Genomic DNA, 114497 nt, shown 5'->3' with positions numbered 1-114497 from the left:
ACTTCGGGAGAAGGCACGCTGGTGTGTAGGTGAAGTCCCTGCGGATGGAGCTGAAACCAGTCGAAGATACCAGCTGGCTGCAACTGTTTATTAAAAACACAGCACTGTGCAAACACGAAAGTGGACGTATACGGTGTGACGCCTGCCCGGTGCCGGAAGGTTAATTGATGGGGTTAGCGGCAACGCGAAGCTCTTGATCGAAGCCCCGGTAAACGGCGGCCGTAACTATAACGGTCCTAAGGTAGCGAAATTCCTTGTCGGGTAAGTTCCGACCTGCACGAATGGCGTAATGATGGCCAGGCTGTCTCCACCCGAGACTCAGTGAAATTGAACTCGCTGTGAAGATGCAGTGTACCCGCGGCAAGACGGAAAGACCCCGTGAACCTTTACTATAGCTTGACACTGAACACTGGTCCTTGATGTGTAGGATAGGTGGGAGGCTTTGAAGCGTGGACGCCAGTCTGCGTGGAGCCAACCTTGAAATACCACCCTTTAATGGCTGGTGTTCTAACGTAGACCCGTAATCCGGGTTGCGGACAGTGTCTGGTGGGTAGTTTGACTGGGGCGGTCTCCTCCTAAAGAGTAACGGAGGAGCACGAAGGTTAGCTAATCCTGGTCGGACATCAGGAGGTTAGTGCAATGGCATAAGCTAGCTTGACTGCGAGAGTGACGGCTCGAGCAGGTGCGAAAGCAGGTCATAGTGATCCGGTGGTTCTGAATGGAAGGGCCATCGCTCAACGGATAAAAGGTACTCCGGGGATAACAGGCTGATACCGCCCAAGAGTTCATATCGACGGCGGTGTTTGGCACCTCGATGTCGGCTCATCACATCCTGGGGCTGAAGTAGGTCCCAAGGGTACGGCTGTTCGCCGTTTAAAGTGGTACGCGAGCTGGGTTTAGAACGTCGTGAGACAGTTCGGTCCCTATCTGCCGTGGGCGCTGGAGAATTGAGGGGGGCTGCTCCTAGTACGAGAGGACCGGAGTGGACGCATCACTGGTGTTCGGGTTGTCATGCCAATGGCATTGCCCGGTAGCTAAATGCGGAAAAGATAAGTGCTGAAAGCATCTAAGCACGAAACTTGCCCCGAGATGAGTTCTCCCTGACTCCTTGAGAGTCCTGAAGGAACGTTGAAGACTACGACGTTGATAGGCTGGGTGTGTAAGTGCAGCGATGTATTGAGCTAACCAGTACTAATGAACCGTGAGGCTTAACCTTACAACGCCGAAGATGTTTTGGCGAAGCAGAGACAGACGATTTTCAGCTGATACAGATTAATTAATGCGCAGAGATGCGTGTTGATACAGAATTTGCCTGGCGGCTTTAGCGCGGTGGTCCCACCTGACCCCATGCCGAACTCAGAAGTGAAACGCCGTAGCGCCGATGGTAGTGTGGGGTCTCCCCATGTGAGAGTAGGGAACTGCCAGGCATCAATTAAGTGAAGAGGCCATCCGCAAGGATGGCCTTTTTGCGTTTTTGTTTTTATACAAAAATAGTCCCACACCGGCAAAACAGCCCGGTTACTGCTCTGCCATCCAGTCACGAATCACCCTCCTCAATCCCATCAAACCCCTTCTATGCAAAGAGTCAGCCTCTTATAGCGCCGCTATAAGCGTGAAAAAGTAAGTCGAGTAGTGGAATTCGAGCGGAATGCTGCTGAAAAAAGAGGTGTTAGGACTGTGGAAAAGCAATCGATAGAGTTGAATGAAACGGCCAGAATCTACCGAATCCTCAAAAGCAAAAAACCAGCCCGAAGGCTGGTTTTTCTAAATAGTGGTGCCCGGACTCGGAATCGAACCAAGGACACGGGGATTTTCAATCCCCTGCTCTACCGACTGAGCTATCCGGGCAACGGAGCGCATTAAACCTTAATCCCGGATGGTCGTCAACCCTAATTCAGGAAAAGCTGTTCAACTGCTTAACTTTACGGCAATCTGTCCGTTTGCACCGCGAAATTGCACAAATCTTCCAGACAATGGGGGTGCTAAATAGCAATGCTGACAGATCAGAGGAGGGCGATATGGCGAACGACTGGCTTGAGCTACGTCAGCATGCAGACACAGGTATTGAAACCATTAAGGCACACTTCGAAGGCCATGCTTTCGACCCACACTGGCACGACAGCTATCTGGTGGGCATTACGCTTTCTGGCACTCAGCAGTTCCATTGCCGCCGCGAGCGTCACCAGAGCCAGCCGGGAGATGCCTTTCTGCTTGAACCCGGTGAAATCCATGATGGCGATGCCCCGGTCGAGGGCGGCTTTACCTATCTGACGTTCTATCTGGACGAACAGTGGCTGAACAACACGCTGCACGGGCTATACGAATCCACGCCCGGTAGTTATTCACTCCATTTTGCGCAAACCCTGACGCGTGAGCCGCAGCTGGTTCGCACCATCGGTGAGACGTTTAATGCGCTGCATCAGGATGAGATGAAAATTGTCCAGCAAAGCACGATGGATCACATGCTGGCGCAGATCACTTCCCATTGCCACTGGCGCAAAAGGCTCCCTTCGCAGCTGCAAAGCGCGGCGGTGGCACATCGGGCGCGTGACTATCTGTATGCGCATATGGGCGAAAATCTCGGGCTGTCTGATCTTGCGCGCGAGACGGGAACCGACCGCTTTACGCTGACGCGCTGTTTCAAACGTGAGTTCCATCTGGCACCGCACGCCTGGCTTATCCAGCTTCGGCTCGCCAAAGCCCGTCAGATGCTGGCACGTGGCGATTTACCGGTGGATGTCGCTGCGTCACTGGGTTTTGCCGATCAGAGCCATCTTGGACGCTGGTTCCAGCGGGCCTATCGCATCACCCCTGCCCATTACCGAAAGTTGTGCACAAACCTTCCAGACGTTTCCAGAAAATAGCGGCACAGTCAGAGCTCCAAAAATAAGGAGCTACCTGTGAACGTGATGCCGTTTCTGCTGTTTGCTTTTGTCGCCTCGATAACGCCCGGCCCAACCAATATCCTTGTTCTGACCAACAGCCAGCACTACGGGGTCAAGGCGACGATTCCCGCCCTTGTCAGCGGCTGTGTGGCGGCCAGTGCCATCGTGCTGATCTCTGGTGCGGGTGCCGGGGAAGTGTTGCGCCAGTACCCGCTGATTCGTCAGGTGATGAGCTGGGCTGGCGTGCTGTGGTTAAGCTGGATGAGCTGGCAGTTATTCAGTGCGCCAGCGGCAAACCTGTCACATGGCTCGCATCACCGATTTACGGCGCGTGCGGCGGCGCTTTTACAGGTGATCAATCCAAAGACATGGATGATGGCGTTGGCCGTCGTGAGCCTGTTTGCGCCAGTGGGAGAGCATGCCCTGCGGGATGTGGCGCTGATGGCGCTCTGGTTCTTAATCATTTCGATTGCGTGTCTGATGTGCTGGGCGTGGCTGGGAAAGGCTGTAAATCGGGTGTTTCGCACCACCGTAGCGATGGTGCGCTTTCAACGCGTAATGGCGCTGTGCCTGCTCATCTCTGCGTGGGCAGGCATGCTGGCCTAAGTCAGCGCGCCACCCATACGGCACTGCGCAAAACGCAGGATATCTTCTGCCAAGCGGTGTGCCGTCTCGACGTCGGCCAGGCTGCGGTTGACCAGCATACGGCTCAGGCAACCTTCCAGCACCAGCTCCATCTGCCGCGCGACCATTGCCGGATCGTCGACTTCGAGTCGGGTGAGCAACTCATGGGTAAAGTCGTGCGCCGCGCTTTTTTGCTGATCCGCCAGCTGATGGATCGGGTGCCCTGGATCAGGATAGAAAGTGCAGGCGGCGATAAACAGGCAGCCTGGGTAGCGTTTGTTGCGAACGCAATCCGCGAGGGCCGTATAACGCGCCAGTATTTTCTGCTCGTCCGTCAGCTCTTCGTTAAGCATTAACTGCCTGCGCCAGATATCCACCTGCTGGCTCAGATAGCGCAGGGCGTCGTACAGCAGCGCTTCTTTATCGGGCCAGAAGCGGCGAAGCTCATCCAGAGGATAATCGATGCGTTCGGCAACCATCTCAAGCGTGGTGCTGGCGATCCCTTGAACCTCAAGTAATTGCAGGGCTTGTCCCAGTACGTCTTCACGTTGCACGGTTTTCTCCTCCCAATGCTAACGGTTTCTCCCGTTAACAGTGTCGTTTACGGTTGGCGATCGCGCAAATGCGCGCTGAACGCTGCGGCATCCATAAAACCCGTCACGCGTCCGGCAGGCTGCTCTTCTCCTTGCTCATTAAAGAACAAAATAGTCGGCAGGCCGAGCACGTTGAGCTGTTTTAACAGAGCCTTGTCCTGCGCGTTATTGGCCGTCACATTGGCCTGCAGCAGAACGGTATTTTTCAGCGCGTTTTGCACCTGCGGATCGCTAAAGGTGTATTTTTCAAACTCTTTACAGGCCACGCACCAGTCGGCGTAGAGATCGAGCATCACGGGTTTCCCTTTGGCCTGCGCCAGAGCGGTGTTCAGCTCATCAGCGTTACTGATTTGAGTAAAGCTAAGATGCGCCTGGGTTTGTACGCCTGGAGAACCAAACGCCCAGTCCTGAATGGGACGCACGCTCACCAGCGCGGCGGCCAGCAGGATAATTTGCACGATTCGCATCCACGGCTTCTGCGCCTGCAGGCTGGTAATAAACGCCCAGCCGAAGAACGCCACACCCAGAAGCGCCCACAGGCGCACTCCCCAGACGTCGCCAATCACACGTTCGAGCAGGAATACCGGCAGGGCCAGAATCACAAAGCCGAACGCCGTTTTCACGGTTTCCATCCACGGACCGCTTTTCGGCAGCAGACGGTTGCCAAAGACGGTGACCAGAATCAGCGGCAGCCCCATGCCCAGTGCATAAAGATAGAGCGTCCCGCCACCGAACCACATGTTCCCGCTCTGAGCGATGTAGAGCAGAATTGCGCTGAGCGGCGCGGTGGTGCAGGGGGAGCAGATCAGCCCGGCAATGGCGCCCATTGCAAAGACGCCGCCCGCAGAACCGCCCTGCTGACGGTTGCTCATCAGTGTCAGGCGTGTTTGCAGGGACGACGGCAGCTGCAAGGTGAATAACCCAAACATCGACAGTGCCAGCAGGGTAAAGACCACCGACAGCCCAATGAGCACATAAGGGTGCTGGAGCGCCGCCTGGAACTGAAGCCCTGCTGCGGCCACGATCAGGCCAAGGGCGGTGTATGTCAGCGCCATCCCCTGAACATAGATAAAGGCCAGCAGCAGCGCACGGGCGGTGGATAAACGCTGTTTGCCGCCGAGGACGATGCCGGAAATCAGGGGATACATCGGCAGGACACAGGGCGTGAAGGCGATACCAATACCGATCAACAGCGCCCACAGCGCGGAGAAGGGCAGCTTAGCGCTCGTATCACCCGTTTCAACTATGGGGGCTGAAGGTGCAGGGGACGCCTGCACTTCGCTCAGCGGTACCACTTTGGTCTCTGGCGGATAGCAGAAACCTGCATCGGCGCAGCCCTGGTATGTCACCGTCAGCGTGGCGCCCGAACTGGCCTGATTTACCGTGACCGGCACCGTCAGCCGATGGCGGTAGATTTCGCTTTTGCCATAGAACTCATCTTCGTGCCATTCGCCTGCGGGCAGCTGCGGCTCGCCGACGGTCGCGCGAGCTGGGGTAATGCTCACCTGCTTACGGTAGAGGTAATAGCCCTCTTTGACCTGCCAGGTCAGATTGAGATCGTGCTGGTTCTGCTGGAAGTCGAAGACAAACGCCTGGTCGGCGGGAATGAAATTAGAGCGGCCGGGCGCGTCGAATAACCCGGCAAAAACTGATGTGCTGCACAGCAGCAGGATCAGCGTAAGGAAGCGTTGAGCCATGAGAGATAATCGTTATCGCCGTAAACCACTGGCAGCACCAGCAGTTCTGGGGTCTGGTATGGATGATGAGACTTTAGGCAGTCGAGAAGCGCTTGCTGATGCGAGACGTTGGTTTTCAGCAGCATCTGCACTTCGTACTCCTGTTCCAGCTTGCCTTCCCAGTAGTACATCGAGGTAGCGCCGGGCAGGATCGTCACACAGGCAGCGAGCTGTTCTGCCAGCACTTTGGCGGCAAGCTCCTGGGCAGTGGCTTCATCGGGGGCGGTACACAGTACAACGACAGCGTCAGGTGTATTCACTACTCGACCTCCTCATCGCGAAAAAATCACTATATCACGCTGAGCCTGAGGGCATTAATGAATCGGGCCGCTGAGCGGCCCGACTTTAACTATTTTTACAACACCGAAAGCTTAAAGAATCACGCTACCGATCAGGAAACCGAAGCAGACGGCAAACACCACGCCCATCGTGCCCGGAATAAAGAACGGATGGTTAAAGACGAAGCGTCCGATGCGCGTCGTCCCGGTATCGTCCATCTGCACGGCCGCGACCAGCGTCGGATAGGTTGGCAGAATAAACAGGCCAGAAACGGCAGCGAAAGAGGCCACAGCGGTCAGTGGCGACACGTTCAGTGCCAGCGCCATCGGCATCAGCGCTTTCGCCGTCGCGGCCTGAGAATACAGCAGCGCGGAAGCCACAAAGAAAATCACCGCCAGCAGCCACGGATGGCCCTGAATCACGGTACCTGCGGTCTCTTTAATCCAGTCGATATTGTGGGAAACGAAAGTATCACCCAGCCACGCCACGCCGAGGATACAGATACAGGCGCTCATCCCGGCTTTGAAGGTGCTGGAGCTGAGAATGCTGTCCGTTTCCACGCCGCACAGCACGGTGGTCAGGGTCGCGACGCTCAGCATAATAATCAGGATCGCGTTGGTGGTATTCATCAGCGGTGTTGCCACCAGGCCGAGGCTTGGGCTGTTGACGATGGCATAAATCACCACGCAGACCACGCCCAGCAGGAACAGCAGCACCGACAGTTTCGCGCGTGGTTTGATCTCAACTTTATTTTCACCGCGAAGTTCGATCAGACCTTCTTCCAGACGTTTCAGGTACACCGGATCGTCAGAAAGTTTGGAGTTAAACAGTATAGTGACCAGAAACGACATCAGCAGTACGGCCAGCAGCGTCGATGGGATCACCACGGAGAGCAGATGGATATAGCTAACGCCATGGCCTTCCATTACCGATGACATATACACCACCGCGGCAGAAATCGGCGAGGCGGTAATCGCAATCTGCGCGGAGACCACAGCAGTCGACAGCGGGCGGCACGGCTTAATGCCTTGCTCTTTCGCCACTTCTGCAATAACCGGCAGCGTTGCCAGAGAGATGTTGCCCGTACCGGCAAAAATCGTCAGGAAGTAGGTCACGACCGGCGCGAGAATGGTGATGTATTTCGGGTTTTTGCGCAGCAGTTTTTCCGTTTGATTAACCAGATAATCCAGACCACCCGCAATCTGCATGGCCGAGATGGCTGCAATCACCGCCATGATGATGGAGATAACGTCAAACGGGATTTTCCCCGGTGCGACACCAATGGCTGCCAGAACCAGCACGCCCAATCCCCCGGCATAGCCGATACCAATCCCCCTAGCCTGGCGCCGAGGAAAATCGCCGCTAAAACGATAATCAGCTCAATGACAATCATAATCGCTTCCTTGAATGTTAGTTGTTGGATACGTAAATGTTATTTTTGTGATGTCCTATAAAAGCAAAAAGGCACGTCACAAGTGACGTGCCTTTCGGAAGTTTAACCCGAACTGTTATTGTTCGCTTTCATCGGTATAACGCTTCGCTTTGTAGGCCGGGTGCATCAGGTTCTGCGCCGAGAAGATATCATCCAGCTCAGCCTCTGTCAGCAGTCCACGCTCAAGGACGACTTCGCGCACGCTCTTACCGGTTTCGGCACAAATCTTCCCGACGATGTCACCGTTATGGTGGCCGATGAACGGGTTCAGGTAAGTGACGATACCGATGGAGTTATAGACGAAGCTTTCGCACACGGCTTTGTTCGCCGTGATGCCGTTAATGCATTTTTCCAGCAGGTTGTAGCAGGCGTTGGTCAGAATGTGGATAGACTCAAACATCGCCTGGCCAATCACTGGCTCCATGACGTTCAACTGCAGCTGACCCGCTTCGGAAGCCATGGTCACGGTAATGTCGTTGCCGATGACTTTGAAGCACACCTGGTTAACCACTTCTGGCACCACCGGGTTCACTTTAGCTGGCATGATGGACGAACCGGCCTGCAGTTCTGGCAGGTTGATTTCGTTCAGGCCAGCGCGTGGACCGGAGGAGAGCAGGCGCAGGTCGTTACAGATTTTGGAGAGTTTCACTGCCAGACGTTTCAGCGCACTGTGCACCATCACGTAGGCACCGCAGTCGGAGGTCGCTTCGATCAGGTCTTCCGCCGGAACAACCGCCAGATTGGAGACTTCCGCCAGTTTCTGCACTGCCAGCTGTTGATAGCCGTCCGGGGTATTCAGACGCGTACCGATGGCGGTGGCGCCAAGGTTCACTTCCAGCAGCAGCTCAGAGGTGCGCAGGATGTTGCGGGTCTCTTCGTTCAGCAGCACGTTAAAGGCATGGAACTCCTGGCCGAGGGTCATCGGCACAGCATCCTGCAGCTGGGTACGGCCCATTTTCAGAATGTCCTGGAACTCAACGGCTTTACGCTGGAAGCCATCGCCCAGCTGGTTAATCGCGTCGATCAGTTTCACCACAGAGGCGTACACGGCGATACGGAAACCGGTCGGGTAGGCGTCGTTGGTAGACTGGCACTTGTTAACGTGGTCGTTTGGATTGAGGTACTGGTACTCACCTTTCTGGTGGCCCATCAGTTCAAGACCGATATTAGCCAGCACCTCGTTGGTATTCATGTTGACGGAGGTCCCCGCACCGCCCTGATAGACGTCAACCGGGAACTGATCCATGCATTTGCCGTTGTTCAGCACTTCATCGCAGGCGGCGATGATGGCATTTGCAGCGCTTTTCGGAATGGTTTGCAGCTCTTTGTTTGCCAGTGCTGCGGCTTTTTTCACCATCACCATGCCACGTACAAATTCAGGGATGTCGCTGATTTTGTTGTTGCTGATGTAAAAGTTTTCAATCGCTCTCAGAGTGTGAATACCGTAGTAGGCATCCGCTGGAACTTCCCTGGTACCCAACAAATCTTCTTCGATACGAATGTTGTTTAACATGTGAACCTTCTTTTAAAGCGGCCGATGGATTGTACTAAACACACAGTAGATATGTGGTTTTCAATATTTGCTGACCGACGATTATTCCCTCAATCAGCCAGATACTCGAGATCATATGCTGATGATAGCGAATTGCCGTAATCTGGATCACTTATTATCGCCCTCATCTCATGATAATTATTAATCTGTGAAATGAATCACCGCTTGAATATTTCCAGAAAAAATATCCGTGCAAACCGATTGAAATTTGGCTAACCGTCTCCATTACAGAAAGACGCGACTCGCAAACACATACAGACAGAGGCCAGAGGCGTCTGCCACACAGGAGAAACCAGTGCGCTGGATACCTTTTATTGCCATTTTTCTCTATGTTTACATCGAGATTTCAATTTTTATCCAGGTCGCCCACGTGCTGGGCGTCCTGCTGACACTGATCCTGGTTATCTTCACATCCGTAATTGGGATGTCGCTGGTGCGCAATCAGGGTTTCAAAAATTTCCTGTTAATGCAGCAGAAGATGGCGGCGGGGGAAAGCCCGGCAGCCGAGATGATCAAAAGCGTGTCCCTGATTCTTGCGGGTCTGCTGCTGATTCTGCCGGGGTTCTTCACCGATTTCCTTGGCCTGTTACTGCTGTTGCCACCGGTGCAAAAACTTCTGACCATGAGACTGCTACCGCATCTGCGTTTTAACCGCATGCCTGGCGGCGGTTTCAGCACTGGGCCGGGAAATGGAGAGACCTTTGACGGGGAGTTTCAGCGTAAGGACGATCAGCGCGACCGCCTCGATCATAAAGACGACCGCTGACAGGTGTGCCCGGTGGCGCTTCGCTTACCGGGTTTAATCTCTTGCAGGCCGGATAAGCGCAGCGCTATCCGGCGTTTAAAGCACGCTTCGTTTCGGTAAGAACATCCACAGCCCCGCCAGCATCACCAAAGCGTACACACTCTTCCAGCCAACCATCACCAGCAGCAGCAAACACAACACGCCGCCGACTACCGCCAACACTTTAAATCGTCCCTTCAGTAACCGGCATCCTGCCAGCATGCACAGCAGATAAATGATGATGAAAATGCCGTTCGCATAGACGATCAGCGCATCGAGATTGATATTCAGCCCATAAATACACAGGGTGCTCAGCACGCAACAGCCCAGCACCGCGTTTAACGCGTTCAGGGGTAACTGGCGCTTTGACAGGCGCGACAGATGGCAGTCCGGCTTATACTGCGCCTGGGACCACACCAGGCGGGCGAAGCTCTGAATATAGATATTGAGGCTAGCGAAGCAGGCGAGATAACCAATCACGCAGGCAATCCACAGGGCTTTGACGCCAAAGAGTTGCACCACGATCCCTGGCAGCGAAGCGGCTGCGGCCATGTCGGCGCTATACGCATTGAAATGCAGTACCAGCACCGTACAGGCCCAGTAAACCGTGCCCGCCAGCAGCAGGCCAATCATCAGCGCGCGCGGGAAATCACGCTCCGGCTGTTTAAACTCTGACGCCAGATGCGCGAACGCCTCCAGCCCGACAAAACACCAGAACATCACCGCAAGCGCGGCGAAAAGTTGTGTGTGCTCGACATCTGCGATCGCCGGGAATGGAATCGCGCTCACCTGGATATCGCCCGCCCACCAGATCGCCGCAATCAACGCGACGATCAGCACGGCGACCAACGTTTGCAGATTGGCGCTGGAACTGGCACCGCGAGACCCGACCCACCAGACGATCGACAGTGTCCCCAGCTCCGCCAGCAGCAGCTGTTCGTCATGCCAGCCAAACAGCGCCTGACCAAAACCGGTGGCGATGTGCAGAGCAGCAGGAAGCCCTACAGGGATGACCGACAGGAAAAGCCAGCCGGTGACGCGCTCCAGCCGTGGGCCAAACGCCATGCCGACAAAATGCGCCACGCCACCGGCGCTGGGGAAATGGCGGCCGAGCGTCGCAAAGACAATCGCAATCGGAAAAACCAGCACGATCAGCACCGGCCACGCCCACAGACTGTTATTTCCCGCCACCAGAGCCGCCAGTGCGGGCACGGCAAAAACGCCGGTACCTAACAAGGAGGTGGAGAGCAAACCAACGCCCTGCGCCAGCCCCAGCTCCTGTTTGAGTCCACTCATTCACTTCGTCCTGCCACCATCAAAAGAGAGGCGATGGTAACACTTTCACAAATTTTTTTTCGACTGCCCCTTGAAGGGGCAAAATCCGACCCCCATCTCTCAGGGCACCAGTCGGTAAACCTTTTACGGCCCGGCGTCTTCCATAACTGATAATGACTTTCTCGAAGGAGAGCTATCAATGAGTATTCGTCCGTTACATGATCGTGTGATCGTCAAGCGTAAAGAAGTTGAAACCAAATCTGCAGGCGGCATCGTATTGACCGGTTCTGCAGCAGCCAAATCAACTCGTGGCGAAATCATCGCTGTCGGTAAGGGCCGCATCCTGGAAAACGGTACAGTGCAACCGCTGGACGTTAAAGTTGGCGACATCGTGATTTTCAACGATGGCTACGGCGTGAAATCCGAGAAGATCGACAATGAAGAAGTGTTGATCATGTCCGAAAGCGACATCCTGGCAATTGTTGAAGCGTAATCCGCGAAACGATACTGAACGAATTTGAGGAAATAAGAACATGGCAGCTAAAGACGTAAAATTCGGTAACGACGCTCGTGTGAAAATGCTGCGCGGCGTAAACGTACTGGCAGATGCAGTTAAAGTGACCCTGGGCCCGAAAGGCCGTAACGTAGTGCTGGATAAATCCTTCGGCGCACCAACCATCACTAAAGATGGCGTTTCCGTTGCACGTGAAATCGAACTGGAAGACAAATTCGAAAACATGGGCGCGCAGATGGTGAAAGAAGTTGCCTCTAAAGCGAACGACGCTGCAGGCGACGGTACCACCACCGCGACCGTGCTGGCTCAGGCGATCATCGCTGAAGGCCTGAAAGCTGTTGCTGCGGGCATGAACCCAATGGACCTGAAGCGCGGTATCGACAAAGCGGTTATCGCCGCTGTTGAAGAGCTGAAAGCCCTGTCCGTACCATGCTCCGACTCTAAAGCGATTGCGCAGGTTGGTACTATCTCCGCTAACTCCGACGAAACCGTAGGTAAACTGATCGCTGAAGCGATGGACAAAGTCGGTAAAGAAGGCGTGATCACCGTTGAAGACGGTACCGGTCTGGAAGACGAACTGGACGTAGTAGAAGGTATGCAGTTCGACCGCGGCTACCTGTCCCCATACTTCATCAACAAGCCAGAAACCGGCGCTGTTGAACTCGAAAGCCCATTCATCCTGCTGGCTGACAAAAAAATCTCCAACATCCGTGAAATGCTGCCAGTACTGGAAGCCGTTGCGAAAGCCGGTAAACCATTGGTTATCATCGCTGAAGATGTTGAAGGCGAAGCACTGGCAACGCTTGTGGTTAACACCATGCGTGGCATCGTGAAAGTCGCTGCGGTTAAAGCACCTGGCTTCGGCGATCGTCGTAAAGCAATGCTGCAGGACATCGCAACGCTGACCGGCGGTACCGTGATTTCTGAAGAAATCGGTATGGAACTGGAAAAAGCGACTCTGGAAGACTTGGGTCAGGCGAAACGCGTTGTGATCAACAAAGACACCACCACCATCATCGATGGCGTGGGTGACGAAGGCGCAATCCAGGGCCGTGTTACTCAGATCCGTAAGCAGATCGAAGAAGCGACCTCTGACTACGACCGCGAAAAACTGCAGGAGCGCGTAGCGAAACTGGCAGGCGGCGTTGCAGTAATCAAAGTCGGTGCTGCTACCGAAGTTGAAATGAAAGAGAAGAAAGCGCGCGTTGATGACGCCCTGCACGCAACCCGTGCTGCGGTAGAAGAAGGCGTGGTTGCCGGTGGTGGTGTTGCGCTGGTTCGCGTTGCCGCTAAACTGGCTGGCCTGACTGCTCAGAACGAAGATCAGAACGTGGGTATCAAAGTTGCGCTGCGCGCAATGGAAGCTCCACTGCGTCAGATCGTGTCCAACGCCGGTGAAGAGCCGTCTGTTGTGGCGAACAACGTGAAAGCAGGCGAAGGTAACTACGGTTACAACGCAGCAACTGAAGAATACGGCAACATGATCGACTTCGGTATCCTGGACCCAACTAAAGTTACCCGTTCTGCTCTGCAGTACGCGGCCTCTGTAGCGGGTCTGATGATCACCACCGAATGCATGGTGACCGACCTGCCTAAAGGCGATGCTCCTGACTTAGGCGCAGGCGGCATGGGCGGTATGGGTGGAATGGGCGGCATGATGTAATTGCCCTACGCCCGGCATCGTTCTGTAACCAGAATGCGTTGGGCGTAACCCTCCCAGAATTGAAAAACCCCCAGGCAGAAATGTCTGGGGGTTTTTCTTTTGTTCATCTTTTTAGTATAAGGTTTACACACGGACAACTCTTGTCCAGCTTATTGCAAACGGGGAATAACATGCGCGTTAAAGTCTGTGCAGGGATCGTAGGGGCAGCGTTGCTGCTGGCAGGTTGTAGCTCCAGTAATGAGCTCTCCTCGGCGGGTCAGGGCGTTCGCTTTGTGGAAGATAAGCCGGGCAGCGAGTGCCAGCTGTTAGGTTCGGCAACCGGTGAGCAGAGTAACTGGATGTCGGGTCAGCACGGTGACGAAGGCGGTTCAATGCGTGGTGCCGCGAATGCGCTGCGTAACCAGGCGGCGGCAATGGGTGGCAACGTCATTTACGGTGTGAGCAGCCCATCGCAAGGCATTCTGTCGAGCTTTGTCCCGACGGCAAGTTCCATGAACGGCCAGGTCTATAAGTGCCCGAACTGAGTCACGTGCGGGCTAATGTCCTCACCTGAATCCTCTGTTTATCGCAGAGGCTACAAACAAAAAAACGGCAACACCGGTTGCCGTTTTGTTTTGACCCTACACCATCCGCTTTTTACGACTGACGTAGCTGCAAATCCAGCGGCGTTTTGCTCGGCTCACCACCAATTTCTCGCGCCAGTTTCGGCACCATATAGCCTGATACCAGCGTCAGCAGCTCCCGCATAATCTGCCGGGCTTCCTCATCGCTCACCATGAAATGCGCCGCACCCTGAACGCGGTCCAGCACATGCAGGTAATAGGGCATAACCGACGCATCAAACAGCGCATTGCTCAGATCGGCGAGCGCACGTGCGTTATCATTCACGCCGCGCAACATCACGCTCTGGTTTAGCAAGGTCACGCCAGCCTGGCGCAGACGAACCATCGCCGAACGAAATGCGTCATCGATCTCGTTGGCGTGGTTAATGTGATTCACCAGCAGGATTTGCAGTCGCGACTGTTCGAAGCGCGAAACCAGGGTATCTGTGATGCGCGCGGGGATCACAATCGGCAGACGACTGTGAATGCGTAAACGTTTGATGTGCGGGATCGCTTCGAGTTGCGTGAGCAGCCAGTCCAGCTCATGATCCTTCGCCATCAGCGGATCGCCACCGGAAAAGATGATCTCATCCAGCTCCGGATGGGCGGCAATATAGTCCAGTGCCACCTGCCAGTTGCGTTTATTGCCCTGATTTTCGGCATACGGGAAGTGGCGACGGAAGCAATAGCGACAATTTACCGCACAGCCACCTTTCACCAGCAGCAGCGCGCGGTTGAGGTATTTATGCAGCAGGCCCGGCACCACGCTGTTCTGTTCTTCCAGCGGATCGGTGCTATAGCCCGGTGCTGTCACGAACTCATCCTGCGAGGTAAGTACCTGTTTCAGAAGCGGATCGTCGGGATTGCCTTTCTCCATACGCGCGACAAACGCACGCGGCACGCGCAGGGCAAAGAGGCGTTTTGCTTCACGACCGGCGAGCAAATTTTCATCCGTGTCTATATTCAATAGACGCAGCAGTTCATCAGGACTGGTGATTACATCGGCAAGTTGCGATAACCAATCTTCTCTGGACGGGGTATTTAGGGTTACAATATGCGCCATTTTGTGGCTTAGCTACCAGTTAACAATTTTCAGAGGGCCTTATGGCGACTTACTATAGCAACGATTTTCGTGCTGGTCTTAAAATCATGATGGACGGCGAACCGTATGCGGTTGAAGCCAGCGAATTCGTTAAACCAGGTAAAGGCCAGGCATTTGCGCGCGTTAAGCTGCGTCGCCTGCTGACCGGTACCCGTGTTGAGAAAACCTTCAAATCCACCGACTCCGCTGAAGGCGCTGACGTGGTCGATATGAACCTGACCTTCCTGTACAACGACGGCGAGTTCTATCACTTCATGAACAACGAAACTTTCGAGCAGTTGGCTGCTGATGAGAAAGCCGTTGGTGACAACGCGAAATGGCTGCTGGATCAGGCTGAATGCATCGTGACCCTGTGGAACGGTCAGCCTATCAGCGTGACTCCGCCTAACTTCGTTGAGCTGGAAATCATTGAAACCGATCCAGGCCTGAAAGGTGATACCGCAGGGACTGGCGGCAAGCCAGCAACGCTGTCCACTGGCGCAGTGGTTAAAGTTCCACTGTTCGTTCAGATTGGCGAAGTGATCAAAGTGGATACTCGCTCTGGCGAATACGTATCCCGCGTGAAGTAATTCATGTAAATGATTGAGGCGCAGCGTCTGCTGCGCCTGATTGATTCAGGCAGGGATGATGAAACGTACCGTTAAAATTCTGCTGATGCTGGTGCTCTCCAGCGCGATCCTTTCCGGGTGCAACACCGCACGTGGTGTCGGCGAGGATATTAAAGATCTGGGCCATGTTATTTCCCACGCGGCCAGCTAATCACTTCTAAAACTCCGAAAAAATACGTCCTTTTCCGTCGACCGGCGGGATTTTGTCTATCCTTAAGTGGCTATACACAAATAACATTGGCTATAAAAGGAAGATATATTATGGTTAAGAAAACAATTGCAGCGATCTTTTCTGTACTGGTGCTTTCCTCAGTATTAACCGCATGCAACACCACGCGTGGCGTGGGTGAAGATATCCAAAGCGGCGGTAACGCTATTTCTGGTGCAGCAACGAAAGCACAGAATTAATAGCGGTGTTAACGGACGGTACGGAACTGCCACCGTACCGTCAGCTTGCAACGTCCTGAAGTGTCAAAAACGGTGAAAACCGCGTATCCATATGCAGCTTCATACGGATGTTCCGTTTGTAGGTGTAGACCGTCTTACTGTTAATACTCAGCTTACCGGCAATTTTCTGATTGCTCGCGCCTTCCATCCACAGTGCTAATACTTTCTCTTCCTGTCGTGTCAGGAGCGGCGTCGCAATTTGCGGTATCTCATAGCTGGCACAGGAACTCAGGGCGTCATTAATCACCGTCGCCAGCGTGTAGAGCGGTGTGTTTTTACACAGTGAGGCCCACAGCGGGAACTGTTTTATATATTGCGACATGTCCGTTTTTTCGCTGGATTGCAGCAAAATAAAAGGCCGCGTCTCGCTGGCAATGAGCAGCGAGGAGAGTTGCTGGATATCACCCATATCCTGAGTAAAACTATTTAAGTCAGCAATAATCAGCGTTGGGTTCCATTGCAGGATATGCTCCCTGGCAAGGAACAGGTTGTTAACGCCGGTGACCATAAAAGAGCCTGGGAACAGACCTGAATGATTGAGCCATGCTGCAAACCCTGAGCGGGTGAAGTGACAACGGTCAATCAAGAGAATTTTAAACATGTTTTTTTTCGCATCAGGCAACGGGTTCGGCTTTCTGCCATCAGAAAGCACACCATCATAGGGAAGTCCGATGAGTGATAAATGATGGAACTCCGTTGCATACTGAGGCTATTTCAGGCTTTTACTTACATTCAGCAAACAGATTGAAAAAAAATCACATCTTGCGCAGAATAGGCCTCTCAACTCAGCCTTGCGGGACGACCTGCAAGCGCTTCTCTCACCGGGGACGGCCCCAGACTGTTATTTAAGTTAAGGAGCCTGATATGTCCTGGATAATTCTTTTGATCGCCGGTTTGCTGGAAGTGGTGTGGGCTATTGGCCTGAAATACACCCACGGTTTTACACGCCTCACGCCCAGCATCATTACCGTCACCGCGATGATTGTCAGTATTGCACTGCTCTCCTGGGCGATGCGCACGCTGCCCGTGGGGACAGCCTATGCCGTGTGGACGGGGATTGGCGCAGTCGGTGCGGCAATTACCGGCATTCTGCTGCTGGGGGAATCCGCGAGTCCGGCGCGAATCGCCAGCCTCGCGTTAATCGTCGCGGGGATTATTGGGTTGAAACTCAGCACCCATTAATGCGGCTGTTCAACCCAGATTAATTTCGACACATCAAACCCTTGTCGGGTCGCGACATCGAGCATTTGCTTTTTCATTTCGTCAGAAATAGTCGGTGTGCGTGAGAGTATCCACAGATAGTCGCGATCCGGCCCGCAGACCAGCGCATGGCGATATTCCCGGTCCAGCGCAATCACGTTATAGCCGCCGTAGAACGGGCCAAAGAACGACACTTTCAGCGCGGCTCTGCTCGGGTCGCCGGTAAAGTAGGCTTTGCCGATCGTCTGCTGCCACATTCCACGCTCTGGATTATATCCCTTATTAATGACCTGAATGCCACCGTCATCCATGGTGCTGTAGGTTGCGGTGACGCGCTGTAGCCCGCGCTCAAAGCGGTGATCGAGACGGGCGATTTCATACCAGGTACCGAGATAACGCTGTGCATCAAAGTTATTCACTACGGTGACGCCATTCGGCGGGGTAGGGGAACTACAGGCCACAACTAAAAACGCGGCTGTCACCGCGGCGATAACAGGCAAAATGCGCATAGAAGTTTCCTTGCTGTTTTTTTGTTAAGTGTAGATGACAGCAAGGAAAATGCGGGACAAAAGGTTACTGGAGCGCGTCCAGAATACGGAACGCGGCATCTACACGAGCCGGGTTGGGATAGCTTTTATTCGCCAGCATCACGATGCCGAGATCTTTTTGCGGAATAAAGGCCACGTAGCTACCAAAGCCGCCGGTGGATCCGGTTTTATGTACCCATGATGCTTTCACGGCAGGCGCAGGGGGATTAATTTCCACCGCAGTGGCCGGCGCCAGCGCCACTTTATTATCGCTGCCGGTCACCACCGTTTTCGCCTTCACTGGCCAGTTCAGCATTTCCCAGCCTAAGCCCTGATACATCTCACCGATCTGCCAGTAGCGCGATTGAGCAAGCGTAATGCCCTGCTGCAGTTTTTGATCGCTTACGGTTGTCGGATTCATGTTGGCCTGCACCCAGCTCGCCATATCCTCAATCGTGGTTTTAACGCCGTAGGCTTCTGCATCCAACTGGCCCGGCGAAACATGAACCGCTTTGCCGTCGCGATAGCCCCAGGCGTAATGCTGCTGTTCGCTCTCGGGTACGGTCAGCCAGGTGTGATTAAGTTTCAGCGGCTGGAGTACGCGCGTGGTCATGGCCTGTTCAAAGCTCATACCAGAGGGTTTGACTGCAAGCGAACCAAACAGGCCAATGCTGGCGTTAGCGTAAAGACGCTTTTCGCCGGGCGCCCACTGTGGCTGCCAGTTTTGATAAAACGTCAGCAAGGAAGCCCGATCGGTTACTTCATCAGGCACCTGCAACGGCAAACCACCCGCCGTGTAGGTCGCCAGATGAAGCAGGTTAATGTGCTGCCACTGCTTACCCGTCAACTCAGGCCAGTATTTTGTCACAGGATCGCTCAGGCGAATTTCGTCGCGCGCGATGGCATCGCCGCCCAGCACACCGGTGAAGGTTTTGCTCACGGAACCCAGTTCAAACAAGGTTTGCTGAGTGACGGGGCGGTTAGCTTCTATATCGGCTTTACCCCAGGTGAAGAAGTGAGGTTTGCCCTGGTAAATCACCGCGACCGCCATCCCTGGGATAGCCTGCTCCTGCATGAGCGGGGCAATGGTGCGGTTAACGATGTCGGCCAGCTGTTTGTCTGTCACGGGTGCCGCGAGCGTTGAGAATGACGCGCTGAGCAGTAACGCACAGCAAAGTGATTTTTTCATCTGAGCATCTTCCATAAAAAAAGCCCGCCGGAAGGGCGGGCCGGATGAAGACGCACAATATCAAATTGTGACGATAGCAACCAGGGTGACAACCGTCAGAATGGTTGCCAGACCGTAGAACACCCACTTGCCGTTAGGCACGTGGATTTTCAGGTCATGCATGGCGTGGTGGATGCGATGCAGCCCCAGCCAGAGCGGCAGAACAATCATCAGGAAGATAAACACGCGGCCAATAAAGCTGCTGGCGAACGCAAACACGCGGTCGTAGCCCATTGCATCGCCTGGGAACAGCCCCAGCGGCAGCAAGATTGCTACCAGCAGGATGATGACCGGGGCGACGATGGCGCTCCACATGCCGCCTGCACCGAACAGGCCCCAGAATACCGGCTCGTCAGAGCGTTTTGGATTGGGATTAATCACTCAGGCCTCCTTACCAGAACAGTGCCACAAACAGAACGACCACAGTCACCACTGCAGTCACCGCCCAAAGCCCTTTAATGACAGGCTCCGGTCCCATTTTCTCGCCTTTCACGATGATGTTTGCTGCTTTCGGCGCCAGCTCAAACCAGGTTTTCGTATGCAGCAGCGCGGCGGCGAGCACGATCAGGTTCAGGATCACCACGATCGGGTTTTGCAGGAAGCCCACAAAACTGGCCCAGGTTTCCGGGCCGTGCTTCAGCGCAAAAAGGCCGTACATCAGTTCAAGGCTGAACCAGACCGCGGGAACCGCCGTGCCTTCACGCAGCATATAGAAGCGATAAAACGGCAGTTTCTTCCACCAGGTGGCTGGCATTGGCCGCACGTAGGCTTTGCGTTTAGTCGTCATCATGCACTCCTTAGCGTGGTTTCAGGGTGGCGATAAGAAAGTCTTTCGAGCTTTCCACTTTACCCTGCTGAATAGCGGCGGCCGGGTCGACATGCTTCGGACACACTTCCGAGCAATAGCCCACAAAGGTGCAACTCCACACGCCGTTCTGGCTGTTCAGCTGCGCCATACGTTCTTTCTTCCCGTGGTCGCGGCTGTCTTCGTTATAACGGTGTGCCAGCGTGATGGCGGCCGGGCCGATAAACTCCGGATTAAGGCCAAACTGCGGGCAGGCGGCGTAGCACAGACCGCAGTTGATGCAGCCGGAGAACTGATGGTATTTCGCCATCTGCGCCGGGGTTTGGGTGTTTGGACCCTGATCCGGCGTGCGCGGGTTGCCAATGATGTACGGCTTAATCGCTTCCAGACTTTCGATAAAGTGGGTCATATCGACCACCAGATCGCGTTCAATCGGGAAGTTACCCAGCGCTTCAACCTTCATGCCCTTGGTGTACTCGCGCAGGAAGGTTTTACAGGCCAGTTTTGGCACTTTGTTGACCATCATGCCGCAGGAGCCGCAGATAGCCATGCGGCAGGACCAGCGATAGCTGAGGTCGGGTGCCAGGTTATCTTTGATGTACCCGAGCGCATCCAGCAGGGAGGTCTGCTCATCAAAAGGCACGTCGTAGAACGCGCTGTGCGGTGCGACGTCCACTTCCGGGTTGTAGCGCACCACTTCAATTTTCAACGTCTGCATCTCAGCCATTCGCCTTCTCCTTCTTATCGGCTGCTTCCGCTTCTGCCCCATACACGCGTTTTGCTGGTGGCAGCGTGGTAATTTTCACGTCGCTGTAATCCAGACGAGTGGTACCGTCCGCGTCGCGATAAGCGAGGGTATGCTTGAGGAAATTCACGTCGTCGCGTTCGGTACAGCCTTCGTCCAGACGCTGATGCGCGCCGCGCGACTCTTTACGCGCCAGGGCGGAGTGCGCCATACATTCGGCAACGTTCAGGCCGTGGCCCAGCTCGATGGTGTAGAGCAGGTCGGTGTTAAACACGCTGGAGGTATCGGTAATGCGCACGCGTTTGAAGCGCTCCTGCAGTTCCGCCAGCTTATCGACGGTTTTCTGCATCAGCTCCGGCGTACGGTAGATGCCGCAGCCTTCTTCCATGGAGAGTCCCATTTCGTCGCGGATTTTCGCCCAGTTTTCCGTCCCTTCCTGGTTAACCAGCGCTTTCAGGCGTTTTTCGACATCCACCACCTGCGCGTCCAGCGCGGCGCTGTTGGCTTCACCGGCAGTAGTAGCACGCTCCATCGCACGCTCACCCGCCATACGACCAAACACCACCAGTTCTGCCAGCGAGTTAGAGCCGAGGCGGTTGGCACCGTGCAGGCCGACGGAAGAGCACTCCCCGACGGCAAACAGCCCTTTGATGCGTGTTTCGCACTGCTGATCGGTTTCGATACCGCCCATGGTGTAGTGCGCCGTTGGACGCACTGGAATCGGTTCTTTCACCGGGTCGACGCCAACGTAGGCTTTCGCCAGTTCGCAGATGAACGGCAGACGCTCCAGCAATTTCTTCTCGCCCAGATGGCGCAGGTCGAGATAGACCACATCGCCGCGCGGCGTGGAGATGGTGTTACCTTTGCGCCATTCGTGCCAGAACGCCTGAGAAACTTTGTCGCGCGGACCGAGTTCCATGTATTTGTTTTTCGGCTCACCGAGCGGCGTTTCCGGGCCCATGCCGTAATCCTGCAGATAGCGATAGCCATCTTTGTTGACCAGAATACCGCCTTCACCACGGCAGCCTTCCGTCATCAGAATGCCGGAACCCGGTAAACCGGTTGGGTGGTACTGCACGAACTCCATGTCGCGCAGCGGAATGCCGTGGCTAAGCGCCATGCCCATGCCATCACCGGTGACGATCCCGCCGTTGGTGTTATAACGATAGACGCGGCCTGCACCGCCCGTCGCCATCACTACCGCATTGGCGCGAATCTGAATCAGCGTGCCTTCCATCATGTTCATCGCCACCAGGCCACGGGCATGACCGTCGTCAACCAGAATGTCGAGGACGAAGTGTTCGTCGAAGCGTTGAATTTGAGGGAACTGAAGGGAGGTCTGGAACAGGGTGTGAAGCATGTGGAAGCCGGTTTTATCGGCGGCAAACCAGGTGCGTTCGATTTTCATTCCGCCGAAGCGGCGCACGTTAACGCTACCGTCCGGACGGCGACTCCACGGGCAGCCCCACTGCTCCAGCTGGGTCATTTCCGTCGGGCAGTGATGGACAAAGTAGTCAACGACGTCCTGTTCGCAAAGCCAGTCGCCCCCTGCAACCGTGTCGTGGAAATGGTATTCGAAGCTGTCATGATCCTGCGCTACGGCGGCGGACCCTCCTTCTGCGGCAACCGTGTGGCTTCGCATCGGATAGACTTTTGAAATCAGTGCGATTTTAGCGGTTGGATTCGCTTGGGCTGCAGCAATCGCAGCCCGTAATCCTGCGCCGCCAGCACCTATAACGACAAGATCGGCTTGAAAAGTTTGCACGACATTCCTCCAGATTTTTGTTTTTTCGCAACGTGTGACCTGACAGGTTTCACTTGCCACAAGGGCGGTTGCGAATGCGTTTCCACTGCTCCTTTATGGGTAAAACAGTATAACCGTATGGATGTGGGGGAAATTTGACGCGTTCGATTTTTTTGCTGTTAAGTCCTGGGATTTATCACCGTAATTGATGGATTGCGTCACGGAATTTAGCGGATTGCTGAATCGAGAAAATTTACTGTGCAAAATTTGTCTCTCTCCCCGCTAACGAGTAGACTTCGTGCCCTTGTCTGAATCCGGAGAAAATTCCCATGAGCGAAACGGCCACCTGGCAGCCGAGCGCAACCATCCCTAACCTGTTAAAACGTGCAGCAATTATGGCAGAAATTCGCCGCTTCTTTGCTGACCGTGGTGTACTTGAGGTGGAAACGCCGTGCATGAGTCAGGCAACGGTAACAGATATTCATCTGGTCCCGTTTGAAACCCGTTTTGTCGGTCCTGGTCACTCTCAGGGGATGAATCTGTACCTGATGACCAGCCCGGAATATCACATGAAGCGCCTGCTGGCGGCGGGCTGTGGCCCGGTGTATCAGCTGTGCCGCAGCTTCCGCAATGAAGAGATGGGGCGTCACCACAACCCAGAATTCACCATGCTGGAGTGGTATCGCCCGCATTACGACATGTACCGTCTGATGAACGAAGTGGACGATCTGCTGCAACAGGTGCTGGAGTGCGCCGGTGCTGAGACGCTCTCTTATCAGCAGGCTTTCCAGCGTCATCTGGAAATCGATCCGCTGTCCGCGGACAAAACGCAGCTGCGTGAAGTGGCGGCGAAGCTGGATCTGAGCAACGTCGCGGATACAGAAGAAGATCGCGATACCTTGCTGCAACTGCTGTTCACCTTTGGCGTAGAGCCGCAGATTGGTAAAGACCGCCCGACCTTTGTTTATCACTTCCCGGCAAGTCAGGCGTCGCTGGCGCAAATCAGCACCGAAGATCACCGCGTCGCCGAGCGTTTTGAGGTCTATTACAAAGGCATGGAACTGGCGAATGGTTTCCACGAGCTGACCGATGCCCGCGAACAGCAGCAGCGCTTCGAACAGGATAACCGCAAGCGTACCGCGCGCGGCCTGCCGCAGCAGCCGATTGATACCCATCTGCTGGAAGCATTAAAAGCCGGTCTGCCGGACTGCTCCGGCGTAGCATTGGGCGTGGATCGTCTGGTGATGCTGGCGCTCGGTGCCGAGCAATTAGGCGATGTGATTGCGTTTACGGTTGATCGCGCCTAGATAAGCAGTAAAAACCCTCTCTCGAGAGGGTTTTTTTATGTGTGCCCTTCTCCTGAGGGAGAGGGCGGGTGAGTGCATCAGACCCTACTCACCCTACAAACTTCCCGCCGGGCGCTTGCGCGCCGCAGACGTCAACGTTCTTCCCGTTTTACGCCCATCGAGTGTTTCCAGACGCATCTGGAACGGTGGGAATGGCATATCAATACCGTGCTCGCGGAACCCGGCCAGTATCAGCTGGTGGATTTCATGACGCAGCGGCATACGGTGGCCCATCTCGGCGGCGTAGATACGCAGTTCGAAAATCTGAATCCCCTGCTGCAAATCGACCAGGAACACTTCCGGTGCCGGGTTATCGATCACCAGCGAACAGCGCTCGGCAGCGGTGTACAGAATCTGCGTCACCTCTTCGCTGTTAGCATCTGATGGCGCCGGAACGGTCAGCACCACACGCGTGACGGAGTCGGACAGCGACCAGTTGATAAACTGCTCGGTGATAAACGCCTTATTCGGCACGATGATCTCTTTGCGATCCCAGTCGCTAATGGTAGTCGCACGGGTGTTGATCTTGGTGATGCTCCCGGTCAGATCGCGGATCGTCACGGTATCGCCAATGCGGATGGGTTTTTCGAACAGGATGATCAGGCCGGAGATGAAGTTAGCGAAGATCTCCTGCAAACCAAAGCCCAGACCGACACCCAGTGCCGCGACCAGCCATTGCAGCTTGGACCACTCAATCCCAATCATCGAGAAGCCAACCAGTCCGCCAAACAGCAGAATCAGGTATTTGGTAATCGTAGTGATGGCATATCCGGTGCCGGGGGTGAGATCCAGATGCTGTAACAGTGCCAGCTCCAGCAGAGCAGGAAAGTTACGTACCAGCTGGGTGGTAATGATCAGCACCAGAATCGCAATCAACACCGCTCCCAGCGTAATCGGCTCAAGGCTTTCGACACCCTGCACCGTAGATGTGGCATCCCACAGAGAGATGTTCTCAAGGAAGCCAAACGCCGAGTGAATCTCGGACCACAGTACAATCACCGACAGCAGCGCGATGAGCATCAGGATGGAGCGCACCAGGCGCAGGGACTGAGTACTGATGGCATCCAGATCCAGTTCAACCTCGTCCACTTCCGTTGTGCCTTCAGTGCTGCTGGTGCTGTGCGGATCGTCTTCGCCACGCGCACGCTGGGCGAGGATTTCGGCGCGACGATGTTTGGCACGGTCAAACGCCAGACGGCGACGCTGAATCAGCATCCAGCGGCGGATAATGTGATACACGACCAGCAGCAGGAACCAGATCGCCACCGACGTTTCCAGACGGGCAAGCAGAGCCTGGGCGGTTGCCAGATACCCGACTGCTGCGGCAAGAATCGCCACCAGCGGAGCGCTGAGCAGCAGGTTCCACAGCATGCGGTTCACCATGTTTTCGCCGCTGCCGGTTTTGTCGACATACAGCGGAATTCCGGCTCGTTTCAGGCTCAGGGTTACCATCGCCAGCGCGCCGCAGATCAGCATAAAGCACAGACGTCCGAGGGAGCCGGAAAACTCACGGTCGTTGAGATTATCGAACATAATGAGCGCCATAATCAGCGGCACGATAAGCCCGATACTCATCAGGTAATAGCGCATCGCCCGCGTTACGCGCTGGCGCGGCCAGGCGAAGTGGGCGATAAACAGCCCGTTTGGACGGGCAAAGGTCGCGCAAATCATCACCACCCACAGCAACGGCACCGTGGCCGTCACGCCATCGCCAATCGCTACGGCGAGCGGATACGGCCAGGCTTCTCGCAGGCCATAGCCCAGTGTCATCCACAGCACCGGCAGCGGGGATGCCACCAGAATCGACCAAAACACGGTGCGCAGCGTGAGCCAGAAGTGGTCCTGCGTCACTTTCCCCACCCGGGCGCTGGAACGCTCCAGGAAACGGGTGAAGTGCCTGCGCGAATAAATGCTAAAACCAACCAGAATCAGCGCGCCGAGCAGCGGGAAAATCGTCTCTTTGCTGGTGAGGATCATCACGCCCGCTTTGCCCAGCTGACCAAAAGTATCCAGCGAAATCAGGCGGCGCAGGTCTTGCACGAGGTCAATCGGCCAGGAGATGCTCATCGGCCGCACGTCCGAGGTCCAGAACAGATAGCGGTGCGTGGCTTCGTTTACCTCTTTCAGCGCGTCTTCCAGCTGGCTGTTGGAGACTTTCAGCTTGGTCAGTTCCAGAATCAGCGTGTCGCCGCCCTGCAGCAGAGAGTTCAGCAATTCGCGCTGAGTGCGCAGCTGAGCGTCGAGAATGCGGTTCTCTTCGCTGGTCAACGGCTCGCCATCGGCCTGATGCTGCTGACGGACTTGAGACTGTTTGTTGAGAAGATCTTCATAACGCAAACGCTGGACGCGCAGCTGCGCCATTTCCGTGTCCAACTGCTGCGGCTTAGGCATCTCCGGCAGACGCGCTACCTGAGCGCGTAAGGCTTCGCCCAGCAGGTTCGATGAACCCAGCCACTGGGACTGTTCGCGCAGGGTGTTCAGCGCCTGACGCACCTGTAACGTCTGATTGGTCGCCTGGCGCTGCTGCGAGGCCACCAGATCCATACGCTGGGCCTGCTGGTTCAGGGCTGCGGACAGCTCGCGGTTAATCTTGAACTGCGCCACGATCCCCGCCGGGAGATTTTCGCTGTTTTCTGCCAGCAGTTCGGTGCTCTCCAGCGCGCGTTCTGCCTCGCGCTGACGCTGGCTGTTAAGCTGATTTCGCAGGGCTTGCAGATAGGTATCGAGCTGCTGGCCCTGTTTCTGCGCCAGTTCGGAACGCATTCGCGCCAGTTCCTGACGGTTATTGGCAGACAACTGGGCCAGCTCAAGCTCATCGACCAGGGCTTTCAGTTTGGCTGATTCGGCCTGCAGGCTGAGATTTTGCGGATTATTACCGGGCTGGGTGCCGATACGACGCTCGACTTCGTTCAGCTGGCGGCGAGCATCGGTTTGCTGTTGGGGCAGTTGGCTGAGCGAATCTGCGATTTCACGCGCCCGTTCTTGCTCCTGCTGCGCCTGACGGCTTTTCTCCAGCAGCTGGCTGCTGACCTGCAGGATTTCCTGATTCAGGGCGTCCGTCGTCATGCCCGAGGGAACGTTACGCGGCTCATCGCGTAAATTATTCAGCTGCGAGCGGAGCGTTTGGGAGAGTTTGGGAAAGTTATCGATAACCTGCTGATATTGCTCTGCGCGCTCGAGGGAACCTTTACGTTCCTCAAGCGCGTTCAGCGCGGCCTGGAGCTGCTCAACGGCTTCCGGCTGGGCGGGTTTGGCCGCCTTTGCCTGCTCCAGTTCCTGAGAGATCTGTTTGGCATCAGGGGCTGTCGCTGCGTACGCCCCTGTACTGAGGCACCAGGCCATCAGAAAAATGATAATCGGGCGCACTTCAGTAACCCCTTTGGTTAGCCTTGGTCGTTCTTGTCGTCAACCAGCGGACTGGCGTCGTGTTCGGCTTTAATCTCTTCTTCTGCCAGTGGCGCTGGCTCGACTTCTGGTGTCACGAAGGTTTCCGTCGAGATAGCCAGCGGCTGACCAATTTTAGTCACGGACAGGCTTTGCAGAGAATCCACCAGATTCACTTTACCCGGCGCGAACAGGTTGATCACGGTAGAACCCAGTTTGAAGCGACCCATCTCCTGGCCTTTCAGCAGGGCAATCGAGCCTTCGTTTTCGCCAGCCGGCCATGTCCAGCGTTTGATTACACCTTCGCGTGGCGGCGTGATGGTGCCAGCCCAGACGGTTTCGATGCTGCCAACAATGGTCGCACCCACCAGAATCTGCGCCATTGGACCAAATTCAGTATCAAACAGGCAGATGACGCGCTCGTTACGGGCGAACAGGTTCGGGACGTTTTGCGCCGTCAGATGGTTCACGGAGAACAGATCGCCCGGCACGTAGATCATCTCACGCAGGATACCGTTGCACGGCATGTGTACACGGTGATAGTCGCGCGGCGAGAGGTAGGTGGTGACAAATGAGCCGTTGCGGAACAGGTCTGCCATCAGGTAGTTACCTGCCAGCAGGGCTTCCATGCTGTAGTCGTGGCCTTTGGCCTGCAGGATTTTGTCTTCTTCGATTTTGCCAAGCTGGCTTATTACGCCGTCTGCCGGCATCACCAGCACATTCGGGTCGGTATTCAGCGGACGAACGTCATCACGCAATGGGCGGACAAAGAAATCGTTGAAGGTGCGGTAGCTGGCGGTGTCCGGCTTCTGCGCCTCTTTCATGTCGACCTTGTAGTATTTAACGAACAGATCGATAACCAGCTTTGTCAGCCAGCCCGCTCGTTTGCTCGCGCCCCAGCCCGCCAGGCGGGTGAGCCATAGTTTAGGCAGAATGTATTGAAGCGAAAGTTTGAATGAGTTTAACAAGGTAGCCTCCAGGCCATTGTTTTGTCGTTCCTGATCCGGCTTCACAGCGCCGGAACCTGAAAAAAGGGGACGATTTTAGCGACGCTTAGCTTAGTTGTCAGTTATCAGAATCAGAAAAGTTTTTACGCGTTTTTACCTGGTCCATGCTTTCGAGGATGCGGTGATAGTTGTAGAAACGGGTTTCGGCAATTTTCCCGGTTTCAACCGCTTCACGAATGGCGCAGCCAGGGTCGTTGTCGTGTTTACAGTCGCGGTATTTGCAAGCGCCTAAATAGTCATGGAATTCGACAAATCCATTGAAGATTTGTTCCGGCTCAAGGTGCCACAAACCAAATTCACGCACCCCTGGGGAGTCAATGACATCGCCGCCGTGTGGGAAGTGGTACAGGCGCGAGGCCGTGGTGGTGTGCTGACCCAGCCCGGAGTTGTCGGACACATCGTTGGTGAGGATCTCGTCCTGCAGCCCCAGAAGATTGTTTAACAGGCTGGATTTCCCCACGCCAGACTGACCCGCAAAGATGCTGATGCGGTCGGTGAGCGCCTCTTCAAGCGGTTTCAGGCCATCTTTCTTGTGGCTGGAGACCATCAGCACGCGATAGCCAATATTACGGTAGATGTCCATTTGCTCGTTCACAAATGCCATACCGTCGTCATCCAGCAGATCGATTTTGTTGAGCACGATCAGCGGCTCAACGTCCAGCGTTTCGCAGGCCACGAGATAGCGGTCGATAATATTGAGCGAAAGCTCAGGTAAGATCGCCGATACAATCACGATCTGATTGATGTTAGCAGCGATCGGTTTGACGCCGTCGTAGAAGTCGGGGCGTGTCAGAACGGACGTGCGCTCATGAACCGCTTCGACGATCCCTTTTACGTTGACACCTTCGGACGCCGCTTTGCCTGGACGCCATACCACGCGGTCACCGGTCACCAGTGAACGGATGGTGCGACGAATGTTGCAGCGGTGGACGCTACCGTCGGCGGCTTCCACATCGGCGTGCATGCCGAAACGGCTGATCACCATGCCTTCGGTCGTTTCGCCAAACAGGTTGTCGTCGTAATCGGGTTTCTCCGAAGTGGTCTTAAGACGGCGCTGATGGTTGGCACTCACACGGCGCTGTTGCCCTTTGGAGAGTTTATTTTTACTCAATCGTGCTGACTCCTGGTCGCCCGTATCGGGCAAAACCTCTATGATACACACTAATTAATACTAGTTAACCTGCTACTGCCGGTTATGCGAGAAGGGTGGAAAATAACATGAGCGCGGATGAAAACAACCTGATTTGGATTGATCTTGAAATGACCGGTCTGGATCCCGAGCGCGATCGCATCATTGAGATCGCAACGCTGGTGACCGATGCCAACCTGAACATTCTGGCGGAAGGCCCGACCATTGCGGTACATCAGTCTGACGAACAGCTGGCGCTGATGGACGACTGGAACGTGCGCACCCATACCGGCAGCGGACTGGTAGAGCGCGTGAAAGCCAGCACTCAGGGCGATCGCGACGCGGAGCTGGCGACCATTGAGTTTCTGAAACAGTGGGTGCCGGCCGGAAAATCACCGATCTGCGGTAACAGCATCGGCCAGGATCGCCGCTTCCTGTTTAAGTACATGCCGGAGCTTGAAGCCTATTTCCATTACCGTTATCTGGATGTGAGCACCCTGAAAGAGCTGGCGCGTCGCTGGAAACCGGAAATTCTGGATGGCTTCAAAAAGCAGGGCACCCATCAGGCGATGGACGATATTCGTGAGTCGGTGGCTGAGCTGGCGTATTACCGCGAAAACTTTATTAAGTTGTAAGTTTGCTGCCCGGCGCGCTTGCGCAGCCGGGTTTTTGCCGTTAAATTGTGCAGCTTGCCGATTAATTAGGCACTTGAACAGGATTTCAAAAAAATCGCTTTCAGGGGGGTTGCAGCTAAAAGGATTTCTCGTATAATGCGCCTCCCGTAACGACAGAGAATTACACGTTACGACAGCAACAAATTTTTGCGGGAATAGCTCAGTTGGTAGAGCACGACCTTGCCAAGGTCGGGGTCGCGAGTTCGAGTCTCGTTTCCCGCTCCAAATTTGAATAGTATCGCAAGATGTACGCACCACCCAAGCGGGAATAGCTCAGTTGGTAGAGCACGACCTTGCCAAGGTCGGGGTCGCGAGTTCGAGTCTCGTTTCCCGCTCCAAAATTTGAAAAGTGTCGCAAGACACGCACCACCCAAGCGGGAATAGCTCAGTTGGTAGAGCACGACCTTGCCAAGGTCGGGGTCGCGAGTTCGAGTCTCGTTTCCCGCTCCAAATTCTTCTTCATACCCAGTTTATCCACAGCGAAGTGCTTCGTTGGGGACGCTTTCTTTTGTTTCTGACAAACTCTTGTGAACAGAGTTATCCACAGATCCCACTATTTTGCTAAAAGACCAAAAACCTTCGCAGGGTGAACGGTATATTCATAACCAATTGAATATAAAGCTAAAAATATCATTTCAAAATGTTATTGAGATCTCTTGACCTCTCTGCAAAGCCCGATGGTTGCTGACTTCATGATTTTATTCACAGGCTGTGAATAGTTCAGGCGTCGCGCACAAGCCCCTTTTCGATCACTCTCACCAGACGTTTTTTCTGAGGTAATTGCACCTCGACTACACAGGCGTTTCGCTTCTCAATTTGCTGCGCAATCGCCCATTCTAAGTGTTCGTCGAGAAGTGGGTGCTCACCTCTGCGCTTTTCAAGGGCCTGAATATTGGCCTCGTCCCAGGGAGCATTTCCCAGCGCAACGGCAATATTTCTCAGCCAGCGCAGATGCCCGATACGGCGAATCGCCGAACCTTCGGTGATCCTGAGGAAATACGGTTCGTCCCAGGCAAACAGCTCCGTCAGTTTCGGCGCATGTAACGCTTTGCGCGGACTAAAATCGTCTTCATCCGTGAGCTGCGAGTAGCGATTCCAGGGGCAGATGAGCTGACAGTCGTCACAGCCATAAATTCGATTGCCAATCAGCGGGCGGAACTCTTCGGGGATCGCCCCTTCCAGTTCGATGGTGAGATACGAGATGCAGCGGCGTGCATCCACGGTGTAAGGCTCGACAATCGCTCCCGTCGGGCAGATGGTCATACACGCCACACAGCGACCACACCCTTCTTCGACCGGGCCGTCGACCGGCAGCGGCAAATCTATTAGCAATTCACCGAGAAAGAAGAATGAGCCTGCGTCGCGGCTGAGGATAAGTGAGTGCTTACCTGTCCAGCCAAGCCCGGCTTTTTCAGCGATAGGGCGCTCAAGAATAGGCGCAGAGTCGACAAAAGGTCTAAAATTCAGCGAGCCGCAGTGCTGCTGGATAGTTTCCCCGAGTTTTTTTAAGCGGTTACGCAGAAGCTTATGATAATCACGCCCAAGCGCATATCGGCTGACGTAACCCAGGGAGGGATCTTTCAACGTGCGGGCAAACGCCGCGTTAGCGGGGAGGTAGTTCATGCGAACGCTAATGACGCGCAGGGTACCCGGTAAAAGCTCGTGGGGCCGGGCGCGCATCATCCCGTGACGCGCCATCCACTCCATTTCGCCGTGGTATTGTTTGTCCAGCCAGGCCTGCAGTTTTGGCTCGCTCGCGGAAAGATCAGTATCGGTGATACCGACTTTCTGAAAGCCAAGCTCAGCGCCCCATTGTTTAATGTTTTGCGCTAATTGATTGAGATCGAGGGGCTGTGACATGACGGACCATACGGTGAAGAAAATCCCCGCAAGTATACCACATTCCATTTGGCCTGCGGATGACCTGCGACGCGCTGAAAAAGAGGCGGCAGATAGCCTGGGCATTACCCTGTATGAGCTGATGCTCCGCGCGGGCGAAGCGGCGTTTCGCGTTGCGCGTGAAACCTATCCGCACGCCACTCATTGGTTGATACTCTGCGGACATGGCAATAACGGCGGCGATGGCTACGTGGTGGCCCGACTGGCCGCCGCCGCTGGCCTGAATGTAACCCTGCTGGCACTGGAGAGCGACAAACCGTTGCCAGAAGAAGCGAGCGAAGCCCGGGACGCCTGGCTAAACGCCGGTGGCGTGATCCATGCTGCGGATATCGTCTGGCCAGAGGGTATCGATCTGATTATTGATGGTTTACTCGGCACAGGGCTGAGCCAGGCTCCGCGCGACAACGTTGCGACACTGATTGAACATGCCAACACCCATCCTGCTCCCATAATCGCCCTGGATATTCCTTCGGGCCTGCTGGCGCAAACGGGCGCGACGCCCGGCGCGGTGATTCACGCCATGGCTACCGTGACCTTTATCGCCCTTAAACCTGGATTGTTGACCGGCAAAGCACGCGATGTGGTGGGGACGCTTCACCATCATGCGCTCGGCCTGGATAGCTGGCTTGCGGGCCAGGAGACGTCGCTTTCTCGTTTTGATGCTTCCCAACTTGCGCAGTGGCTGCCGCCGCGCCGTCCGACGTCCCACAAAGGCGATCACGGGAAACTGGTGATCATCGGTGGCGATCACGGCACGGCAGGGGCGATTCGTATGACCGGAGAGGCCGCTCTGCGGGCGGGCGCGGGTCTGGTGCGAGTGCTCACTCGCATCGAAAACATCCCGCCGTTAATTACCGCTCGCCCTGAACTGATGGTCAGCGAACTCACGCCGCACTCTCTTGAAGAGAGCCTGGCCTGGGCAGACGTGGTGGCGATAGGTCCGGGGCTGGGTCAACAGGAGTGGGGCAAAAAAGCGCTACAGAAAGTCGAGAATTGCCGTAAACCGATGCTGTGGGATGCCGACGCGCTGAACCTTCTGGCAATCAATCCTGATAAACGTCACAATCGCATCCTGACGCCACACCCCGGCGAAGCCGCGCGGCTGCTTAACTGCAGCGTCGCAGAAATTGAAAGCGATCGCTTACTTTCTGCGCAGCGTCTGGTAAAACGTTATGGGGGTGTTGCGGTTCTGAAAGGGGCAGGCACGATAGTGGCCTGTGAATCTGGCGCGTTGGGCATTATCGACGCGGGCAATGCGGGAATGGCAAGTGGCGGAATGGGCGATGTGCTCTCCGGCATTATCAGCGCGTTGCTTGGACAGAAACTTACCCCTTATGATGCAGCTATTGCAGGCTGCGTGGCGCACGGTGCCGCCGCTGATAGAGTGGCGGCGCAGTATGGAACGCGCGGCATGCTGGCCACCGATATTTTTGACACGCTGCGGCGTGTTGTTAACCCGGATGTGATTGACGTAGAAAATGACTAATCGTGTGATTGCTTTACCCGACGAGCAGGCAACCTTGGATCTCGGCAAGCGCCTGGCACTGGCCTGTGACGGTGCCACCGTCATCTATCTGTACGGTGATTTGGGCGCGGGTAAAACCACCTTCAGCCGGGGTTTTTTACAGGCGCTAGGCCACAAAGGGAATGTGAAAAGCCCGACCTATACCCTGGTCGAACCCTACACGCTCGACAATCTGATGGTATATCACTTTGATCTTTACCGTCTTGCGGACCCAGAGGAGCTGGAATTTATGGGTATCCGTGACTATTTCGCCAACGATGCCATTTGCCTGGTGGAGTGGCCGCAACAAGGTGCGGGTGTGTTGCCTGACCCGGATGTCGAAATTCACTTAGATTACCAGGCGCAAGGGCGTGAGGCACGCATCAGTGCAGTTTCCTCATCAGGCTGTTCCTTGCTGGCTCGCTTAGCCAGCTGAATGAAGGGATAACGGGATGATTAATCGCGTTAAAGGTTGGTTGTTGGCCGCCACGGTGCTGCTGTGCGCGCAGGCCGGTGCGGCGAGCTTATCGGACATTCAGGTGTCCAACGGTGATGCGCAGGCGCGTATCACCTTCAGTTTTATGGGCGATCCCGATTACGCCTTTACCCAGGTCGATAAACGTAGCGTTGCGCTGGATATCAAACAGACCGGCGTGATCCAGGGGCTACCGCTGCAGTTTAGCGGCAATAATCTGGTGAAAAGTATTCGCTCCGGCAATGCAAAAGATCCTCAGTCCCTGAGACTGGTGGTGGATCTGACGCAAAACGGCAAAACCCGTGCGGTGAAGCAACAAAATGGTGCTAACTACACCGTGGTCTTTACCATTAATGCCGATGTTCCGCCGCCGCCTCCTCCGCCGCCAGCGCCCGTCGTGGCACAACGTGTAGAGCAGCCGGTGGTCGCGCCGCGTCCTTCTGAACCGGCGCGGAATCCATTCAAAGCGCAAAACGATCGTCTTACCAGCGTCACCAGCAGCAATACCGTGACGCGTCCCGCGGCGCGCGCCCGTGCGGTGTCGTCCGATGAGAGAGTGATCATTGCCATTGATGCCGGTCACGGCGGTCAGGACCCAGGCGCGATTGGGCCGGGCGGTACGCAGGAGAAAAACGTCACGATTTCGATTGCGCGTAAGCTGCGGGCGTTGCTGAATGACGATCCGATGTTTAAAGGCGTCATGACCCGCGACGGCGACTACTTTATCTCCGTGATGGGGCGTTCCGACGTGGCGCGTAAGCAAAACGCCAACTTCCTGGTGTCGATTCACGCGGATGCCGCGCCGAATCGCAGCGCGACCGGTGCGTCGGTGTGGGTGCTGTCAAATCGTCGTGCGAACAGCGAAATGGCGAACTGGCTCGAGGAGCATGAGAAACAGTCTGAACTGCTCGGCGGCGCAGGTGACGTGCTGGCGAACAGCCAGTCCGACCCATACCTCAGCCAGGCGGTACTGGATTTACAATTCGGCCATTCTCAGCGCGTCGGGTATGATGTGGCGACGAACGTGATTAGCCAGCTTCAGCGCGTCGGTGCGATCCACAAACGCCGTCCTGAGCATGCGAGTTTAGGGGTGTTACGCTCACCGGATATCCCGTCGATTCTGGTCGAAACCGGCTTTATCACCAATAACGGCGAAGAGCGCCTGCTGGGCAGCGACAGCTATCAGCAGCAAATTGCCGATGCGATTTATAACGGTCTGCGCAACTATTTTGCCGCGCATCCGCTCCAGTCAGCGCCACAAGGGGGCGCGGGTCAAACCGCCAGCGCCGCCCTGCCTGGCGACATGAGCGCGACCAACTAAGGAGAAATCATGCCGATTCAGGTTCTGCCGCCGCAGCTTGCGAACCAAATCGCCGCCGGCGAGGTGGTGGAGCGTCCTGCATCGGTCGTGAAAGAGCTGGTTGAAAACAGTCTCGATGCGGGAGCCACCCGCATCGATATTGATATCGAACGCGGTGGTGCCAAACTTATCCGCATTCGCGACAACGGCTGTGGGATCAAAAAAGACGAGCTGGCGCTGGCGCTGGCGCGTCACGCCACCAGTAAAATTGCCTCTCTCGACGATCTGGAAGCCATTATCAGCCTCGGTTTTCGCGGCGAAGCGCTGGCCAGTATCAGCTCCGTTTCGCGTCTGACGCTCACCTCCCGTACCGCCGAACAGCAGGAAGCCTGGCAGGCGTACGCGGAAGGGCGCGACATGGACGTGACCGTCAAACCCGCCGCGCATCCGGTGGGCACCACGCTGGAAGTGCTGGACCTGTTCTACAACACCCCGGCGCGGCGCAAGTTTATGCGCACCGAAAAAACCGAATTTGGCCACATCGACGAAATTATTCGCCGCATCGCGCTGGCGCGTTTTGACGTGACGATCAACCTGAGCCACAACGGCAAAGTGATGCGCCAATATCGCGCCGTTGCGGAAGGCGGGCAGAAAGAGCGCCGCTTAGGGGCGATTTGCGGGACCGGCTTCCTGGAACAGGCGCTGGCAATTGAATGGCAGCACGGCGATCTCGCGATGCGCGGCTGGGTGGCCGATCCAAAATCCATGAACGCGGCGCTGGCGGAAATCCAGTACTGTTACGTCAACGGTCGCATGATGCGCGATCGTCTGATCAACCATGCGATCCGCCAGGCCTGCGAAGATAAACTCGGCGCGGATCAGCAGCCTGCGTTTGTTCTCTATCTTGAAATCGATCCGCATCAGGTGGATGTCAACGTGCATCCTGCCAAGCATGAAGTGCGTTTCCATCAGTCGCGTCTGGTCCATGATTTTATCTATCAGGGTGTGCTGAGCGTTTTACAGCAGCAGGCGGAACCGGTATTGCCGCTGGAAGAAGAGAGCGTCGCGCCGCGCCCGATCCCGGAAAACCGCGTGGCGGCTGGCCGTAACCAGTTTGCAGAACCCGCCGTTGCCCGTGAACCCGAAACACCGCGCTATTCCCCGACCAGCCCGGCACCGCGCCCGAGCGGGGCGAATTACCCTCATGCGCCGGGTTATCAAAAGCAGCAGGGTGCGCTTTATAACAAATTACTGGATACTCCGGCCGTAGAGCGCAAAGAGCCCGTGGTGCCAGCGGCCCCGCGCTGGAAGGCCACAGCCAAAGTTTTGGTCGAGTGTTAACCATCATTGCGCCGGATATGGCGCTGATGGAGCGTGACGGGAAACTGGCTCTGCTGGCGTTACCGGTTGCGGAACGCTGGCTGAAGCAGGCGCAGCTGACGCCGGGGGCAAATGCGGCCTGTGCCCAGCCGCTGCTGATTCCGGTTCGGCTCAAAATTTCAGCGGACGAAGCCGGCCTTTTAAACCGTGCGAAAGCGCTGTTGGCGGAAATGGGCATCGAATTTGTGTTAGAGGCACATCATGTGACGATTCGCGCGGTGCCTTTACCCTTACGCCAACAAAATTTACAAAACTTGATTCCTGAACTGATAGGCTACCTGGCGCAGCAAACGACCTTTGATGCCACCAATACCGCGCAGTGGATCGCCCGTCATTTAGCGAGCGACCATCATTCGTGGAATATGGCGCAAGCCATTACCGTATTGGCCGAAGTTGAACGTCTTTGCCCTCATTTGGTCAAAACACCGCCGGGTGGTTTATTACAACGTGTTGATTTAGATTCGGCGATGAATGCCCTGAAAAATGAGTGATGTGAGTAAGGCGAGCCTGCCAAAGGCGATTTTTTTAATGGGCCCAACGGCCTCGGGTAAAACCGCGTTAGCCATTGAGCTACGTAAAGTTTTGCCAGTAGAGTTGATTAGCGTCGATTCCGCCCTTATTTATCAAGGGATGGATATCGGCACGGCGAAGCCAGACGCAGAAGAACTGCGCGCGGCACCGCACCGACTGCTGGATATTCTCGACCCGTCGCAGGCGTACTCCGCAGCGGATTTCCGCCGCGATGCGCTGGCGCAAATGGCCGAGATTACCGCAGCGGGCCGGATACCGTTGTTAGTTGGCGGGACCATGCTCTACTTCAAGGCGCTACTGGAAGGGTTATCACCCTTGCCATCCGCAGACCCTGAAGTGAGAGCCAGAATTGAGCAGCAGGCGGCAGAGCAGGGATGGGGCGCGTTGCACAAGCAGCTGGAGGAAATTGACCCGGTTGCCGCAGCACGGATTCATCCAAATGATCCGCAAAGGCTTTCCCGGGCACTGGAAGTTTTTTTCATTTCGGGTAAAACTTTAACGGAACTGACGCAAACGTCAGGAGAGGCTCTGCCGTATCAGGTGCATCAGTTCGCCATCGCCCCGGCGAGCCGTGAACTGCTCCATCAACGAATTGAGCAGCGTTTTCATCAGATGTTAGCTTCAGGTTTTGAAGCAGAAGTGCGGGCGCTATTTGCTCGCGGAGATTTGCATACGGACATGCCTTCCATTCGTTGTGTCGGATACCGCCAGATGTGGTCATACATTGAAGGCGAGATCTCATACGATGAAATGGTTTATCGAGGTGTTTGCGCCACCAGACAGTTAGCGAAACGCCAGATAACCTGGTTGCGCGGTTGGGACGGTATCCACTGGTTAGACAGTGAGAAGCCAGACCAGGCGTACAATGAAGTTTTACAGGTTGTGGGTGCTATCGCAGACTGAATGTGTACAATTAAGTCGTATCGTGCGCAATTTTTCAGAATCGCAAGGTTCTAAGTACATAACAAGCATATAAGGAAAAGATAGAATGGCTAAGGGGCAATCTTTACAAGATCCGTTTCTGAACGCATTGCGTCGTGAACGTGTTCCAGTTTCTATTTATTTGGTGAATGGTATTAAGCTGCAAGGTCAGATTGAGTCTTTCGATCAGTTCGTGATCCTGTTGAAAAACACGGTCAGCCAGATGGTTTATAAGCACGCTATCTCTACTGTTGTTCCGTCTCGTCCAGTATCTCATCACAGCAACAACGCTGGCGGCGGCACCGGTAGTAACTACCATCATGGCAGCAACGCACAGGGCTCTTCTGCTCCTGCGCAGGACAGCGAAGAAACCGAATAAGGTAACGGGCTGTTTTTCCACACGGGGAGCCAGGTTTCTGCGTTCCCCGCTGATTTATTTTGAGGATAATACGCTTGTTTGACCGTTATGATGCCGGCGAGCATGCGGTACTGGTACACATCTATTTTACGCAAGACAAAGATATGGAAGATCTCCAGGAGTTTGAAGCTCTGGTCTCTTCCGCCGGTGTCGAAGCATTACAGGTGATTACCGGTAGCCGTAAAGCGCCGCACCCAAAGTTTTTTGTTGGTGAAGGTAAAGCAGTCGAAATTGCGGAAGCCGTAAAAGCAACCGGCGCGTCCGTCGTGCTGTTTGACCATGCGCTATCTCCGGCTCAAGAGCGTAACCTGGAAGCCCTGTGCGAATGTCGTGTTATCGACCGTACCGGACTGATTTTAGACATTTTTGCTCAACGTGCACGTACCCACGAGGGGAAATTGCAGGTTGAGCTGGCGCAATTGCGTCATCTGGCCACGCGTCTTGTGCGCGGCTGGACCCACCTTGAAAGGCAAAAAGGCGGGATTGGTTTACGCGGTCCGGGTGAAACCCAGCTCGAAACCGACCGTCGACTGCTGCGCGGCCGTATTACCCAGATCCTCTCACGTCTGGCAAGAGTTGAAAAACAGCGTGAGCAAGGACGTCGTTCGCGAACCAAAGCTGACATCCCAACGGTGTCGCTGGTGGGGTATACCAACGCCGGTAAATCCACCCTGTTTAACCAGATCACTGAGGCCAAGGTTTATGCCGCAGACCAGTTGTTTGCGACCCTTGACCCGACGCTGCGTCGCATTGACGTTGCGGATGTGGGTGAAACAGTGCTGGCGGATACCGTAGGGTTTATTCGTCATTTGCCACACGATCTGGTGGCCGCGTTTAAAGCCACACTGCAGGAGACGCGTCAGGCGACGCTGCTGCTGCATATCATCGACGCTGCGGATGTTCGCGTGCAGGAAAACATCGACGCGGTGAATACCGTGCTCGAAGAGATCGACGCGCACGAGATCCCAACGCTTCTGGTGATGAACAAAATCGATATGCTGGACGATTTCGAGCCGCGTATCGACCGAGATGAAGAGAACAAACCGATTCGGGTCTGGCTTTCCGCTCAGACCGGTGTCGGTGTGCCACTACTTTTCCAGGCTTTGACAGAACGTCTTTCTGGTGAGGTGGCTCAGCACACGCTGCGTCTGCCGCCACAGGAAGGCAGGCTGCGCAGCCGGTTTTATCAGCTTCAGGCGATAGAAAAAGAGTGGATGGAGGATGACGGCAGCGTGGGGATGCAGGTGCGTATGCCGATCGTTGACTGGCGTCGCCTCTGTAAACAAGAACCTACGCTGGTGGACTACGTCGTCTGACCAGATAAAGGTGCACGAGCCTGAAAATTCGCCCTTGCATAACAAATATGGAGCATATACATGGCGTGGAATCAGCCCGGTAATAACGGACAAGACCGCGACCCGTGGGGAAGCAGCAATAATCAAGGCGGCAACTCTGGGGGAAATGGCAACAAAGGTGGTCGCGAGCAGGGGCCTCCTGATCTGGACGATATCTTTCGCAAGCTGAGCAAAAAGCTTGGTGGTTTCGGTACAGGTAAAGGTTCTGGCTCGGGTGGAAATTCCACTCAGGGTCCGCGCCCGCACATGGGTGGCCGCGTAGTGAGCATTGTTGCTGCTGCCGTGGTCATCATTTGGGCTGCCAGCGGGTTCTACACCATTAAAGAAGCTGAGCGCGGTGTGGTCACTCGTTTCGGTAAGTTTAGCCATCTGGTTGAGCCGGGTCTGAACTGGAAGCCAACGTTCGTGGATAACGTGACTGCGGTAAACGTGGAATCGGTACGCGAACTGGCGGCGTCTGGCGTGATGCTGACCTCTGACGAGAACGTGGTGCGCGTTGAGATGAACGTGCAGTACCGCGTCACCGATCCGCAGCACTATCTGTTCAGTGTGACCAGCGCCGACGACAGTCTGCGTCAGGCTACCGACAGCGCCCTGCGTGGCGTGATCGGTAAATACACCATGGACCGTATCCTGACCGAAGGCCGTACCGTTATTCGTAGCGATACCCAGCGCGAGCTGGAAGAGACCATCCGTCCGTACAACATGGGTATCACCCTGCTGGACGTCAACTTCCAGGCCGCTCGTCCGCCGGAAGAGGTCAAGGCCGCCTTCGATGATGCAATTGCCGCGCGTGAAAACGAACAGCAATACATCCGTGAAGCTGAAGCTTACACCAACGAAGTTCAGCCTCGTGCTAACGGTCAGGCGCAGCGTATCCTCGAAGAGGCGCGTGCGTATAAGACTCAGACCATCCTGGAAGCCCAGGGTGAAGTGGCTCGCTTCGCGAAGCTCCTGCCGGAATATAAAGCTGCCCCGGAAATTACCCGTGAGCGTCTGTATATCGAGACCATGGAGAAAGTGTTGAGCCACACCCGTAAAGTACTGGTGAACGACAACAAAGGTGGCAACCTGATGGTGCTACCGCTGGACCAGATGCTGAAAGGCGGTAATGCGCCTGCGGCAAAGCAGGATAACAGCGGAGCAAACAATCTGCTGCGTCTGCCTCCGGCATCCAGCAGCAATTCCAGCGCCAATACCACGTCTTCTTCAAGCGATGGTGACATCATGGACCAACGCCGTGCCAACGCACAGCGTAACGACAGCCAGCGTCAGGGGGAATAACGATGCGTAAGTCAGTTATTGCGATTATCATCATCGCGCTGGTCGTACTTTATACCTCCATCTTTGTGGTGAAAGAGGGTGAGCGCGGGATTACCATGCGCTTCGGTAAAGTCCTTCGTGACGATGAAAACAAACCACTGGTCTTTGAACCGGGTCTGCACTTCAAGCTCCCGATGATTGAATCAGTGAAAATGCTCGACGCTCGTATCCAGACGATGGATAACCAGGCCGATCGTTTTGTCACCAAAGAGAAAAAAGACCTGATCGTCGATTCTTACATCAAATGGCGTATCAGCGACTTCAGCCGTTACTACCTGGCAACCGGCGGCGGTGACGTCTCTCAGGCCGAAGTGCTGCTGAAACGTAAGTTCTCTGACCGTCTGCGTTCTGAAATTGGTCGTCTGGATGTGAAAGACATCGTGACCGACTCCCGTGGTCGTCTGACCCTGGAAGTGCGTGATGCGCTGAACTCCGGTACTGCGGGCACGGAAGACGAAGTTGCGACGCCAGCAGCGGACGATGCGATTGCTAAAGCGGCTGAGCGTGTTCAGGCTGAAACCAACGGCAAAGTGCCGGTGATCAACCCGAACAGTATGGCGGCGTTAGGTATCGAAGTGGTCGATGTGCGTATCAAACAGATCAACCTGCCTGCGGAAGTGTCCGAAGCGATTTACAACCGTATGCGCGCTGAGCGTGAAGCGGTTGCCCGTCGCCACCGTTCACAGGGTCAGGAAGAGGCTGAGAAACTGCGCGCGACAGCGGACTATGAAGTGACGAAAACGCTGGCAGAATCCGAACGTCAGGGCCGCATTATGCGCGGTGAAGGCGATGCGGAAGCCGCGAAACTGTTTGCCGATGCATTCAGCCAGGATCCGGATTTCTATGCCTTTATCCGTAGCCTGCGTGCGTATGAAAACAGCTTCCAGAGCAACCAGGATGTGATGGTGCTCAGCCCTGACAGCGATTTCTTCCGTTATATGAAGACGCCAGGCAACGCCACGCGATAAACTCATTCTCGTTTGAGTTATCAAACCACCGCTCTCAACGGAGCGGTGGTTTTCTTTTATCAGGAGCTAAAATGAATTCCACCATCTTGCTGGCGCTTGCTCTGGTTTTGGTGCTCGAAGGCCTTGGCCCGATGCTTTATCCGCGCGCCTGGCGTCGAATGATCGCCACCATGACCCAACTGCCGGATAATATTTTACGTCGTTTTGGCGGGGGTCTTGTGGTTGCAGGAGTGGTGATCTACTACATGTTGAGGAAAACGATTGGCTGATCAAAAAGTGGTCTGATTTGCATTATATTGAGGGCAAAAAGTGCTGTAACTCTGAAAAAGCGGTGGTAGAATCCATTTTTAAGCAATCGGTGATTTTGAAAAATGGGTAACAACGTTGTCGTACTGGGCACCCAATGGGGTGACGAAGGTAAAGGGAAGATTGTCGATCTTCTGACTGAACGTGCTAAATATGTTGTACGCTATCAGGGTGGTCACAACGCAGGCCATACTCTCGTAATCAACGGTGAAAAAACCGTCCTCCATCTTATTCCATCAGGCATTCTTCGTGAAAATGTGACCAGCATCATCGGTAACGGTGTTGTGCTGTCTCCTGCTGCGCTGATGAAAGAGATGAAAGGCCTGGAAGACCGTGGTATCCCGGTTCGTGAGCGTCTGCTGCTCTCCGAAGCCTGCCCGCTGATCCTCGACTATCACGTCGCACTGGACGTGGCGCGCGAAAAAGCACGTGGCGCGAAAGCTATCGGCACCACCGGCCGTGGTATCGGCCCTGCTTACGAAGATAAAGTTGCTCGTCGCGGTCTGCGCGTTGGCGACCTGTTCGACAAAGCCACCTTCGCTGAAAAACTGAAAGAAGTGATGGAATATCACAACTTCCAGCTGGTGAACTTCTACAAAGTAGACGCCGTTGACTACCAGAAAGTACTGGATGATGTCATGGCGGTTGCTGACATCCTGACCGGTATGGTTGTGGATGTGTCTAACCTGCTGGACCAGGCGCGCAAACGTGGCGATTTCGTCATGTTCGAAGGCGCGCAGGGTACGCTGCTGGATATCGACCACGGTACCTATCCGTACGTGACCTCCTCTAACACCACCGCAGGTGGCGTGGCGACCGGCTCCGGTCTGGGTCCACGTTATGTGGATTACGTGCTGGGTATCATCAAAGCTTACTCCACTCGCGTGGGTGCAGGTCCGTTCCCGACTGAGCTGTTTGATGACATCGGCGAGTTCCTGTGCAAGCAAGGTAACGAGTTTGGCGCGACCACCGGTCGTCGTCGTCGTACCGGCTGGCTGGATGCGGTTGCAGTGCGTCGTGCAGTGCAGATCAACTCCCTGTCTGGCTTCTGCCTGACCAAGCTGGATGTGCTGGACGGCCTGAAAGAAGTTAAAATCTGCGTGGGCTACCGTATGCCGGATGGCCGCGAAGTGACCACCACTCCGCTGGCCGCTGACGACTGGGAAGGCATCGAGCCGATTTACGAAACCATGCCAGGCTGGTCCGAAACCACCTTTGGTGTGAAAGAGCGTAGCGGTCTGCCGAAAGCCGCGCTGGACTACATCAAGCGTATTGAAGAACTGACCGAAGTGCCGATCGATATTATCTCTACCGGCCCTGACCGTACCGAAACGATGATTCTGCGCGATCCGTTCGACGCATAAACCTCGTTCTGCCTGGCGGCGCTACGCTTGCCAGGCCTACAAAACGCTTCTTAAGCCGGATAAGCAACGCGTATCCGGCTTTTTAGTTCCTCTTTCCCCCTTTCAGTCAAATAAATTAGCCGCTAAGTATCTGGCTGGTTTATCATCAATAGTGAATATCTCTGCGGTTAGACCGCGTTTTTCCCTTTTCCTGAGGTTGATGTGCAGTTAACGAGTTTCACCGATTACGGCTTACGTGCGCTGATTTACATGGCGTCGTTGCCACAAGGACAGATGACCAGTATCTCTGAGGTGACAGAGGTGTACGGCGTGTCCCGTAATCATATGGTCAAAATAATCAATCAACTTAGCCGTGCGGGATACGTAACTGCCGTCCGCGGGAAAAACGGGGGGATTCGTCTCGGAAAACCTGCGCAGAGTATTCGTGTTGGAGATGTGGTACGTGAACTGGAGCCATTAACTCTGGTGAACTGCAGCAGCGACTTCTGCCACATCACCCCCGCTTGCCGCCTGAAAAAGGCGCTTTCTACGGCTGTGCAAAGTTTTCTCAAGGAACTGGATAACTACACGCTGGCCGATTTGGTTGAAGAGAATCAACCGCTATATAAATTATTGCTGGTGGAATGAAGAAAATTTCCACCGGAGCTGACAACGGAGGAACCGACATGTCACATGATCCTTTCCAGGAACGCGAAGCAGAAAAGTACGCGAATCCTATCCCAAGCCGCGAGTTCATCATCGAACACTTAACAAAACGCGAAAAGCCCGCCAATCGTGAAGAACTTGCCGTTGAATTAAACATAGAAGGCGAAGAGCAAATTGAAGCCCTTCGTCGCCGACTGCGCGCCATGGAGCGTGATGGCCAGCTGGTCTTTACGCGTCGCCAGTGCTACGCGCTGCCGGAACGTCTCGACCTGCTCAAAGGCACCGTCATCGGCCATCGCGATGGTTTCGGCTTCCTGCGCGTCGAAGGCCGCAAAGACGACCTGTATCTGTCCTCTGAACAGATGAAAATGTGCATCCACGGCGATCAGATTCTGGCGCAGCCGTTAGGGGCTGACCGCAAGGGCCGCCGCGAAGCGCGCGTCGTTCGCGTGCTGGTACCCAAAACCAGCCAGATCGTCGGGCGTTACTTCACCGATGCAGGCGTGGGCTTTGTGGTGCCAGACGATAGCCGTCTGAGCTTCGACATCCTGATCCCGCCGGAAGAGGTGATGGGCGCACGCATGGGCTTTGTGGTGGTGGTCGAACTCACCCAGCGTCCAACGCGCCGCACCAAAGCGATTGGTAAGATCGTGGAAGTGCTGGGCGATAACATGGGCACCAGCATGGCCGTAGATATGGCGCTGCGTACGCATGAAATCCCTTACGTCTGGCCGGCTGCGGTTGAAAACCAGGTCAAAGATCTGAAAGAGCAGGTCCCGGAAGAGGCCAAAATCGGCCGCGTGGATCTGCGCGATCTGCCGCTGGTAACCATTGATGGCGAAGACGCCCGCGACTTCGATGACGCCGTCTTCTGCGAGAAAAAACGCGGCGGCGGCTGGCGTTTGTGGGTGGCGATTGCTGACGTCAGCTATTACGTCCGCCCCAACACCCCGCTGGACAGCGAAGCCCGCAGCCGTGGTACATCCGTGTACTTCCCGTCGCAGGTTGTGCCAATGCTGCCGGAAGTGCTCTCCAACGGGCTGTGCTCCCTGAACCCGCAGGTTGATCGTCTGTGTATGGTCTGTGAAATGACCATCTCCACCAAAGGGCGCTTAACCGGCTATAAATTCTATGAAGCGGTGATGAGCTCGCACGCGCGCCTGACATACACCAAAGTCTGGCACATGCTGCAGGGCGACCAGGAGCTGCGCGAGCAATATGCGCCGCTGGTCAAACATATCGAAGAACTGCACAACCTCTACAAAGTGCTGGACCAGGCGCGCGAAGAGCGCGGCGGGATCTCCTTTGAGAGCGAAGAGGCGAAGTTCATCTTCAACGCTGAGCGTCGTATCGAACGTATCGAGCAGACGCAGCGTAACGATGCCCACAAACTCATTGAAGAGTGCATGATCCTGGCAAACATCTCGGCGGCGCGTTTCGTTGAGAAAGCCAAAGAGCCTGCGCTGTTCCGTATTCACGATAAACCGACCACTGAAGCGATTACCGCGTTCCGTTCGGTGCTGGCGGAGCTGGGCCTGGAACTGCCGGGTGGCAGTAAACCAGAGCCGCGCGATTACGCCGAGCTGCTGGAGTCCATCAGCGATCGCCCGGATGCGGAAATGCTGCAAACCATGCTGCTACGCTCCATGAAACAGGCGATTTACGATCCGGAAAACCGTGGTCACTTCGGCCTGGCGCTGCAGTCTTATGCGCACTTTACCTCGCCGATTCGTCGTTACCCGGATCTGTCACTGCACCGCGCCATTAAATATCTGCTGGCGCAAGAGCAGGGGCATAAGGGCAACACCACCGAAACGGGCGGCTACCACTATTCCATGGAAGAGATGCTCCAGCTTGGTCAGCACTGTTCCATGGCCGAACGTCGCGCCGACGAAGCAACACGTGATGTGGCGGACTGGCTGAAGTGTGACTTCATGCTGGATCAGGTGGGCAATGTCTTTAAAGGCGTCATTGCCAGCGTCACCGGCTTTGGCTTCTTTGTGCGTCTCGACGAGCTGTTTATCGACGGCCTGGTCCACGTCTCCTCGCTCGATAACGATTACTACCGCTACGATCAGGTTGGTCAACGCCTGACGGGTGAATCCGGCGGCCAGACTTACCGTCTGGGCGATCGCGTGGAAGTGAAGGTGGAAGCCGTTAACATGGACGAACGTAAGATTGATTTCAGTCTGATCTCAAGCGAACGTGCTCCGCGTAACGTCGGTAAAACCGAGCGCGAAAAAGCGAAAAAAGGGTCAAACGGTAAAACCGGCGGCAGACGTCGTCAGGCGGGCAAAAAGGTGAACTTCGAGCCGGATGCCGCGTTCCGTGGTGATAAAGGCAAAGCAGCGCCAAAACCACCAAAAGCGAAGAAAGAGAAAGGCGCGAAAAAACCGTCCGCCAAGACCCAGAAAATAGCGGCCGCGACCAAAGCGAAGCGTGCTGCGAAGAAAAAAGTGGCGGAGTAACACTCCCTCACCCTTTGTCGGCCGGGCAAGCGTAGAATTGCCCGGCAAAAGCAATTAATGAGAACCATCAATGAGTGAAATGATTTACGGCATCCATGCGGTGCAGGCCCTGCTGGAGCGCGCTCCGGAGCGTTTTCAGGAAGTGTATATTCTGAAAGGCCGCGAGGATAAACGTCTGCTGCCGCTGATCCATGCGCTGGAAGCCCAGGGCGTGGTGATTCAGCTGGCGAGCCGCCAGTTCCTCGACGAAAAAAGCGAGGGTGCCGTTCACCAGGGCATTATCGCGCGTGCGAAACCGGGCCGTCAGTATCAGGAAAACGATCTGCCGGATCTGATCGCCCAGCTCGATAACCCGTTCTTCCTGATCCTCGACGGCGTGACCGATCCGCACAACCTCGGCGCATGCCTGCGTAGTGCAGATGCGGCAGGCGTACATGCGGTGATTGTACCGCGCGACCGTTCTGCGCAACTCAATGCTACGGCGAAGAAAGTCGCCTGTGGCGCGGCGGAAAATGTGCCGTTGATCCGCGTGACCAACCTGGCGCGCACCATGCGTCAGCTGCAGGAAGAGAATATCTGGATTGTCGGCACCGCTGGCGAAGCAGACCATACCCTTTATCAGAGCAAAATGACCGGCCGTATGGCGCTGGTTATGGGTGCTGAAGGGGAAGGGATGCGCCGTCTGACGCGCGAGCATTGCGACGAGCTGATCAGCATTCCGATGGCGGGCAGCGTCTCGTCTCTGAACGTGTCTGTGGCAACGGGTATTTGCCTGTTCGAAGCGGTGCGTCAGCGCGGGTGATTTTTTGTGCCCGGTAGCGCTTCGCTTACCGGGTCTACAAAAACGTCCAGGCCGGGTCAGGCGAAGCTGCCACCCGGCCAAACACTACTCTTCTAAAGACCGCAAATGGTCATCTCTATTCAGCGTCATCAGCGCGACAATGCTCACCACTGCTGTTGCCATCACGTAATACGCTGGAATATCCAGATTCCCCGTCTGCTTGATCAACCCGGTGATAATCAACCCCGCGCAGCCAGAGAAAATGGCGTTAGACAGCGAATAGGCCAGACCCAGCCCGGTATAGCGCACGCGCGTCGGGAACATCTCCGACAGCATCGCAGGCCCTGGCCCCGCGAGCATCCCCACCAGACCGCCCGCAATTAACACCACCATCGCTTTTACCGCCAGGGTGCTGGATTCTGCCTGCAAAATTTTCAGCAGCGGAAGGGCGAGGATCAGCAGCAGCGCGGTCGCCATCACCATCACTGTGCGTCGCCCGATGCGGTCACTGAGTATTCCTGACGGGATAATCGTCAGCGCAAATCCGATATTCGAAATCACCGCAATCAGCAGCGCCTGGTTAAAGCCCGTATGCAATGCGGATTGCAGATAAGTCGGCATGATCACCAGATAGGTATACCCGGCGGCTGACCAGACCATCACACGGCCAATCCCCATCACAATCGCTTTCAGCGTGGCAGCGGTGTGCGCTTCGGCGACCACCGGTTTTTCCTTCTGCTGCACAAAACTCGGCGTCTCTTCCATGCTGACGCGCAGCCACAGGGCGACCATGCCCATCGGCAGCGCGAGGAAGAACGGAATACGCCAGCCCCAGTCATGCAGCGCGTCCGGCGTCATCACGACCGAGAGCAGTGCGACGATGCCAGCGCCTGCCAGCAGCCCAAGTGCCACGGTAAAGGATTGCCACGCGCCGTAAAGCCCCCGTTTGCCGCGCGGGGCAAACTCGGTCATCAGCGACACGGCACCGCCGTACTCGCCGCCCGCAAACAGGCCCTGCAAAATGCGCAGCCCGGTAATGATCAGCGGTGCGGCAATGCCGATGCTGGCGTAAACCGGCACCATGCCGATAGCGGCCGTTGCGAGCGTCATCAGCACCAGTACGATAATCAGCGTCGGCTTACGGCCAATGCGGTCGCCGATGCGGCCAAAAACCACTGCGCCGAGCGGGCGGAAGAAGAACGCGATCGCAAATGAGGCGTAGGTGAGGAGCAGGCTGGTCATCCCCGCTTCACCTTCCAGTTGGAAGAAGTTCTTCGCAATGACGGTCGCCATAAAACCGTACACCGCGAATTCATACCATTCGATGAAGTTGCCAATCGAACCTGCAATTAAAGCGCGCTTGTGCGCATCCGGCGCACGTTGGGAAGATTGCATAATGATTCTCTCTCGGAAGATGAGAATAAATTATTCAACAGAATGGCCGGCGTGAAATAGTTTATTCTTATATTGTGTGACCTGTTTCACGAATGATTTCAATCAGATCGTCGCCTTGTGACCCGACTCCCATGCAGCCGTTGTGCAGTCTGTCCATACTTACCTTCATTGCCATTGAAGGAGGGAGACATATGCACTGGCAGACACACACGGTTTTCAATCAGCCTGTACCCCTGTCGAACAGCAATCTGTTTCTGTCCGATTGCGCGCTGCGTGAGGCGGTGGCACGCGAAGGGGCGGAATGGGACAGCGAATTTCTCGCCAGCATCGGCCAGCAGCTCGGAACGGCGGAGTCGCTGGAGTTGGGTCGCCTCGCAAACGCCAATCCGCCAGAACTGTTACGTTACGATCCGCGCGGAGAGCGGCTGGACGATGTACGCTTCCATCCTGCGTGGCATCTGCTGATGCAGGGGCTATGCGCTAATCGGGTCCACAATCTGGCGTGGGAGGAGGAGGTGCGTAAAGGGGCGTTTGTCGCCCGCGCCGCGCGGTTTGTGCTCCACGCTCAGGTTGAGGCCGGAACGCTTTGCCCCATCACCATGACCTTCGCCGCCACGCCGTTACTCCAGCAATCCCTTCCCAAACCCTTCCACGACTGGCTCTCGCCGCTGTTGAGCGATCGCTACGACCCGCATCTGGCGTCCGGCGCGCAAAAGCGTGGGCTGCTTATCGGTATGGGAATGACCGAAAAGCAGGGCGGGTCCGATGTGCTGAGCAACACCACGCGGGCAGAGAAGTGCAGCGACGGCAGCTATCGGCTGATAGGACATAAATGGTTTTTCTCTGTGCCGCAAAGCGATGCCCATCTGGTGCTGGCTCAGGCTCACGGTGGGCTGTCGTGCTTTTTTGTTCCGCGCATTCTGCCTGACGGGCAGCGCAACGCCGTCCGGCTGGAACGCCTGAAAGACAAGCTCGGTAACCGGTCGAACGCCAGCAGTGAGGTCGAGTTTATGAACGCCTCCGGTTGGCTATTAGGCGAAGAAGGTGAGGGTGTGCGCCAGATCCTGAAGATGGGCGGTCTGACGCGCTTTGACTGTGCGCTGGGCAGCCACGGGCTGATGCGCCGCGCGCTCTCGGTCGCGTTGTATCATGCCCATCAGCGGCAGACGTTTGGCAAAAACCTTATCGACCAGCCACTGATGCGCGATGTGCTGAGCCGGATGGCGCTGCAGCTCGAAGGGCAAACGGCGCTGCTGTTCCGCCTGGCGCGCGCCTGGGATCGTCGGGAAGATCCGCAAGAATCTGCATGGGCGCGGCTCTTTACGCCCGCAGCGAAATTCAGCGTGTGCAAAGGCGGAATTCCCTTTGTCGCCGAGGCGATGGAAGTGCTGGGCGGTGCCGGGTATTGCGAAGAGGGCGAATTGCCGCGCCTGTACCGCGAAATGCCGGTGAACAGCATCTGGGAAGGGTCGGGCAACATCATGTGTCTGGATGTCCTGCGGGTGCTGACGAAACATTCGGGCATTGTTGATGTGCTGCACGAAGACTTCGCGCAGGTGAAAGGTCAGGATCGTCATTTTGATCGTGGCTGGCGGCAGCTGCAGCAAAAACTGCGTAAACCGCAGGAGGCTCAGGGCCGGGAAATTACCCAGCAGCTCTTTTTGCTGGGCGCCGGGGCGCAGATGTTGCGACATGCCTCGCCGCCGGTGGCACAAGCCTGGTGTCGCATGATGCTGGATCCCCGCGGCGGCTCGCTGCTGAGCGAACAGGTGCAAAACGAACTGCTGCTGCGCGCCACGGGGCGAGTCGGTTAACCCTTCAGGCGGAACAGGCTTACCAGCTCGGTCAGGTGTGAGCCTTTCTCGCGCAGCGTGTGTGCGGTTTGCTCGCTGCGCGATACGCGGTCGGCGTTAATATGTGTCGCTTCGCCGATGTGGGTCATCGCCAGATTGACCTGACGGATCCCCGCCGACTGCTCGTGCGAGGCGTGGTTAATCTCCGTCACCAACTGGTTGATGTTATCGATATGCACGATGATCGAGTCCATCGCCTGCCGGGTTTGCTCGGACAGCTGGTGGCCTTCGCTTACCTTTTTCAGCGTGTCGCCGATAAGCTGCTCGATCTCTTTAACGGCGTTTGCACTGCGCGCGGCCAGCGCCCGGACCTCCTGCGCCACCACCGCAAAACCTTTGCCGTGTTCACCGGCGCGCGCGGCTTCTACTGCAGCGTTCAGCGCCAGAATATTGGTCTGGAACGCGATGGACTCAATCACGCGGGTGATATCTTCGATACGTTTCGATGCGTCGCGAATATCATCCATGGTGGCGACAGCGTTACCGACCGTTTCCCCGCCGTGATGAACAGCGCGCGATGTTTCCCGCACCAGCTGCTGCGTTTGTTCCATGTTCGCCGCATTTTGCTGCACGGTGGCGGCCAGTTGATCCATGCTCGCGGAGGTTTCTTCAACGCTGCTGGCCTGCTTGTTGATCTGCCCGGAAATTTCGCCCGCATCGGCTGCCAGTGCGTTGGTGCCAAGGTGAATCTCACCTGCGGCTTCGCGCACTTGGTGCACGATTTGCTGAAGCCCGCCGCCGATGCCGTTAATCGCGCCGATCAGTTGCCCCACTTCATCCTGACGGCTGACGGGCAGTTCGGCGCGCAGATCGCCTGCGGCGTACTGGCGGGCAAGGTGAATCACATCGCGCAGAGGGCGGGTTAACCAGCGGCGAATGATAATGACAAACGCGGCAGCGAAAAGCGCCGAGAGCACGACGCCTGCCAGCAGGAAGCGGTCACGTAAGGCGTTGACGTTCGCCAGCAGTGCGGATTTATCCACTTCACCGACAATCGTCCAGTTCCAGCCCGGCAGCGGCGTATAGGCTATTTTCAGCGTGCGGCCATCGTCGCTGATGCGCTCGACGGTGCCCTCTTTTCCGCTCAGCAGTTGCTGCTGGAGTGCGCTATCCCATTTTGGCAGTTGGCCCTCTTCGCTGGCGTGGAACAGATACTGCCCGCGTGTTTTGCCGTTGCTGCGATCCAGGACGTAAAAGTGACCGCTGTCGCCCAGGCGGCGATTGAGAATTTTATCGCGCATTACGTTCCAGGAATGGCTGATATCTACGCCGACAAACACGATCGCAATCACCTGACCGCTCGCATCTTTAACCGGCTGGTACTGCGTGATGTAGCGCTTGCCAAACAGCAGGGCCAGGCCACGATAGACGTCGCCTTTGGTGACGGCGTTGAAGGCGGCGCTGGAGTTGTCCAGCACGGTACCGCTCGCACGTTCACCGTTCTCTTTGCGCAGGGAGGTTGCTACGCGTACAAAATCGTTGCCGCTGCGGACAAACAAGGTTGAGATCGCGCCGGTACGACTCAGAAAGTCGTCGGAGAAGCTGTTGTTTTCATGCAGTTCGGTATCGCCGCCTTTCAGCAAGGGGGCGTTCTGGCCATTGATGGCGCGTAGCTGACCGGGATCGATGCTGAGCGGCTGGGGCAGAAAGGTGCCGAAAAGTTTAGTGTAACTCTCAACTTCTTCACTCAGGCTGGTATTAAACATCTGCACCATATCCACGATGCCGGTGGACTGGTTATGAAGATCTTCCACCGCCAGTGCTTCCAGCTGTTGGCTGGCTTTATGACTCAGAAGAAAAGTGAACAGCAGAAAGAGCGTTGCGACACTCACGCCGGTAAGTAACGATAGCTTTGCGCCAAGGCCTGAACGGCGGAAAAAGTTGATCATAAATTGCTCATTGTTGAAAAGGTATGGCAGTTCAACGGCAGAGCGGCGCTAACATTTATCAACTTTATGTAACAGAATGTTACATTGATGTCTCTGTTTGGTAGCGTTAAAGATAATGGATTGGTAAAAATACAAAAGCCACTAAAATTAAGTGGCTTTTATCGGGGGCGTGTCAGGCGTAAAGAATGGCTTGTACTCGCCACTGGTCGGCGTATCGGTCTTCCTGCATCTGGACAATGCGATACCACGAAGCACCCTGCTCATCCGCTTTAAATGCAATCACACGTTCCACGTCTTGCGGGCTCCCTGAAATGTTATTCACGGAGATCAGGCCAATTTCATTTAAGCCTGTGACACAATCAGCGCTGGCAAATTCGGCTGACTGCGCGGTTGTGCTCATCAGCCCCGCTGAGAGCAGCAGTGAGGTCAAAGCAAGAGATCGTTTCATTGTCAGCTCCATTTCACATGTCTCCGGTATCCGCCGGGCAATCCTTCGCAAATAAACTCACTTCCATTGTCACAGGCATGGAGTTTATTGTGGACAGGAAAACGTCTATGGACGCAAAGCAGTGTAAATGTCGTTTAAATCCTGACAGTTATTTGCGATACAAAATGGCTTGCGAGTACCACTGTCCGGTAATAATGGTTTCATCCACCATAATAATGACGTAGTAATCTGCTTTTGCGGCGACAGCTTTCGCTTTTATTGCATCCTCCGCATCCGCCGGTGAGCCACGAACCAGCACACTGACGGTACCCATACGTTGTAATCCTTCGGTCTGATTACGACGAATTTCCTGAGGATAACTGGTGGCGGCCGGGGCGGGCTGTGGTGTTCCTTCCAGCACGCTACAGCTTGTTAACAGCAGCACCAGCAATAAAGCAGCGAACCTGCGCATAACCATATCTCGTTTCCTGATAGCCATAGTGTAGATGTCTGCGAATTTCATTTTGGGGGAATGTTCCCAAACTGTTATCTGTGACGTCATTTTCGAATGAAAATATCGTGAAAGCGTAATCCAGTTCTCAAGATTATGAATCACCCATTAGAAAGAGGATCGACGATGATTGAACTTAAGACACAGCGGCTCGGCGACCATGAAATTTTACACGCTTTCCCGGCGGGATTAAGTGAACAACCTTTACCCGTTATTATTTTTTATCATGGGTTTACCTCATCAAAACTGGTTTACAGCTATTTTGCCGTCGCGCTGGCGCAGGCGGGTTTTCGCGTGGTGATGCCGGATGCACCCGGGCATGGGGCGCGTTTCACAGGTGATGAACAGGCGCGGTTAGGGCAGTTCTGGCAAATATTACACGGCAGTTTGACGGAGTTCGCTGGTCTTCGCGATGCGCTTTATGCGGCGGGGCTGGTGGCCGATGAACGTCTTGCCGTCGCGGGAGCGTCGATGGGCGGCATGACCGCGCTGGGCATTATGGCGCGCCACTCGGAGGTAAAATGCGTAGCGAGCCTGATGGGGTCGGGATACTTTACCTCTCTGTCGCAGACCCTCTTTCCGCCACAGGCACAGGACGTTGAAAGCGTTCTGGCAACTCTCGAGGAGTGGGACGTGACACACGCCTTACCGCGTCTGGCAGACCGCCCTCTGCTGCTCTGGCACGGCGAAGCAGACGATATTGTGCCTGCCGCCGAGACATTCCGTTTACAGCAGGCGTTGTTGCGTGAGGGGCTGAATAAAAACCTGACCTGCCTGTGGGAAGCCGGTGTGGGGCATCGCATCACGCCCACGGCGCTGGATGCCACGACCGGTTTTTTCCAAAAACATCTCTAAACGCGAAGGATGGTGACACCCAGATCCTCCAGTTTTTGCAGGATCTGAGGGTTAGCGTTTTTGCCGGTGATCACCATGTCGATCTGTTCTGCCCGGCTGAACAGCATGCCGGCGCGCTCGCCCACTTTGCTGCTGTCGACCAGTACCACCAGTTTTCCGACAACGTTTAGCATATTCTGCTCCGCCATCGCCGTCAGCATATCGGTTTTGTACAGCCCGTCGGCAGTCAGGCCCTTACCGCTGGTAAACATCCAGTGCCCGGCATACAGGCTGTTTTCGCTGTCCTGTGGACTGAGGGTGATGGACTGACTCTTGTTGTACTGGCCGCCCATGATCACTACGCTTTCATGCTCCTGGTCGATCAGGTAATTGGCCAGCGGCAGATAGTTCGTGATGATTTGCACCGGTTTCCCGCACATCTCGCGGCCCAGTAAAAAGGCCGTGGAGCCGCAGTTGATCACCACGCTTTCCCCCGGATTCACCAGCTGCGAAGCCGCCCGCGCAATACGCACTTTTTCATCATGATTCTGCGCCTGATGGATATTCATCGGCGTCCAGCGCGGGCGCTGCTGGCTGATCGCCTCGGCACCGTTGCGCACTTTTTTGAGCTTCCCGCTCTCATCCAGTTTGTTGATATCACGCCGCGCCGTGGCTGGGGAGATCGCCAGGCGATCAATCACTTGTTCGACGGTGACAAAGCCGGTTTGCGCCAGGAGTTCCAGTAAAATTTGATGCCGTTGCGCTTCCGTCATGAGCTATTCCGAAATAAATTGATTTTAAAAGATGATATTTGAAATAGCCTGAAAATACTAAGCAAATGAGAGAATTGCCAGGCGACTCGCCTGGCAACCTGAGTTCCGCCACTACAGGAACGATTTGAACGGCAGATCGGGTTCTATCGTGAAGCAGTCATCGAAACCACGCGGGTAGTGGTATTCGAAGTTATCTTTGTCTAGCGGCCAGGTAAATTTGCCGCCGACCTGCCAGATAAACGGCTTGAAGCCATACTTCAGACGATCTTTTTTCATTTCCCACAGGACGCGGATCTCCTGTGGATCGGCCTGGAAGTTTGACCAGATATCGTGGTGGAATGGGATCACGACTTTGGTGTTGAGCGCTTCCGCCATGCGCAGCATATCGGCGCTGGTCATTTTGTCGGTGATACCGCGCGGGTTTTCCCCGTACGATCCCAGCGCTACGTCGATGTGATGCTCGTTGCCGTGCTTCGCATAGTAGTTGGAGTAGTGCGAATCGCCGCTGTGATAGAGCGATCCACCAGGCGTTTTGAACAGGTAGTTCACCGCGCGCTCGTCCATGCCGTCCGGCAGCACGCCAGCCGCTTTTTGGTCGGCAGGCAGAGTAATCAATGCGGTACGGTCAAAGGCGTCGAGGGCATGGATCTCAATGTCTTTGATTTTCACCACGTCGCCGGGCTTCATCACGATGCAGCGCTCTTTTGGCACGCCCCAGCCCATCCACAGATCCACGCAGGTTTGTGGCCCAATAAAGGGCACATCGTCGGCGCAGTTTTGCATGACCGCTGCTGCTACGTTCACGTCGATATGATCGTTGTGATCGTGGGTTGAGAGCACGGCATCGATCTGACGAATCGCGAACGGATCCAGCACAAACGGCGTGGTGCGCAGGTTCGGCTGCAGTTTTTTGACGCCAGCCATGCGCTGCATCTGATGGCCTGCTTTCATCAGCGGATTGCCATGGCTCTGCTTGCCCGTCCCGCACCAGAAATCGACACAGATGTTTGCGCCGCCCTCCGATTTCAGCCAAATCCCGGTGCAACCCAGCCACCACATTGCAAAGGTGCCCGGTGCGACCTGTTCCTGTTCGATCTCTTCATTCAGCCAGCTACCCCATTCCGGGAAAGTGCTCAGAATCCATGATTCGCGGGTGATGGATTTTACTTTACTCATCGTTTGACTCCCTGTTTCAATCATAATTAATCACAATGTGACGTGTTGTGATTTATGTTGTCACCATTAAATCAGCTTTGCAATGGTGATTTTACTGATTGATGGATCGGACATGGATGCCTGGCGCGAGCGTGCAAACAGGGTTAATTGTTAGCTTGTTGAGTTAATCATATAAATTTAAAGAAAAAACTGGTGATGGTGAATGCTGAATGAAAATCACTATAAAGTGCAGGGAAATAATTTGCGTGACGCGTCACAAATAATCAAATTCAATCTTGTGGTGATTATTTGTGATTACTAGAGTGAGGGCACTTCTTGTACGCAGTTTAACCTTCGTACCCTCACTTTCTGGAGTGTGTTATGGAAATCCTCTACAGCGTCTTTACCGTTTTCTTCAACCAGGTAATGACCAATGCGCCGCTGTTGTTGGGTATTGTGACCTGCCTCGGCTATATCCTGTTACGCAAAAGCGCGAGCGTAATTGTTAAAGGCACCATCAAAACGATTATCGGGTTTATGTTGCTGCAGGCAGGGTCAGGCATATTAACCAGCACGTTCAAGCCTGTTGTCGCCAAAATGTCGGAAGTTTACGGCATTAACGGTGCTATCTCTGACACCTATGCCTCGATGATGGCGACCATTGAACGCATGGGCGAGGCTTACAGTTGGGTGGGGTATGCGGTGCTGCTTGCGTTGGCGTTGAACATTACGTTCGTCCTGCTGCGGCGTATTACCGGCATTCGCACCATCATGCTCACCGGCCACATCATGTTCCAGCAGGCGGGTCTGATTGCCGTCTTCTTCTATATCTTCGGCTACCCGATGTGGACCACCATTATCTGCACCGCAGTGCTGGTGTCGCTCTACTGGGGTATCACCTCCAACATGATGTACAAACCGACGCAGGAAGTGACCGACGGCTGCGGTTTCTCGATTGGTCACCAGCAGCAGTTTGCCTCCTGGATTGCGTATAAAGTTGCGCCGTACCTCGGTAAGAAAGAGGAGAGCGTTGAAGATCTCAAACTGCCCGGCTGGCTGAATATCTTCCACGACAATATTGTCTCCACTGCCATCGTCATGACCCTCTTTTTTGGCGCGATCCTGCTCTCCTTCGGCATTGACGTTGTGCAGGCGATGGCCGGCAAAACCCACTGGACTATCTACATTCTGCAAACAGGCTTCCAGTTCGCGGTGGCGATTTTCATCATCACCCAGGGCGTGCGCATGTTTGTGGCTGAACTTTCCGAAGCCTTCAACGGTATCTCTCAGCGCCTGATCCCCGGTGCCGTTCTGGCGATCGACTGTGCGGCAATCTATAGCTTTGCGCCGAACGCCGTGGTGTGGGGCTTTATGTGGGGCACCATCGGCCAGCTGATTGCCGTGGGCATTCTGGTTGGCTGCGGCTCCTCCATTCTGATCATTCCCGGCTTTATCCCGATGTTCTTCTCTAACGCCACCATCGGCGTGTTTGCTAACCACTTCGGCGGCTGGCGCGCGGCGCTGAAGATTTGTCTGGTGATGGGGATGATCGAAATCTTCGGCTGCGTATGGGCGGTCAAACTGACCGGCATGAGCGCCTGGATGGGCATGGCCGACTGGTCGATTCTGGCGCCGCCGATGATGCAGGGCTTCGCCTCCATCGGGCTCGCGTTTATGGCCATCATTATCCTGATTGCACTGGTTTATATGGTCTTCGCCGGACGCGCACTTCGCGCTGAAGAAGACGCAGAGAAACAACTGGCAGAGCAGTCTGCTTAATAAGGAGTTTTGATTATGACCGTACGTATTCTGGCAGTGTGTGGTAACGGACAGGGCAGCTCCATGATCATGAAAATGAAAGTGGACCAGTTTCTCACCGGGCAGGGCGTTGATCATTCGGTAAATAGCTGTGCCGTGGGCGAATACAAAAGCGAGCTGAACGGGGCGGATGTGATTATTGCCTCCACGCATATTGCAGGGGAGATCACGGTGACGGGCAATAAGTATGTGGTGGGCGTGCGCAACATGCTCTCGGCTGCCGATTTTGGTCCGAAGCTGATGGAGGTCATCAAAGCGCACTTCCCTGGCGATATCAAATAAGGACGCGTCATGAAATTACGAGATTCGCTGGCGGAAAATCATTCCATCCTGCTTCAGGCCGAGGCCAGCACCTGGCAGGACGCCGTCAAACTGGGCGTCGATTTGCTGGTTAACGCCGATGTGGTTGAGCCGCGCTATTACCAGGCCATCCTCGACGGCGTGGCGCAGCACGGCCCGTACTTTGTTATCGCACCGGGTCTTGCCATGCCGCATGGCCGCCCGGAAGAGGGCATTAAAAAAACCGGCTTTGCGCTGGTGACGCTGAAGTCGCCGCTGGTGTTTAACCATGAGGATAACGACCCGGTCGATATCCTGATCACCCTGGCGGCAGTCGATGCGACGACTCACCAGGAGGTGGGCATCATGCAGATCGTTAACCTGTTTGATGATGAAGCCAATTTCGACCGTTTACGCGCCTGCCGTACCGAGCAGGAAGTGCTGGAATTAATCGATCACGCCACTGCGGCGGCAGTTTAAGAGGGAATTGAAAATGTCATTACCGATGTTGCAGGTCGCACTGGATAACCAAACGATGGCCCATGCGTATGAAACCACGCGTCTGATTGCTGAAGAGGTGGACATCATCGAAGTCGGCACCATTCTCTGCGTCGGGGAAGGTGTTCGCGCCGTCCGTGACCTGAAAGCGCTATACCCGCATAAAATCGTGCTGGCCGACGCCAAGATCGCTGACGCCGGGAAAATTCTCTCCCGCATGTGTTTTGAAGCGAACGCAGACTGGGTGACGGTGATCTGCTGTGCCGATATCAACACCACCAAAGGCGCGCTGGAAGTGGCAAACGAATTCAATGGCGATGTGCAGATTGAGCTGACGGGCTACTGGACCTGGGAGCAGGCGCAAGAGTGGCGTGATGCGGGCATTCAGCAGGTGGTGTATCACCGCAGCCGCGACGCGCAGGCCGCAGGTGTCGCCTGGGGCGACGCGGATATCAGCGCAATTAAACGTCTTTCGGAGATGGGCTTCAAAGTGACGGTGACCGGCGGCCTGGCACTGGAGGATTTACCGCTGTTTAAAGGCATTCCGATTCACGTCTTTATCGCCGGGCGCAGCATTCGTGATGCGGTTTCACCGGTAGAGGCTGCGCGTCAGTTTAAACGCTCCATCGCCCAGCTGTGGGGATAAGGAGCGGATATGTTATCGAAACAGGTCCCGCTCGGGATCTACGAAAAAGCACTCCCTGCCGGGGAGTGCTGGCGGGAGCGCCTGCAACTGGCGCGTCAGCTGGGGTTCGATTTTATCGAAATGTCGGTGGATGAGACCGATCTTCGTCTCGCGCGTCTCGACTGGAGCCGTGAACAGCGGCTGGCGCTGGTCAACGCGGTAGCGGAAACGGGCGTGCGGGTGCCGTCAATGTGCTTAAGTGCGCACCGACGTTTTCCGCTCGGCAGCGAAGATGACCAGATTCGCGCCCAGGGGCTGGAGATCATGCGTAAAGCCATCACTTTCGCGCAGGATGTCGGGATTCGCGTCATCCAGCTGGCGGGCTATGACGTCTATTATCAGGAGGCCAATGACGAAACGCGGCGTCGCTTTCGTGAGGGGCTGAAGCAAAGCGTAGAAATGGCCAGCCGTGCCCAAGTGACGCTGGCGATGGAGATCATGGATTACCCGCTGATGAACTCCATCAGCAAAGCGCTGGGCTACGCGCACTATCTCAATAATCCGTGGTTCCAGATCTATCCTGATATCGGCAATCTCTCGGCGTGGGATAACGACGTACAAATGGAGTTGCAGGCAGGTTGCGGGCATATCGTGGCTGTTCACGTCAAAGACACACGCCCCGGCGTATTCAAAAACGTACCGTTCGGCACCGGGGTGGTGGATTTCGAACAGTGCTTCCGGACACTCAAACAGAGCGGTTATTGCGGGCCTTATTTGATTGAGATGTGGAGCGAAACGGCAGACGACCCACTAGCTGAAGTGGCGAAAGCGCGCGACTGGGTTTGCGAGCGTATGGCGCGGGCGGGATTGCGGGAGGCGGCTCATGCAACAGCTTAAACAGCAGGTCTATGACGCGAATATGGATTTGCCGCGCTACGGCCTGGTGACATTCACCTGGGGCAACGTGAGTGCTATCGACCGCGTGCGCGGGCGGGTGGTCATCAAACCAAGCGGGGTGGCGTATGACGTTATGCAGCCAGAGGATATGGTGGTAGTGGATCTTGAGGGTAACGTAATTGAGGGGAAATGGAACCCTTCCTCGGATACGGCAACTCATCTGGCGCTGTACCGCCGCTATCCGACGCTCGGCGGTGTGGTGCATACCCACTCTACCCATGCGACAGCCTGGGCGCAGGCCGGGCTCGCTATCCCGGCACTCGGTACCACGCACGCAGACTATTTCTTCGGTGATATTCCCTGTACCCGGCCATTAACCGAAGCAGAAGTACAGGGTGAATATGAGTTGAATACGGGCAAGGTCATCATCGAGACGATCGGCGAGTGCGAGCCGCTGCATACGCCGGGGATTGTCGTCTGGCAGCACGGCCCGTTTGCGTGGGGCAAAAATGCTCACGAGGCGGTGCACAACGCGGTAGTGCTGGAAGAGGTGGCGAAGATGGCGTGGATTGCGCGCGGAATCAATCCGCAGCTACAGCCCATTGATCGCTATTTGATGAACAAGCACTATCTGCGCAAGCATGGCCCTGATGCTTATTACGGGCAGAAATAAAAAAAGCCCCCGGGCAGGGGGCAAGTCAAACTATGGCTATGTTCTCGTTTTGGCTTTCCTGGTGCTAGCGTCAAAGTCTTATCGATAGATATCTGCGCTTGCATGCATATTGCCGTTGCTACCGGGCTCACGGGTCAAAATGACGTGGTAGTACTTTGCGCCCGATGCATCAGTCTCTTCATTCAGCGCCTGATCTGCTTCACTTTCGGTGGCGAAGTTATGGTTTATGTAAATTACGCCTAAGCTCTGCACATCATCCATATTTCTGGCCTGTCGACCGTCGATCTTGATGGCTGCCATCGCGTTTGCACTGAGCAAAAGCGCAGCCAGAATGGCTATTACGATTTTTTTCATGATATGCGCTCCACGACTGCGTGCTGTGTGACGGTTTTCCTCTCCTTATTCGCCTGGGATAGGGTCTGATTAAAGTGTAATCGCTAATAGTGTGGGGAATGGCGACCATTTCTGATGCTGTTGTTCAAAAAAGTAGCGCTTTCCGATGTGTCTAATTTTAAATCATCCACTTAGGCCAGCTTTACGCTTTGTGCGAATTATTTGTGCAATCAGCTTGAGTTTATGGGGGTTCGCAATTAGAATGACGCGTCAATTTTTCGGCCGCCCTTTAACACGTTCCTTGCCTCCATGGGCCGCGGCTGACCCAGACAGGAGGCTGAATAATCCGTAAGGAGCAATTCGATGCGTCATTACGAAATCGTTTTTATGGTCCATCCTGACCAGAGCGAACAGGTTCCGGGTATGATCGAACGTTACACTGGTGCAATCACTGCAGCAGAAGGTACGATCCACCGTCTGGAAGACTGGGGCCGCCGTCAGCTGGCTTACCCGATCAACAAACTGCACAAAGCTCACTACGTTCTGCTGAACGTTGAAGCTCCGCAGGAAGTGATCGATGAGCTGGAAACTAACTTCCGCTTCAACGACGCCGTTATCCGCAGCATGGTAATGCGTACTAAGAACGCAGTTACCGAAGCATCTCCGATGGTTAAAGCGAAAGACGAGCGCCGTGAGCGTCGCGATGATTTCGCAAACGAAACCGCAGATGATTCTGATGCTGGGGATTCTGAAGAGTAATTTCTGATGACCAACCGTCTGGTGTTGTCCGGTACCGTGTGCAGGACCCCCCTTCGTAAGGTCAGCCCATCAGGAATTCCTCATTGCCAGTTCGTGCTTGAGCATCGTTCTGTGCAGGAGGAAGCCGGGTTTCACCGGCAGGCGTGGTGCCAAATGCCCGTTATTATTAGCGGACACGAAAACCAGGCCATTACTCACAGTATAACGGTCGGCTGTGCAGTCACCGTTCAGGGGTTCATCTCTTGCCACAAGGCAAAGAACGGCCTGAGCAAAATGGTTCTGCATGCCGAGCAGATTGATTTGATAGATTCTGGAGACTAGCCATATGGCACGTTATTTCCGTCGTCGCAAGTTCTGCCGTTTCACCGCGGAAGGCGTTCAAGAGATCGACTATAAAGATATCGCAACGCTGAAAAACTACATCACCGAAAGCGGTAAGATTGTCCCAAGCCGTATCACCGGTACTCGTGCAAAATATCAGCGTCAGCTGGCTCGCGCTATCAAACGCGCTCGCTACCTGTCCCTGCTGCCGTACACTGATCGTCATCAGTAATCGGGCACGGTCCATTAATACGACTTTAAGAGGATAAGGTAATGCAAGTTATTCTGCTTGATAAAGTAGCAAACCTGGGCAGCCTGGGTGATCAGGTTAACGTTAAAGCGGGTTACGCACGTAACTTCCTGGTTCCACAGGGTAAAGCTGTTCCAGCTACTAAGAAAAACGTTGAGTTTTTCGAAGCACGTCGTGCTGAACTGGAAGCCAAACTGGCTGACGTTCTGGCGGCTGCTAACGCTCGTGCTGAAGCAATCAATGCACTGGGCACCGTTACCATCGCGTCTAAATCTGGCGACGAAGGTAAACTGTTCGGTTCTATCGGTACCCGCGACATCGCTGACGCTGTAACTGCAGCTGGCGTTGAAGTGGCTAAGAGCGAAGTTCGCATGCCGAACGGCGTTCTGCGTACCACTGGTGAGCACGAAGTGGACTTCCAGGTTCACAGCGAAGTGTTCGCTAAACTGGTTGTTAACGTTGTAGCTGAGTAATTTTTTACTTAGTTAGCGTCTAAGCGCCGGCCTTGTGCCGGCGTTTTGTTTTTTAGCCCCGCCAGAATCACACCTCTCAACTTGTATGGTAGCTATTCCCGTCGCAATCCCTGATAATAATTGAAACGCTATTTTATCTTTGAGATTTGCTATGGACGCCTCTCAGCCCGTATCCCTGTTTGCCCGTAAGAATATCGCCTACGCCAGCGCCACGCTCTGCTGCCTGCTGTGGGGAAGCTCATATCCGGCGATCAAAAGTGGTTACGAACTTTTTCAGATTGCCACCGACGATATTCCGTCGAAAGTGGTCTTTGCCGGTTACCGTTTTCTCTTTGCAGGCCTGCTACTGCTGTTGTTTGCCCTCGCGCAACGCAAACCTATCGCCCGACTCACGCCACGGCAGTTTGGGCAGCTTACGCTGCTGGGCCTGACACAAACGTCAATCCAGTACGTTTTCTTCTATGTGGGCCTTGCGTACACGACCGGCGTGAAAGGGTCGATCATGAATGCGACCGGAACCTTCTTCAGCGTACTGCTCGCGCACTTTATTTATCAAAACGACAAGCTCAGCTATAACAAAACCATTGGCTGTATTCTGGGCTTTGCGGGCGTGATGCTGGTGAATTTCAACAGCGGATTACTGGATTTTCACTTTGTCTGGAACGGCGATGGTTTTGTGGTGCTGGCGGCGCTCATCCTCTCGGCAGCCACGCTGTACGGGAAACGTATTTCGCAAACCGTCGATCCCACGGTAATGACCGGGTGGCAACTGGCCATTGGCGGGCTGGTGCTGGTGGTAGGGGGCTACTCGACGGGTGGGCGGCTGGAAGTGCACAGCACGGCTGCGGTGGCCGTTCTCGGCTATTTGACGCTGCTCTCGTCCGTGGCCTTTGCCCTGTGGAGTATGCTGCTCAAAGTAAACCGCGTCAGCATGATAGCCCCCTTCAACTTTGTCATTCCCGTTGCCGGTACTGTGCTGTCCGCCATTTTCCTCGGGGAAAACATTCTGGAGATCAAATACGCTATCGCGCTGGTGCTGGTCTGTTCGGGGATCTGGTGGGTGAATAAGGTGAAAAAAACCGCCTGATATGAACGCCCGGCCAGTGTGACCGGGCTTTCGGTTACTTCACGCGGATAAAGCTGCCGTTTGGCTCACGCATAAACAGCACCTGCTGGCCGCTGCCGGTATCAATCGTCAGCCCTGTCACCACGCCGCTGGCGTTCTGGCGAATCTGTACCATCTGGCCATTCTGCAAATTACTCAGGGGTTTTCCTTCGCCTTCTACCTGCGCCATGGCGTACACATCAGTCGGTGGCAGATTATGGTCGCGGAAGAGCTGCGCCATGGTTTTACCCGGCTCGACGCGATAGGAGCGCCACTGCTGTTCAATACCGGTGGGTTGCTGCGCCTGCGACTGAACAGGCGCTGCGGCTTGTTCCTGCGGCTGCTCTTCCTGAATCGGTTCCGGGGAGACCGGCGCCACCTGGCCTGAATCGTTTGACGGCGTGACCAGCTGTGTTTGCATCGGCTGTTGATCGGGCTGTGGCCGCGACTGCGACTGAATATCTAACTGCGCATTACGCGTGACAGGCTGCGTATCGCTGCTGTCATCGCCAGAAGGAAGCAGGAACCCAATCACCACCACCAGGGCGGCAATAATGATGCCTCTGCGATGGAAGGGCGGCAGCGGATCCATGATGCGAAAGTTGTCCGGCGCATGCCAGATTTTCGCCAGGGTAGGTTTCAGTTCAAATCGCCCGGGCATGGCTCTCCTCCTGCTCCGCATCATTATAATCCTGTCCTGAGAAGTATAGTCTGCTAACTGCCTGAATGGCGTAGTAAACCCGACTCGTGTGACTCACGTTTAGGAAAACACCTGGTCACCTCTATTGTTTCTGTTTCGGCGCAGTTTGTCATCTTAACTTAAGACAAAGTTTTACCCATAAGGGCGTGGCTGATATGCTGCCCGCTACTTTAAATGTGATGGAAGGAAAACCCATGACCACCCCGACTTTTGACACTATCGAAGCGCAGGCAAGCTACGGTATCGGTTTGCAGGTAGGACAGCAGCTGAGCGAATCCGGCCTGGAAGGACTGTTACCTGAAGCACTGGTGGCGGGTATCGCTGACGCGCTGGAAGGCAAACACCCGGCTGTACCGGTAGACGTTGTACATCGCGCACTGCGTGAAGTTCACGAACGTGCGGATGCCGTTCGTCGCGAGCGTTTTGAAGAGATGGCCGCCGAAGGCGTGAAATACCTGGAAGAGAACCGTGAGAAAGAGGGCGTGAACAGCACCGAATCCGGCCTGCAGTTCCGCGTCATCACTCAGGGCGAAGGCGCAATCCCGGCACGTACTGACCATGTACGCGTGCACTACACCGGTAAACTGATCGACGGTACGGTGTTCGACAGCTCTGTCGCCCGTGGCGAACCGGCTGAATTCCCGGTCAACGGCGTGATCCCAGGCTGGATCGAAGCGCTGACGCTGATGCCTGTAGGTTCCAAATGGGAACTGACTATCCCGCAGAACCTGGCTTACGGCGAGCGTGGCGCTGGCGCGTCCATCCCGCCATTCAGCACCCTGGTGTTTGAAGTCGAGCTGCTGGAAATTCTGTAATCGGCACACGCATTTCCTCTCCCCTTGCGGGAGGGGAAATAGTGAGAAAACCTATAGTTAAGCCGATATCAATATTTTATCTTGCAAAGCTACGAGTTGCGTGTATTTTTGTGAGCTGTTTCGCGTTGTATGAGTGATATGACACTCACTTTAAACATATTATTAACATAATATCTATTTCATAGTATTCATCCCGCCGATTCTTACCTACTATCGATGAGTCCTTTTTAAGGGACCGTCACATCATGACGTAACTAAAGGCCAGAAGAGCCTTAACAACACAGACAGGCATAACAGGAAAAAAACACATGGTAGATCAGGTAAAAGTCGTTGCCGACGAAGAGGCTTCGTCTGAACAGTCGCTACGGCGCAATCTCACAAACCGTCATATTCAGCTTATCGCCATCGGCGGTGCCATCGGCACAGGGCTGTTCATGGGGTCGGGCAAAACCATCAGTCTTGCCGGGCCGTCGATCATCTTCGTCTATATGATCATCGGTTTTATGCTGTTCTTCGTGATGCGCGCAATGGGTGAATTGCTGCTCTCGAATCTCGAATACAAATCTTTTAGCGACTTCGCTTCTGACCTGCTCGGCCCCTGGGCGGGATACTTTACCGGCTGGACGTACTGGTTCTGCTGGGTGGTCACCGGCATGGCTGACGTTGTCGCCATCACCGCCTACGCGCAATTCTGGTTCCCCGGTCTTTCCGACTGGGTGGCGTCCCTTGCGGTGATCGTCCTGCTGCTGAGCCTCAACCTCGCCACCGTAAAAATGTTTGGTGAGATGGAGTTCTGGTTTGCGATGATCAAAATCGTCGCCATCGTCGGGCTGATTGTCGTGGGGCTGGTGATGGTGCTGACGCACTTCCAGTCACCGACCGGCGTGCAGGCTTCCTTTACACACCTGTGGAATGACGGCGGCTGGTTCCCGAAAGGGCTGAGCGGCTTCTTTGCTGGCTTCCAGATTGCGGTGTTCGCCTTCGTGGGTATTGAGCTGGTGGGCACCACCGCTGCGGAAACCAAAGATCCGGAGAAATCCCTGCCGCGCGCAATCAACTCCATCCCGATTCGTATCATCATGTTTTACGTCTTCGCGCTGATCGTCATTATGTCCGTGACGCCGTGGAGCTCCGTCGTTCCAACCAAAAGCCCGTTTGTAGAACTGTTCGTGCTGGTTGGTCTGCCTGCTGCGGCAAGCCTGATTAACTTCGTGGTGCTGACGTCGGCGGCCTCTTCTGCCAACAGCGGCGTGTTCTCGACCAGCCGTATGCTGTTCGGTCTGGCGCAGGAAGGCGTGGCACCCAGCGCTTTCGCGAAGCTCTCCAAACGTGCCGTACCGGCGAAAGGGCTAACCTTCTCTTGTATCTGCCTGCTGGGCGGTGTGGTGATGCTGTACGTCAACCCGAGCGTGATTGGTGCGTTCACCATGATCACCACGGTCTCCGCGATCCTGTTCATGTTTGTCTGGACCATCATCCTCTGCTCGTACCTGGTGTACCGCAAACAGCGTCCGCAACTGCATGAGAAGTCCATCTACAAAATGCCGCTCGGCAAGCTGATGTGCTGGGTCTGTATGGCGTTCTTCGTGTTTGTGCTGGTTCTGTTGACGCTGGAAGATGACACCCGTCAGGCGCTGATCGTAACGCCGCTGTGGTTCATTGCGCTGGGGTTAGGCTGGCTGTTTATCGGTAAGAAACGTATGGCAGGCATGCGCTAAGTCTGTTGCCGGAGGCGCCTTTCGCCTCTCCGGCACACTAAGGCACAAATAGAGGCCCGGTAAGCGCTCACGCGACCGGGCCTTTTTTTATTCCCCGGCTAAGGCACGTGGGAACAGGACGTTATTTTCCAGACTGATGTGTTCCATCAGATCGTCGATCATCTCGTTAATGCCGTTGTACATCGCTTTCCAGGTCGTGCAGGCATCTGGCGGCGGCGTCACGTTATTGGTGGTGTGTTTGATCACCTCCAGCAGTTCGCCCGCGTCGTCGTGCTCGCTCTCCATGACGCTGATCGGTCCCATCGCCTGCGTACCCATGCCCTGTTTGATCATCGGGAAGAGGATCTGCTCCTCTTTCATCATGTGGCTGGATAACTCTTCGTGCAGCATGGTCAGGTATTTCGCCAGGCCGCGCGGTACGGTGGCTTTATCGGCATGCACGCGCTCAACTTTGGTCGCCTGGAGAATCAGTTCCGGGAGCTGTTCGCGATGACGGTCGTGGTAACGCACGATGATGTGGTCGATGATTTCCGCCAGCGCCACGCTGCGCCAGTCTTTCTCGATGGGCTGTTCGGCCAGCTGCGCCAGTTCAGCTTCAATCGCGTCAACATCCAGCGCCTTACGCAATGCCGCACGCGCCAGCGTTTGCTTCCCGCCGCAGCAGTAGTCCATATCGTATTTACGGAACAGCGCAGATGCGCGCGGGATGGAGAGCGCCAGCTCGCCTAAAGGTTGGTCGCGGAAGGCCATCGTCGTTACCTCATCATTAAGAATATAAGATGCATTTTAAATGCATCTTTATGGTGAAGCTATAACCCTTTGGGGGCAGCGGCGAAAATGAGAGATCCGTCACATTTATTTTGATGTATTAACCTGCTGAATGGATTTGAAAAATTCCGCGAATAGGCTTCTCATGCCGGAGAAGACGTTAAACAACCCCGCGCCCCTGCCGATAGATACAGGTCAGATAAAATCCTGCAGATAACTAAAGGCATCGCATGTTTAAACGTATAAAAGTCATCACCCTCTTAATCTCGGTGTTGCTCGGGCTGGGCGCCGTTCAGCTGATCTCCGCCGGGGTATTCATCAATGCTCTGAATAATGACAAAGACAATTTCACCGTCTCTCAGCTCTCCAGCCAGAACGTCGCGGAATTTACTGACGCCTGGATCAGCCTCAACCAGGCGCGCGTCACCCTCAACCGTGGAATGCTCCGCTTGCAGAGCAGCGTGGCGAGCCAGATTAACGGCGGGCAGCTGAACGAGCTGGTCGCTACCGCGAAAAACCTGCTGACGGAAGCGCAGGGTCATTACGATAAATATTACGCCCTGCCGGAAACGCCGGGGATGGACGAAAACCTCTCCAAACAGCTGGAAGAGCAGTACCGCGTCTACTCCGCCACTCTGACGCAAATGAACACCTTACTGGCACAGGGCAACCTGGAAGATATGTTCAAGCAAAACGCCGAGCAAAAGCAGACCGCGATGCAAAAGGTGTATCGCGAGTGGCGTGAAGCGCAGGCGAAGCTGACCAGTAAAGGCATTCAGGACAATGAAAGCGACTACACCCGCATCCTGTGGATCCTCTCCGCCATTATGGTGGTGGTCGCCGCCGTTATTATTACCAGCTGGATTGCGATGCGCCGCGTACTGTTGCTCCCGCTGCATGATGTCATCAGCCATATCCGCGCGATTGCGGCAGGCGATCTGACGCAGCCGATCGACGCCCAGGGCAAGAACGAAATGGCGGTACTGGCGCGTAACGTACAAGAGATGCAAACCGCACTGGCGAACACCGTCGGCGTGGTGCGCGAAGGGGCTGACACAATCTATACGGGCGCCGGTGAAATTTCCGTCGGCAGCAACGATCTCTCCTCCCGCACCGAGCAGCAGGCCGCGTCGCTGGAAGAGACCGCTGCGAGCATGGAACAGCTGACCGCCACCGTGAAGCAAAACGCCGATAACGCCCGTCAGGCGTCCCGACTGGCGCTGGATGCATCAACCACCGCCAAAAAAGGCGGCAGCGTGGTGGAAGGCGTAGTGCGCACGATGGATGAGATTGCCACCAGTTCCAGCAAAATTGCCCAGATCACTAACGTGATCGACGGCATTGCCTTCCAGACCAACATCCTGGCTCTCAACGCGGCGGTAGAAGCGGCGCGTGCAGGTGAGCAGGGCCGTGGTTTTGCAGTCGTGGCAGGGGAAGTCCGTACTCTGGCCCAGCGTAGCGCTCAGGCCGCGAAAGAGATCAAAGCGCTGATCGATGATTCAGGCGATCGCGTCAACGCCGGTTCTGCACTGGTGAATCAGGCCGGGGAGACCATGTCTGAAATCGTGAATGCCGTCACCCGCGTGACCGATATCATGGGCGAAATCGCCTCGGCGTCCGACGAGCAGAGCCGTGGTATCGATCAGGTCGGGCAGGCGGTCGCCGAGATGGATCGCGTGACTCAGCAGAACGCCTCGCTGGTGGAAGAGTCAGCGGCAGCCGCGGCGGCGCTGGAAGATCAGGCTGCGCGCCTGAACGAAGCGGTCGCGGTGTTTAAAATCACTCGCGGTCAGGCGGTAAAAGCGGCACCGGTGAAAACCTACGTCGCAAAAGCTAAACCCGCAGCAGCGATGGTTGACGGGAACTGGGAAACCTTCTGACAGAGTCCGGAGGGCGCTTGCGTCCATCCGGCTACTACAATCCGCTCCCGGAAAGCCCTGACGCTTTCCGGGCGTGGTGTCAAACCTGCGAAACCGTCACCACCGTCGGTTTTTCCGGCTTCGCTCTGACGGCAATCACCACTCCCACCACCAGCAGCAAAATCCCGCCCCCGTTAACAGCGGCGGCACGCTCTGGCGCATCAGGAAGGTATAAAGCAGCCCGGCCAGGGTTTCGAACACGATCAACGGGCCGAGAATCACCGTCGGCAATTTCTGGCTGGCGATATTCCAGCACAAAGCACCCACCCACGAGCACAGCACCGCAATCGCCACCATCAGGCCGACAAACACCCACGGACGCGGCCCGAACGGCAGGGCAAACTCCGGCTGTTGCAGCCCCAGCCACCAGCAAGATGCGATGTAGCCGAGCAGCGATACCGGCAGCGTCACCAGCGCCTGGGCGGTGGCCCACATCATCGGATGCTTATCCGGGTTTTCCCGCAGCCAGCGGGCGTTACGCAGGGCATACCACGCCCAGCAGACCACGGAGATCGACGCCAGCAAAATCCCCGAGCCGTAACGCCATCCGTCAAACTCATCGACACGCGCATGACGCAGCTCGGCGATGTTCACAAAAGCCAGACCGATGGCGATACACACCAGCGCAGGCAGCATTTTCGACCACGCCAGTTTACCGTCGCGATGGCTATAGAGCAGGTTGGCGAACACCGGAATCACCACCGGCAGGGTGCCGATAATCATGGTCGACACGGGCGCGCCGGTGCGCTGAATGGCGCTGGCCAGACAAACGTAATAGATCAGATTGCCCATCATGGTCAGGCCCAGGGCGGTAACCCAGTCACCGCGACTCAGCTGACGCAGGCGAGCACGGCCCATCCACGCCAGCGGCAGGGCGAAAAGCCCCAGCGCCAGATAGCGCCCCATCGACTGCAACATTGCCGGGTATTCCGGCACAATGAGCGGGCCGACAAAAATTAATCCCCACATCAAACCCGCCAGCAGGGCATACAACACGCCGCTAATCATTTTGCCATCCACGTCAGAGAAACCTGCGCACAGTGTAGAAAGAGGTCCGCCGGGAATATTGTATGAGATTGCGCATTAGCGCCGTACGACCTGCTTCTGGTAGCGAACGGGGGTAATGCCGTAGCGATGGGTAAAGGCGCGGGTGAGATGAGACTGATCGGTCAGCCCGGTCGCGGCGGCCACTTCAGCGGCCGGCATGCCGAGGGTGAGAAACGCTTTGGCGCGCCACAGGCGGATCGCCATCAGCATCTGGTGCGGCGTCACGTGAAAGTGCGCTTTGAACTGGCGCTGGAAATGGTACGGACTCAGCGAGACCACGCGCGCCAGCTCATCCAGGGTCACCGGATGCATATAGTTGTCGTGCAGGTACTCGCGCGCCCGCTCGAAGCGGTGCGCCCCTTCCTGAATGACCGGAGCATGGTGTGCCAGCGGCTGAAATGTCTCGATCAGATCCAGCAGTAAGCCTTTCTGGGCCAGCGGATCGTCCGTGTGCCACAGTCCGTAAATCAGCTGACAGATCTGCTGCGAACGTAGCGGGTCGTGGCGCGTGACGTCGCTAAACCACCAGTGGCGAATGCCGGTCACCTCTTCGAGCAGAGCGGGATCGAGATAGACCATCCGGTAGCGCCAGCCGTCTTCAGTGGCGGCCTCGCCGGTGTGCAACTCGTCGGGATTCATGGTGACAACAGAATGAACGGGCGCGACATGCTGCGCGCCACGATAGCGAAAGCGTTCGGCTCCGGCTTCTATCGCGCCGATCCCGAAGGCTTCGTGGGTGTGAGGTTCAAAGGCGTAACGTGAGATATGCGCATGATACAGTTCGACGCCTGGCACCTGCGCCAGATGGCGAAAGCGCGCGCTGTCTCTCTCATCGATGAACTGTTCGGGTACGCCTTGCACGGTGATCCTCCAGGTGGGTCATCTATTCATTATCAGAGATGACCCACGGGGATGCCACTAAAATTAACCACCGCTTAACAATTACAGAATGCCTTTGATGCTCTCAGCCAGCGGCGTGGTCGGGCGACCGATCAGTTTGCTCAGGGTACGGCTGTCGTCGAACAGACCGCCCTTCGAGGCACCGACATCGGAATCTGCCAGCATATCCGCCAGCCCGGCCGGTAAGCCCACGCTTTTCAGCGCGGCGGCGAAATCGGCTTCGCTCAGGTTCTGATAGGTCACCGGTTTTCCGCTTTGCTTGCTCAGCTCAGCAGCCAGTTCGCTCAACGTCCACGCCGTATCTCCAGCCAGTTCGTACACGTTGCCTGCGTGACCCTCTTCCGCGATCACTTTCGCCGCCGCAGCGGCATAATCTTCGCGTGTGGCTGCGGCGATTTTGCCGTCACCCGCCGCGCCGATAAACACGCCGTGCTCCAGGGCCGGTGGTGCGCTGGCGAGATAGTTTTCGGTGTACCAGCCGTTACGCAGCAGGGCGTAAGGAATGCCGGACTCGGCCAGCGCCTTTTCGGTAGCGATGTGTTCATCGCGCAGGCCGAGTGGCGACTTATCCGCATGGAGCAGACTGGTGTAGGCAATAAATTTCACGCCCGCCGCCTTTGCCGCGTTGATAACATTCTGATGCTGGGTCGCACGCTGGCCGACTTCGCTTGAGGAGATCAGCAGCAGTTTCTCCACGCCGCTCAGGGCGGTGGTGAACGCGGCCTGGTCGGTGTAATCCGCCTGGCGAACGGTAATGCCTTTCTGGCTCAGGGCGTCGGCTTTTGCCGGGTTACGTACAATTGCCACGATCTCGCTGGCAGGAACGGTTTTAAGCAGGTTGTTGATAACGTGTTGGCCAAGCTGGCCGGTTGCGCCGGTAATTGCGATCATGAGTTATTTCCTCGTTGTTTGCATGGTATGAAGGAACATTACCACTCCTACTAACTTTTAGTAAGTACGTACAAAAAGGTAAGTGTTAAATTTGTCATCACGACGTTTCTTTACAGCACAGCGTCTTTTTTGCCGCTAAGATATCCGCCTGAATTTGATTGAGGCGTCTATGATCCCCCGTCAGCGTAAAGCTTTTCTTCTTGTCGCTCTGGCATGTCTGGTGGTGCTTGTCTGCACCACTCAGCGCATGGCGGGGCTGCACGCGCTGGTGATGAACGCCGCTTCCGTGGCTCAGCAAACGGTAGAGCAGACTGGCGACAGCGATGCCCCGGTCACCCCCTGCGAGCTGAGTGCCAAATCCCTGCTGGCAACACCGCCGATCATGTTTGAAGGCGCGCTGTTTGCCATCACGCTGGTCCTGGCGGTGCTGGCCGCCGTACCCCATCGTCCGGTGCGCCGCTGGCCGCCTCGCGTCATCTCTCCGCCCCGATTGCGGGTGCATCTGCGACTCTGCGTATTCCGTGAATGATTGATTACCTGCTAATTCAGGTTAATTAATTATTTATGGAGAAAATAAATGTATGCATTTTTAAGGCAGCTTGTGCTCTGCCTGTTCTGGCTATGGCTGCCCGTCAGTCAGGCCGCCGACAGCGGCTGGCTACGCGCTGCGGATAATGATCTCGCCAGCGTTCGCGTGCGGGCAGACGCCCGGCAAGGGCACGACACGCGCCTGCTGCTGGATGTCCGTCTCGAAAAAGGCTGGAAAACCTACTGGCGATCGCCTGGAGAGGGCGGCATCGCCCCGGCGATAAGCTGGAACACGCCGCTGGAGATGGACTGGCGCTGGCCGGTGCCGCAGCGTTTCGAGGTGGCAGGCATTACCACGCAGGGCTACGACGGTAACGTGTCGTTTCCGATCACCCTGCGCGGCGCAATGCCGGAGAAACTGACGGGCGTGCTCACGCTCTCCACCTGCAGCAACGTCTGCATCCTGACGTACTACCCCTTTGCGCTGGATCTCAGTGCGCCCGCCGATCCGCAATTTAGTTACGATTTCAGCCGCGCGCTGGGTACGCTGCCGCTCAAGGAAGGGCTCACTTCCGATCTAAGCGCCGGTTTCGGTGACGAAAAGCTTCGTATCACTGCTACTCGCGAGGCGGGCTGGCAAAAGCCCGAGCTGTTTATCGACACCCTGGCCGACACGGATTTTGGCAAACCGGTTTACCGGATTGACGGCCAGACCCTGACCGCGACGCTGCCCGTCAGCGACGGCTGGGGAGACAGCGCACCGGATCTGCGTGGCAAAACCCTGTCGCTGGTGCTCGCTGACAGCGGTCAGGCGCAGGAGAGTCAGGTGACGGTGGGCGACGCGCCATCCAGTGACGCTCCGTTTAGCCTGGCCTGGATTCTGCTGATGGCGCTGGCCGGAGGGCTGATCCTCAACGTCATGCCGTGCGTCCTGCCGGTGCTGGCGATGAAACTGGGCAGTGTCGTGCAAGCCTCGTCGACTCATCGCCGCGTGGTGCGTCAGCAGTTTATGGCCTCGGCCGCCGGGATCGTGACCTCGTTCCTCGAGCTGGCGCTGATGATGACGGCGCTGCGTCTCAGCAATCAGGCGCTCGGCTGGGGCATCCAGTTCCAGAACCCGTGGTTTATCGCCGCGATGGTGCTGGTGATGGTGGGCTTCAGCGCCAGCCTGCTGGGGCTGTTTGAAATCAGGCTCTCATCCGGTGTCTCTACGTTTCTCGCCACGCGGGGCGGCAATGGTCTGGTGGGTCATTTCTGCCAGGGGGCCTTTGCGACGCTGCTGGCAACTCCGTGCACGGCGCCGTTTCTCGGCACGGCGGTTTCGGTGGCATTGGTCGCCCCGTTGTCCCTGCTGTGGGGGATATTCCTGGTGATGGGGATCGGCATGAGCCTGCCGTGGCTGTTGATCGCTGCCTGGCCAGGGCTGGCGCTGCGACTGCCGCGACCGGGACGCTGGATGAACGTCGTGCGGATAATCCTCGGCCTGATGATGCTCGCGTCAGGGCTGTGGCTTGCCAGCCTGCTCGCCGTTCACATTGGGCGAGTGCCGACGCAAGCGTTAGGCGCGTTCATCGTCATCACGCTGCTGATCGCCACGCTATGGCGCTGGGGATGGCGGGTGAGTGCCCTGGCCGCGATGGTGTCGCTCGGTATTTCTCTTCCGCTCATCGGCGCCGGTCAACCGGGGCTGGCGAAAGATCGCATCGTCTGGCAGCCGCTCAGCGAACAGGCGATTACCGCCGCGCTGGCCGACAACAAACGGGTCTTCGTCGATGTCACCGCCGACTGGTGCGTGACCTGCAAAGCGAACAAATACAACGTGCTGCTACGCGACGAGGTGCAAAACGCCCTCAGCGAGCCGGATGTGGTTGCACTGCGCGGCGACTGGAGCCGTCCATCCGAGACGATTAGCCAGTTCCTTCGCGCGCGTCAGAGTGCCGCCGTCCCCTTCAACCAAATTTATGGCCCCGGACTGGAGCAAGGCCGCATATTGCCGCCGCTGCTGGATCGTGACGATCTCCTTCAGACCCTGAATAACGCCAAAGGACACTAACAATGCGTATTTTAACTTTGATCATGCTGTTCTGTTTTTCGACCCTGAGTTTTGCCGCTGAACCCGATCTGGAGAATTTGCTCTGGAATGATCCCGACACGCCTGCGATGGGCGCAGAAAAACCACGCCTGACGCTGGTGTCGTTTACCGATTACAACTGCCCCTACTGCAAGCAGTTTGACCCGGAGCTTGAGAAGATTGTGCATAAATTTCCGGACGTCAAACTGGTGGTGAAACTGCTGCCGTTTCGCAGTGAAAGCTCGGCCCACTCAGCGCGAATTGCGCTGACGGCCTGGCGACAGCAGCCTCAGCAGTATTGGGCGCTGCACCAGCGATTGATGTCGAAGAAAGGCTATCACGACGAGGCTTCTATCCTGGCCGCTCAGCAGAAAACGGGTACGGGCGCCATCAAGGCCGATGAGAAGAGCGGCGAAACCCTGCAAATGAATTTGATTCTTGCTCAGGTGCTGGGCGTGCAGGGCACTCCGGCGACCCTGGTCGGCAAAACCCTGGTGCCGGGCGCTATTCCGTACGACGACCTGGAGGCGCTGGTGAAGCAAGAGCTGGCGAAGCACGATGCGCAGTAAAACGCTGCGCTGGCTGCGTGAGGGTATTGTCTGGCTGCTGATTGCCTTCGCGGCAGTGCTGATCACCGATCAGTTCCGCAAACCCTCGCTCCCGGCGACCTTCATCAGCACGCCGCTGCAGACGCTGGACGGCGAATCGGTGGATCTGGCGCAGCGCAGCCACGACAGACCGCTGCTGGTGTATTTCTGGGCGACCTGGTGTGGCGTATGCCGCTACACCACGCCGTCGGTGGCAGAGATGTCAGAGGAGGGGAGAAACGTCATCAGCGTGGCGCTGCGTTCCGGTGACGATGCCACGCTGAGCCATTGGCTGGCGAAAAAACGCTACGGGATGCCGACGGTCAACGACCCTCAGGGCCAGCTCGCACGCCGCTGGCAGGTGCAGGTGACCCCGACGGTGCTTATCGTCTCGCGCGGAGAGGTCAAATCCATTACCACGGGTTACACCAGCGGCTGGGGCATGAAGCTGCGGCTCTGGTGGGCGGGATTTTGATGTGGCATAATATCACTAACTTTTAGTTAGTATGTGTGAAAAGATCAGTATGAAAACAGCAATCCCTACCCTCAGCGAGCAAATGCGCGACGGCAACCTGTTTGCCGAGCAGTGTCCGTCCCGTGAAGTGCTCAAACACGTTACCAGCCGTTGGGGCGTGCTGATTCTGGTGGCGTTGCGCCAGGGCACGCATCGCTTTAGCGACCTGCGTCGTAAAATGGGTGGCGTCAGCGAGAAGATGCTGGCGCAGTCATTACAGGCGCTGGAGCAGGATGGATTTGTGAATCGTGTGTCGTATCCGGTGGTGCCTCCGCACGTGGAGTACAGCCTCACGCCGCTGGGCGATGAGGTGAGCGAGAAGGTCGCTGCGCTGGTGGACTGGATCGAGGTAAATACGCCGCAGGTGTTGGCTCATCGCGAGGATCGTGCGGCGTGATTGCCGCACGGCGTTAACCTTTACCCGGCCTGCCATTGTGCAGGTCGGGTAAATACGTTTACTTGCTCAAATCCACCTGATAAATCGCGAACCCGATATCATCGGTTCCGGTCTTGCTCATCGGATACTGCGCTTTGTCTTTGATAAACGCCGCCGCTTTGTCAGACGGTGACGTCTCAAAACGAATATCCAGCTTAGACGCGCTCTGAATCGGGGCCAGACGCCAGTTATTGTCTGCCGCCGGATGGATCGCGCCATCCTTTTTCGACTGCTCGCCAATCCACGCCGCCAGCACCGAGCGGTTCTCGTCCGGTGATGCAAACGCGATATGGCTATCGCCGGTCCCGGCGAATTTGCCGCCGTACGCGCGATAGTTATTGGTCGCGACCAGGAATACCGCGTTCGGGTCGATCGGTTTACCCTGGAAGGTCAGATGCTTGATACGTTCCGCCTGCGGGTTCACCGTCTGACACTCGCCGTCGTATTTCGCTGGCTGTGACACGTCGATCTGGTATTCCACGCCGTCGATCACGTCGAAGTTATAGGTGCGGAAACCGTCCCAGTTGATCAGCGACTGCGGCTTACTGCTGTGAACGTCGATCTGGTTAAACTGACCGGCGGAACACTCCAGCCACTCTTTCACCTCTTTCCCCGTGGCTTTTACCACCACCAGCGTGTTCGGGTAAAGATAGAGATCCGCCGCGTTACGGAAGGTGAGCTGACCTTTTTCTACTTCAACGTAGCTGGCCGGATCGTTTTTACGTCCACCGACTTTAAACGGAGCCGCGGCGGAAAGCACCGGCAGTTTCGCCAGGTCCGGATCGCCCTGAATAAAGCGCTCAACGTAGGCTTTCTGCGCCATATTCACCACCTGAACAGTGGGATCGTCCTGCACCAGCGCCAGGTAGCTGTACATGTTGTCGGAGGATTTCCCGACCGGCTTGCTGACAAATTCGCGGGTCGCATCGTGATCGTGTTTCAGCACGTTCAGGATATTTTTATCTTCGGCCGCCAGCGATTTTTTCGCCGCCGCGTCGTAGATTGGGCGCGCTTCGGCTTTCGACTGGGTCACCTGCCATTTTCCGCCATCGTTATTCAGCACCAGATCCACCACGCCCAGATGATCGCCCCACATGCCGGGCATCACCGACGGCACGCCGTTGAGGGTTCCTTTCTCGATATCGGCACCTTTAATGCTGGCGAAATCTTTGCCAGGGAAGACCGCGTGCGCGTGACCAAACAGAATGGCGTCAACGCCCGGTACTTCGCTGAGGTAATAGACGGAGTTCTCGGCCATCGCCTGATACGGATCGGCAGACAGCCCGGAGTGCGCCACTACGACCACCAGATCAGCCCCTTTCTCACGCATTTCCGGAACATACTTGCGCGCGGTTTCGGTGATGTCATTAACGGTCACTTTGCCCGAGAGATTGGCTTTATCCCACGTCATGATCTGCGGTGGCACAAACCCGATATAGCCGATTTTCAGCGTCTGCTTTTTACCGTCCTGATCCACGACCTCAGTTTCTTTAATCAGATAAGGCGTAAATAGCGGCTTTTGGGTCTTAACGTCGATGATATTGGCGTTAACGTACGGGAATTTTGCGCCAGCGAGCGCCATGTGCAGATAATCCAGGCCGTAGTTAAACTCGTGGTTCCCGAGGTTACCGACGGCGTAATCCAGGGTATTCAACGCCTTATAAACCGGGTGAATATCGCCTTTTTTCAGCCCCTTCGCCGCCATGTAATCGCCGAGCGGACTACCCTGAATTAAGTCGCCGTTATCGACCAGCACGCTGTTTTTCACCTCGCCGCGCGCGGCGTTAATCAAACTTGCGGTGCGTACCAGTCCGAATTTTTCGGTCGGGGTATCTTTGTAGTAATCGAAATCCATCATGTTGCTATGCAGGTCGGTAGTTTCCAGAATGCGAAGATCTACCGTCGCGGCCTGCACGCTTGCGGCAATCAGCGTTGCCAGGAGCGTTGCGCTAAACTTAATCATCAGAGGAGTCCTTTTTTCGATCCAAGCCACAAAAGAATATGTATGTATATTTTGTTGCTTACAGAAGTGTGAATCCTGCCAGAAAAAAGCGTCGTGAAACCAGAATTGCTTCACAGATAGCGGAATTGTTAACAATACGATATAACTAAAACAATAAGTTATGACCACTGCGATAACGAAGAGGTGGATAATGTTAGATAAAATTTGTCAGCTCGCACGGGATGCGGGTGATGCCATTATGCAGGTCTACGATGGCACAAAGCCGTTGGACGTTGTCAGCAAAGCGGATGACTCTCCGGTGACAGCGGCCGATCTCGCGGCCCACGAGGTGATCCTCAAAGGGCTTCAGGCCCTGACGCCGGATATCCCGGTGCTGTCTGAAGAAGATCCGCAGAGCTGGGATGTACGCCAGCACTGGCAGCGCTACTGGCTGGTGGACCCGCTGGATGGCACCAAAGAGTTTATCAAGCGTAACGGTGAGTTCACCGTCAATATTGCCTTGATTGAAAACGGGAAAGCGGTGCTGGGCGTGGTCTACGCGCCGGTGCTGAAGGTGATGTACAGCGCCGCAGAAGGCAAGGCGTGGAAAGAAGAGAGCGGTACGCGCAAGCCCATCCAGGTGCGCGACGCGCGACCACCGCTGGTGGTCATCAGCCGTTCCCACAGTGACGCTGAGTTGCAGGAGTACCTGCATCAAATCGGCGAGCACCAGACGACGTCGATTGGCTCGTCGCTGAAATTCTGCCTGGTGGCGGAAGGGCAGGCGCAGCTGTATCCGCGCTTTGGGCCAACCAACGTCTGGGATACAGCGGCAGGTCACGCGGTGGCGTCTGCCGCGGGCGCACACGTTCACGACTGGCAGGGCAAGCCACTGGACTACACCCCGCGCGAGTCGTTCTTAAATCCGGGCTTCCGGGTCTCGATTTACTGACCGAGCAATTTGTGCAGCAGGGCGACAACCTGCTGCACCTCTTCCTGCGTCAGCGCGCCGTCTTTCACCCACTGCACGCGGCCATCTTTATCCAGCACCACAATCGCTGAACTCTCCTCTTCCAGACCCCAGGCTTTACGCGTCACGCCATCGCTGTCGACAATAAACTGCGACCACGGATAGAGCTTTTTATTGCTCTCCAGGCTGCTGCGCACAAACATGCCTGAGCCTGGAATCGCGTCATCGGTGTTCACGATGGTGGTGGTCTGGTAGCGGTCATGCGGGAATTTGCCTGTCTTAATCGCTTCCACGAGGGTGGCATTTTTCTCTTTTGCCGAGGTACGACCGGCAATATGTTGCACCACTCGCACTTTGCCCGCGAGCTGCGCGCTATTCCAGGGTTTATAGCTAAACTTATCATTGTCGAGAATCAATTCTCCGCGATCGGCAATACCGACTGGCGGCACACGTTGTCCCTTTTCAATGTTGTGTGCGGAAGCCATCAGCGGCAGTAACAGGCAGGCTGCGGCCAGGATGTTACGAAGGGTCATGGTGTTTCCTTATAGTTGCAGGTGATCCGACCACTTGGTCTTACGGTTTAATCATAAGTGCGATCAATCGGCTTTTCCCGCAATCCGAGTGCCAGTTTGCGGGCGAACGCACATATCCGTAAAAAAACGAAGGCTTATACTGCTTTTAGAAATGCTATGCAAAGAATGTTCTGAATATTTGTAATCAAACGGTAAATAAACTTATGCATACTGGGTATCAACGTTTTTCTGGTCTATAGTCATTGAGCAATAAATTTGCGCTCAGGACAGTCGGCCCGATTGTGGCGCCGCAAGAGCGTATGATTCGCAGGAGATACAAGAATGAAAATTTTCCAACGCTACAACCCGCTTCAGGTGGCGAAGTACGTGAAGATCCTGTTCCGAGGACGGTTGTACATCAAGGATGTTGGCGCTTTCGAATTTGATAAGGGCAAAATTCTTATCCCGAAAGTGAAGGACAAACAGCACTATTCTGTGATGTCCGAAGTCAACCGCCAGGTTATGCGTCTGCAAACTGAGATGGCTTAACCACGTGCTATGCAGTAGTTAAAGCAGTATATAAAAACGGCTCCCATTGGGAGCCGTTGATGTTTGTGGGGGACTTACGCCGAGGCTTTCTCTTCCGCGTCCGGCAGCTTCGGCACAAGCACGGTCGGTTTGTTATCGATGCGTGTCACCAGCAGCTGGTCGATGCGGTAGTTGTCGATATCCACCACTTCAAACTTATAGCCGGAGAACTTCACCGAGTCGGTACGTTTGGGGATTTTACGCAGCATAAACATCATAAAGCCGCCAATCGTCTCGTAGTTGCCCGACTGCGGGAATTCGTCGATATCCAGCACGCGCATCACGTCTTCAATCGGCGTGCCGCCATCCACCAGCCATGAGTTCTCATCGCGCGCGACGATCTGCTCTTCCAGACCCTGGCCGACCAGGTCACCCATCAGGGTGGTCATCACGTCGTTGAGCGTAATGATACCCACGACCAGCGCGTATTCATTCATGATCACCGCGAAGTCTTCGCCCGCAGTTTTGAAACTTTCCAGCGCTTCGGAGAGCGTCAGGGTGTCCGGCACAATCAGGGTATTGCGGATCTGCACGCCGCTGTTCAGCGCCAGGCTTTGGTTAGCCAGCACGCGGTTCAGCAGGTCTTTTGAATCGACGTAGCCGATGATGTGATCGATATCTTCGTTACAGACCAGGAACTTGGAGTGCGGATGCTCGGCCACCTTGTTTTTCAGGCTCTGCTCGTCTTCGTGCAGATCGAACCAAATCACGTTTTCGCGCCCGGTCATGGAGGACGGCACGGTACGGGATTCGAGTTCAAACACGTTCTCGATCAGTTCATGCTCCTGCTTACGCAGAACACCTGCCAGCGCACCGGCCTCAAACACCGCGTAAATATCATCAGACGTGATGTCATCTTTACGCACCATCGGCAGTTTGAAGAGGCGGAAAATGGTGTTTGCCAGGCCGTTAAAGAACCAGACCAGCGGACGGAACACGTACAGGCAGAAGCGCATCGGGTTGATGATGCGCAAAGCCACAGCTTCTGGCGCAATCATACCGATGCGTTTCGGGGTTAAATCCGCGAACAGGATGAACAGGCCGGTCACCAGCGAGAAGGAGAGAATAAAGCTCAGCTGCTCGGACAGTTCAGGCGAGAAGTACTTCGAGAACAGGCTATAGAAAGCCGGAGAAAAGGCTGCGTCACCCACGATACCGCCGAGAATGGCGACGGCGTTCAGACCGATTTGCACCACGGTAAAGAACATACCGGGGTTTTCCTGCATTTTCAGGATGCGTTGTGCATTGAGATTGCCATCGTCGGCAAGCAGTTTAAGTTTGATCTTGCGGGAGGCGGCCAGCGAAATCTCAGATATCGAGAAAAATGCACTGACGGCAATAAGACAAAGTATTACTAAAATACTGTTTAACATAGTTTATCCGGCTTCTCGCCAGATCCTCGGAAGGGAAGTTGATTTCGTTTGTGTGAAGACACATTGAACATCGGCTCGTAGCGTTGAGCCGATTATTTCAGCGGGTAGTATAGCGTAAACGTGTGTAAATCCGCCAGAGGTCACATTTTTGGCAAAAACAGGCCGGGCAGGCGGGTGCTGCCCGGCCCCTTAATCAGGACAAACTGACATTATCCACTGGTCGCCGTGCGGCGTTACCGCCCCAGACCTCGTCGTACTCATAGCCCGTGAGCTGTTTAATGACCACCCGGGTACGCGCATCGCAGTCGCGGTAATCGCCGCCAAGTTTGCGACGGGCGATCTCTTTGAGCAGCAGTTTGTGGGTGTCGCGCGTTAGGGTGAATTTATAGGTAGTGATGAAACTCACCGCCAGCAGCGCGGAGGTGGCAAACAGCATCAGGCCGATAATGGCGTACAGTGCCGATTCAGGCTGCGCACCGTTGCCTTTCACAAACCCGGACTCCTGCAACACCACGCCGATCAGCATGATCGCCAGCGCGACGGTGCTTTTACGCGTCAGCACCATGACGCCGGCAAAAATCCCCTCCCGGCGCTGCTGGGTAACCATCTCGTCGATGTCAGGAATAAAGCTGTAGATGTTCCACGGGATGTAATACAACCCGGCACGCGCCGCGCCAAGCAGAATAAAGACCGCCGAGAACAGCAGAGCAGGGACCTGGGTTTCCGTGTAATAGACGGCGAACAAGAACGCCAGCACGAAGAATATACAGCCGTAGGAGATTCGCAGCGCCGCCGACGGAGAAATATTCAGCCGGTTTAACAGCAGCATAAATCCGTAAGTGCCCGGTACCGAGGCGAACGCGGCGATACTGAGCCAGCCGGAAACCGCCGCTGCGTCCTGGCTCAGGCAATAAACCACGTAATAAGTAAAAACTGAACCGAACACATCCATCGCGGTAAACGAGAAAATATAGATGATGATGTGTAAACGAAAGGCGCGAATTTGGAAGGCGGAGAAGAGATCCAGTACCAGATATTTCAGGTGATTGAGTAAACCGCTACTGCGGTGGGTCTCAATTTTAAAATCGGACTCCTGATGCACATCTTTCGCCTCCCAGGTGGTGCGCCAGGTAATAAATACCGCGAGACAAAAGACGCAGGAGAAGATTAATCCGGTGAGGGTATAAGTAAACGGATTATCTTTCCCGGTGAAATGCATAATCACGCCGGGCACAGACACCGCCAGAAAACCGCCGAGCTGGGAGCAGATCATGCGCACTCCGGACAAGCGGCTGCGCTCTTCGTAGCGGTTGGTCATCTCAGCCGCCAGCGTCTCCCACGGCACGAGCACCATCGCCGACAATAATTCAATCGACAAATAGGTGCCGAGATAATACCAGTAGCCCATATCGGTTACCCACAGCAGGGCATATAAAAACATCAGCGGTGAACTTAATAATAAAAAGAAGCGGCGGCGACCAAATTTTCGCCCGAGCCAGGTATTGCCAAAATTGTCGGTGATATAACCCATAATCGGGCTTAATACGGCGTCAATTACCCGCGCAATAGCAAAGATAGAACCGGCTTCGAGCACGCTCAGTCCGCAATAGGTGGTATAAAAAAATAACAGCCAGGTGCCAATAATGGCGAAAGCGCCTCCGCCAAACAGATCGGTTATGCCGTAGCCAAGCGCCACACCATAACCAACCCTGCGTTCAGTTGGTTTGACCATAATATTGATACTCAGAGTAGGGTTATTATGAACCAGATTTATTCTGGCCGATTTTTATTCACTGCTGATTAATCTCAATCCATTGCCGAATCTGGGATGAACGATAAATGGCCTCCACAAGGTTGATTGATTTTCCGGCTTCGCGAATATCGGTGTAATCCGCTTTTTCCGGGTTTTGGATGGCGGCATAAAAATCGCCAATCGCGTGCTGGTGGCCTAAACCCCAGTAGCTTTTTGCCACACCGTTTGGCGATGCGTCGCTTACCAGTTTCACCCGCTCGCCGTTGCACAACCGCCACAGGGCGTTGTCGCACAGCTGCAAGGTGCCGTTTTCGCAGTGAATCTCGAGCAGCAGCGGCGAGTCGATGGTGTGGCAGTTGGTGGCGTAAAACAGGCCACGCGCGCCGTTGGTGAAGTGCAGCGTCGCCATCGCGCTGTCCTCGGCTTGCGTCACGTCGGCCAGCTCGCCGCTGTCGACGACCCCTTTCAGGCGCGTCACGCCGCCCGCAAACCACTGCATCAGATCGAGGGTGTGAATCGCCTGATTGATCAGCAAGCTCCCGCCCTCGGTGGCAAAACGTCCGCGCCAGGGACTTTCGGTGTAATAAGCGTCCGAACGCGACCAGGTGAGCACGGCTTTGATACTCAGCATCTTGCCCATCTCCCCCTCTGCCAGCTCCCGTCGGATGCGCTGGCTGGTGGGGTTGAGCCGGTTCTGATAGCACACGCCAAGCAGCCCCGCCGCATTCTGCACGGCGTGCGCGATCTCAGTGATTTCGCCGCCGTTCATCCCCACCGGCTTTTCGCAGAACACATGCTTTCCTGCCGCAAGGGCCGCCAGAATCATCCGTTTATGTTCGAAATGCGGCGTGCAGATGTGAATCACGTCGATTTCGTCATCCAGCAGCATCTCCTGATAATCCTGATAAAAGCGGCACTGATACGCCATCGCCAGCTTCAAACCGACTTCGCTGTTGATATCCGCCAGCGCGCGCAGGGTCACGCCAGGCATCTGGCGCAGGGCATTGACGTGGCAGCTGTGGATCGCACCGCCGCCGATAAGGGCTGCATTGAGCGTTTTCATCCGCACCTCTCGTTAATCCGCCGCGTTTGCCAGCATCTGCGCTTTCACGCACAGCTCGGCTGCTTTAAAGGCGTGCGCCTGGGTCATCGCGTTTTCGGTGCGATTCAGGCAGTCCAGGATCAGCTCGCCAAAGAACGGGAAACCGACCTGACCCGCCACCGGATAGCGAAATTCGCCCTCGTTGTTGACGAGAAAGACCACGTCCTGTTCGCCGCGCGTGAGATCGACATATTTGCGGATTTCGATATACCCGTCGGTGCCGAGCAGCGTCAGACGGCCATCGCCCCAGGTTGACAGCCCGTTGGGGGTAAACCAGTCGCAGCGGAAGTAGCCGCTGGCCCCGTTTTCACCCTTGAGCATCGCGTCGCCGAAATCTTCAAAATCTGGGTGGTGCGGATGGTTGAAATTTCGTGCCTGGCTGGCGACCACCGTGGCCTCGTGGTTGCCGGTGTAAAACAGGAATTGCTCGATCTGGTGGCTGCCGATATCGCACAGAATGCCGCCGAAATAGCGCCGCTCGTAGAACCAGTCCGGGCGGCATTGCCCTTCGCGGTGCGGGCCCGTGCCGAGGGTCTGTACCACGCGACCTATCGCCCCCTGTTTCACCAGTTGCCCGGCAAACACTGCGCTTTCGACGTGCAGACGCTCGCTGTAATAGACCGCGTATTTACGCCCGGTTTTCGCCACCATCACTTTGGCATCATCGAGCTGCTCCAGCGTAGTCAGGGGGGCTTTGTCGGTGAAATAGTCTTTGCCGGCGGCCATGGCTTTCAGCCCTAACGCGCAGCGCTCGGACGGAACCGCCGCCCCGGCGACCAGCTGCACGTCGCTGTCGGCAAGAATCACCTCCAGCGAGTCAGCGACCTTCACCTGCGGATACTGCTGCACAAATTTATCCACTTTCGCGGGATCGGGATCGTAGACCCATTTCAGCGTCGCCCCGGCCTCCATCAGCCCGTTGCACATGCCGTAGATATGGCCGTGATCGAGAGCCGCTGCCGCAAAGACAAATTCACCGGGCTGGACCACCGGCTGTGGTTTGCCCACGGGCGCGTAATTCATACCGTCATGTTTATTCATGGTCAGATCCCCTGGTCCAGATTTTTGCCTAATGGAATGGCGCCGGTTTCGCTGAAATTGGCGACGCTGGCGGATTTTTGGTAGAAGCGCGGGGCGAGCACGTTGGTGCCACCGGTGCGATAGAACGGGTCATCGCGGGAGATGGGCAGTCGGACCACACTTCCGGTGATGGACGATTTATAGATGGCGGTGATGAGTTCAAGGGAGCGTTTGCCCTGTACGCCATCGACCAGCGGAGCGGTTTGCTGTTCAACCGCGCGCAGCAGGTCGTGGATCTGCCCGGTATGCAGCGTCCACTCGAGTTTGGGCGTCTCGTGAAATACCGCATTCAGCTGCGTTTCGCGCGTCGTATCGTTCGCGGCCTGCGGGAAACCGTTGTCGGCGCTGACGCTGGCGAACACCTCCCACGGTGCGGAGATCCGCGCTTTCTCACCCTGAATCACAATCTTCTGATCCTCTCCGTGGTGCACCACGGAAGCGGTGAGTTGCGTGAGTGCGCCGCTGGGGTATTTGAAAATCGCGGCGCTCAGATCTTCCACTTCGGCGTTGTCGTGAGCGACGTTGGTCATCATCGCCACCACTTCCGACGGAAAGCCCAGCATCCACTGGATGGCGTCGATGTGGTGAACCGCATGGTTGAGGGTGCAGCCGCCGCCCTCTTTCTCCCAGGTGCCGCGCCACCACAGGTCGTAATAGCAGTGGCCGCGCCACCAGAACGAGTCCACCTGCGCGTGGCAGATTTTGCCCGCCAGGCCGGAATCCAGCGCCGCTTTCAGCCGCCAGAAGGCGTCGGTAAAGCGGTTCTGGGCGATGATCGACAGGGTTTTCCCGCTGGCTTGTTGCGCGGCAATCATCGCGTCACACTCCTCAAGCGACGCGGCCATCGGCTTTTCACACAGTACGTGACACCCGGCATTCAGGGCGTCGATGCTGATTTCGGCGTGGACGTAGGGCGGCGTGCAGACGTCGACGATATCAATATCCGCTTCGGCGGCCAGCATCTGCTGGTGGCTTTCATAGATGCGCGCGTCATTCAGGCCGTAGCGCGCTTTTTTCTCGTGCGCTTTTTCCGGGTAGATGTCCACCAGCGCCACGATGGTGCAGCGCTGGCCGAACTGCAAATAGCTCTGAATATGGTTATGCGAGATGTTCCCTGTTCCCACGATGGCGATTTTTAACATCGTTCTTTTCTCCGGTGTTACCAGGTGCCTGAGGCATCCAGGGTGCGGCTGGTGGTCTCTTTGTCCACAGAGGTGGCGATGCGCTGTTGCAGCAGGCGCAGGTACTGTTTTTCGTTGAGCGGAAGCGTGACCCAGTCGTCCGTCCAGGTTGATAAATGCATGGCGTTGGAGAGCGTCAGGCCGTTGATCCCCTCAAACCCCGGCGCAATCAGCGGCTCGCCGCGCAGCACGGCGGCGCAGAAGTTGGCGGTAATGACGTGGTGTTCGCTGCACTCCGCAGCGACCGGGATGGAAACCTCCCAGCACTCCGGCTCGCCAAAGCCGTTTTGCCAGCGGGCGTTAAAGTCGGTTTCGGATTCCCGCAGCCGCCAGTAGCGCAGTTTTCCCTCTTCGACCACCACTTTGCCGCGATCGCCGGTGATCTCCAGCCGGTTGGTTCCCGGCGTTTCGGCGACAGTGGTGATAAACACCCCGGTCGCGCCATTGGCGTATTCGGCGTAGGTGGTCACCTCGTCTTCTACTTCAATCTGACGATGTTTACCGAACTGGCAAAACGCCCGCAGCCGCACTGGCATCCCGACCAGCCACTGCCAGAGATCGAGCTGATGCGGGTCCTGGTTGAGCAGCACGCCGCCGCCTTCACCCTTCCAGGTGGCGCGCCAGCCGCCGGAGTTGTAGTAGCTCTGCGAGCGGTACCAGTTGGTGATAATCCAGTTAGAGCGGCGGATTTCGCCCAGCTCGCCGCTGTCGATCAGATCTTTCACTTTCTGATACAGCGGGTTAGGGCGCTGGTTGTACATGATGCCGAACACCACGTCGCACTCGCGTGCGCAGGCGTTCATCTCCTGCACTTGTGCGGTGTAGACGCCCGCCGGTTTCTCGCACAGGGTATGAATGCCATGGCGCATCGCCATGATGGAAAGCCGGGGGTGATCGTAGTGGGGCGTGGCGACAATGACTGCGTCGATTCGCCCGCTGGTGAGCAGATCTTCGGCCTCATGAAAGAGCGCGACGGACTCGCCGACGAGCTGCCGAATGGCGTGATGTTTCTCGGGATCGTTATCGCAGACCGCCGTCAGACAGGCATCTTTAACGACACCCGCTAACAGATAGCGCGCATGAACCGTGCCGATATTGCCGATACCAATAATGCCAAACCGTACCTTTTCCATGTCACACCTTAAGTCGTTAAAAAGAGTGATGAGGGGAAAATAGGAAAGGCGAACCGCAGCGACAATGTGTTTTTGTGAGAATACTCGCAAGGCGCATAAGTAAACACCTACGCCCGGTAAATTTGGTTTTAAAATCAACAGGCTGTTTCTGCAAATAATTGCAAAAACTGAATGCGAGCGAGGTCACACTATGCCGGGCAAGCTAAAAATGGACGAAATTGCGGCGTTGACGGGCTACTCTGTCAGCACCGTTTCCAGGGTTTTAAGCGGCAAATCCTATACCAGCGACAAGGCCCGCGAGGCCATCGTGCGCTGCGCGCGGGAACTTGGCGTGCTGGCGTCCATGGCGAGCGGGCGGCTGCTGATTAACGGCATTGCGGTGTTTGCTCCTGAACGCACCTTTCAGGGGCGTGGGGATATTTTTTATCTTGAGGTGACGAAAGGCATTGCCGAAGCCAGTGCACCCCATGATGTCTGGATCAGTTATTGCGGATTAGAAGAACAGCGTGCGGACGTAAAATTATTTCTCGAAAAAGCCGGGCATAAAAATATTAACGCGATCATTATTATCGGTACTGATGATTCCACCATCTTTAAACTCGCCACCACCCTGAATAAACCCTGCGTTTTAATTAACTCCATCGATCGGGAAATGGCGCTCGATTCCGTTTCGCCCGATCATCGCGCCATCGGGTTTACCGCCATGCGCCATCTCTTCGAGCAGGGCCACCGCCGAATTCTGACCATGACCTGCCTGCGTCGTGAGACGCTCTACGCGCGTCTTGACGGCATTAAAGAGGCGTACCGCCATTTTCACGTGCCGTTCGACCCGCAAAATGATTTGCTGGTAACCGAGTGGTTTACGGCGGAGGAGGCCGAGCGCGCCCTCGACGACTGGCTGGCCGGGCACGATAAAACCCAGTGGCCGCAGGTGATTTTCCCCAACAGCACCAGTATGACAGAAGGGGTGCTCAGGGCGTTGCAGCGTCGCGGTCTGCGCGTGCCGGAGGATATCTCTATTATCACCACCGATTTCACCTGGAATCTGCAAAACCGGCTGGATGCGCCGGTGACGGGCGTCACGGTGCCGTGTCGTGAGCTGGGGATTGAGGCGGTGCACCTGCTTCAGACGCGGCTGAACCGGCCGCAGGCGTCGGTGTTTAACCTGCTGTTGCAGGGCAAAGTGATGGATTTTGGGTCGGTCAGTAATGCCACGCGCCACGCGGCTCGCGTGGCGCTGGATCAGTAATCAGGCCAACTGCGGCGGCAGGCAGACACCAATCCCGCCGATCCCGCAGTAGCCGTACGGGTTTTTGTGCAGATACTGCTGGTGGTCATCTTCCGCGTAATAGAACGGCGTGGCGTTGGCGATTTCGGTGGTGACGTGACGCTTATCGCCCGCGGCGCTCATCGCCTCCTGGAAGCGGGTCAGGCTGGCGCGCGCGGCGGCGTCCTGCTCCGGCGTCAGCGGGTAAATGGCGGAGCGGTATTGCGTGCCGTGATCGTTACCCTGCTGCATCCCCTGGGCCGGATCGTGGTTTTCCCAGAAAACCTGCAATAATTGTTCGTAGCTGATGATCGCCGGGTCGTACACCACGCGCACGGCTTCTGCGTGGCCGGTATCACCCGAGCAGACTTCGCGATAGGTCGGATTAGGCGTGTAACCGCCGGTGTAGCCCGCCGCCGTGCTGTAGACGCCCGGCAGTTGCCAGAACAGACGCTCGACGCCCCAGAAGCAGCCCATGGCGAAGAGGGCGATCTCCATCCCGTCCGGGACGTTAGTCATTGAATGATTGTTCACAGCGTGTAAGGTAGCGACCGGCATTGGCGTATTACGTCCCGGCAGTGCATCTGCTTGAGAAACAAGATGCTTTTTGTCGAATAAACTCACGGTAGGGCCTCCGGGGCAGCGATGTTTCAGTTAAGGTTGTCATGGAGCGTTTAATTGAACACAATAAATACGCTGAATGAGTCTAGATTTAAACATAAGAAATATTAGGCCTCTCGGCCATTTTTCAACCCTCTTATTGGGTTTTGGGCTTTATGCCGTGATACGCCGCGGAGCGGTACATCAATTGCTTCCAGGGGTGGAAACAAGGATATTCAGGAGAGAACGTGCCAAAGATCCGCCAGTTTTGTTTGGTCAGTTTATTGCTGACAAGCGGGGTCGCCAGCGCGGCGAATGTCCGTTTGCAGGTTGAGGGGTTATCCGGGACGCTGGAAAAAAACGTGCGTGCACAGCTGTCAACGATTGAGAGTGACGAAGTGACGCCGGACCGGCGCTTTCGCGCGCGCGTAGATGACGCGATCCGCGAAGGGTTAAAAGCGCTGGGCTACTACGAACCCACCATTGATTTCGATTTACGTCCACCACCGGCCAAGGGCCGTCAGGTGTTAATTGCCCGCGTTTCCAAGGGCGAGCCGGTGCTGATCGGCGGCACCAACGTGGTGCTGCGCGGCGGCGCGCGCACTGACCGTGATTATCTGGATCTGCTGGGCACGCGCCCGAAAGTCGGCACCGTGCTGAATCACGGCGACTACGACCACTTCAAAAAAGAGCTTACCAGCGTCGCGCTGCGTAAGGGCTACTTCGACAGCCAGTTCAATAAAAGCCAGCTGGGCGTTGCCCTCGACCGCCGCCAGGCGTTCTGGGATATCGATTACGATAGCGGCGAACGCTACCGTTTTGGCGACGTGACCTTCGAAGGCTCGCAAATCCGCGACGAGTATCTGCAAAACCTGATCCCTTTCAAAGAGGGCGATTACTACCAGTCAAAAGATCTGGCAGAGCTGAACCGCCGCCTGTCGGCGACCGGCTGGTTTAACTCCGTGGTTGTTGCGCCGGAATTCGACAAGGCGCGCAAAACCAAAGTGTTACCGCTGCACGGGGTGGTTTCACCGCGTACCGAAAACACCATCGAAACCGGTGTCGGTTACTCAACGGACGTCGGCCCGCGCGTGAAAGCGACGTGGAAAAAGCCGTGGATGAACTCCTACGGCCACAGCCTGACCACCAGCGCCAGTATCTCCGCGCCGGAACAGCAGCTCGATTTCAGCTATAAAATGCCGCTGCTGAAGAACCCGCTGGAGCAGTACTACCTGGTGCAGGGCGGCTTTAAGCGTACCGATTTAAACGATACGGAGTCTGACTCCACCACCCTCGCATTGTCGCGCTTCTGGGACCTCTCAAGCGGCTGGCAGCGGGCGATTAATTTGCGCTGGAGTCTCGACCACTTTACCCAGGCAAACGTCACCAACACCACCATGCTGCTCTATCCGGGCGTGATGATCAGCCGTACCCGCTCGCGCGGTGGCCTGATGCCGACCTGGGGCGATTCCCAGCGTTACTCGATTGATTACTCCAATACCGCCTGGGGATCGGACGTCGATTTCTCGGTAGTACAGGCGCAAAACGTCTGGATCCGTACGTTCTATGACAAACACCGCTTTGTGACGCGCGGAAACCTCGGCTGGATTGAAACCGGCGATTTCGAACGTGTGCCGCCAGACCTGCGTTTCTTCGCGGGTGGCGACCGCAGTATTCGCGGCTACAAATACAAATCGATCTCCCCGAAAAATGACAAAGGCCAGCTGATGGGGGCCTCCAAACTGGCGACCGGCTCGCTGGAGTACCAGTACAACGTCAGCGGCAAATGGTGGGGGGCGATGTTTGTCGACGGCGGTGAAGCGGTGAGCGATATTCGCAAAAGCGATTTCAAAACCGGTGCGGGCGTAGGCGTGCGCTGGCAATCGCCGGTCGGGCCGATCAAGCTCGATTTCGCCGTTCCGGTCGGCGACAAAGACGAACACGGTTTACAGTTTTACATCGGTCTGGGGCCTGAATTATGAGTTTATGGAAGAAGATCAGCCTCGGCGTTCTGATTTTTATCGTGCTGTTGCTCGGCACGGTGGCGTTCCTGGTGGGCACTACCACTGGCTTGCATCTGCTGTTTAACGCAGCTAACCGCTGGGTGCCAGGGCTCGAGATCGGCCAGGTGACGGGCGGCTGGCGCGATCTGCGTCTGAAGAATATCCGCTACCAGCAGCCAGGCGTGGCGGTAAACGCGGGTGAGTTTCACCTTGCGGTGAAGCTCAGCTGTCTGCGCGACAGCAGCCTGTGCGTCAACGATCTGTCGTTAAAAGACGTTAACGTGGCGATAGATTCTGACAAAATGCCGAAATCTGCCCCTGTCGAGGAGGAGGACAGCGGCCCGCTGAATCTCTCCACTCCGTATCCGATTGCGCTGTACCGCGTGGCGCTCAATAACGTCAATATTAAGATCGACGACACCACCGTTTCGGTGATGGACTTCACCTCCGGCCTGCGCTGGCAGGAGAAAAACCTGACGCTGACGCCGACCTCTCTGCAGGGGCTGCTGATCGCCCTGCCGAAAGTGGCGAAAGTGGCACAGGAAGAGATCGTCGAACCGAAAATTCAGAACCCGCAGCCGGAAGAGAAACCGCTCGGCGAAACCCTGAAAGATCTCTTCTCGAAGCCGGTTCTGCCGGAGATGACCGACGTTCATCTCCCGCTCAATCTGAATATCGAAGAGTTTAAGGGTGAGCAGCTGCGCCTGACGGGCGACACGGATTTGACCGTGTTCAACATGCTGCTGAAAGTGAGCAGCATCGACGGCACCATGAAGCTCGATGCGCTGGATATTGATACCAACCAGGGGAGCGTGAACGCGACCGGGCAAGCGCTGCTGCGCGACAACTGGCCGGTGGATATCACCCTCAACAGCGCCTTGAATATCGACCCGCTCAAAGGCGAGAAGGTGAAGCTGAAAGTGGGCGGTGCGCTGCGCGAGAAGCTGGAGTTTGGCGTGAATCTCTCCGGCCCGGTAGATATGGTGTTGCGCGGGCAGACTCAGCTGGCGGAAGCGGGTTTACCGCTGAATCTTGAGGTGGTGAGCGAACAGCTTTACTGGCCATTTACCGGCGAAAAACAGTTCCAGGCCGATAAGCTGAAGCTCAAGCTGAGCGGTAAAATGACCGATTACACCCTGTCGTTCCGCACGTCGGTGAAAGGCGAAGGGTTACCGCCTGCGGACATTACCCTGGATGCGAAGGGTAACGAGCAGCAGATTAACCTCGACAAACTCTCCGTGGCGGCGCTGGAAGGCAAAACCGAACTGACGGCGCTGCTCGACTGGCAGAAAGCGATCAGCTGGCGCGGCGAGCTGAACCTCAAAGGGATCAACACCGCCAAAGAGGTGCCGGACTGGCCGTCGAAGCTCGACGGGACGATCAAAACGCGCGGCAGTCTGTACGGCGAAAGCTGGCAGATGGAGGTGCCGGAGCTCAAAATCACCGGCAACGTGAAGCAGAATAAAGTGAACGTCGAAGGCTCTCTGCGCGGGAACAGCTATCTGCAGTGGATCATCCCGAAACTGCACGTGGCGCTCGGACGCAACACCGCCGATATCAAAGGCGAGCTGGGCGTGAAAGATCTCAATCTGGATGCCACCATCGACGCGCCAAATCTCGACAATGCCCTGCCGGGCCTCGGCGGCACTGCGAAAGGCTTAGTGAAAGTGCGCGGGACCGTCGACGCGCCGCAGCTGCTGGCGGATATCACCGCCAACAATCTGCGCTGGCAGGAGTTGTCCGTCGCGCGCGTTCTGGTGAAAGGCGACGTCAAATCCACCGATCAGATCGCGGGTAATCTGAACCTGCGCGTCGAGCGGATTTCCCAGCCGGATGTGAATATCAGCCTGGTCACGCTGGACGCAAAAGGCAGCGAGAAGCAGCACGATCTCCAGCTGCGCGTGCAGGGCGAGCCGGTCTCCGGCCAGCTGCATCTGACGGGGAGTTTCGACCGCAAAGAGGAGCGCTGGAAAGGGGTTCTGGATAATACCCGGTTTAGCACGCCGGTAGGGCCACTGACGCTGTCCCGCTCCATCGCGCTGGATTACCGCAACGCCGAGCAGAAAATCAGCATCGGGCCACACTGCTGGACTAACCCGAACGCCGAACTGTGCGTGCCGCAGACCATTGATGCCGGTGCGGAAGGGCGTGCGGTGGTGAATCTGAACCGCTTCGATCTCGCGATGCTCAAGCCGTTTATGCCAGAAACTACCGACGCGAGCGGCGTCTTTAGCGGTAAAGCCGATGTGTCCTGGGACACCACCAAAGAAGGGCTGCCGCAAGGTAACGTGACCCTCTCCGGGCGCAACGTAAAAGTGACCCAGACGGTGAACGACGCGCCGCTGCCGGTGGCGTTCGAGACGCTGAACCTGACGGCGGATCTGCATAACAACCGTGCGGAGCTGGGCTGGCTGATTCGCCTGACCAACAACGGACAGTTTGACGGCCAGGTGCAGATCACCGATCCGCAGGGACGACGTAATCTGGGCGGTAACGTCAATATTCGCAATATGAACCTGGCGATGGTGAACCCGATCTTCTCCCGCGGCGAAAAAGCGGCGGGGATGCTTAGCGCCAATCTGCGTCTGGCGGGCAACGCCGAAAGCCCGCAGCTGTTTGGCCAGATGCAGCTCAACGGTGTGGATATCGACGGTAACTTTATGCCGTTTGATATGCAGCCGAGCCAGATCTCAATGAACTTCAACGGCATGAGCTCGACGCTGGCCGGGGTGGTGCGCACGCAGCAAGGGCAAATCAACCTCAGCGGTGACGCCGACTGGAGCCAGATAGATAACTGGCGCGCGCGCGTGGCGGCGAAAGGCAGCCGGGTGCGTATCACGGTGCCACCAATGGTGCGCCTCGACGTGTCGCCGGATGTGGTGTTCGAGGCGACGCCGAGCCTGTTTACCCTCGATGGCCGCGTCGATGTGCCGTGGGCGCGTATCGTGGTTCACGACGTGCCGGAAAGCGCCGTCGGCGTTTCCAGTGATGAGGTGATGCTGAATAACGATCTGAAGCCGGTCGAAACCAAAAGCGCCGCGATTCCGATTAACAGTAACCTGATCATTCACGTCGGCAACAACGTGCGTCTCGATGCGTTTGGCCTGAAGGCGCGACTGACGGGTGACCTGAAAGTGGCGCAGGATCAGCAAGGGCTGGGCCTGAACGGGCAAATTAACATTCCGGAAGGGCGTTTCCACGCCTACGGCCAGGATCTGATTGTGCGCAAAGGCGAGTTGCTGTTCTCCGGCCCGCCGGACCAGCCGCTGCTCAACATCGAAGCGATTCGTAACCCAGAGTCGACCGAAAACGATGTGATTGCCGGGGTGCGCGTCACCGGAACGGCCGACGAGCCGAAGGCGGAGATCTTCTCCGATCCGGCGATGTCGCAGCAGGAAGCGCTCTCTTATCTGCTGCGGGGGCAGGGTCTGGACAGCCAGCAGAGCGATAGTGCGGCGATGACCTCAATGTTAGTCGGCCTGGGGGTTGCACAAAGTGGTCAGGTTGTGGGTAAAATCGGCGAGACGTTTGGCGTAAGTAATCTGGCGCTGGACACCCAGGGGGTCGGTGACTCTTCGCAGGTGGTGGTCAGCGGCTATGTACTGCCGGGTCTACAGGTGAAATATGGCGTGGGGATCTTTGACTCACTGGCAACTCTCACGCTACGCTATCGGCTGATGCCTAAGCTATATCTGGAAGCGGTGTCTGGCGTAGACCAGGCGCTCGATTTGCTCTATCAGTTTGAGTTTTAGCAATGCGAATATTTGTATACGGCAGTTTACGAACCAGGCAGGGCAACAGTCACTGGATGACGAACGCTCAGTTGCTGGGAAATTACAATATCGAGAACTACCAGTTGTACAGTCTGGGCCACTATCCAGGCGCGGTTCCGGGGAACGGGACGGTACAGGGTGAAGTTTATCGTATTGATAACGCTACACTTGCCGAACTTGATGCCTTGCGCACCAGGGGCGGTGAATATGCACGCCAGTTGATCCAGACTCCGTATGGCAGTGCATGGATGTACGTGTACCAGCGTCCGGTCGATGGATTGAAACTGATTGAAAGCGGTAACTGGTTAGATAGAGACCAGTACTGATAAAAACAACGCCACCTTCGGGTGGCGTTGTTTTTGGTACCCTTAAAACTCGATGCGCGCGCCAAGATTATACCGACGCCCTTCGAGCTGCCCGTATTCTCCCCACGACGTTTCGCGTTTCGGATCCGCATCAAACAGGTTGTAAATCCCCGCCAGCAGCTGCGTATTCTTATTCAGCTTGTAGCGCGCGCCGATATCGACCAGCGTGTAAGCCTCATACTTTGTGCCGCTGTTGCTGTCACGGTTACTGCTGCGGTAGTTCGCGTTGCTCCACAGATCCAGCGACTGCGTTGCCGCCCAGTTCAGTGACAGGTTCGCCATGTGGCGCGGATAGTCGTTGAGCGCGTAGCCTTTATTCACACCAGATTTCTGCTCGCTGTGGTTGTAGGTGTAGTTCGCGTTCGCTTTCAGATCCTGAGTGATCTGCCAGTCGCCATTCAGCTCGATACCGTAAACATCCGCTTTGCTGACGTTAAAGTATTTATCGACGGAATCGGCTTTATAACCGTTCACTTCGCACTGGTTGGTGGCGGTGGTTTCGCAAATCGTCTGCTCGGAGATTTTGTCCTTAAACTGGGTGTAGAAGACGGTGCCGTCCAGCGATACGGCCTCCCCGGTCCAGTACAGGCCCGTTTCAGCGTTGAGGCTTTTCTCTGGTTTCAGATCGTCGTTACCCACGGTCAGGAACGGATACGGCGGCGTTGAACCGTGCGGCGTGACAAACTGATCGGAGGTGGCGCGCAGCTCCGGTTTTTTATAGCCAGCGGATATCCCGCCTTTCAGCGCCCAGGCGTCAGAAATCGCCCAGTTGCCGTACAGTTTTGGCGTGATGTGCGCGCCGAAGTAGCTGTCGTAATCGCCGCGCGCGGAGGTGGTCAAGGTAAAGTCGTTAATCGTCCAGCCATCTTCCGCGAACAGCGCCCAGCCGTTGCGGGTCACTTTGGTGACCGGTTCGACGCCCGGCAGCGTTTTGCCCGACTCATAGAAGTGGTCGTTCAGCTCTTCGCGCGTGAAGTTCGCGCCGACGGTGAGCTTATGGTTATCGAAGGTAAAAGTGGTTTGCGAGTTGGCGACGTAGTTTTCCGTCTGCACGTACTCCGGCGAGGTGTTATCGAGCAGGTACTTCGAGCGCCCTTTCTCGTAGTTGATGTAGTTAGTGGTGGCAATGGTGTCATCCGCATACCAGCCGGTGTGGGTGAGGGTCACGGCGTCGCGATCGAACTTCCACATCCACGGCGTACCGCGTTTTTTGGTGCGATTTTTTTCCTGCTCGCCGACAACCACATTCAGATCAAAGAGGTTATTTTCGCTGGCCTTGAGGCCCAGAGTGGCATCGACAGATTTACGGTTGTGCTTGCCGAAGTAGTTCTGGCGCTCGTCATCGCGGCGATCCAGCCCGTCGGCGGCAATGCTCAGGCCGAGTTTGTCCTGGATGAGCGGTCCCATCGCGAACAGGTTAAGCTGGCTGGTGTTGCCCAGATCTTTATGCTCCTGCAGCCAAGTATTGGCGGCGATAGCGCCGGTCCAGTCGGCCACGCCGTAGGGTTTTTTGGTGATCACGTTCACCACGCCGCCGATGGCGTCAGAGCCGTACAGAGATGACATCGGGCCGCGAATCACTTCGATGCGTTCGATGGCTTCCATTGGCGGTAAAAAGCCTGCTTCGGCACCGATATCCTGGCCGTAGGGGCGCGATTCGCTGGTGTTCTGCTTCACGCTGTTGACCATAAACGCCGTGTAGCTCGAGTCCATACCGCGCATCATGATGCTGCCGTTGGCCATATCGCTGCCGCCGTTAGAGACTGACACGCCGGGGATATTTTTAATCGCGTCGCCGATGGTCTGGTCGGGCTGAATATCCAGCGTTTTGCGATCGATACTTGAAATCGTCGCGGGCGCTTCTTTTTTCTGTTGTGAAAAGCCGGTGGCGGTGACCACCATTTCATCATCCGCCTGCGCGGGTAAAACCAGTGTGCCGGTTAACGCCACCATGCCTGTGAACGTAATAAATTGACGCGTTTTCATAGCCATAAACCCAAAAGGAAAAATAAAAAAAACACCCTGCGGTCTTACGCCGCAAGGTGTGGGGGGATGAAATCAGAGCTTATCGAGCGTGATTTTGATGACGTAATCCGGTTTCTCTTTTGCCACTTTCTCGTCTTGTTTAATGCTGGCGTACAGCACGTTACCGTCGGAGGAGAGGGCGAGGCTGTTCGGCATCGCGGTGGTCGCAATGCTGTTTTTCAGCTGGTACGTCTGGCTGTCGATAATGCTGATGAGTTTGGCGTTGCGGTGCGTGACGTAAACTTCGTGACGCTTTTCGTTATAGAGCACCGCCAGCGAGTTGGTGACGTCGATGTGCTGGAGCACCTTGCCGGTAGTGATATCCACCACCAGCACCTTCGGTAAATCCGGGTCGGTGAGGAAGGCGCGGTTGTTTTTGCTGTCGAGGGCGATATTCAGAAAGAAGTGTTTTTTCTCCGGTTCGACGCTGAACCGGCTGACGATGGTATCGCTTTGGGTATCTACAGCGATCAGTTCGTTGCGGCCATTCACCACGTACAGACGGTTTTTCTCCGCGTCCAGCGCCAGCCCGGTCGGGTACTCGCCCATATTGGTCAGCGTGTTGATGAGCTGACGCTTTTTCGTATCGACCACCCAGACGATGCCTTTCTCCACCACGCCGGTGACGTACAGGCGGTGATGTTGTTTATCGAGCACCATTTCGCGGGTGTGGGCGATATCTTTCGGGTTGCTGGTGTCGGCGAGCTGAATCACGGCCTGCTCTTTGCCGGTGCGAGTATCGATGAGGGTCACGGAGCCTTCGAGGGTATTGCCCACGTAAAGCGTCTGAGTCTCTTCGTCCAGCACGGTTGCAAACGCGCGGCGCGTGGTTTCAATGACGCCCGTGCCGGTCAGATCTTCCAGGTCCAGCTTGTAGATTTTGCCGTTGGTTTTGTCTTTATCAAAAGAGGGGGCGCTGGCGGCAAACAGCACCTTTGCCTCTCCGTCGTAGGCCAGTTCGTAGACACCGTGGCCCACGGGCTGGGTGATAAAGTCTTTCTCTGGCAGGGTGGCCGAGTAACCAGACACGCTGGTCAGCATAAAAGCAGCAGTAACCGCGAGCGCGACGGAGGCTTTGAGGGTCTTCACATTGTGTAGGGTCATTGACGTTTATTCACATTTATTTACGAAGTGAAAATGATAATGATATCTACTCTCATTATCAATTGAGTTGTGTGAACAACGGCTACCTTTTCTGGTAGGACAATAACCGGTTAATTGTTAAGGGGATATGGAATGACAGGCACAAAAAAGCCCCGACTCGCGGGGCTTAGCATTGGGCGTAAGAATTACTTCTTAGCAGCGCGCTCGAAGGATGCAACGATTTCAGCTTTCGCTGCTTCTGCGTTGTCCCAGCCGTCAACTTTAACCCATTTGCCTTTTTCGAGATCTTTGTAGTGCTCGAAGAAGTGAGTGATCTGCGCTTTCAGCAGTTCTGGCAGGTCGTTCACATCTTTAATGTGATCGTACTCTTTGCTCAGCTTGGTGTGCGGAACCGCAACCAGTTTCGCATCTTCACCGGCTTCGTCGGTCATTTTCAGAACGCCAACCGGACGGCAGCGAACCACAGAACCTGGGGCCAGTGGGTATGGCGTTGGGACCAGCACGTCTACCGGGTCACCGTCCAGAGACAGGGTGTGGTTGATGTAACCGTAGTTGCACGGGTAGAACATCGCAGTGGACATGAAACGGTCAACGAACAGCGCACCGGTGTCTTTGTCGATTTCGTATTTGATAGGATCTGCGTTGGCCGGGATTTCGATAACAACGTAGATGTCTTCCGGCAGTTCTTTACCCGCAGGGACGTTGAGTAAGCTCATGTGAGTGTCCTATATGTATGCTAAACAAGTGGCGAGTATTATAGCCAACTCGCGCCGAAAGTCTCCGCCTGTTTTCATTCTCATCCGCATCCTCGTGCCATTTTCAGACCCTTTCCATGACAGGAAAATCCATAAACTCAGCCGCATATTTAATGGGCTAATGAAAGCGATTACAAACTTGTGATTAACGTTTTATTCACTTTTCTGAAGTGTGATGTAACGCAATCCGTTACATCGCCCATTGGCTATAGTTTTTTCGCAGAACATCTTTTGACCAACAATAACCTGGGCTACGAGGGCATCATTATGTGGAAGCGCTTACTTCTTGTCACAGCAGTTTCGGCAGCCATGTCGTCTATGGCGATGGCCGCACCATTAACCGTCGGTTTTTCACAGGTTGGCTCTGAATCAGGCTGGCGAGCGGCGGAAACCAATGTCGCGAAAAGCGAAGCCCAAAAGCGCGGCATCACGCTGAAAATCGCCGATGGCCAGCAAAAACAGGAAAACCAGATTAAAGCTGTGCGCTCGTTTATCGCCCAGGGCGTAGACGCCATCTTCATCGCGCCGGTGGTGGCGACGGGCTGGGAACCGGTGCTGAAAGAAGCCAAAGACGCTGAAATTCCTGTATTCCTGCTCGACCGTTCCATTGATGTCAAAGACAAATCTCTCTATATGACCACCGTCACCGCCAACAACGTGCTCGAAGGGCAGCTGATCGGCGACTGGCTGATTAAGCAGGTGGATGGCAAGCCGTGTAACGTCGTCGAACTGCAAGGCACCGTCGGCGCGAGCGTGGCGATTGACCGTAAGAAAGGCTTTGCGGAAGCCATCGCCAAAGCGCCAAACATCAAAATCATCCGTTCTCAGTCCGGCGACTTTACCCGCAGTAAAGGTAAAGAGGTTATGGAGAGCTTCATCAAAGCGGAAAACAACGGCAAAAACATCTGCATGGTTTACGCCCATAACGACGACATGGTGATCGGCGCAATTCAGGCGATCAAAGAAGCAGGCCTGAAACCGGGCAAAGATATTCTCACCGGCTCTATCGACGGCGTACCGGATATCTACAAAGCGATGATCGACGGCGAAGCGAATGCCAGCGTCGAGCTGACGCCAAACATGGCTGGTCCGGCGTTTGATGCCCTTGAGAAATTCAAGAAAGACGGCACCAAACCTGAACAGCTGACCATCACCAAATCGACCCTCTATCTGCCAGATACGGCGAAAGAAGAGTTAGAGAAGAAGAAAAATATGGGCTACTAAGCCTTTAAGCCAGGAAAAAAGCCGGGTGGCGCTGCGCTTGCCCGGCCTACAGTACACGCTTTTGTAGGCCGGATAAGCGCAGCGTCATTCGGCTTGATGCAGGGGGAACCATGACCGTTGAACAACACCAGGAAATCCTCCGAACCGAAGGATTAAGCAAATTCTTCCCCGGCGTGAAAGCGCTGGATAACGTCGATTTCAGCCTGCGACGCGGTGAGATTATGGCGCTGCTCGGGGAAAACGGCGCCGGGAAATCAACGCTGATCAAGGCCTTAACTGGGGTATATCACGCCGATCGCGGCAGCATCTGGCTGGAAGGCAACGCCATTTCACCGAAAAATACCGCTCACGCCCAGCAGCTGGGCATCGGGACCGTATATCAGGAAGTGAACCTGCTGCCGAACATGTCGGTGGCGGATAATCTGTTTATTGGCCGTGAGCCGCGTCGGTTTGGCCTGCTGCGCCGAAAAGAGATGGAGGCGCGTGCCACCCGACTGATGGAATCCTACGGTTTCTCCCTCGACGTGCGCGAGCCGCTGAACCGCTTTTCCGTAGCGATGCAGCAGATTGTCGCCATTTGCCGGGCCATCGATCTCTCTGCCAAAGTGCTGATCCTCGATGAACCCACCGCCAGCCTCGATACCCAGGAAGTGGAAATGCTCTTCACCCTGATGCGCCAGCTGCGCGATCAGGGCGTCAGCCTGATCTTCGTTACCCACTTCCTCGATCAGGTCTATCAGGTCAGCGATCGTATTACGGTTCTGCGCAACGGCAGTTTTGTCGGCTGCCGCGACACCCGCGAGCTGCCGCAGATCGAACTGGTCAAAATGATGCTGGGTCGCGAGCTGGACACCCATGCGCTGCAACGCGCGGGCCGCACACTGCTGAGCGACAAACCCGTCGCCGCCTTCAAAGATTTCGGCAAAAAAGGGACCATCACGCCGTTCGACCTGGAAGTGCGTCCCGGCGAAATTGTCGGTCTGGCGGGCCTGCTGGGGTCCGGTCGCACCGAAACCGCCGAGGTGATCTTCGGCATCAAGCCCGCCGACAGCGGCAGCGCGACGATCAAAGGCAAACCGCAAACCCTGCGATCGCCGCATCAGGCCTCGTGCCTTGGGATCGGTTTTTGCCCGGAAGACCGGAAAACCGACGGCATCATTGCCGCGGCTTCAGTGCGCGAAAATATCGTTCTGGCGTTACAGGCGCAGCGCGGCTGGCTACGGCCCATTCCGAAGCGCGAGCAGATTGCCATCGCCGAGCGCTTTATCCGCCAGCTGGGTATTCGTACTCCCAGCCCTGAACAGCCGATTGAGTTTCTCTCCGGCGGCAATCAGCAAAAAGTGTTGCTCTCCCGCTGGCTGCTGACCAAACCGCAGTTCCTGATCCTCGATGAGCCGACGCGCGGTATCGACGTTGGCGCGCACGCGGAAATTATTCGCCTGATCGAAACGCTCTGCGCCGACGGTCTGGCGCTGCTGGTTATCTCATCCGAGCTTGAGGAGCTGGTGGGGTATGCCGATCGCGTGATTATCATGCGCGATCGCAAGCAGGTGGCAGAGATCCCGCTGGATGAACTCTCCGTTCCGGCGATCATGAATGCCATCGCGGCATAAGGAGTCAATCGTGATGTCCCGTTCTCTTCCGAAGCCTGGCGAGTCCAGGCGCCGCTTCAGCTGGCCCACCGGCACGCCGCAAATTGTGGCGCTGCTGCTGGTGCTGGTGGTGGACAGCCTCGTTGCGCCGCATTTTTTCCAGATCATTTTGCAGGATGGGCGGCTGTTCGGTAGCCCCATCGATATCCTAAACCGCGCGGCACCGGTGGCGTTGCTGGCGATCGGTATGACGCTGGTGATTGCCACCGGCGGCATCGATCTCTCTGTGGGGGCGACCATGGCCATCGCCGGCGCGACTGCCGCCTCGATGACGGTCGCCGGGCACAGTCTGCCTGTGGTGATTTTAGCGGCGCTGGGCACCGGGGTGCTGGCGGGGCTGTGGAACGGGATCCTCGTTTCGCTTCTCAAAATTCAGCCGTTCGTCGCGACCTTAATTCTGATGGTGGCCGGGCGCGGCGTGGCGCAGCTGATTACCTCCGGGCAGATCGTCACCTTTGACTCACCGTCGCTGGCGTGGATCGGCAGCGGCAAGCTGCTGCTGTTCCCGACGCCGGTGATCATTGCGCTGGTCACGCTAATCGTTTTCTGGCTGTTTACCCGCAAAACGGCGCTGGGGATGTTTATCGAAGCGGTTGGGATCAACATTCGCGCCGCGAAAAATGCGGGCGTCAGCACCCGTATGGTGGTGATGCTGACCTATGTGCTGAGCGGTGTCTGCGCGGCGATTGCCGGGATCATCGTCGCCGCCGATATTCGCGGCGCTGATGCCAACAACGCCGGGCTGTGGCTGGAGCTGGACGCTATTCTGGCGGTGGTGATTGGCGGCGGATCGCTGATGGGTGGGCGCTTTAACCTGCTGCTGTCGGTGATTGGCGCGCTGATTATCCAGGGGATGAACACCGGTATTCTGCTTTCGGGCTTCCAGCCGGAGCTGAATCAGGTGGTGAAAGCGGTGGTTGTGCTCTGCGTGCTGATTGTTCAGTCGTCGCGCTTTATTAGCATCATCAAGGGGATTCGCGGCCATGATAAAACGTAATTTACCGCTCATGATCACGCTGGGGGTCTTCGTGCTGGGCTATCTCTACTGCCTGACGCAATTCCCCGGTTTCGCCTCCACGCGCGTGATTTGCAACATTCTGACGGATAACGCCTTTCTCGGGATCATCGCTGTCGGCATGACCTTCGTGATCCTCTCCGGCGGGATCGATCTCTCCGTCGGCTCGGTGATCGCTTTTACCGGCGTGTTCCTCGCCAAAGCGATCGGTTTCTGGGGGATCTCGCCGCTGCTGGCCTTCCCGCTGGTGCTGGTGATGGGCTGCGCGTTTGGCGCGTTCATGGGACTGCTGATCGATGCCCTGAAGATCCCGGCGTTTATCATTACGCTCGCCGGGATGTTCTTCCTGCGCGGCGTGAGCTATCTGGTGTCGGAAGAGTCGATCCCGATTAACCACCCGATCTACGACACGCTCTCAAGCCTGGCGTGGAAAATCCCCGGTGGCGGGCGGCTGAGCGCGATGGGCCTGCTGATGTTAGGCGTGGTGGTGATCGGCATTTTCCTCGCCCATCGCACCCGTTTTGGTAACCAGGTGTACGCCATCGGCGGCAGCGCGATCTCGGCGAATCTGATGGGGATCTCCACCCGCAGCACGACCATTCGCATCTATATGCTCTCGACCGGGCTGGCGACGCTGGCGGGGATTGTCTTCTCCATCTACACCCAGGCGGGCTACGCGCTGGCGGGCGTGGGCGTAGAGCTGGATGCGATCGCATCGGTGGTGATTGGCGGCACGCTGTTGAGTGGCGGCGTGGGGACTGTGCTTGGGACACTGTTTGGCGTGGCGATCCAGGGGCTTATTCAGACCTACATCAACTTCGACGGCACGCTGAGCTCCTGGTGGACCAAAATCGCGATTGGCATTTTGTTGTTCATCTTTATCGCGCTGCAGCGTGGCCTGACGGTGCTGTGGGAAAACCGCCTCAGCTCGCCTGTGACGCGCGTTAGCACTACACCGCTCAACAGATAACACCCTGAATTTGCTTAAAGTGTAAACTTTTTCCGGTAGCGGTCGATAACCTTTATTTCTGTCCAGAAATATCTCGCTACCGGAAATAACATCATGCTGAAAACGCTATCGATTCGTACCGGCTTGCTTTCGTTACTGGCCGTTATGACCCTTCTGCTGCTGATTGTCAGCGGCATTGGCATTTATGCCCTCACACAGAGTTCCTCTTCTTTACAGCGCATCAATCACCTTCAGGGTGAACAGATGGTGCAGCTCAACGCGGGTTACACGCTGATTTTGCGTGCGCGCAATGAGGCGGGTCAGGCCGTTCGGCTGATGGAGATCGGCATGCTGGATGATGCCGCCAAATCCGTACAGAACATCAATCGCGAAGTTGCCCAGGCGCAAAAAACGCTGAAAGGGGTGATCGACGGCGGCATTGATAATCCGAAAGGGCAGCAACTGCTGGATAAGGTGGCGGCGAGTTTTGCCACCTATAACGCCGAAGGGATCACCCCGATGGTGGCTGCCCTTAACCAGCAAAGCGCCGATGCCTATTACGATCTGCTGGAGAACAAGCTGATTCCGGTCGCGCGCCAGTTTGATAACGATATGCAGGCGTTCCAGTCGTGGAGCGAAAAGCGCGGGAAATCGGAAGTGAAAGCGGTGCAGTCGAGTAAAAACCGGGTGATGCTGCTGATCGTGATCGCCGCGCTGCTGACCGCCGGAATCATCGTGCTGGCGTGGCTGTCCCTGCGCCATATGCTGCTCAAACCGCTTCTGGCTTCGATCGCCCAGCTTGAACATGTGGCGGCGGGCGATCTGACTCACAGCCTGAACGCGCCGACCAGTCAGGAGTTTAACCGCCTGAATGCGGCTATCGAAGAGATGCGCCAGTCGCTGATGGGCTCCGTCATGCGCGTGCGTGATGCCAGCTCGCAGATTGACACGGGCAGCAGGGAACTGACGGCAGGTAACCTGGATCTGGCCCAGCGCACGGAATCCACGGCAACCTCCCTTGAGCAAACGGCGGCCAGCATGGAAGAGATCACCGCCACCGTGAAGCAAAACGCCGATAACGCCGAGCAGGCGCATCAGCTGGCGAAACGCGTCTCGGATACCGCCGATCACGGCAGCGAAATGGTGTGCTACGTGATTGAAAAAATGCGCGATATCTCAGGCAGCTCTGCGCGCATCGCCGACATTCTGAGTGTGATTGACGGCATCGCCTTCCAGACCAATATCCTGGCGCTCAACGCCTCGGTGGAAGCGGCGCGTGCGGGCGAGCAGGGGCGTGGGTTTGCGGTGGTGGCCGGGGAAGTGCGTAATCTCGCCAGCCGCAGCGCCGACGCGGCGAAAGAGATCCGCACCCTCATCAGCGATTCGCAGACTCACGTCAGCGAAGGGAGCGAGCTGGCGCAACAGGCCGGTGAGACGATGGATGAGATTGCAACGGAAGTGCTGCGCATGACCAAACTGATGCGGGAGATCGCCAACGCGTCGCTTGAGCAGAGTCGAGGTATTGAGCAGGTGAATATTGCAGTCAATCAGATGGATGAGACAGCGCAGCAAAATGCCGCGCTGGTACAACAATCTTCCGCCGCGACGCGTTCCCTTGAAGAGCAGTCGCGCGAACTGATTGAAGCTATGTCATCGTTTAAACTGTCGGCGCAAACGGCCTGATACTAATAAACCCTGGCGTATAACGCGTCAGGGTTTACGCTTCCGCAGTATTCACCGCGCCAATATTTTCATGAATATCAGCCATTAAATTTTCCAGCGAATTTGTCAATTCTAACGCTTTTGGCGTTGGCTCAAGATATAAGCCTTTACGAATAAATAATGGCTCGTCAAAAAGTTGATTAAAACGCTTCAACGCCAGGCTGACGGCGGGGCGGGACATCTCAAGGCGCACAGAGGCTTTCGCCATGCTGCCGCATCGGACAATCTCAATAAAAACGGGAATGAGGTTTAAATCAATACCGGTGTTTGCACGAGAATAATTTTGCATCGCGTCGGGCGCTCCTCTGAATAAATAGTTAACTGTTCAGAATAATGCGCGAGAGGACGAGAAGATTAAAGCGCCATTTTTATATTCATTTATACGGTAAAATATATAAATGAAAAAAGGGGGAGCAACGCTCCCCATGTTAAAAACGTTATGCGTCCGGGTATTCGCGGATCAGACGCTCAACGTCTTCGACCATATGATCGTTGCCAACAAAGAACGAGCGGCGCTGATGCAGGCTTTCCGGGATGATATCCAGAATGCGCTCTTTACCGTCGCTCGCCTTGCCGCCGGCCTGTTCGGCCAGGAACGCCATTGGGTTGCATTCGTACAGCAGGCGCAGTTTCCCTTCCGGGTGGCTGGCGGTGCTTGGGTAGAGATAGATGCCGCCTTTCAGCAGGTTGCGGTGGAAATCCGCCACCAGAGAGCCGATGTAGCGCGAGGTGTATGGGCGCTGGGTTAACTTATCTTCTTCCTGGCAGAACTTGATGTATTTCTTCACGCCGTTCGGGAATTTGATGTAGTTACCTTCGTTGATGGAGTAGGTGCTGCCACTCGCAGGGTAACGCATACGCTCCTGGCACAGGCAGAACACGCCCAGTGACGGATCGTAAGTAAACGCGTGAACGCCGCAGCCGGTGGTGTAAACCAGCATGGTGGAAGAGCCGTAAACCACATACCCGGCCGCGACCTGCTTGCTGCCCGGCTGGAGGAAATCTTCTTCAGTGACCGGCGTACCGACCGGGGTCACGCGGCGATAGATAGAGAAAATCGTGCCGACAGAAACGTTAACGTCGATGTTTGAGGAGCCATCCAGCGGGTCCATCAGAACGACATATTTAGCATGCTCGCAGCCTTCGAAAACAACGATTTCATCTTCTTCTTCGGAGGCGATCCCTGCGACGATGTCGCGTGCGCGCAGTGCCGCTTTCAGTTTTTCATTCGCGAACAGATCGAGCTTCTGCTGAACCTCGCCCTGCACGTTTTCGGCACCGCTGGCACCCAGGATATCGACCAGACCGGCCTTGTTGATATCGCGGTGGATGATCTTCGCGCCGAGCTTTATTGCCGACAGCAAAGCAGTGAGCTCACCGGTAGCATGAGAGAACTCGTGCTGCTTTTCGACAATAAATTCACCTAACGTTTTCATAACACTTTCCCTGCATCGTATGTGAGTAAAGCGATCGTATGTTGCGTATAAAGCCTGAAGTCCAACAATCTTAACAAACATTCAAATATTAGCGCAGAGGTGAATCGCGCCAGCAAAATACGGATTTACCTGAAATGCGTTTCTCTGGCGCTGACATGTGAGTAAAATGTGCGCCACACAGAAGAGGGATAGTGACGTATGCGCATTCATATATTGGGGATTTGTGGCACATTCATGGGCGGACTGGCGATGCTGGCGCGCTCTTTAGGCCATGAGGTGACAGGTTCGGACGCCAATGTGTATCCGCCGATGAGCACGTTGCTTGAGAAGCAGGGTATCGACCTGATTTCAGGATATGACGCCAGTCAGCTCGATTCTGAGCCAGACCTGGTGATTATCGGCAACGCCATGACCCGTGGTAATCCGTGTGTGGAAGCGGTGCTGGAACGCAACATTCCATTCATGTCCGGCCCTGAGTGGCTGCATGATTTCGTGCTGCGCGATCGCTGGGTGCTGGCCGTTGCCGGTACGCACGGCAAAACCACTACCGCCGGTATGGCGACCTGGATCTTAGAGGCTTGCGGCTACAAGCCGGGCTTTGTGATCGGCGGCGTACCGGGGAATTTCGACGTCTCCGCGCGTCTGGGCGACAGCCCGTTTTTTGTGATTGAAGCGGACGAATACGACTGCGCGTTCTTTGATAAGCGCTCCAAATTCGTGCATTACTGCCCGCGCACGCTGATCCTCAACAACCTAGAGTTCGATCACGCGGATATCTTTGACGATCTGAAAGCCATTCAGAAACAGTTCCACCACCTGGTGCGTATCGTGCCGGGGCAGGGCCGTATCATTTATCCGGAAAACGACATCAATCTGAAACAGACGATGGCGATGGGCTGCTGGAGCGAGCAGGAGCTGGTGGGCGAGCAGGGCCACTGGCAGGCGAAAAAGCTGACCACCGACGCCTCCGAATGGGAAGTGCTGCTGGACGGTGAGAAAGTGGGTGAAGTGAAGTGGGAGCTGGTCGGCGAACACAACATGCATAACGGTTTGATGGCGATTGCCGCCGCACGTCACGTAGGCGTGCTGCCTGCCGACGCCGCGAATGCGCTCAATTCGTTCATCAACGCCCGTCGTCGTCTCGAACTGCGCGGCGAAGCCAACGGCGTGACCGTGTACGACGATTTCGCCCATCACCCCACGGCGATCCTCGCTACGCTGGCTGCCCTGCGCGGCAAAGTGGGCGGTACGGCGCGTATTCTGGCGGTGCTGGAACCACGCTCAAACACCATGAAAATGGGGATCTGCAAAGACGATCTCGCGCCGTCGTTAGGCCGTGCGGATGAAGTCTTCCTGCTGCAACCGCAGCATATTCCGTGGCAGGTCGCGGAAGTTGCTGAAGCCTGTGTGCAGCCTGCGCACTGGCATGCGGACGTAGACACGCTGGCCGATATGATCGTGAAAACGGCACAGCCGGGCGATCACATTCTGGTGATGAGTAACGGCGGTTTTGGTGGGATACATCAGAAACTGCTGGATGGTCTGGCGAAGAAAGCAGAAGCGGTAGAGCAGTAGAGTCACTGCTGTCCGGCCTACGGGGACGTAGGCCGGATAAGTGCAGCGTTATCCGGCAATAATTTAACCTTCGTTCTCAGCCAGCTCGCGTAGATACTGGAAAATCAGGCGCGCAGATTTCGGCGGCTTATTCCCTTCTTTCTCTTTCTTCGCGTTACGGATAAGCGAACGTAACTGCTGACGGTCGGCGTCCGGCCACAGGTTCAACACTTCTGCGACCGCGTCGTCGCCATTGTCGACCAGACGGTCGCGGATCTGTTCCAGCTTATGGAACAGCGCAACCTGCTGGTTGTGGCGGTTCTTCAGCTTGTCCAGCGCCTGGCGAATCGGTTCTACATCGCGCTGGCGCAGCATTTTACCGATCAGCTGCAGCTGACGGCGACGGCCTTCTTTTTTGATTCGTTGGGCCAGTTCAATGGCTCCGCGCAGATCCGGGTCGAGCGGGAGTTTATCCAGCGCGTTTTTACCCAGCTCTACCATTTCCGCACCAAGTTGCTTTAACTCTTCGGCGTCGCGTTTAATTTCACTTTTACTGACCCAGATGATTTCATCATCTTCGTCTTCGATGTCATCACCGGGAACGTCGTCGAGCCAGTCTTCGGGCTGCTTAGTCATGTCAGGCTCCTTAAAAAAGAGGCTAATGTTACCAGTTAAGACGCGCACTGAAAAACGGTTCTCTGTTAGACTTCAGATAACTCCCTCTTACAGTATGGCATTTGCGATGAAAGTAACCTCACAAGTTGAAGCGCAGCGTAAGATTCTTGAAGAAGCGGTATCCACCGCACTGATGCTGGCATCAGGCCAATCCGATGGCGCCGAAGTGGCGGTCAGCAAGACCACGGGCATTAGCGTCAGCACCCGCTTTGGCGAAGTGGAAAACGTTGAATTTAACAGTGACGGCGCGCTGGGGATTACGGTTTATCACCAGAATCGCAAAGGCAGCGCCTCTTCGACGGATTTAAGCCCGGATGCGATCGCTCGCACCGTGCAGGCGGCGCTGGATATTGCGCGCTATACCTCGCCGGACCCTTACGCAGGCGTGGCAGACAAAGAGCTGCTGGCGTTTGACGCGCCGGATCTCGACCTGTTCCATCCGGCTGAAGTGACGCCGGACGAAGCCATTGAGTTCGCTGCCCGCGCCGAGCAAGCCTCTCTGAAAGCAGATAAACGCATCACGAATACCGAAGGTGGCAGCTTCAACAGCCACTACGGCATCAAAGTATTCGGCAACAGCCACGGCATGCTGCAGGGCTACTGCTCGACGCGCCATTCGCTCTCCAGCTGCGTGATTGCAGAAGAGAACGGTGACATGGAGCGTGATTACGCCTACACCATTGGCCGCGCGATGGGCGATTTGCAGTCGCCGGAGTGGGTCGGCGAAGAGTGCGCAAAACGCACCCTTTCCCGTTTGTCGCCGCGCAAACTCTCCACCATGAAAGCGCCCGTGATTTTTGCCAATGAAGTGGCAACCGGTCTTTTTGGTCATCTGGTTGGTGCGATTGCAGGTGGCGCGGTGTATCGCAAATCCACCTTTCTGCTCGACGCGCTCGGCACGCAAATCCTGCCAGAATGGCTGACCATCGAAGAGCATCCGCACCTGCTGAAAGGGCTGGCGTCCACGCCGTTCGACAGCGAAGGCGTGCGCACGGAGCGTCGCGATATCATCAAAGACGGCGTGCTGACGCAGTGGCTGCTGACCAACTACTCTGCGCGCAAGCTGGGGCTGAAAAGCACCGGTCACGCGGGCGGTATCCACAACTGGCGCATCGAAGGCCAGGGGCTGAGTTTTGAACAGATGCTGAAGCAGATGGGCACCGGTCTGGTGGTCACTGAGCTGATGGGCCAGGGTGTGAGCGGTATTACCGGGGACTACTCGCGCGGTGCGGCGGGGTTCTGGGTTGAAAACGGTGAAATTCAGTATCCGGTGAGCGAAATTACCATCGCCGGCAACTTAAAAGATATGTGGCGCAATATTGTTACGGTCGGTAACGATATTGAAACGCGCAGCAATATACAGTGTGGTTCAGTGCTGTTGCCGGAGATGAAAATCGCCGGTCAGTAATACCCGTCCTGTTTCGGGCAGCAGGTGCGTTGAGTGCGCGCGTGCCTGCACCCCGAATGCGGCAGGTATGACTTTTTTCATAATAAAAAAGGATGTGAGCAATGTATAAGAGCCTGTTAGCCGTCGTCGTCGCTTCAACGCTGGTCATGAGTTCGGCTGCCTTCTCCGCCGATCTTGAAGACAATATGGACACCCTCAGCACCAATCTGAAAGTGGTGCAAAAAACGGATAATGCGACGGAAATGAAAGACGCATTAACCAAAATGCGCGCCGCCGCGCTCGACGCGCAAAAAGCGACGCCGCCGAAGCTGGAAAACGCAGCTCCCGACAGCGCCGAAATGAAAGATTTCCGCCACGGTTTTGACGTGCTGGTCGGCCAGATCGACGGTGCGCTGAAGTTGGCCAACGAAGGTAAAGTCAAAGAGGCACAGGCCGCGGCTGACGGCTTTGTCACCACCCGCAATGAGTACCACAAAAAGTATCGTTAATTGGGTGCCTGAGCTGTACGCCCATCCTCGTGAAGCGGAGGCATAATCCCTGCCTCCGCATTTAGCTCCTTACTTCCAGGAGCGGCAGTCCATCCGCGCAACTAACTCTAGCGAACCCTGACGAAAACGGATTTCGCAAAGCGTTTTGCGGTTTATCAGAGATAAGATGATTATTGTCAAAGCAACAATCATCAGAGCCCTGATAATCGGTTTCTGCTGCTTCATGGATGCCTCCTTGGCAGCGGGTAAGGCATTACTTCACGTGGTTAGACGTGATGTTCCAGCCCCGACCCTGATTTAAATTCAGATAGGGGCTTTCCACTTTCCGTCCCATGCATGAGACGGTCAGTCTCAAGCACCCACGCGCACTTTACCGAATCCCCATAAGAAAACCTTATCCAGTTCACATTTCTACGAGCCTGCTCGTAAACTTTTTCGTTCTCTTTCCTGCCGTTTGACCACCGAATAGCGTGATATTCATCACGCAAATCCAGCTGATAATTCATATTCACCGCAATTATGTGGCACAGATCACTGGTGCCGCTCTCCTTTCCACTTCGAAGTGGAAAACAACTCGCTACAAACAAATAACCGCCAGCGTTAGTTTTATCCCAGAGCCATTAACGGGGTAAGACGAGTGATTAACGGAGCGGTAATGAACGACGTTGGGGAACAGGCAGCGCAGACGGCACAGCTCGCTGACACCATGCTGGAGCAGGTATTCACTCTGCTTAGCCATCACAACATCATTCCCAATGACGTCCAGGTTCAGATGCTGACGTCCCACGTTCGCGCAATGGCGCACCGGTCCGTGACCGGCGAACCGCTGCCGGACGTAGAAGCTGACCTGTTTGACGAAATTTCTGCAGATTCAATGCGGCTTGCCCGCGAAGTGGTCGCGCAGTTTGGCAACCTTCCTGATGAAGAAGCCTGGCTGCTCTCCGTTCACTTCGAAGTCGCGAAAGACAACCTTTAAGGAGCACTACCATGGAACAAATTACTGTTGTGATTGGCGATCGTCTGGGCAAAGGCCAGAAAGTGGCTATCGGCGTTGAAAAAGCAGGCGGACGTGCGGTTGTCGTGCCAGGCGTGGCGGCAGACATGAAACTGGGCGACGTCATGAAAGCGGAAAACGCCACTTTCGGCATCTCTTTCTGCGGCAGCGGCGGCGCGGGTGCAATCACCGCACAGACCAAATATGGCTACAAAGCGAAATACGGCATGCGTTCAGTGGAAGAGGGCGTCACTGCCATTAACGAAGGCTGCAACGTGCTGGGCTTCGGCTTTATGGATAAAGAAGAGCTGGGCGAGCGTCTGGTTCAGGCGTGGCAGAAGAAGCACGGCGTCTGAGCATGAAAGAGCAATTCACCACCACGGTGAGAGTGAAAGGCAAAGGCGAGATGAAATCCCGCGCCTTTGCCGACGCGCTAAACCACGTTCAGGCCGCGGTGATGAAAGCATCGCCGCATATCTTACTGCGTATTGAGCCACAGGATGTGCAGGTTGTTCAGGCGCAAGAAGCGGTGCGTAAGGAAGCTTTTCTGTACTTCTTTTTGCGCCGGG

Annotated in this window: 107 protein-coding genes, 4 tRNA genes, 2 rRNA genes and 3 pseudogenes (2 of these 116 cut by a window edge); 69 read left to right on the top strand and 47 right to left on the bottom strand. The window is 55.8% G+C overall.

Translation table 11 applies throughout. The features are described from left to right. Positions 1 to 1216 (top strand): 23S ribosomal RNA (locus tag DAI21_RS02420); it begins 1690 nt to the left of the window's first position. A gap of 95 nt (positions 1217 to 1311) precedes the next feature. Further along, positions 1312 to 1427 (top strand): 5S ribosomal RNA (gene rrf, locus DAI21_RS02415). A 345-nt stretch (positions 1428 to 1772) separates the two neighbouring features. Here the strand turns inward: rrf and DAI21_RS02410 are convergent. Next, positions 1773 to 1848 (bottom strand) — tRNA-Phe (locus tag DAI21_RS02410). 170 nt (positions 1849 to 2018) lie between these two features. Between DAI21_RS02410 and DAI21_RS02405 the strand changes: the two genes are divergently transcribed. Both DAI21_RS02405 and DAI21_RS02400 read left to right on the top strand, forming a co-directional pair. After that, the gene (locus tag DAI21_RS02405) at positions 2019 to 2864 is read left to right on the top strand and encodes an AraC family transcriptional regulator (protein WP_158238460.1); all 846 of its coding nucleotides are present in this window, start codon (positions 2019 to 2021) and stop codon (positions 2862 to 2864) included. Between the two features lie 36 nt (positions 2865 to 2900). After that, a complete protein-coding gene (locus DAI21_RS02400) occupies positions 2901 to 3491 on the top strand; it encodes a LysE family translocator (RefSeq protein ID WP_107702411.1) in 591 nt (196 codons plus the stop codon). On the opposite strand, the gene DAI21_RS02395 is transcribed toward DAI21_RS02400, so the two are convergent. The 5 genes and pseudogenes from DAI21_RS02395 to aspA form a co-directional block, all read right to left on the bottom strand. Next, a complete protein-coding gene (locus DAI21_RS02395; RefSeq protein ID WP_102104422.1) occupies positions 3488 to 4063 on the bottom strand; it encodes a transcriptional regulator in 576 nt (191 codons plus the stop codon). The two genes, DAI21_RS02400 and DAI21_RS02395, sit on opposite strands and share 4 nt — an antisense overlap. Positions 4064 to 4110: 47 nt before the next feature. Next, positions 4111 to 5799 carry a protein-disulfide reductase DsbD gene (locus tag DAI21_RS02390; RefSeq protein ID WP_107702410.1) on the bottom strand — a complete coding sequence of 563 codons (1689 nt, stop codon included), beginning with the start codon at positions 5797 to 5799 and terminating at the stop codon, positions 4111 to 4113. Continuing rightward, complete coding sequence (cutA, locus tag DAI21_RS02385) at positions 5775 to 6098, bottom strand: divalent cation tolerance protein CutA (RefSeq protein WP_107702409.1); 324 nt, start codon at positions 6096 to 6098, stop codon at positions 5775 to 5777. The genes DAI21_RS02390 and cutA overlap by 25 nt, the downstream gene beginning before the upstream one ends. A gap of 111 nt (positions 6099 to 6209) precedes the next feature. Then, positions 6210 to 7510, bottom strand: a pseudogene (locus tag DAI21_RS02380) (anaerobic C4-dicarboxylate transporter). A 115-nt stretch (positions 7511 to 7625) separates the two neighbouring features. After that, positions 7626 to 9062 (bottom strand): aspartate ammonia-lyase, encoded by a 1437-nt coding sequence (gene aspA, locus DAI21_RS02375; protein WP_100777921.1) that lies wholly within the window; start codon positions 9060 to 9062, stop codon positions 7626 to 7628. 334 nt (positions 9063 to 9396) lie between these two features. Between aspA and DAI21_RS02365 the strand changes: the two genes are divergently transcribed. Continuing rightward, positions 9397 to 9867, top strand: coding sequence for an FxsA family protein (locus DAI21_RS02365; RefSeq protein ID WP_100777919.1), 471 nt, complete (start codon positions 9397 to 9399; stop codon positions 9865 to 9867). A gap of 75 nt (positions 9868 to 9942) precedes the next feature. On the opposite strand, the gene yjeH is transcribed toward DAI21_RS02365, so the two are convergent. Then, complete coding sequence (gene yjeH / locus DAI21_RS02360; RefSeq protein WP_107702407.1) at positions 9943 to 11181, bottom strand: L-methionine/branched-chain amino acid transporter; 1239 nt, start codon at positions 11179 to 11181, stop codon at positions 9943 to 9945. A gap of 178 nt (positions 11182 to 11359) precedes the next feature. On the opposite strand from yjeH, the gene DAI21_RS02355 reads away from it, so the two are divergent. The 3 genes from DAI21_RS02355 to DAI21_RS02345 all read left to right on the top strand — a co-directional run bounded on the left by DAI21_RS02355 (position 11360) and on the right by DAI21_RS02345 (position 13861). Next, complete coding sequence (locus DAI21_RS02355; RefSeq protein ID WP_003855929.1) at positions 11360 to 11653, top strand: co-chaperone GroES; 294 nt, start codon at positions 11360 to 11362, stop codon at positions 11651 to 11653. Positions 11654 to 11693: 40 nt separating this feature from the next. After that, positions 11694 to 13337, top strand: a complete 1644-nt coding sequence (groL, locus tag DAI21_RS02350; RefSeq protein WP_100777917.1) for a chaperonin GroEL — start codon at positions 11694 to 11696, stop codon at positions 13335 to 13337. Positions 13338 to 13507: 170 nt separating this feature from the next. Further along, the gene (locus tag DAI21_RS02345) at positions 13508 to 13861 is read left to right on the top strand and encodes a DUF4156 domain-containing protein (RefSeq protein WP_100777916.1); all 354 of its coding nucleotides are present in this window, start codon (positions 13508 to 13510) and stop codon (positions 13859 to 13861) included. Between the two features lie 112 nt (positions 13862 to 13973). Here DAI21_RS02345 and epmB read toward each other — a convergent pair whose 3' ends face one another. Next, positions 13974 to 15002, bottom strand: coding sequence for an EF-P beta-lysylation protein EpmB (epmB, locus tag DAI21_RS02340; protein ID WP_107702406.1), 1029 nt, complete (start codon positions 15000 to 15002; stop codon positions 13974 to 13976). A gap of 41 nt (positions 15003 to 15043) precedes the next feature. On the opposite strand from epmB, the gene efp reads away from it, so the two are divergent. The 3 genes from efp to ecnB all read left to right on the top strand — a co-directional run bounded on the left by efp (position 15044) and on the right by ecnB (position 16057). Then, the gene (gene efp, locus DAI21_RS02335; protein ID WP_095280459.1) at positions 15044 to 15610 is read left to right on the top strand and encodes an elongation factor P; all 567 of its coding nucleotides are present in this window, start codon (positions 15044 to 15046) and stop codon (positions 15608 to 15610) included. Between the two features lie 58 nt (positions 15611 to 15668). Beyond that, positions 15669 to 15800: an entericidin A/B family lipoprotein gene (locus DAI21_RS02330; RefSeq protein ID WP_100777914.1), complete on the top strand. Its 132-nt coding sequence runs from the start codon at positions 15669 to 15671 to the stop codon at positions 15798 to 15800. A 110-nt stretch (positions 15801 to 15910) separates the two neighbouring features. Continuing rightward, positions 15911 to 16057 carry a lipoprotein toxin entericidin B gene (gene ecnB / locus DAI21_RS02325; protein WP_100777913.1) on the top strand — a complete coding sequence of 49 codons (147 nt, stop codon included), beginning with the start codon at positions 15911 to 15913 and terminating at the stop codon, positions 16055 to 16057. A 40-nt stretch (positions 16058 to 16097) separates the two neighbouring features. Here ecnB and DAI21_RS02320 read toward each other — a convergent pair whose 3' ends face one another. Beyond that, on the bottom strand, positions 16098 to 16697 hold the full coding sequence (locus DAI21_RS02320) for a LuxR C-terminal-related transcriptional regulator (RefSeq protein WP_100780775.1): 600 nt from the start codon (positions 16695 to 16697) through the stop codon (positions 16098 to 16100). A 263-nt stretch (positions 16698 to 16960) separates the two neighbouring features. On the opposite strand from DAI21_RS02320, the gene sugE reads away from it, so the two are divergent. Beyond that, the gene (gene sugE / locus DAI21_RS02315; RefSeq protein ID WP_100777912.1) at positions 16961 to 17278 is read left to right on the top strand and encodes a quaternary ammonium compound efflux SMR transporter SugE; all 318 of its coding nucleotides are present in this window, start codon (positions 16961 to 16963) and stop codon (positions 17276 to 17278) included. Here the strand turns inward: sugE and DAI21_RS02310 are convergent. The 6 genes from DAI21_RS02310 to frdA all read right to left on the bottom strand — a co-directional run bounded on the left by DAI21_RS02310 (position 17275) and on the right by frdA (position 22366). Continuing rightward, positions 17275 to 17805 (bottom strand): lipocalin family protein, encoded by a 531-nt coding sequence (locus DAI21_RS02310; protein WP_100777911.1) that lies wholly within the window; start codon positions 17803 to 17805, stop codon positions 17275 to 17277. The two genes, sugE and DAI21_RS02310, sit on opposite strands and share 4 nt — an antisense overlap. Positions 17806 to 17869: 64 nt before the next feature. Further along, positions 17870 to 19012: a CMY2/MIR/ACT/EC family class C beta-lactamase gene (ampC, locus tag DAI21_RS02305; RefSeq protein ID WP_107702405.1), complete on the bottom strand. Its 1143-nt coding sequence runs from the start codon at positions 19010 to 19012 to the stop codon at positions 17870 to 17872. Between the two features lie 60 nt (positions 19013 to 19072). Continuing rightward, positions 19073 to 19432 carry a fumarate reductase subunit FrdD gene (gene frdD, locus DAI21_RS02300; protein ID WP_107702404.1) on the bottom strand — a complete coding sequence of 120 codons (360 nt, stop codon included), beginning with the start codon at positions 19430 to 19432 and terminating at the stop codon, positions 19073 to 19075. Positions 19433 to 19442: 10 nt separating this feature from the next. Further along, positions 19443 to 19838 (bottom strand): fumarate reductase subunit FrdC, encoded by a 396-nt coding sequence (gene frdC / locus DAI21_RS02295; RefSeq protein WP_100777909.1) that lies wholly within the window; start codon positions 19836 to 19838, stop codon positions 19443 to 19445. A gap of 10 nt (positions 19839 to 19848) precedes the next feature. Then, the gene (locus DAI21_RS02290; RefSeq protein WP_100777908.1) at positions 19849 to 20583 is read right to left on the bottom strand and encodes a succinate dehydrogenase/fumarate reductase iron-sulfur subunit; all 735 of its coding nucleotides are present in this window, start codon (positions 20581 to 20583) and stop codon (positions 19849 to 19851) included. Further along, complete coding sequence (gene frdA, locus DAI21_RS02285; RefSeq protein ID WP_107702403.1) at positions 20576 to 22366, bottom strand: fumarate reductase (quinol) flavoprotein subunit; 1791 nt, start codon at positions 22364 to 22366, stop codon at positions 20576 to 20578. Before frdA ends, DAI21_RS02290 begins: the two co-directional genes overlap by 8 nt. 308 nt (positions 22367 to 22674) lie before the next feature. Between frdA and epmA the strand changes: the two genes are divergently transcribed. Further along, positions 22675 to 23652, top strand: coding sequence for an elongation factor P--(R)-beta-lysine ligase (epmA, locus tag DAI21_RS02280; RefSeq protein ID WP_100777906.1), 978 nt, complete (start codon positions 22675 to 22677; stop codon positions 23650 to 23652). A 93-nt stretch (positions 23653 to 23745) separates the two neighbouring features. Here epmA and mscM read toward each other — a convergent pair whose 3' ends face one another. From mscM to rsgA, 3 genes are all read right to left on the bottom strand, one after another. Further along, positions 23746 to 27057 (bottom strand): miniconductance mechanosensitive channel MscM, encoded by a 3312-nt coding sequence (mscM, locus tag DAI21_RS02275; protein WP_107702402.1) that lies wholly within the window; start codon positions 27055 to 27057, stop codon positions 23746 to 23748. A 17-nt stretch (positions 27058 to 27074) separates the two neighbouring features. Further along, positions 27075 to 28043, bottom strand: a complete 969-nt coding sequence (gene asd, locus DAI21_RS02270) for an archaetidylserine decarboxylase (protein ID WP_102104431.1) — start codon at positions 28041 to 28043, stop codon at positions 27075 to 27077. Between the two features lie 97 nt (positions 28044 to 28140). Next, positions 28141 to 29193: a small ribosomal subunit biogenesis GTPase RsgA gene (gene rsgA, locus DAI21_RS02265; RefSeq protein WP_107702401.1), complete on the bottom strand. Its 1053-nt coding sequence runs from the start codon at positions 29191 to 29193 to the stop codon at positions 28141 to 28143. A 107-nt stretch (positions 29194 to 29300) separates the two neighbouring features. On the opposite strand from rsgA, the gene orn reads away from it, so the two are divergent. From orn to DAI21_RS02245, 4 genes are all read left to right on the top strand, one after another. Continuing rightward, positions 29301 to 29846, top strand: a complete 546-nt coding sequence (gene orn, locus DAI21_RS02260) for an oligoribonuclease (RefSeq protein WP_100777902.1) — start codon at positions 29301 to 29303, stop codon at positions 29844 to 29846. 188 nt (positions 29847 to 30034) lie between these two features. Next, positions 30035 to 30110 (top strand) — tRNA-Gly (locus DAI21_RS02255). 37 nt (positions 30111 to 30147) lie between these two features. After that, a tRNA-Gly gene (locus DAI21_RS02250) sits at positions 30148 to 30223 on the top strand. A 36-nt stretch (positions 30224 to 30259) separates the two neighbouring features. Next, a tRNA-Gly gene (locus DAI21_RS02245) sits at positions 30260 to 30335 on the top strand. A gap of 270 nt (positions 30336 to 30605) precedes the next feature. Here DAI21_RS02245 and queG read toward each other — a convergent pair. Then, a complete protein-coding gene (gene queG, locus DAI21_RS02240; RefSeq protein WP_107702400.1) occupies positions 30606 to 31745 on the bottom strand; it encodes a tRNA epoxyqueuosine(34) reductase QueG in 1140 nt (379 codons plus the stop codon). Here queG and nnr point away from each other — a divergent pair. From nnr to rlmB, 14 genes and pseudogenes are all read left to right on the top strand, one after another. After that, positions 31744 to 33270 carry a bifunctional ADP-dependent NAD(P)H-hydrate dehydratase/NAD(P)H-hydrate epimerase gene (nnr, locus tag DAI21_RS02235; protein WP_107702399.1) on the top strand — a complete coding sequence of 509 codons (1527 nt, stop codon included), beginning with the start codon at positions 31744 to 31746 and terminating at the stop codon, positions 33268 to 33270. The genes queG and nnr overlap by 2 nt on opposite strands. Further along, positions 33263 to 33724 (top strand): tRNA (adenosine(37)-N6)-threonylcarbamoyltransferase complex ATPase subunit type 1 TsaE, encoded by a 462-nt coding sequence (gene tsaE / locus DAI21_RS02230; protein WP_100777899.1) that lies wholly within the window; start codon positions 33263 to 33265, stop codon positions 33722 to 33724. The genes nnr and tsaE overlap by 8 nt, the downstream gene beginning before the upstream one ends. A gap of 16 nt (positions 33725 to 33740) precedes the next feature. Next, on the top strand, positions 33741 to 35084 hold the full coding sequence (gene amiB / locus DAI21_RS02225; RefSeq protein WP_100777898.1) for an N-acetylmuramoyl-L-alanine amidase AmiB: 1344 nt from the start codon (positions 33741 to 33743) through the stop codon (positions 35082 to 35084). 9 nt (positions 35085 to 35093) lie between these two features. Beyond that, positions 35094 to 36934: pseudogene (gene mutL, locus DAI21_RS02220) on the top strand (DNA mismatch repair endonuclease MutL). After that, positions 36927 to 37877, top strand: coding sequence for a tRNA (adenosine(37)-N6)-dimethylallyltransferase MiaA (miaA, locus tag DAI21_RS02215; protein WP_100777897.1), 951 nt, complete (start codon positions 36927 to 36929; stop codon positions 37875 to 37877). Before mutL ends, miaA begins: the two are co-directional and overlap by 8 nt. Before the next feature lie 85 nt (positions 37878 to 37962). Beyond that, positions 37963 to 38274: an RNA chaperone Hfq gene (gene hfq, locus DAI21_RS02210; protein ID WP_006810391.1), complete on the top strand. Its 312-nt coding sequence runs from the start codon at positions 37963 to 37965 to the stop codon at positions 38272 to 38274. Between the two features lie 74 nt (positions 38275 to 38348). Then, positions 38349 to 39629: a ribosome rescue GTPase HflX gene (hflX, locus tag DAI21_RS02205; protein WP_100777896.1), complete on the top strand. Its 1281-nt coding sequence runs from the start codon at positions 38349 to 38351 to the stop codon at positions 39627 to 39629. 60 nt (positions 39630 to 39689) lie between these two features. Then, entirely contained in the window at positions 39690 to 40952 is a 1263-nt protein-coding gene (gene hflK / locus DAI21_RS02200) for an FtsH protease activity modulator HflK (protein WP_100777895.1), read from the top strand. 2 nt (positions 40953 to 40954) lie between these two features. Continuing rightward, complete coding sequence (gene hflC / locus DAI21_RS02195; RefSeq protein ID WP_100777894.1) at positions 40955 to 41959, top strand: protease modulator HflC; 1005 nt, start codon at positions 40955 to 40957, stop codon at positions 41957 to 41959. A gap of 71 nt (positions 41960 to 42030) precedes the next feature. Then, the gene (locus DAI21_RS02190; RefSeq protein ID WP_095280484.1) at positions 42031 to 42228 is read left to right on the top strand and encodes a DUF2065 domain-containing protein; all 198 of its coding nucleotides are present in this window, start codon (positions 42031 to 42033) and stop codon (positions 42226 to 42228) included. 102 nt (positions 42229 to 42330) lie between these two features. Continuing rightward, positions 42331 to 43629, top strand: coding sequence for an adenylosuccinate synthase (locus tag DAI21_RS02185; RefSeq protein WP_107702398.1), 1299 nt, complete (start codon positions 42331 to 42333; stop codon positions 43627 to 43629). Between the two features lie 201 nt (positions 43630 to 43830). Continuing rightward, positions 43831 to 44256 carry a nitric oxide-sensing transcriptional repressor NsrR gene (gene nsrR / locus DAI21_RS02180; protein ID WP_100777892.1) on the top strand — a complete coding sequence of 142 codons (426 nt, stop codon included), beginning with the start codon at positions 43831 to 43833 and terminating at the stop codon, positions 44254 to 44256. Positions 44257 to 44294: 38 nt separating this feature from the next. Then, positions 44295 to 46742, top strand: coding sequence for a ribonuclease R (rnr, locus tag DAI21_RS02175; RefSeq protein WP_100777891.1), 2448 nt, complete (start codon positions 44295 to 44297; stop codon positions 46740 to 46742). A gap of 70 nt (positions 46743 to 46812) precedes the next feature. Then, a complete protein-coding gene (gene rlmB / locus DAI21_RS02170; RefSeq protein ID WP_095280487.1) occupies positions 46813 to 47544 on the top strand; it encodes a 23S rRNA (guanosine(2251)-2'-O)-methyltransferase RlmB in 732 nt (243 codons plus the stop codon). Positions 47545 to 47628: 84 nt separating this feature from the next. Here rlmB and DAI21_RS02165 read toward each other — a convergent pair whose 3' ends face one another. Further along, complete coding sequence (locus DAI21_RS02165; protein WP_107702397.1) at positions 47629 to 48918, bottom strand: MFS transporter; 1290 nt, start codon at positions 48916 to 48918, stop codon at positions 47629 to 47631. A gap of 191 nt (positions 48919 to 49109) precedes the next feature. Here DAI21_RS02165 and DAI21_RS02160 point away from each other — a divergent pair, with 191 nt between their 5' ends. Further along, entirely contained in the window at positions 49110 to 50732 is a 1623-nt protein-coding gene (locus DAI21_RS02160; protein WP_107702396.1) for an isovaleryl-CoA dehydrogenase, read from the top strand. Here DAI21_RS02160 and DAI21_RS02155 read toward each other — a convergent pair. The 3 genes from DAI21_RS02155 to bsmA all read right to left on the bottom strand — a co-directional run bounded on the left by DAI21_RS02155 (position 50729) and on the right by bsmA (position 53586). Next, positions 50729 to 52660, bottom strand: a complete 1932-nt coding sequence (locus tag DAI21_RS02155; protein ID WP_107702395.1) for a methyl-accepting chemotaxis protein — start codon at positions 52658 to 52660, stop codon at positions 50729 to 50731. The genes DAI21_RS02160 and DAI21_RS02155 overlap by 4 nt on opposite strands. 172 nt (positions 52661 to 52832) lie before the next feature. Then, positions 52833 to 53120: a DUF1471 family protease activator YjfN gene (yjfN, locus tag DAI21_RS02150; RefSeq protein ID WP_100777887.1), complete on the bottom strand. Its 288-nt coding sequence runs from the start codon at positions 53118 to 53120 to the stop codon at positions 52833 to 52835. A 136-nt stretch (positions 53121 to 53256) separates the two neighbouring features. Then, complete coding sequence (bsmA, locus tag DAI21_RS02145) at positions 53257 to 53586, bottom strand: biofilm peroxide resistance protein BsmA (RefSeq protein WP_100780773.1); 330 nt, start codon at positions 53584 to 53586, stop codon at positions 53257 to 53259. Between the two features lie 138 nt (positions 53587 to 53724). Between bsmA and yjfP the strand changes: the two genes are divergently transcribed. Then, positions 53725 to 54453: an esterase gene (gene yjfP, locus DAI21_RS02140; protein WP_107702394.1), complete on the top strand. Its 729-nt coding sequence runs from the start codon at positions 53725 to 53727 to the stop codon at positions 54451 to 54453. Here the strand turns inward: yjfP and ulaR are convergent. Next, the gene (ulaR, locus tag DAI21_RS02135) at positions 54450 to 55205 is read right to left on the bottom strand and encodes an HTH-type transcriptional regulator UlaR (protein ID WP_100777885.1); all 756 of its coding nucleotides are present in this window, start codon (positions 55203 to 55205) and stop codon (positions 54450 to 54452) included. The two genes, yjfP and ulaR, sit on opposite strands and share 4 nt — an antisense overlap. Positions 55206 to 55316: 111 nt before the next feature. Next, positions 55317 to 56381 (bottom strand): L-ascorbate 6-phosphate lactonase, encoded by a 1065-nt coding sequence (gene ulaG, locus DAI21_RS02130; RefSeq protein WP_107702393.1) that lies wholly within the window; start codon positions 56379 to 56381, stop codon positions 55317 to 55319. A gap of 360 nt (positions 56382 to 56741) precedes the next feature. On the opposite strand from ulaG, the gene ulaA reads away from it, so the two are divergent. The 6 genes from ulaA to DAI21_RS02100 are packed head-to-tail and all read left to right on the top strand — an operon-like array spanning position 56742 to position 61150. After that, a complete protein-coding gene (ulaA, locus tag DAI21_RS02125; RefSeq protein ID WP_107702392.1) occupies positions 56742 to 58139 on the top strand; it encodes a PTS ascorbate transporter subunit IIC in 1398 nt (465 codons plus the stop codon). Between the two features lie 15 nt (positions 58140 to 58154). Continuing rightward, positions 58155 to 58460: a PTS ascorbate transporter subunit IIB gene (gene ulaB / locus DAI21_RS02120; protein WP_107702391.1), complete on the top strand. Its 306-nt coding sequence runs from the start codon at positions 58155 to 58157 to the stop codon at positions 58458 to 58460. 9 nt (positions 58461 to 58469) lie between these two features. After that, on the top strand, positions 58470 to 58937 hold the full coding sequence (gene ulaC / locus DAI21_RS02115) for a PTS ascorbate transporter subunit IIA (RefSeq protein ID WP_107702390.1): 468 nt from the start codon (positions 58470 to 58472) through the stop codon (positions 58935 to 58937). A 13-nt stretch (positions 58938 to 58950) separates the two neighbouring features. After that, complete coding sequence (gene ulaD / locus DAI21_RS02110) at positions 58951 to 59601, top strand: 3-keto-L-gulonate-6-phosphate decarboxylase UlaD (protein WP_100777880.1); 651 nt, start codon at positions 58951 to 58953, stop codon at positions 59599 to 59601. A 9-nt stretch (positions 59602 to 59610) separates the two neighbouring features. Then, positions 59611 to 60477 carry an L-ribulose-5-phosphate 3-epimerase gene (locus DAI21_RS02105; RefSeq protein WP_107702389.1) on the top strand — a complete coding sequence of 289 codons (867 nt, stop codon included), beginning with the start codon at positions 59611 to 59613 and terminating at the stop codon, positions 60475 to 60477. Next, entirely contained in the window at positions 60464 to 61150 is a 687-nt protein-coding gene (locus DAI21_RS02100) for an L-ribulose-5-phosphate 4-epimerase (RefSeq protein ID WP_107702388.1), read from the top strand. Before DAI21_RS02105 ends, DAI21_RS02100 begins: the two co-directional genes overlap by 14 nt. A 78-nt stretch (positions 61151 to 61228) precedes the next feature. Here DAI21_RS02100 and yjfY read toward each other — a convergent pair whose 3' ends face one another. Further along, positions 61229 to 61504, bottom strand: a complete 276-nt coding sequence (yjfY, locus tag DAI21_RS02095; RefSeq protein ID WP_100777877.1) for a DUF1471 family protein YjfY — start codon at positions 61502 to 61504, stop codon at positions 61229 to 61231. Between the two features lie 342 nt (positions 61505 to 61846). Between yjfY and rpsF the strand changes: the two genes are divergently transcribed. The 5 genes from rpsF (at position 61847) to DAI21_RS02070 (ending at position 64373) form a co-directional block, all read left to right on the top strand. Beyond that, complete coding sequence (rpsF, locus tag DAI21_RS02090) at positions 61847 to 62242, top strand: 30S ribosomal protein S6 (RefSeq protein ID WP_100777876.1); 396 nt, start codon at positions 61847 to 61849, stop codon at positions 62240 to 62242. 6 nt (positions 62243 to 62248) lie between these two features. Further along, a complete protein-coding gene (priB, locus tag DAI21_RS02085; RefSeq protein ID WP_100777875.1) occupies positions 62249 to 62563 on the top strand; it encodes a primosomal replication protein N in 315 nt (104 codons plus the stop codon). A 4-nt stretch (positions 62564 to 62567) separates the two neighbouring features. Further along, positions 62568 to 62795, top strand: coding sequence for a 30S ribosomal protein S18 (rpsR, locus tag DAI21_RS02080; protein ID WP_000135199.1), 228 nt, complete (start codon positions 62568 to 62570; stop codon positions 62793 to 62795). 41 nt (positions 62796 to 62836) lie between these two features. Then, complete coding sequence (gene rplI / locus DAI21_RS02075) at positions 62837 to 63286, top strand: 50S ribosomal protein L9 (RefSeq protein ID WP_059179941.1); 450 nt, start codon at positions 62837 to 62839, stop codon at positions 63284 to 63286. A 151-nt stretch (positions 63287 to 63437) separates the two neighbouring features. Next, complete coding sequence (locus DAI21_RS02070; protein ID WP_107702387.1) at positions 63438 to 64373, top strand: DMT family transporter; 936 nt, start codon at positions 63438 to 63440, stop codon at positions 64371 to 64373. A 34-nt stretch (positions 64374 to 64407) separates the two neighbouring features. Here DAI21_RS02070 and DAI21_RS02065 read toward each other — a convergent pair whose 3' ends face one another. Further along, positions 64408 to 65052, bottom strand: a complete 645-nt coding sequence (locus tag DAI21_RS02065; RefSeq protein WP_107702386.1) for an OapA family protein — start codon at positions 65050 to 65052, stop codon at positions 64408 to 64410. A 233-nt stretch (positions 65053 to 65285) separates the two neighbouring features. Between DAI21_RS02065 and fklB the strand changes: the two genes are divergently transcribed. Continuing rightward, on the top strand, positions 65286 to 65906 hold the full coding sequence (gene fklB / locus DAI21_RS02060; protein ID WP_187469894.1) for an FKBP-type peptidyl-prolyl cis-trans isomerase: 621 nt from the start codon (positions 65286 to 65288) through the stop codon (positions 65904 to 65906). A gap of 308 nt (positions 65907 to 66214) precedes the next feature. Further along, the gene (gene cycA, locus DAI21_RS02055) at positions 66215 to 67624 is read left to right on the top strand and encodes a D-serine/D-alanine/glycine transporter (protein WP_100777871.1); all 1410 of its coding nucleotides are present in this window, start codon (positions 66215 to 66217) and stop codon (positions 67622 to 67624) included. 87 nt (positions 67625 to 67711) lie between these two features. On the opposite strand, the gene ytfE is transcribed toward cycA, so the two are convergent. Next, complete coding sequence (ytfE, locus tag DAI21_RS02050) at positions 67712 to 68374, bottom strand: iron-sulfur cluster repair protein YtfE (RefSeq protein ID WP_100777870.1); 663 nt, start codon at positions 68372 to 68374, stop codon at positions 67712 to 67714. Between the two features lie 248 nt (positions 68375 to 68622). Here ytfE and DAI21_RS02045 point away from each other — a divergent pair, with 248 nt between their 5' ends. Continuing rightward, positions 68623 to 70272 (top strand): methyl-accepting chemotaxis protein, encoded by a 1650-nt coding sequence (locus DAI21_RS02045; RefSeq protein WP_107702385.1) that lies wholly within the window; start codon positions 68623 to 68625, stop codon positions 70270 to 70272. Positions 70273 to 70351: 79 nt separating this feature from the next. Here the strand turns inward: DAI21_RS02045 and DAI21_RS02040 are convergent. The 3 genes and pseudogenes from DAI21_RS02040 to DAI21_RS02030 form a co-directional block, all read right to left on the bottom strand. Next, positions 70352 to 71319 (bottom strand): annotated as a pseudogene (locus tag DAI21_RS02040) (DMT family transporter). Positions 71320 to 71394: 75 nt separating this feature from the next. After that, entirely contained in the window at positions 71395 to 72219 is an 825-nt protein-coding gene (locus tag DAI21_RS02035; RefSeq protein ID WP_107702384.1) for an AraC family transcriptional regulator, read from the bottom strand. Positions 72220 to 72300: 81 nt separating this feature from the next. Further along, the gene (locus tag DAI21_RS02030) at positions 72301 to 73149 is read right to left on the bottom strand and encodes an SDR family oxidoreductase (protein ID WP_107702383.1); all 849 of its coding nucleotides are present in this window, start codon (positions 73147 to 73149) and stop codon (positions 72301 to 72303) included. 169 nt (positions 73150 to 73318) lie between these two features. Between DAI21_RS02030 and DAI21_RS02025 the strand changes: the two genes are divergently transcribed. The 5 genes from DAI21_RS02025 to DAI21_RS02005 are packed head-to-tail and all read left to right on the top strand — an operon-like array spanning position 73319 to position 77246. Continuing rightward, entirely contained in the window at positions 73319 to 73678 is a 360-nt protein-coding gene (locus DAI21_RS02025; protein WP_107702382.1) for a copper resistance protein, read from the top strand. A gap of 48 nt (positions 73679 to 73726) precedes the next feature. After that, a complete protein-coding gene (locus DAI21_RS02020) occupies positions 73727 to 75730 on the top strand; it encodes a protein-disulfide reductase DsbD (RefSeq protein WP_107702381.1) in 2004 nt (667 codons plus the stop codon). A 2-nt stretch (positions 75731 to 75732) separates the two neighbouring features. After that, positions 75733 to 76317 carry a DsbA family protein gene (locus DAI21_RS02015; protein ID WP_107702380.1) on the top strand — a complete coding sequence of 195 codons (585 nt, stop codon included), beginning with the start codon at positions 75733 to 75735 and terminating at the stop codon, positions 76315 to 76317. Then, on the top strand, positions 76307 to 76810 hold the full coding sequence (locus DAI21_RS02010; protein ID WP_107702379.1) for a protein disulfide oxidoreductase: 504 nt from the start codon (positions 76307 to 76309) through the stop codon (positions 76808 to 76810). The genes DAI21_RS02015 and DAI21_RS02010 overlap by 11 nt, the downstream gene beginning before the upstream one ends. A 49-nt stretch (positions 76811 to 76859) precedes the next feature. After that, complete coding sequence (locus DAI21_RS02005) at positions 76860 to 77246, top strand: helix-turn-helix domain-containing protein (protein ID WP_100777862.1); 387 nt, start codon at positions 76860 to 76862, stop codon at positions 77244 to 77246. Between the two features lie 58 nt (positions 77247 to 77304). Here DAI21_RS02005 and DAI21_RS02000 read toward each other — a convergent pair whose 3' ends face one another. Beyond that, positions 77305 to 79248, bottom strand: coding sequence for a bifunctional 2',3'-cyclic-nucleotide 2'-phosphodiesterase/3'-nucleotidase (locus DAI21_RS02000; RefSeq protein ID WP_102104457.1), 1944 nt, complete (start codon positions 79246 to 79248; stop codon positions 77305 to 77307). A 190-nt stretch (positions 79249 to 79438) separates the two neighbouring features. On the opposite strand from DAI21_RS02000, the gene cysQ reads away from it, so the two are divergent. After that, positions 79439 to 80179, top strand: coding sequence for a 3'(2'),5'-bisphosphate nucleotidase CysQ (cysQ, locus tag DAI21_RS01995; protein ID WP_107702378.1), 741 nt, complete (start codon positions 79439 to 79441; stop codon positions 80177 to 80179). Here cysQ and DAI21_RS01990 read toward each other — a convergent pair. Beyond that, positions 80173 to 80730 (bottom strand): YtfJ family protein, encoded by a 558-nt coding sequence (locus DAI21_RS01990; RefSeq protein WP_100777859.1) that lies wholly within the window; start codon positions 80728 to 80730, stop codon positions 80173 to 80175. The two genes, cysQ and DAI21_RS01990, sit on opposite strands and share 7 nt — an antisense overlap. A gap of 321 nt (positions 80731 to 81051) precedes the next feature. Between DAI21_RS01990 and DAI21_RS01985 the strand changes: the two genes are divergently transcribed. Continuing rightward, positions 81052 to 81258 carry a DUF1107 domain-containing protein gene (locus DAI21_RS01985; RefSeq protein WP_012015808.1) on the top strand — a complete coding sequence of 69 codons (207 nt, stop codon included), beginning with the start codon at positions 81052 to 81054 and terminating at the stop codon, positions 81256 to 81258. Between the two features lie 74 nt (positions 81259 to 81332). Here the strand turns inward: DAI21_RS01985 and DAI21_RS01980 are convergent, their stop codons facing one another. The 6 genes from DAI21_RS01980 to DAI21_RS01955 all read right to left on the bottom strand — a co-directional run bounded on the left by DAI21_RS01980 (position 81333) and on the right by DAI21_RS01955 (position 88919). Beyond that, entirely contained in the window at positions 81333 to 82670 is a 1338-nt protein-coding gene (locus DAI21_RS01980) for a hemolysin family protein (protein WP_100777858.1), read from the bottom strand. Positions 82671 to 82863: 193 nt separating this feature from the next. Further along, entirely contained in the window at positions 82864 to 84402 is a 1539-nt protein-coding gene (locus tag DAI21_RS01975; RefSeq protein ID WP_107702377.1) for an MFS transporter, read from the bottom strand. A gap of 58 nt (positions 84403 to 84460) precedes the next feature. Further along, positions 84461 to 85486 carry a Gfo/Idh/MocA family protein gene (locus DAI21_RS01970; RefSeq protein ID WP_107702376.1) on the bottom strand — a complete coding sequence of 342 codons (1026 nt, stop codon included), beginning with the start codon at positions 85484 to 85486 and terminating at the stop codon, positions 84461 to 84463. 12 nt (positions 85487 to 85498) lie between these two features. After that, entirely contained in the window at positions 85499 to 86566 is a 1068-nt protein-coding gene (locus DAI21_RS01965; protein WP_107702375.1) for a Gfo/Idh/MocA family protein, read from the bottom strand. A gap of 2 nt (positions 86567 to 86568) precedes the next feature. Beyond that, on the bottom strand, positions 86569 to 87747 hold the full coding sequence (locus DAI21_RS01960) for a Gfo/Idh/MocA family protein (RefSeq protein ID WP_107702374.1): 1179 nt from the start codon (positions 87745 to 87747) through the stop codon (positions 86569 to 86571). A gap of 17 nt (positions 87748 to 87764) precedes the next feature. Next, positions 87765 to 88919, bottom strand: coding sequence for a Gfo/Idh/MocA family protein (locus DAI21_RS01955; RefSeq protein WP_107702373.1), 1155 nt, complete (start codon positions 88917 to 88919; stop codon positions 87765 to 87767). 190 nt (positions 88920 to 89109) lie between these two features. Here DAI21_RS01955 and DAI21_RS01950 point away from each other — a divergent pair, with 190 nt between their 5' ends. Next, positions 89110 to 90168 carry a LacI family DNA-binding transcriptional regulator gene (locus tag DAI21_RS01950; protein ID WP_100777852.1) on the top strand — a complete coding sequence of 353 codons (1059 nt, stop codon included), beginning with the start codon at positions 89110 to 89112 and terminating at the stop codon, positions 90166 to 90168. On the opposite strand, the gene msrA is transcribed toward DAI21_RS01950, so the two are convergent. Beyond that, positions 90169 to 90810 (bottom strand): peptide-methionine (S)-S-oxide reductase MsrA, encoded by a 642-nt coding sequence (msrA, locus tag DAI21_RS01945; protein ID WP_107702372.1) that lies wholly within the window; start codon positions 90808 to 90810, stop codon positions 90169 to 90171. It abuts the gene before it with no gap. 224 nt (positions 90811 to 91034) lie between these two features. Between msrA and tamA the strand changes: the two genes are divergently transcribed. Genes tamA through DAI21_RS01930 form a run of 3 tightly spaced genes read left to right on the top strand, consistent with a single transcriptional unit; the run spans position 91035 to position 96888 of the window. After that, positions 91035 to 92768 (top strand): autotransporter assembly complex protein TamA, encoded by a 1734-nt coding sequence (gene tamA, locus DAI21_RS01940; protein WP_100777850.1) that lies wholly within the window; start codon positions 91035 to 91037, stop codon positions 92766 to 92768. Then, positions 92765 to 96541, top strand: coding sequence for an autotransporter assembly complex protein TamB (gene tamB, locus DAI21_RS01935; protein ID WP_107702371.1), 3777 nt, complete (start codon positions 92765 to 92767; stop codon positions 96539 to 96541). The genes tamA and tamB overlap by 4 nt, the downstream gene beginning before the upstream one ends. 2 nt (positions 96542 to 96543) lie before the next feature. Further along, on the top strand, positions 96544 to 96888 hold the full coding sequence (locus tag DAI21_RS01930; protein ID WP_095280525.1) for a gamma-glutamylcyclotransferase: 345 nt from the start codon (positions 96544 to 96546) through the stop codon (positions 96886 to 96888). Positions 96889 to 96930: 42 nt separating this feature from the next. Here DAI21_RS01930 and DAI21_RS01925 read toward each other — a convergent pair whose 3' ends face one another. The 3 genes from DAI21_RS01925 to ppa form a co-directional block, all read right to left on the bottom strand. Next, positions 96931 to 98913: a TonB-dependent receptor domain-containing protein gene (locus DAI21_RS01925; protein WP_107702370.1), complete on the bottom strand. Its 1983-nt coding sequence runs from the start codon at positions 98911 to 98913 to the stop codon at positions 96931 to 96933. A gap of 72 nt (positions 98914 to 98985) precedes the next feature. After that, a complete protein-coding gene (locus DAI21_RS01920) occupies positions 98986 to 100056 on the bottom strand; it encodes a YncE family protein (protein WP_107702369.1) in 1071 nt (356 codons plus the stop codon). A 185-nt stretch (positions 100057 to 100241) separates the two neighbouring features. Beyond that, the gene (gene ppa / locus DAI21_RS01915) at positions 100242 to 100772 is read right to left on the bottom strand and encodes an inorganic diphosphatase (RefSeq protein WP_064324598.1); all 531 of its coding nucleotides are present in this window, start codon (positions 100770 to 100772) and stop codon (positions 100242 to 100244) included. A 306-nt stretch (positions 100773 to 101078) separates the two neighbouring features. On the opposite strand from ppa, the gene ytfQ reads away from it, so the two are divergent. From ytfQ to DAI21_RS01890, 5 genes are all read left to right on the top strand, one after another. Next, the gene (gene ytfQ, locus DAI21_RS01910; protein WP_095284160.1) at positions 101079 to 102035 is read left to right on the top strand and encodes a galactofuranose ABC transporter substrate-binding protein YtfQ; all 957 of its coding nucleotides are present in this window, start codon (positions 101079 to 101081) and stop codon (positions 102033 to 102035) included. A 110-nt stretch (positions 102036 to 102145) separates the two neighbouring features. Then, entirely contained in the window at positions 102146 to 103648 is a 1503-nt protein-coding gene (gene ytfR, locus DAI21_RS01905) for a galactofuranose ABC transporter, ATP-binding protein YtfR (RefSeq protein WP_102104467.1), read from the top strand. A gap of 10 nt (positions 103649 to 103658) precedes the next feature. Continuing rightward, positions 103659 to 104684 (top strand): galactofuranose ABC transporter, ATP-binding protein YtfT, encoded by a 1026-nt coding sequence (gene ytfT / locus DAI21_RS01900; RefSeq protein ID WP_102104468.1) that lies wholly within the window; start codon positions 103659 to 103661, stop codon positions 104682 to 104684. Further along, complete coding sequence (gene yjfF, locus DAI21_RS01895; RefSeq protein WP_107702368.1) at positions 104671 to 105672, top strand: galactofuranose ABC transporter, permease protein YjfF; 1002 nt, start codon at positions 104671 to 104673, stop codon at positions 105670 to 105672. Before ytfT ends, yjfF begins: the two co-directional genes overlap by 14 nt. A gap of 93 nt (positions 105673 to 105765) precedes the next feature. Then, complete coding sequence (locus DAI21_RS01890) at positions 105766 to 107334, top strand: methyl-accepting chemotaxis protein (RefSeq protein WP_102104470.1); 1569 nt, start codon at positions 105766 to 105768, stop codon at positions 107332 to 107334. Between the two features lie 34 nt (positions 107335 to 107368). On the opposite strand, the gene DAI21_RS01885 is transcribed toward DAI21_RS01890, so the two are convergent. Both DAI21_RS01885 and fbp read right to left on the bottom strand, forming a co-directional pair. Then, positions 107369 to 107662 carry a LysR family transcriptional regulator gene (locus tag DAI21_RS01885; RefSeq protein WP_100777842.1) on the bottom strand — a complete coding sequence of 98 codons (294 nt, stop codon included), beginning with the start codon at positions 107660 to 107662 and terminating at the stop codon, positions 107369 to 107371. 148 nt (positions 107663 to 107810) lie between these two features. Next, the gene (gene fbp / locus DAI21_RS01880) at positions 107811 to 108809 is read right to left on the bottom strand and encodes a class 1 fructose-bisphosphatase (protein ID WP_100777841.1); all 999 of its coding nucleotides are present in this window, start codon (positions 108807 to 108809) and stop codon (positions 107811 to 107813) included. 198 nt (positions 108810 to 109007) lie between these two features. On the opposite strand from fbp, the gene mpl reads away from it, so the two are divergent. Further along, the gene (gene mpl / locus DAI21_RS01875) at positions 109008 to 110384 is read left to right on the top strand and encodes a UDP-N-acetylmuramate:L-alanyl-gamma-D-glutamyl-meso-diaminopimelate ligase (RefSeq protein WP_102104471.1); all 1377 of its coding nucleotides are present in this window, start codon (positions 109008 to 109010) and stop codon (positions 110382 to 110384) included. A gap of 63 nt (positions 110385 to 110447) precedes the next feature. On the opposite strand, the gene yjgA is transcribed toward mpl, so the two are convergent. After that, on the bottom strand, positions 110448 to 110999 hold the full coding sequence (gene yjgA, locus DAI21_RS01870) for a ribosome biogenesis factor YjgA (protein ID WP_095280536.1): 552 nt from the start codon (positions 110997 to 110999) through the stop codon (positions 110448 to 110450). Between the two features lie 94 nt (positions 111000 to 111093). On the opposite strand from yjgA, the gene pmbA reads away from it, so the two are divergent. Together pmbA and cybC are read left to right on the top strand one after the other, a co-directional pair. Beyond that, positions 111094 to 112446 (top strand): metalloprotease PmbA, encoded by a 1353-nt coding sequence (gene pmbA / locus DAI21_RS01865; protein WP_100777839.1) that lies wholly within the window; start codon positions 111094 to 111096, stop codon positions 112444 to 112446. A 101-nt stretch (positions 112447 to 112547) separates the two neighbouring features. Next, the gene (gene cybC, locus DAI21_RS01860; protein WP_100777838.1) at positions 112548 to 112934 is read left to right on the top strand and encodes a cytochrome b562; all 387 of its coding nucleotides are present in this window, start codon (positions 112548 to 112550) and stop codon (positions 112932 to 112934) included. Between the two features lie 69 nt (positions 112935 to 113003). On the opposite strand, the gene DAI21_RS01855 is transcribed toward cybC, so the two are convergent. Next, entirely contained in the window at positions 113004 to 113159 is a 156-nt protein-coding gene (locus tag DAI21_RS01855) for a Hok/Gef family protein (RefSeq protein ID WP_100777837.1), read from the bottom strand. 412 nt (positions 113160 to 113571) lie between these two features. Between DAI21_RS01855 and DAI21_RS01845 the strand changes: the two genes are divergently transcribed. The 3 genes in view from DAI21_RS01845 to DAI21_RS01835 are tightly spaced (at most 11 nt apart) and all read left to right on the top strand, a layout consistent with a single transcriptional unit that may run on beyond the window. Further along, entirely contained in the window at positions 113572 to 113910 is a 339-nt protein-coding gene (locus DAI21_RS01845; RefSeq protein ID WP_107702366.1) for a glycine dehydrogenase, read from the top strand. Positions 113911 to 113921: 11 nt separating this feature from the next. Beyond that, positions 113922 to 114284 carry an SFCGS family glycine-rich protein gene (locus DAI21_RS01840; RefSeq protein ID WP_107702365.1) on the top strand — a complete coding sequence of 121 codons (363 nt, stop codon included), beginning with the start codon at positions 113922 to 113924 and terminating at the stop codon, positions 114282 to 114284. Positions 114285 to 114286: 2 nt separating this feature from the next. Next, positions 114287 to 114497, top strand: partial view of a DUF4312 family protein gene (locus DAI21_RS01835; protein WP_100777834.1) — the 5' portion only. Its footprint extends 89 nt past the window's final position; the window shows 211 of its 300 coding nt (coding positions 1–211); its start codon is at positions 114287 to 114289; its stop codon lies beyond the right edge, outside the window.

It is taken from the genome of Lelliottia sp. WB101 (genome assembly GCF_003051885.1).
GTDB lineage: Bacteria > Pseudomonadota > Gammaproteobacteria > Enterobacterales > Enterobacteriaceae > Enterobacter > Enterobacter nimipressuralis.
Note: the sequence above shows the minus strand (reverse complement) of the source record. Positions and strands in the feature narration are given on the sequence as shown.

Excerpts from the sequence above, each read along its gene's own strand:
- ecnB (WP_100777913.1), top strand. The coding sequence starts at position 15,911 with ATGGTTAAGAAAACAATTGCAGCGATCTTTTCTGTACTGGTGCTTTCC.
- fklB (WP_187469894.1), top strand. The coding sequence starts at position 65,286 with ATGACCACCCCGACTTTTGACACTATCGAAGCGCAGGCAAGCTACGGT.
- DAI21_RS02025 (WP_107702382.1), top strand. The coding sequence starts at position 73,319 with ATGATCCCCCGTCAGCGTAAAGCTTTTCTTCTTGTCGCTCTGGCATGT.
- hflC (WP_100777894.1), top strand. The coding sequence starts at position 40,955 with ATGCGTAAGTCAGTTATTGCGATTATCATCATCGCGCTGGTCGTACTT.
- frdC (WP_100777909.1), bottom strand. The coding sequence starts at position 19,838 with ATGACGACTAAACGCAAAGCCTACGTGCGGCCAATGCCAGCCACCTGG.
- rplI (WP_059179941.1), top strand. The coding sequence starts at position 62,837 with ATGCAAGTTATTCTGCTTGATAAAGTAGCAAACCTGGGCAGCCTGGGT.
- amiB (WP_100777898.1), top strand. The coding sequence starts at position 33,741 with ATGATTAATCGCGTTAAAGGTTGGTTGTTGGCCGCCACGGTGCTGCTG.
- DAI21_RS02160 (WP_107702396.1), top strand. The coding sequence starts at position 49,110 with ATGCACTGGCAGACACACACGGTTTTCAATCAGCCTGTACCCCTGTCG.
- DAI21_RS01890 (WP_102104470.1), top strand. The coding sequence starts at position 105,766 with ATGCTGAAAACGCTATCGATTCGTACCGGCTTGCTTTCGTTACTGGCC.
- miaA (WP_100777897.1), top strand. The coding sequence starts at position 36,927 with ATGAGTGATGTGAGTAAGGCGAGCCTGCCAAAGGCGATTTTTTTAATG.
- aspA (WP_100777921.1), bottom strand. The coding sequence starts at position 9,062 with ATGTTAAACAACATTCGTATCGAAGAAGATTTGTTGGGTACCAGGGAA.
- DAI21_RS01980 (WP_100777858.1), bottom strand. The coding sequence starts at position 82,670 with ATGTTAAACAGTATTTTAGTAATACTTTGTCTTATTGCCGTCAGTGCA.
- DAI21_RS01840 (WP_107702365.1), top strand. The coding sequence starts at position 113,922 with ATGGAACAAATTACTGTTGTGATTGGCGATCGTCTGGGCAAAGGCCAG.
- DAI21_RS02185 (WP_107702398.1), top strand. The coding sequence starts at position 42,331 with ATGGGTAACAACGTTGTCGTACTGGGCACCCAATGGGGTGACGAAGGT.
- nnr (WP_107702399.1), top strand. The coding sequence starts at position 31,744 with ATGACGGACCATACGGTGAAGAAAATCCCCGCAAGTATACCACATTCC.
- mpl (WP_102104471.1), top strand. The coding sequence starts at position 109,008 with ATGCGCATTCATATATTGGGGATTTGTGGCACATTCATGGGCGGACTG.
- ytfR (WP_102104467.1), top strand. The coding sequence starts at position 102,146 with ATGACCGTTGAACAACACCAGGAAATCCTCCGAACCGAAGGATTAAGC.
- DAI21_RS02155 (WP_107702395.1), bottom strand. The coding sequence starts at position 52,660 with ATGATCAACTTTTTCCGCCGTTCAGGCCTTGGCGCAAAGCTATCGTTA.
- ytfE (WP_100777870.1), bottom strand. The coding sequence starts at position 68,374 with ATGGCCTTCCGCGACCAACCTTTAGGCGAGCTGGCGCTCTCCATCCCG.
- ulaD (WP_100777880.1), top strand. The coding sequence starts at position 58,951 with ATGTCATTACCGATGTTGCAGGTCGCACTGGATAACCAAACGATGGCC.
- DAI21_RS02020 (WP_107702381.1), top strand. The coding sequence starts at position 73,727 with ATGTATGCATTTTTAAGGCAGCTTGTGCTCTGCCTGTTCTGGCTATGG.
- yjfN (WP_100777887.1), bottom strand. The coding sequence starts at position 53,120 with ATGGAGCTGACAATGAAACGATCTCTTGCTTTGACCTCACTGCTGCTC.
- cysQ (WP_107702378.1), top strand. The coding sequence starts at position 79,439 with ATGTTAGATAAAATTTGTCAGCTCGCACGGGATGCGGGTGATGCCATT.
- ampC (WP_107702405.1), bottom strand. The coding sequence starts at position 19,012 with ATGAAAAAATCACTTTGCTGTGCGTTACTGCTCAGCGCGTCATTCTCA.
- DAI21_RS02015 (WP_107702380.1), top strand. The coding sequence starts at position 75,733 with ATGCGTATTTTAACTTTGATCATGCTGTTCTGTTTTTCGACCCTGAGT.
- ulaC (WP_107702390.1), top strand. The coding sequence starts at position 58,470 with ATGAAATTACGAGATTCGCTGGCGGAAAATCATTCCATCCTGCTTCAG.
- DAI21_RS02045 (WP_107702385.1), top strand. The coding sequence starts at position 68,623 with ATGTTTAAACGTATAAAAGTCATCACCCTCTTAATCTCGGTGTTGCTC.
- DAI21_RS02355 (WP_003855929.1), top strand. The coding sequence starts at position 11,360 with ATGAGTATTCGTCCGTTACATGATCGTGTGATCGTCAAGCGTAAAGAA.
- sugE (WP_100777912.1), top strand. The coding sequence starts at position 16,961 with ATGTCCTGGATAATTCTTTTGATCGCCGGTTTGCTGGAAGTGGTGTGG.
- DAI21_RS01990 (WP_100777859.1), bottom strand. The coding sequence starts at position 80,730 with ATGACCCTTCGTAACATCCTGGCCGCAGCCTGCCTGTTACTGCCGCTG.
- hfq (WP_006810391.1), top strand. The coding sequence starts at position 37,963 with ATGGCTAAGGGGCAATCTTTACAAGATCCGTTTCTGAACGCATTGCGT.
- DAI21_RS01985 (WP_012015808.1), top strand. The coding sequence starts at position 81,052 with ATGAAAATTTTCCAACGCTACAACCCGCTTCAGGTGGCGAAGTACGTG.
- efp (WP_095280459.1), top strand. The coding sequence starts at position 15,044 with ATGGCGACTTACTATAGCAACGATTTTCGTGCTGGTCTTAAAATCATG.
- ppa (WP_064324598.1), bottom strand. The coding sequence starts at position 100,772 with ATGAGCTTACTCAACGTCCCTGCGGGTAAAGAACTGCCGGAAGACATC.
- rpsR (WP_000135199.1), top strand. The coding sequence starts at position 62,568 with ATGGCACGTTATTTCCGTCGTCGCAAGTTCTGCCGTTTCACCGCGGAA.
- DAI21_RS01925 (WP_107702370.1), bottom strand. The coding sequence starts at position 98,913 with ATGAAAACGCGTCAATTTATTACGTTCACAGGCATGGTGGCGTTAACC.
- pmbA (WP_100777839.1), top strand. The coding sequence starts at position 111,094 with ATGGCATTTGCGATGAAAGTAACCTCACAAGTTGAAGCGCAGCGTAAG.
- tamB (WP_107702371.1), top strand. The coding sequence starts at position 92,765 with ATGAGTTTATGGAAGAAGATCAGCCTCGGCGTTCTGATTTTTATCGTG.
- ulaA (WP_107702392.1), top strand. The coding sequence starts at position 56,742 with ATGGAAATCCTCTACAGCGTCTTTACCGTTTTCTTCAACCAGGTAATG.
- queG (WP_107702400.1), bottom strand. The coding sequence starts at position 31,745 with ATGTCACAGCCCCTCGATCTCAATCAATTAGCGCAAAACATTAAACAA.
- ulaR (WP_100777885.1), bottom strand. The coding sequence starts at position 55,205 with ATGACGGAAGCGCAACGGCATCAAATTTTACTGGAACTCCTGGCGCAA.
- DAI21_RS02005 (WP_100777862.1), top strand. The coding sequence starts at position 76,860 with ATGAAAACAGCAATCCCTACCCTCAGCGAGCAAATGCGCGACGGCAAC.
- DAI21_RS02000 (WP_102104457.1), bottom strand. The coding sequence starts at position 79,248 with ATGATTAAGTTTAGCGCAACGCTCCTGGCAACGCTGATTGCCGCAAGC.
- DAI21_RS02390 (WP_107702410.1), bottom strand. The coding sequence starts at position 5,799 with ATGGCTCAACGCTTCCTTACGCTGATCCTGCTGCTGTGCAGCACATCA.
- ulaG (WP_107702393.1), bottom strand. The coding sequence starts at position 56,381 with ATGAGTAAAGTAAAATCCATCACCCGCGAATCATGGATTCTGAGCACT.
- yjfF (WP_107702368.1), top strand. The coding sequence starts at position 104,671 with ATGATAAAACGTAATTTACCGCTCATGATCACGCTGGGGGTCTTCGTG.
- DAI21_RS01975 (WP_107702377.1), bottom strand. The coding sequence starts at position 84,402 with ATGGTCAAACCAACTGAACGCAGGGTTGGTTATGGTGTGGCGCTTGGC.
- yjfY (WP_100777877.1), bottom strand. The coding sequence starts at position 61,504 with ATGAAAAAAATCGTAATAGCCATTCTGGCTGCGCTTTTGCTCAGTGCA.
- DAI21_RS02310 (WP_100777911.1), bottom strand. The coding sequence starts at position 17,805 with ATGCGCATTTTGCCTGTTATCGCCGCGGTGACAGCCGCGTTTTTAGTT.
- DAI21_RS02405 (WP_158238460.1), top strand. The coding sequence starts at position 2,019 with ATGGCGAACGACTGGCTTGAGCTACGTCAGCATGCAGACACAGGTATT.
- DAI21_RS01970 (WP_107702376.1), bottom strand. The coding sequence starts at position 85,486 with ATGAAAACGCTCAATGCAGCCCTTATCGGCGGCGGTGCGATCCACAGC.
- DAI21_RS02190 (WP_095280484.1), top strand. The coding sequence starts at position 42,031 with ATGAATTCCACCATCTTGCTGGCGCTTGCTCTGGTTTTGGTGCTCGAA.
- yjeH (WP_107702407.1), bottom strand. The coding sequence starts at position 11,181 with ATGAGTGGACTCAAACAGGAGCTGGGGCTGGCGCAGGGCGTTGGTTTG.
- rlmB (WP_095280487.1), top strand. The coding sequence starts at position 46,813 with ATGAGTGAAATGATTTACGGCATCCATGCGGTGCAGGCCCTGCTGGAG.
- bsmA (WP_100780773.1), bottom strand. The coding sequence starts at position 53,586 with ATGGCTATCAGGAAACGAGATATGGTTATGCGCAGGTTCGCTGCTTTA.
- yjgA (WP_095280536.1), bottom strand. The coding sequence starts at position 110,999 with ATGACTAAGCAGCCCGAAGACTGGCTCGACGACGTTCCCGGTGATGAC.
- DAI21_RS02010 (WP_107702379.1), top strand. The coding sequence starts at position 76,307 with ATGCGCAGTAAAACGCTGCGCTGGCTGCGTGAGGGTATTGTCTGGCTG.
- DAI21_RS02105 (WP_107702389.1), top strand. The coding sequence starts at position 59,611 with ATGTTATCGAAACAGGTCCCGCTCGGGATCTACGAAAAAGCACTCCCT.
- DAI21_RS02320 (WP_100780775.1), bottom strand. The coding sequence starts at position 16,697 with ATGTTTAAAATTCTCTTGATTGACCGTTGTCACTTCACCCGCTCAGGG.
- DAI21_RS02345 (WP_100777916.1), top strand. The coding sequence starts at position 13,508 with ATGCGCGTTAAAGTCTGTGCAGGGATCGTAGGGGCAGCGTTGCTGCTG.
- rpsF (WP_100777876.1), top strand. The coding sequence starts at position 61,847 with ATGCGTCATTACGAAATCGTTTTTATGGTCCATCCTGACCAGAGCGAA.
- rnr (WP_100777891.1), top strand. The coding sequence starts at position 44,295 with ATGTCACATGATCCTTTCCAGGAACGCGAAGCAGAAAAGTACGCGAAT.
- fbp (WP_100777841.1), bottom strand. The coding sequence starts at position 108,809 with ATGAAAACGTTAGGTGAATTTATTGTCGAAAAGCAGCACGAGTTCTCT.
- DAI21_RS01855 (WP_100777837.1), bottom strand. The coding sequence starts at position 113,159 with ATGAAGCAGCAGAAACCGATTATCAGGGCTCTGATGATTGTTGCTTTG.
- cybC (WP_100777838.1), top strand. The coding sequence starts at position 112,548 with ATGTATAAGAGCCTGTTAGCCGTCGTCGTCGCTTCAACGCTGGTCATG.
- priB (WP_100777875.1), top strand. The coding sequence starts at position 62,249 with ATGACCAACCGTCTGGTGTTGTCCGGTACCGTGTGCAGGACCCCCCTT.
- DAI21_RS01885 (WP_100777842.1), bottom strand. The coding sequence starts at position 107,662 with ATGCAAAATTATTCTCGTGCAAACACCGGTATTGATTTAAACCTCATT.
- ytfQ (WP_095284160.1), top strand. The coding sequence starts at position 101,079 with ATGTGGAAGCGCTTACTTCTTGTCACAGCAGTTTCGGCAGCCATGTCG.
- DAI21_RS02070 (WP_107702387.1), top strand. The coding sequence starts at position 63,438 with ATGGACGCCTCTCAGCCCGTATCCCTGTTTGCCCGTAAGAATATCGCC.
- DAI21_RS01950 (WP_100777852.1), top strand. The coding sequence starts at position 89,110 with ATGCCGGGCAAGCTAAAAATGGACGAAATTGCGGCGTTGACGGGCTAC.
- DAI21_RS02100 (WP_107702388.1), top strand. The coding sequence starts at position 60,464 with ATGCAACAGCTTAAACAGCAGGTCTATGACGCGAATATGGATTTGCCG.
- groL (WP_100777917.1), top strand. The coding sequence starts at position 11,694 with ATGGCAGCTAAAGACGTAAAATTCGGTAACGACGCTCGTGTGAAAATG.
- DAI21_RS01960 (WP_107702374.1), bottom strand. The coding sequence starts at position 87,747 with ATGTTAAAAATCGCCATCGTGGGAACAGGGAACATCTCGCATAACCAT.
- orn (WP_100777902.1), top strand. The coding sequence starts at position 29,301 with ATGAGCGCGGATGAAAACAACCTGATTTGGATTGATCTTGAAATGACC.
- DAI21_RS02290 (WP_100777908.1), bottom strand. The coding sequence starts at position 20,583 with ATGGCTGAGATGCAGACGTTGAAAATTGAAGTGGTGCGCTACAACCCG.
- epmB (WP_107702406.1), bottom strand. The coding sequence starts at position 15,002 with ATGGCGCATATTGTAACCCTAAATACCCCGTCCAGAGAAGATTGGTTA.
- DAI21_RS02065 (WP_107702386.1), bottom strand. The coding sequence starts at position 65,052 with ATGCCCGGGCGATTTGAACTGAAACCTACCCTGGCGAAAATCTGGCAT.
- DAI21_RS01920 (WP_107702369.1), bottom strand. The coding sequence starts at position 100,056 with ATGACCCTACACAATGTGAAGACCCTCAAAGCCTCCGTCGCGCTCGCG.
- epmA (WP_100777906.1), top strand. The coding sequence starts at position 22,675 with ATGAGCGAAACGGCCACCTGGCAGCCGAGCGCAACCATCCCTAACCTG.
- ulaB (WP_107702391.1), top strand. The coding sequence starts at position 58,155 with ATGACCGTACGTATTCTGGCAGTGTGTGGTAACGGACAGGGCAGCTCC.
- tsaE (WP_100777899.1), top strand. The coding sequence starts at position 33,263 with ATGACTAATCGTGTGATTGCTTTACCCGACGAGCAGGCAACCTTGGAT.
- DAI21_RS01955 (WP_107702373.1), bottom strand. The coding sequence starts at position 88,919 with ATGGAAAAGGTACGGTTTGGCATTATTGGTATCGGCAATATCGGCACG.
- DAI21_RS01965 (WP_107702375.1), bottom strand. The coding sequence starts at position 86,566 with ATGAATAAACATGACGGTATGAATTACGCGCCCGTGGGCAAACCACAG.
- cycA (WP_100777871.1), top strand. The coding sequence starts at position 66,215 with ATGGTAGATCAGGTAAAAGTCGTTGCCGACGAAGAGGCTTCGTCTGAA.
- DAI21_RS02165 (WP_107702397.1), bottom strand. The coding sequence starts at position 48,918 with ATGCAATCTTCCCAACGTGCGCCGGATGCGCACAAGCGCGCTTTAATT.
- DAI21_RS01930 (WP_095280525.1), top strand. The coding sequence starts at position 96,544 with ATGCGAATATTTGTATACGGCAGTTTACGAACCAGGCAGGGCAACAGT.
- DAI21_RS02330 (WP_100777914.1), top strand. The coding sequence starts at position 15,669 with ATGAAACGTACCGTTAAAATTCTGCTGATGCTGGTGCTCTCCAGCGCG.
- DAI21_RS02030 (WP_107702383.1), bottom strand. The coding sequence starts at position 73,149 with ATGATCGCAATTACCGGCGCAACCGGCCAGCTTGGCCAACACGTTATC.
- yjfP (WP_107702394.1), top strand. The coding sequence starts at position 53,725 with ATGATTGAACTTAAGACACAGCGGCTCGGCGACCATGAAATTTTACAC.
- hflK (WP_100777895.1), top strand. The coding sequence starts at position 39,690 with ATGGCGTGGAATCAGCCCGGTAATAACGGACAAGACCGCGACCCGTGG.